This window comes from Dyella marensis, from assembly GCF_900112865.1.
Classification (GTDB): domain Bacteria; phylum Pseudomonadota; class Gammaproteobacteria; order Xanthomonadales; family Rhodanobacteraceae; genus Dyella_D; species Dyella_D marensis_A.
This window is the reverse complement of the sequence record NZ_FONH01000005.1, coordinates 1-110,897: the sequence shown is the minus strand read 5'-3', so window position 1 is coordinate 110,897 and position 110,897 is coordinate 1. Positions and strand designations below refer to the sequence as shown.

The window sequence follows — 110,897 nt, the reverse complement described above, 5'->3', positions numbered from 1 at the left end:
CCAGGCGCGGCGAACCGGTGGCGGCGTAGTCGCCGACGCGGATATCGAGATTGGTGACGTAGCCGTCGACCGGCGCGCGCACCTCGGTGCGCTCCAGATCCAGCCTGGCGCGGTCCAGCGCCACCTGCGCCTGCTCCACCGCGGCCTCGGCCTGCTGGCGCGAGGCGCTGGCCTGGCTGCCGCTGGCCTGCGCCTGCTGCCAGGTGGCGCGCGCGGCGTTGGCGGAGGACTGCGCGTCGGCGCGCACTTCCTGCGAGACCACGTCGCCCAGGCGCTGCCGGCGCTGCGCCTGCGAGGACGCCATCTCGTAATCGGCCTTGCGCGCGGCGGCACTGGCCAGGGCGGCGTTGATATTGGCGCCGGCGGCGCGCGCGCTGGCCTCGGCCGCGGCGAGGTTGGCCTGGGCCTGGGCCACGGCGTATTCGAAGCGCGGCTTGTCGATGGCGAACAGCAGGTCGCCCTTCTTCACCTGCTGGTTGTCGATCACCGCCACGCGGGTGACCAGGCCGGAGACGTCCGGTGCGATGCGCACCACCTCGGCGCGCACGCGGCCGTCGCGGGTCCACGGCGAGTACATGTAATGGCGCCACAGCGCGTGGCCGAGCAGCGCGGCCACGACGACGACGACGGCGGTAAGGGCGAAACGAAGCAGCGAGGGGATTTTCATGGTGATGGCTCAGGGAAACAGCAGCAGTCCGGCCGCGCCGAACATGCACACGAAGAGGGCCAGCCGGAACAGCGGCGGATGCCACACGAAGCGATAGAGGCCGAAGCGGCCGACCAGGGTGTCGACCGCCCACAGCGCCAGCAGGCAGCCGATGAACACGATCAGCAGGCCGGGCACCAGCGCGTCGGCCAGGGCGACTTCGTGCGGGATCAGGTCATGCAGCATGGGGAGACTCCGCGGCCCGGCTCGCCTGGATATAGGGGGCCATGGCCGATTCGTCGTCGCGCAGCGCGCTGCGCAACAGGTAGAGATGGGTCAGCGCGGCCTGGCAGGTCGACGGCGACTGCGCCAGGTGGGCATGGGTGATGGCGATGGCGTGGGCCACGCGCTGATCGGCATCGCGCCAGCGCCCGGCGCCGGGTTGCGCGTAGAGCGCGCCCAGCGCATGCACCGCATCCTGCACCGGCGCCACCACCGACAGCGGCATGCCGCTGCGCGCGATGTCCTGGCGCAGCTCGATCACCGCACGGCCGCATTCGTGCACCGACAGCGCCCAGGCCAGCAGGCTGCGCGACTCGTCCGTGTCCGGGCGGGTATATGTCACCACCTGCTGCACGATGTCGCGATTGACGCTTTCGAAGCTGTACAGCAGGCCCGGCAGCGGCGCGTTCGCCGCCAGTACCACCTGGTGCCGCAGCTGCACCAGCTGGCGGCGGCGCTGCCACAGCGAGCCGGTCACCGCCGGCACGAAGATGAAGAACACCGCCGTCATGGCCATGCCGACCACTTGCGCGATCGCATCGTTGAGGAAGCGCGTAGGGTCGTAGACCATCGGGTTCTTCAGCGCCAGGATGTAGACATAGCCCAGCGTGTAGCCGGCGCCGACGCCCGGCAGGGTGTGGTTGCGCGTGGTCAGGTAGGGCCCGAGCAGCAGCAACGGCAGCGTGGCGATGATCAGCATGGCGAAGCCGTCGCCGCCGGGCAGCCCGTAGAAGGTGACCAGATAGCCGCCCACCATGCCGGCGACGTAGCCGCCCAGCGTGTTGGTCACCGCCATCATCGGATAGGCCGAGGCGGCGAACAGGCCGCTGAAGATGGTCGCCAGCAGCATCGCGCTGGAGCCGTAGGTCCAGCCGCTGCCCAGCCAGAACGCGCTGAGCACCGACATGGTGAGGAAAGTGCGCAGCACGCTCACCGCGGCGCCCAGCACGTCGTTGCCGCGGCGGAAATGCACGATCTCCACCGCACCCTTGAGCTTGCCCTCGCGCAGCGAGGCTTCCAGCGCGGTGAAGTCGCGCATCTCGCTGCAGAAGCGGCGCAGCAGGCCGGCGCCGGTATCGAATTCCAGCCAGGCGTCGGCCGGCAGCTCGGCGCGCAGGCGCGCGGCCATGGGCGGCAGCACCTCTTCGCAGGCCTGCAGGCGCGGGGCGAGCACGGCCGGATCCTGTTGCAGCGCCGGATCGGGCGAGAGCGCTTCGCCGATCGGCGCATACAGTTCGATCAAGGCCGCGGCGACATTGCTGCGCCCCGCGCGCAGCAGGCGATTGATCAGGTGGTGCGCAGACTGGAAGCTGGTGGAGGCGGCCATGTAGCGCTGGTTGAGCAGGCGCATGCGACTGCTGCGGGCGCGTGCCTCCGGGTCTTCGAAGATCACCGAGGCGCGCAGGTCTTCCAGCTGCACCGCGGCGCGCACGAAGCGTAGGTGCGCCTTCTCCATCTCGCGCCGCGGAATGGTGCCGCCGGTGCTGCCGCGCGCGAAGTCGATGAAATGGGCGAAGTGTTCGCGCGCGCTGCGGCGAAGCAGCGGGCGCAGACGCTCCGGCAGGATCACGTCGCTGACCACGCCGGACACGATGATGCCGAGCATCACCTCGCTCACGCGCATCACCGCCGAATCGAACACATTGAGCGGATTGCTCACCGCCGGCAGGGTCACGATCGCCGCGGTATAGCCGGCCAGTACGAAGCCGTAGGCGGCGAAGTTGCGGTACAGGGTGGCGCCGCCGGCGCACAGCGCCACCCACAGCGACAGGCTCAGCAGGAACAGTTCGCGCTGCTGCGGGAACAGGCTCATCAGCACCAGGCCGAACAGGCTGCCGGCGAAGGTGCCCAGCGCGCGGTAGAAGCTCTTGGCCAGCACCATGCCGCTCTGCGGATGCATCACGATGGCCACGGTGATCATCGCCGTAGCCGGCTGCTCCAGCTGGAACAGCATGGCAAGCCAGCAGGTGACATACATCGCCAGCACCGTCTTGGCGACGAACACCCACGACACCCGTTCCTCGGCCAGGAATGCGGGCAGCCAGGACCAGCGCGGGGCGGCGGTCGCGGTGCTGGCGTCAGCCGGGGACATGGCCTCAGGCCCGGTCCAGGTGGTCGAGGAATTTCTTCAGCAGCCGCTCCAGCTGCGCCGATTCGCGCGGCTGCAGGCCGACGGCCTGCCGGTCCAGCAGGCTGCAGATGTCGGGCAGGAAGCTTTCGATCATCGCCAGCCCCTTCGCCGTCAGCGTGAGCGTGACCTTGCGGCGGTCTTCATCGCTGCTGGTGCGCTCGATCAGGCCCTTGTCGCACAACTCGTTGGTCAGCCGCGTGATATTGGCGGACTTCTCCCCCGCCGCATCCGCCAGCTGCGAGGGATTGAGGGTATAGCCCTCGGTGCCGTACAGCATCATCAGGAGGTTGTATTCCGGATGGTTGAGGCCGTAGGGCTTGAGCAAGGCGTTGGTGTCGTCGTGCACGCGCTTGTAGATGTGCTTGACCAGGCGCACCAGGATGGCCGGGTCGCGCGGGAAGTCGGGATAGCGGCGGCAGGTAATGGCCAGGCGCTGCTCGGTGGGGGCGAAGCTGCTCATGCGGATCCTCGGTGCAACCGGGTCATTTAATACATTTATGTACAACTTATTTGTGAATATTATGCTTGTGCGATAAACGGCGCAAGCGGCTTTATCCAGCGCGCAAAAAGAAAGCGCCCCGGGAGGGGCGCTTCGGTGGTCTTTCCGCAATGTCCGGGAAGGGCTCAGCCCTTGATCGGGTAGGTCTCCGTATTGCCCGGCGCGGACTGCCCCGGCGCCGGCGTCGGCGTCCCCGGACGCCCCGCGGCCGGGCGGTTGGCGCCGCACTGGTAGGCGCCCCAGGGCTGCGAACCTTCGGACGGCTCGGCCAGCGGCTTGACCGTGTCGGCGTGCATCTTGGCCGCCTCGTTGCGCGCCATCACTTCCAGCTCGTCGCGCACCTTGATGTCGTTGCGGTTGATCGGCCCCACGCGGTTCATCACCGACACGGTGACCTTGCCCAACTCGTGGCAGGAGGAGACGTCGCCGCTCCATACCGTGCGGACATTCTTGGCGCCATCGTCCAGGGTGATGCCCCAGGTGCAGGCACCGAGCAGCAGGGCCACGGGAACGAGCAGCAGGGTCTTGCGCATGGGTGACTCCAGGGCTGTCAAAAAGAACCAGAAAAAGGGCCGGACAGTCGCCTGCCCGGCCCACATCGTAGCGTGCTGCGATGCCGCCAGCCCACGCGGGGCTGAACGGCTTACTTCGCCGCCTTGGCCTTCGCCTTGGCCGCCACCGGCTTGCCGTCGGCGTCGATCACCTGCACCTCGCCGAGGTTCAGCGCGCGCACCGGCTGCTCGATCTTGCTGAGATCGCCGACGATCACCCAGGTCAGCGCCTGCGGCTTGACGATCTCGGCGATCGCCTTCTGCGCGCTGGCCTGGTTCACCGCCTCGGTGTGCTGCTTGAGCGTCTGCACGTAATCGTCCGGACGGCCGTACTGCACGATCTCGCTGACCGCGCCGAGCACCGAGGCGGTGGTCTCGAAGCTGCCCGGCAGGCCGCGCACGTTGGACGACTTGATCTTGTCCACTTCCTGCGCGGTGAGCGGCTTGGCGCCGATCACGGCCACGGCTTCCTTCTCCACTTCGCGCGCCGACTCGGCGGTCTTGTCGGTCTGCACCGGCGCATACATCAGGAACGGCCGCTGCCCCAGCGCATCGCGCAGGAAGCTGAAGGCGCCGTAGGCCCAGCGCTTGTCCTCGCGCAGGTTCATGTTCAGGCGCGAGGTGAAGCTGCCGCCGAAAGCGCCGTTGGCCACGTCGATGTCGATATCGTTCGGCGCCTTGCTGGAGGGCGCCAGCAGGCCGGCGAGGATCAGCGACTGCGGCGCATCCGGCCGGTCGATCAGGAACACGCGCGGCTTGGCCTGCACGGCCACCTTGGCGATGTTCTTCTTCGGCAGCGGGGTGGCCGGCGCCTTCCAGTCGTCGAACACGGCGTCGAGCTGCGGGATGATCTGCTCCAGCGTGGTGTCGCCGGCGACCAGGATCTTCACGTTGTCCGGCCGCAGCCAGGCGTGCTGGAAGCCGGTCAGGTCATCGGCGGTCAGCGACTTGATCGCCGCCTCGGTGCCGGTGCCGGTGAACGGGATGCCATAGGCATGCCCCTGGCCGTACAGCAGCGGCGGCAAGGTGCGCAGGGCCAGGCCCGTCGGCTGGGTCTTCTCCTGCGCGATGCCGGCCAGCCACTGGCCGCGCACGCGCTCGATGTCGTCCGCCTTGAAGGCCGGATTGCGCACGATGTCGGCGAACAGTTCCAGCGAAGGCTTGAGCTGGTCGTTGAGCGCGTTGAGCGAGGCCGTGCAGGTGTCCAGCCCGCAGCCGATGCTGGTGATCGCGCCCAGGCGCTGCTTGCGCTTGGACACTTCGACCGAGTCCAGCGACTTGGTGCTCTCGTTCATCAGTGTGGTGGCGAAGCTGGCGGTGCCGAGCTTGTGGCCCTGGTCCGCCGCATAGCCGGCGTCGAACTGCAGGTGGATCTGCGTCACCGGCACGGTGTGGCGCTGGGCCAGCACCACTTCGATGCCGTTCTTCAGCTTGCCACGCTCCAGCTTGGGGAAGCTCAGGTCGGGGAACTGCTTGACCTGCGGCACGCCTGCGGCGCGGTTCGTTTCGTTCTTGCCCACGCTGTATTGCTGCGCGGCGGGCAACTTGGCCTCCGGGCGGCCCTGCGCATCCGGCAGCGCCACCACCTTGGCGTCTTCCTTGTCCGGATCGAAACCGTCGCCGGCCGGCAGCACCGTCAGCAGGTAATCGCCCTTGTTCAGCCACTTGTCGGCGGCGGACTTCACGCTGGCGATGGTGGCGGTGTCGATGCGCTCCAGGTCTTTCTTGTAGGCACCCGGATCGCCGCGATAGACCTGGCCCTCGGCCAGGATCACGGCCTTGCCGCCGAAGCCGCCGACCTTCTCCAGGCCGCGCACGAAGGACGCGCGGTTGCCGACCTTGGCGCGATCCAGCTCGTCCTGGGTCGGACCGTCGGCGAGGAACTTCTTCAGCTCATCCGCGATGGCCGCCTCGACCTTGGCCGGATCGACGCCTTCGCGCACGTCGGCCTGGATCTGGAACTGGCTGGCCAGGGCGAACGGCGAGACGCTGGCGGAAATGTCGTCGACCAGCTTGTCCTGGTAGACCAGGCGCTGGTACAGGCGCGAGGTCTTGCCGCCGCCGAGCGCGGTGGAGGCCAGGTCCAGCGAGACCATGTCGTCCGTGCCCAGCTGCGGCACCACCCAGGTGCGGTAGATGCGCGGCTGCGACACGTGGTCGTGCTGCACGCCGCGGCTGGACTTGGCCAGCGGGGTGATCCACGGCTGCTGGCGCGGCACCGGCGGGCCGGCGGGGATGTCGCCGAAGTACTTGGTCAGCTTCTCCCTGGCCTGCGCCGGCGTGATATCGCCGGCCAGCACCACCACCGTGTTGGCGGCGCCGTAGTAGTCGTGGAACCACTGCTTCACATCGGCCAGCGAGGCGGCGTCCAGGTCGGCCATGGAGCCGATGGTGTCGTGCTGGTACGGATGGTTGGCCGGGTAGGTGTTGGACAGGATGTTCTGGTCCACGCGGCCGTAGGGGCGGTTCTCGCCCTGGCGCTTTTCGTTCTGCACCACGCCGCGCTGGGTGTCGAGCTCCTTCTGGCCGATCGCGCCGAGCAGGTGGCCCATGCGGTCCGATTCCATCCACAGCGCCATGTCCAGCGCGGTGGTCGGCACCGTCTCGAAGTAGTTGGTGCGGTCGAACCAGGTGGTGCCGTTCATGTCGGTCGCGCCGGCCAGTTCGAACGGCGCGAAGTAGGTGCCCTTGTGGTTCTCGGAACCCGAGAACATCAGGTGTTCGAACAGATGCGCGAAGCCGGTCTTGCCCTTGGGCTCGTCGCCCGAACCGACGTGGTACCAGATGCTCACCGCCACCACCGGCGCCTTGTGGTCCTCGTGCACCACCACGGTCAGTCCGTTGGGCAGGGTGAAGCGGGTATAGGCGATCTCGGGGATGGTCTGCGTGGCCGGGGCGGCCAGGGATGGCGAGGGCGCTGTCATGGCGACTCCGGCGGACAGAAGCCCGGCGATGAGCAGGGCAAGGGGTTGGCGCATGGATGAACCTCCTGTTTCACAGAACCTCCGAGGCTAGTCATGCGTACGGGGAACCGCAAATGACCTTAGGCCGATTGACCCCAAATGACGGTCGACAGGGCAGCGCGGGCGGCCAGAGAGTGTCCGGCGGGCTGTCCGTTAGCGGGCGGCCAGTGTCCGCGGACAGCCGGAAAGACCGGGACACCCATCCTAAGTGCCGGCAAATCAAGGCCTTGTGATTCGGCTCGGCTTGGCACGGCGCTTGCCACTCCAGGGGCGTAGGACCCCCATCCCCGGACACGGCCCCTGTCGGAGACACCCCATGAAATTCGAAGCCCTGATGTTGCGCAGTCTGTTCGCCGCCTGCCTGCTGGTCTGCGGGCTGGTCCTCGCCGCGATGGTCAATGCCTCGCCCGATGCCATCCGCCTGGCCGCCAGCGGCAGCGCCGGCCAGCTCGCCCCGGCCGCGCACGCGCAGTGCCTGCTGCCGGCCGATGGCGTGGTGTGCCCCCGTCTCGGCGGTTGAGCGCCGGACGGGGCGCTGTTCCGGCGGGCGCCCCAACATCGATAATCGCCGGATGCTGCATGTCATCCTGTTCAATCCCGAGATCCCGCCGAACACCGGCAATGTCATTCGTCTCTGCGCCAATACGGGCGCCTCGCTGCACCTGATCCGGCCGCTGGGTTTCGAGCTCGACGATGCGCGCCTGCGCCGCGCCGGCCTGGACTACCACGAGTACGCCGACCTGGCCGTCCACGACGACCTGGACCGCTGCCTTGCCGCCCTGGCCCATCCGCGCGTGTTCGCGTTCTCCACCCGCGGTCGCGTCGCGCATGTGGATGCGCGCTTCGCGCCCGGCGACGCGCTGCTGTTCGGTTGCGAGACTGCCGGCCTGCCCGGCGCCGTGCTGGACGCCATTCCCGAAGACTGCCGCCTGCGCCTGCCGATGCGTCCGCACAGCCGCAGCCTCAATCTCTCCAACACCGTCGCGGTCGCCGTATACGAGGCGTGGCGCCAGCTGGGTTTCGACGGCGCGGCCTGATGCCTGCCGCAGGGCGAGTCCGCGCGCCCTGCCGCTACAATGCCGGCCCATGACCGCACCCGCTCCCCGCCCCTTGCTGCCGCGCCCGCTGCGCGTGATCGCCGGCCGCGCGCTCGAGACCGCGCTGAACCATGTGCTCTCGCTCGATCCCGACACCGTGCAGCGCCTGTCCGCGCTCGACGGACGCAGCGTGCAGCTGCACCTGGAAGGGCCGGCGCTGACCCTGGCGATCACCGTGCACGAAGGCCGCCTCAAGGTCGGCCCCGGCCGCGAGGACAGCCACCTGCGCGTGCGCGCCACCCCGGGCAGCCTGCTGGCGATGGCGCTGCGGCGCGATGACGAAGGCGTGGCGCCGGGCAAGGTCGATATCGCCGGCGATGCGGAGCTCGCGCGCCGCCTGGAAAAACTGGCATCGAAGTTCGCTCCCGATTTCGAAGAAGCCTTCACCCGCACCTTCGGCGACGTGCTCGGCGTGCCGCTGGCCAAGGCGGTGCGCGAGGCGCTGGCGCATGCGCGCGAAAGCGGCAGCCACCTGGCTGAGGACAGCGCCGACTGGCTGCGCGACGAAGTGCGCGTGGCCGCCGCGCCGGGCGAAGTGGAAGGTTTCCTCGACGGCGTGGATGCCTTGCGCGAGCGCAGCGAACGCCTGGCATCGCGCCTGGCGCGGCTGGAACAGAAGCTCAAAGGAAACGCCGCGTGACGCCGCTGAAATTCGTGCCGCGCGTGCTGCGCGTCGCCTCGGTGCTGCTGGCCTATCGCCTCGACGAACTGGTCGACGCCGCCCATCTGTTCCGTCCGCTGAAACTGCTGCGCCCATTCCTGGCCAAGCCGCGCGCCGACGTGGCCAACCTGCCGCGCGGCGCGCGCCTGCGGCTGGCCCTGACCGAACTGGGGCCGATCTTCGTCAAGGCCGGCCAGGTGCTGTCGACGCGGCGCGACCTGGTGCCAGGCGATATCGCCGACGAACTGGCCCTGCTGCAGGACCAGGTACCGCCCTTCCCCGGCGCCGAGGCACGCGCGATCGTCGAGCGCGAACTGAAGGCCCCGGTGACGCAGCTGTTCGCGCGCTTCGACGAAACGCCGCTGGCCTCGGCTTCGATCGCGCAGGTGCATGCCGCGCTGCTGCCCGATGGCCGCGAAGTAGTGGTCAAGGTGCTGCGCCCGGGCATCGATGCGCGCATCGCGCGCGACGTCGCCCTGCTGCATTCGCTGGGCGAGCTGGCGCAGCGCTGGCATCCGAACGCCGACAAGATCCGCCCGCTCGACGTGGTGGCGGAAGTCGAAAAGATGCTGGAAAACGAGCTGGATCTGCAGCGCGAAGGCGCCAGCGCGAGCCTGCTGCGGCGTAATTTCGAAAGCGGCGTGGACCTGTACGTCCCGGAAGTGCACTGGGAACTGACCGCCGAGCGCGTGCTGACCCTTGAGCGCGTCAATGGCGTCAGCTGCGACGACATCGCGGCGATCGACGCCGCCGGCGTGGACCGCAAGACGCTCGCTGCCAAGGGCGTGCGCGTGTTCTACGAGCAGGTGTTCCGCGACAATTTCTTCCATGCCGACGCGCATCCGGGAAACATCTGGGTCGACGTGACGCGCTCGACCGAGCCGCGCTTCATCGCGCTGGACTTCGGCATCATGGGTTCGCTGCCGGAGGCCGACCAGTACTGGCTGGCGCAGAATTTCATCGCGCTGTTCGAGCGCGACTACGCGCGCATCGCGCAGCTGCACGTCGATGCCGGCTGGATGCCGAACACCGTGCGCATGGACGAGCTGGAAGCGGCGGTGCGCACGGTGTGCGAGCCCTATTTCACCCGCCCGTTGTCGCAGATTTCGCTGGCCGAGCTGGTGGTCAAGCTGTTCCAGACCGCGCGCCGCTTCGAGCTGACCCTGCAGCCGCAGCTGATCCTGCTGCAGAAGACCCTGCTGAACATCGAAGGCGTCGGACGCATGCTCGATCCGGACATCGATATCTGGGCCGTCGCGCATCCGGTGCTCAAGCGCATCCTGCGCGAGCGCTACAGCCCGCGCCGCACGCTGCGCGAGATGCGCAAGCGGGTGCCGGAGTGGTTCCATGCGGCGCCGCAGTTTCCGGAGCTGATCCGCGACGCGCTGCGCCAGGTGGCGCGCGGCGAGCAGCGCCGGCTGGCCGATCCGCTGGAACTGGCGCAGCGCCAGGAAACTGCGCACCGGCAGCAGCGCACGATCGGCGCGGGCCTGTTCGGCAGTGCCCTGCTGGTGAGCGCCACCGTGCTGTGGACGCAGGCGCCGCAGCATGGCGCGTGGCTGCCGCTCGGCGTGGCCATCGCCGGGCTGTTTTCGTTTATCGCCGGATGGCCCAGGCGCTGACGCCAGCCGCGCCGCAACACGCATGACCGTTCTCGACCTCATCTACCAGGACGACGCGCTGATCGCGGTGAACAAGCCCGCCGGCCTCGCCGTGCATCGCTCCAAGCTGGTCGGCCCCGCCGACGAGTTCCTGATCGACCTGCTGCGCGAGCAGGTCGGCGGCACCGTGAACCTGGCGCACCGGCTGGACCGTGCGACCAGCGGCGTGCTGCTGGTGGCGCGCTCCGCCGAGATCGCCGCCGCGCTGGGCGAGCAGTTCATGGGTCGCGACGTGCACAAGCAATACCTCGCCGTGGTGCGCGGCTGGCCGGAGCCGGACGAGGCGCTGATCGACTACCCGCTGCCCGGTGCGCGCGACACCGGCCCGCGCCGCGATGCGCGCACGCGCTATCGCCGGCTGGCCACGGTGGAAGTGCCGATCGCGCTGGGCCGCTATCCGCAGCAGCGCTACGGCATGGTGCTGGCGGAACCGGAAACCGGCCGCTTCCGCCAGATCCGCAAGCACATGGCGCATGTCCACCATCCGGTGATCGGCGATTGCCAGCACGGCCGCAGCGATCACAATCGGCTGTACAAGCAGTACTTCGGCTGCCACCGCATGCTGCTGCATGCGTGGCGGGTGAGCTTCGCGCATCCCGTCAGCGGCGCGCCGATGCGATTGGAAGCACCGCTGGATGCCGCTTTTGCGGGTGTGCTGGAACGCTTCGGCTGGGCCCTGCCCGAGATCCCCTGAAGGCGGATGGGCGGGCCGCCCCGCCCCCGCTACACTGCGCGCCATGCTTACCGTCAGCCGATCCCTAGCGCTGCCCGAGACCGAGCTGACCGAGCGCTTCCTGCGCGCCGACGGCCCCGGTGGCCAGCACGTCAATCGCACCGAAAGCGCGGTGGAACTGCGCTTCGATGTCGCGCGCTCGCCCTCGCTGCCCGACCCGGTGCGCGAGCGCCTGCTGGCGCGCCGCGACCGCCGCCTCACCGAGGACGGCGTGCTGGTGATCCAGGCGCGCCGCTTCCGCGACCAGGCGCGCAACCGCGAGGACGCGCGCGAACGCCTGGTCGAGATCATCCGCGCCGTACTGGTGCCGCCCAAGCCGCGCGTCGCCACCAAGCCGTCGCGCGCCTCCAAGGAGCGCCGCCTGGCCGGCAAGCAGCAACGCGGGAAGATCAAGCAGACGCGTTCGCGCAACTGGAGTTCCGAATGAGCCGTCCACCGGTGGTCCCGCCGACCCCGCCCTCGGCGCCGAAGCTGCAGAGCCGCTTCTGGCCGTGGTTCTCGCGCGGCGTGCTGCGGCTGTGCGGCTGGCGCCTGCTGGGCGAGCTGCCGGACGTGCCCAAGCTGATCCTGATCGGCGCGCCGCATTCCTCGTACTGGGACGGCCTGTGGGGCCTGCTGATGAAGATCGGCATCGGCATCGAGGTCAACATCATGATCAAGCGCGAGGTGCTGGACGGCCCGCTCGGCATCATCCTGCGCCCGATCGGCATGATCGCGATCAACCGCAAGGCCGCGCTCAACGTGGTGGGGCAGATGGTCGAGCGCTTCCGGCAGCGCGAGCGGATGTGGCTGGGTATCACGCCAGAGGGCACGCGCAAGCCGGTCAAGGAATGGAAGTCCGGCTTCCTGCGCATCGCGCACGAGGCGAATGTGCCAATCCAGACGTTGTTTATCGACTATCCGACGAAGACTTTCACGTTGGGGCCGGTGGTGCGCGCAACCGGCGACCACGACGCAGACATGGCGAAGATCCGCGTGCTTTTTGCGCCGTATCGCGGCAAGCATCGCAACGCATGAGCTGAAACCCTTCTCCCTCCGGGAGCACGCGGGGAGCGCACATGGATGTGCGCGGCTCTGAGGAGCGAGGAAGGTGGCGGCAGCCGGATGAGGGTGCGGGCGGAGCGATACGCATCACTCTTGCGCTCCGCCCGTCCCCTCACCCCAACCCCTCTCCCGATGGGAGAGGGGCTCTACGCATCGGCACTCGGAGGCATCCATGGAATCACTCGGCATCCAGCATTTCGGCGCCTTCGTGCTGGCTTGCATCGCGCTGGCGTTGACGCCCGGCCTGGACACCTTCTACATCCTGGCCCGCAGCGGCCGCGAAGGACGCACGGTAGGCATGGCCGCGGTGCTGGGCATCAATGCCGGCTGCATCGTGCATACGCTGGCGGCGGTGCTGGGCATCTCGGCGATCCTGATGACCTCGGCGCTGGCGTTCGCGGCGCTGAAGTATCTGGGCGCGGCCTATCTGGTATGGGTCGGCCTGCGCATGCTGCTGGCCAGGCAGAGCGCGCGCCAGCCGACGGTGACCCGCGGCCGCGGCCTGAGCGCGGCGTTCCGCCAGGGCATGCTGACCAATGTGCTGAATCCGAAGGTGGCGTTGTTCTTCCTGGCCTTCCTGCCGCAGTTCGTATCGATGCAGGCGCCGCATCCGCAGTGGGGACTGGCGGTGCTCGGCGTGAGCTTCATCGGCGTCGGCATGCTGTGGTCGATGGTGCTGGCGATGCTGGGCGGCCAGGTGCACCGGCTGCTCGATGCGCGCCCGCACCTGGGGCAGTGGATGGACCGCGCCTGCGGCACGGTGCTGCTGGGCTTCGGCATCCGCCTGGCGATGCAGCGCCAGCAGTAACGCTCGGCGTAGGTTGGGGTGGGCCGCAGGCGAACCCCAACGGATCTGCATGCGCATGCGCCTGTTGGGGTTCGCCGGTGGCTCACCCCAACCTACCGTTCGGAGTGGCCCGGCTCGTCGTAGTCGCGATGGGTCAGCAGGCCGGGCCGGATCAGATCGATGAAAGCCCGCGCTTCCGCGCTGAGGAATTTCCCCTTGCGCATCACCACGCCGTAGGCGCGCTGCGGGAAGTACTGCCGCAGGTTGCGCACGGCCAGCCGCACGCGGTCGGCCTCGGTGATGCAGATGCCGGTGACGATGGAAATCCCCAGGCCCATCGCGACGTATTCCTTGATCACGTCCCAGCCGCCGACTTCGATCGCCACCTGGTATGGCACCTGCCGCTGCTGGAACACCAGGTCCACCAGCCGGTAGGTGGACAGGCGCTGCGGCGGCAGGATCAGGCCGTAGGGCGAGAGATCTTCCAGCCGGATCGCGTCCTTCGCCGCCAGCGGGTGATCCCGCGGCGTGATCAGCATCGGGTCGTAGTGATAGACCGGCGCCCAGGCGATGTCATTGGGCACGTCCAGCATCGAGCCCACCGCGAAATCCGCCTCGTCCGCGCGCAGCAGGGCCAGGCCGTCCTTGCCGGTGACGTTCGCCAGCTGCAGCTGCACCGCCGGGTAGTGCTCGCGGTAGCGGCGCACCAGGTCCGGCAGCAGGTACTGGATGGTCGAGGTGCCGGCGGCGATGGTCAGGCGGCCGCTCTGCAAGCCCTTCACCTTGGCCTGGAAGTCGCGGTCCAGCGATTCCCAGCCTTCCACCAGCGGGCGCGCCAGCTCGTATAGCGCCTCGCCGGCGTCGGTGAGATTGATGCGGCGCCGGCTGCGTTCCAGCAGGCGGGTACCGAGCTCCCGCTCCAGCGCCTGCAGCTGCAGGCTCACGCTCGGCTGCGACAGGAACAGCGCCTCGGCGGCGCGGGTCAGGGTGCCGAGCTTCACCGTGTAGACAAAGGCGCGCAGCTGCTTCTGGCGGTTGCCCTTGTAGTAGAAGCGCGCCTGTCCCTCGGCGGGGGCGACATCACCGGCGCGGCGTCGCGGGACCGATTTTCGGCCTTTGCGGGGCTTGTTCAGCTTGTCGGATGCCTTGGTCAAGGCTTTCTGCTCAATGAGTTAGAAAGATCATTAGCTTTGCCAATATCTAAAATTGAAACATTCGCTTTGTCAAAGCCAATCTCCGCGACCTAGTGTCACCCCATCGTCATCAGTGGAGTGAAGCCATGGCCGTCCCCCAAGAACGCCTGCCCCAGTCGTCGATCCGGATCGAGGGCGAGACCGGCCCCGGCCACGAGAGCATCCTGACCCCCGCGGCCCTGGCCTTCCTGGCCGATCTGCACCACCGCTTCAACGATCGCCGGCTGGACCTGCTGGCGGCCCGCCGCACCCGCCAGGCCCGCTACGACGCCGGGGAGCTGCCCGACTTCCGCGCCGACACCCTGGCCATCCGCGAGGGCCGGTGGACGGTCGGCAAGATCCCCGCCGCCCTGCAGGACCGCCGCGTGGAGATCACCGGCCCGGTCGAGCGCAAGATGATCATCAATGCGCTGAACTCCGGCGCGAAGGTGTTCATGGCCGACTTCGAGGACTCCAGCGCACCCACGCTGGCCAACCAGTTCGACGGCCAGATCAACCTGCGCGACGCCGTCAACGGCACCATCGGTTACACCTCGCCGGAAGGGAAGACCTACCGCGTCGGCCACGATCCCGCCGTGCTGGTGGTCCGTCCGCGCGGCTGGCACCTGCCGGAGCGGCACCTGACGGTGGACGGCGAGCCGATGTCCGGCGCTCTGGTCGACTTCGGCCTGTACGCCTTCCACAACGCCCGCGCCCTGCAGGCGCGCGACCGCGGCCCGTACTTCTACCTGCCCAAGCTGGAGGCGATGGAAGAAGCCGCGCTGTGGCACGAGGCGATGGCCGCCGCCGAGGAGGCGCTGGGCCTGCCGGCGCACTGCATGAAGGCCACCGTGCTGATCGAGACGCTGCCGGCGGTGTTCCAGATGCACGAGATCCTGCATGCGCTGCGCGAGCGTGCGGTCGGCCTCAATTGCGGGCGCTGGGATTACATCTTTTCCTACCTGAAGACCTTCCGCGGCCACCGCGACCGCCTGCTGCCGGAGCGCGGCCAGGTGCTGATGACGGTGCCGTTCCTGAAGGCCTATTCGGAGCTGCTGATCCAGACCTGCCATCGCCGCGGCGCCTTCGCCATGGGCGGCATGGCGGCGCAGATTCCGATCAAGGGCGACGAAGCGGCCAACGAGGCAGCCCTGGCCAAGGTGCGCGCCGACAAGCTGCGCGAAGTGCAGGCCGGCCACGACGGCACCTGGGTCGCGCATCCGGCGCTGGTGCCGGTGGCGCGGGAGATCTTCGACCAGTACATGCCCTCGCCGAACCAGCTCAACGTGGCGCGTGCCGACGTGCAGGCCAGCCGCGACCAGCTGATCGCGCCCTGCGCCGGCACCATCAGCCGCGCCGGCTTCGACAACAACGTGGAAGTGGCGCTGCGCTATACCGCCGCCTGGCTGGACGGGCTGGGCTGCGTGCCGATCCATCACCTGATGGAGGACGCCGCCACTGCCGAGATCGCCCGCGCGCAGTTGTGGCAGTGGCTCCACCATCCTGGAAATCCGGCCGGCGGGACGCCGGCCGGAGACGGCCTCGAATTCACCGACCACGCGCCGATCGACTTCGCGCTGTTCGACCAGGCGCTGGCCGCGCATACGCACCGCCTGCGCGCCAGCACGCATCCCGGCGCCGCGCGCGCCGACGACGCCGCGGCGCTGCTCGCCACGCTGACCCATGCCGAACAGCTCGGCGACTTCCTCACCCTGCCCGCCTACGACCGCCTCGCCTGAGCGCGACGCCGCCTTTCGTTACCAGGAGTCACGACATGAAGAACAACTTGCCCACCGCCGAGCAGATCACCCTCGACTGGCAGAACAATCCGCGCTGGAACGGCGTGCGCCGCAACTACACCGCAGCGGACGTGGTGCGCCTGCGCGGCACCGTGCCGGTCGAGCATTCGATCGCCCGCCACGGCGCGGAGCGGTTGTGGAAGTCGCTGCAGCAGGAGGACTTCGTCAACGCGCTCGGCGCGCTGACCGGCAACCAGGCCATGCAGCAGGTGAAGGCCGGCCTCAAGGCGATCTATCTCAGCGGCTGGCAGGTCGCCGCCGACGCCAACCTCGCCGGCGAGATGTATCCGGACCAGTCGCTGTATCCGGCCAACTCGGTGCCGCAGGTGGTCAAGCGCATCAACAACACCTTGCTGCGCGCGGACCAGCTGCACCACGCCGAGGGCAACGACGAGATCGACTGGATGGTGCCGATCGTGGCCGACGCGGAAGCGGGTTTCGGCGGCGTGCTCAATGCGTTCGAGCTGATGAAGGCGATGATCGAGGCCGGTGCCTCCGGCGTGCACTTCGAGGACCAGCTGGCCTCGGTGAAGAAGTGCGGCCACATGGGCGGCAAGGTGCTGGTGCCGACGCGCGAGGCGGTCGACAAGCTCACCGCCGCGCGCCTGGCCGCCGACGTGCTCGGCGTGCCCACCTTGCTGGTGGCGCGCACCGACGCCGACGCGGCGGACCTGCTCACCTCCGATATCGACGACAACGATCGCCCCTTCGTCACCGGCGAGCGCACCGTCGAAGGCTTCTTCCGCGTGCGCCCCGGCCTGGACCAGGCGATCAGCCGCGGCCTGGCCTATGCGCCCTACGCCGACCTGGTGTGGTGCGAGACCAGCAAGCCGAACCTGGAGGAAGCGCGCAGGTTCGCCGAGGCGATCCACGCGCAGTTCCCCGGCAAGCTGCTGGCCTACAACTGCTCGCCGAGCTTCAACTGGAAGAAGAACCTGGATGACGCCACCATCGCCAGGTTCCAGCGCGAACTGGGCGCGATGGGCTACAAGTTCCAGTTCATCACCCTCGCCGGCTTCCACAGCCTCAACTACGGCATGTTCGACCTGGCGCACGGTTATGCGCGCCGCCAGATGAGCGCCTTCGTGGAACTGCAGGAGCGCGAATTCGCCGCGGCCGAGCGCGGCTTTACTGCGGTGAAGCACCAGCGCGAGGTGGGCACCGGCTATTTCGACCAGGTCACCCAGGCGATCCAGCAGGGGCAGTCATCGACCACGGCGTTGAAGGGTTCCACCGAGGAAGCGCAATTCCATGCGCGGCGCGCTTCGGCGGCCTGATCGAGCAAACCACTTGGCGTGGCGCCGGCAGGGATGCTGGCGCGGGAGCCGGCGGGTCCGCCCGCCGGCTCCCGCCATGCAGGGAGGCTTGCCAGCGAAGCGCGCAGTCTCGTCGCCACGAAAACCTGGGCGCTATCGGCGTCTGAAACGAAGGAAGGGATGACCCGGAGGGAAAGGCCAAACCCCGGTATCGGACGGGGGGAGGGAGGGGAACCGATACCGGGGTGGCGGAGACGGAGTCCATAAGAGAACTCGTCGGTGCAGATATTAGCCCGAATCCGAGCCGAGTCAATACCGGACGGTACACAAATTCGTCGCCGCACCTTAATGGCTTGATTTGAAAGGCTAGAACCGCCGGTATTGCAGCGCTTCGGCGAGATGGACGCGGGCCAGCGAGGCCGCCCCGCCATCCAGGTCGGCGATGGTGCGCGCCACGCGCAGGGTGCGGTGGTAGGCGCGGGCGGACAGGCCCAGACGCTCGAGCGCCGCTTCGAACCAGGTCCGTTCGGTGGGACCGAGGGCGCAGTCACGCTCCAGTTCGCGTGTGCTGATCTCTGCGTTGGAGCGTCCGGCACGTTGCATGGCGTGGTGGCGTGCGGCCAGCACGCGGGCGCGGACGGTAGCGGAATCCTCGTCGTGTTCGCCGCGGGTGGCGCCCAGTTCGCTCAGCGGCTGGCGCGGCACGTCCACGCACAGGTCGATGCGGTCCAGCAGCGGGCCGGAGACGCGGCCGCGGTAGCGCTGCACCTGGTCCGGCGTGCAGCGGCAGCGTTCGCGCGGATCGCCCGCATAACCGCAGGGACAAGGATTCATCGCCGCGACCAGCTGGAACTGCGCCGGGAACGTCGACTGCCGCGCCGCGCGCGAGATCACGATGGAACCGGATTCCAACGGTTCGCGCAGCACGTCCAGCACATGCCGGGTGAATTCCGGCAGCTCGTCCAGGAACAGCACGCCGTGATGCGCCAGCGAGATCTCCCCCGGCCGCGGATGCGAACCGCCGCCGACCAGGGCGACGGCGGATGCGGTGTGATGCGGCGAGCGGAACGGTCGGCGACGCCACCGTCCCGCCTCGACCGGCTGCCCGGATACCGACAGCACGGCACAGGTTTCCAGCGCCTCCGATTCGCTCAGCGGCGGCAGGATGCCGGGCAGGCGTTCGGCCAGCATGGTCTTGCCGGTGCCGGGCGGGCCGACCAGCAGCAGGTGATGTCCGCCGGCGGCGGCGATCTCCAGCGCGCGGCGGGCGTGACGCTGGCCGCGCACGTCGCGCAGGTCGGGGCCGTCGCCGGCCACCTCGTCATTGGCGGGAGCCGCTGCCGGGGTCGGCAGGTCCTGCGTGCCGCGCAGCCAGCCGCAGACCTCGGCCAGCGAATCGGCGACGCGCACGTCGGCATCCGAGATCAATGCCGCCTCCGCTGCGTTGGCGCGAGGCACGACGACCTTGCGGCCGCGTGCACGGGCGCGCATCAACGCCGGCAAGACACCGGAAACGCCGCGCAGTGCGCCGGAGAGCGCCAGCTCGCCGAGGAATTCACAGTTGTCGAGCCGCTCGCGCGGCACCTGGTTGCCGGCGGCGAGGATGCCCAGCGCGATCGCCAGATCGAAGCGGCCGCCATCCTTGGGCAGCTCGGCCGGGGCCAGGTTCACGGTGACCCGGCGGTTGGGATACTCGAACGCGGTGTTCTGGATCGCCACCCGCACCCGGTCGCGCGCCTCGCGCACGGCGGCCTCGGGCAGGCCGACGATGTTGGTGCCGGGCAGGCCGCCGGACAGATGCACCTCCACCATCACCTGGGGAGCGGCCACACCCTCCTGGGCGCGACTGAGGGTGACGGCAAGACTCATGGGCAGGTGCTGATGGTTCCGGAGCGGGCAAAGAATGACCGCCCCCGGTCGTTCTCGGGGTGAGGGTGACGGACCGGGGACGGCTCCCGGGAGGGAGAAGTGCTAGCCCCCGCGCGATGCGGCGAGCGCCTCCAGATCGGCCACTCGTCGCTCCAAGGCTTCCACTCTTGCTCGCGTACGGGCGAGCAGGAGGGTCTGGACGTCGAACTCCTCGCGGGTGACTAGGTCGAGGCGGCGCAGTCCCTGCGCAAGGACATCGGAAAAGTTGGCGCGGAGGTCCTCATGCGCCTGAGCCAATCCTGGCGGAACCAACGAGGCAAGTCGTAAGGCAAGCTGATCGATATCCTGCCTATCCATCATGGATAGCACCTCGAACTCGTCGGAAAGAAGTCTAAGTAACTGCTGTGTTCGTGCGCCATCGGCGGGCTCCGCTGCTGCTTGTAGGGATTTTCCTACACGTCGTGCTCACAGGCGACAAATCCGCCCCCGGCCGGGCAAAATGCCGCTCCCCGGGGGCATCTGCCGCCCGCTGTCTTGTGACGAGGAATTCCCATGAAGCTGGTGGTGGCGATCATCAAACCCTTCAAGCTCGACGATGTGCGCGAGGCGCTGGCCGAAGTGGGCGTGCAGGGCATCACGGTGACCGAAGTGAAGGGCTTCGGCCGCCAGAAGGGCCATACCGAGCTCTACCGCGGCGCCGAGTACGTGGTCGACTTCCTGCCCAAGATCAAGCTGGAAGTGGCGGTAGCGGACGAGCAGCTGGAGCGCGTGGTCGAAGCCATCTCCCAGGCCGCCCGCACCGGCAAGATCGGCGACGGCAAGATCTTCGTCAGCGCGCTGGACCAGGTGATCCGCATCCGCACCGGCGAGCTGGACAACGACGCGCTCTGAGTCAGTCCGCCGTGGCCGAGAGGCCACGTTCCCGCTGGAAACGCCGGTGGTGCACCAGCAAGCCGGTGAAATACACCAGGTAGTAGCCGACCATCAGCCCGAACACCGCCAGGGTAAGCGGGCTGCCGATCGGCGGCGCGTGCCCGGCGGCCAGCGCCGGATCCTTGACCTGCGGCATCACCTCGACGAAGCGCCAGGCCAGGCGGCCGACCAGCAGCAAGGTCAGGCCCGCGCCGATCCACGGATTGGGAATATAGACATCGGCGCCCTCCGCGTTCTGGCCGAAGGTGGTCAGGCGCAGGCCCACCGTCCCCAGCACCGCGCCGCCGGCGATGCCGCAGGCCAGGCCCGCCAGCAGCATCGGGTTGTACAGCCCGGTCAGGGCGAACAGTACGGTCACCGCAGCGAAGATCGCGATGCGCGCGATCATGCGTTTGCGCCGGATCGGCTGCGGCCCGAAGTTGCCGCGCACGCGCCGGTAGATGGCGAAGGCCGCCAGCGGAACCATCAGCGCGGGAATCATGTTCGGAGCCATGGCCGGCACTCGTTGGTGGAAGATGGCGCAGCCTAGCGCCCGGGATGTTGCACGACGACTGACGCCACGCAGCCATCGCGGGTGACACGCGTCACCCGCCCGGCGCACGCCCTTACCTGGCCTTGCCCTGGTTGGCCACCGCGGCCATCTTCGCCGCGATCGCCTCGGCATCGCCCAGGTAGTAGTGGCGCAGCGGCTTGAGGTTCTCGTCGAATTCGTACACCAGCGGCACGCCGTTGGGGATGTTCAGCTCGACGATGTCCTCGTCGGAAATCCCGTCCAGGTACTTCACCAGCGCGCGCAGCGAATTGCCGTGCGCTGCCACCACCACGCGCTGGCCGGCGCGGATCGCCGGCGCCAGCACTTCGTGCCAGTACGGCAGCACGCGGGCCACGGTGTCCTTGAGGCATTCGGTGTCGGGGATCAGCGCGGGATCCAGCCCGGCATAGCGCGGATCGTGCACCGACTCGTTGTCGGCGCGCTCCAGCGCCGGCGGCGGGATGTCGTAGCTGCGGCGCCAGACCTTGACCTGGTCCTCGCCGAACTTGGCCGCGGTCTCGGCCTTGTTGAGGCCGGTCAGCGCGCCGTAGTGGCGCTCGTTGAGGCGCCAGTCGGTGAGCACCGGAATCCACATCAGGCCCATCTCGTCCTGCACGCCCCACAGCGTGCGCACCGCGCGCTTGAGCACCGAGGTATGCGCCACGTCGAAGCTGTAGCCGGCTTCCTTGAGCAGGCGGCCCGCTTCCTTCGCCTCTTCCAGGCCCTGCGCGGTGAGGTCGACGTCGGCCCAGCCGCTGAAGCGGTTGTCGAGGTTCCACTGGGATTGGCCGTGGCGGATCAGTACGAGTTTGTGCATGGCGGGCATCGGCTGGAGGGAAGGCGGCGAAGTGAAGACGGCATGGTGAAGCCCGCCTTCCGGCCCGTCAAATCGGCCTTCCCCTGTCGAAGGTCATGCTAAACCCCGCCCCGCGCCGGAGCATCCTAGGCAGGTCATTCACTCACGGAGTTCCGCCATGCGCCGTACCCTGCTCACCCTGGCCCTCGTCCTCGCGCTGCCGCTGGCCGCCCACGCCCGGGACAACGATATCGACAAGGTCAACGGCGCGGTCCGCGTCGAGGCCGGCCAGCAGGCCGGCGACGTCAGCTCGGTCAACGGCTCGGTGCACGTCGGCGAGCGCGCCACGGTGCAGAAGGCCAGCACCGTCAACGGCTCGGTGGAACTGGGCGAGCGCGCGCAGGCTGCCGAGGTGGAGACCGTCAACGGCTCCGCCACCCTGGGCGCCGGCGCCAAGGTCAGCGGCGAAGTCAGCACCACTAACGGCGCGATCCGCCTGGGCAAGGGCGCGGACGTGGCCGGCAAGGTCGGCAACGTCAACGGCCGCATCAATCTCGAGGGCGCGCATATCGGCCACGGCATCGAGACGGTCAACGGCAGCATCTATGTCGGCGCCGATTCGCGCATCGAAGGCGGCATCCTGGTCGACAAGCCCAGCGGCTGGTTCAACAGCAACAACCGCCCGCCGCACGTGGTGATCGGCCCGCACGCCGTGGTGCAGGGCACGCTGGAATTCCGCCGCGAAGTGATCCTGCAGGTCAGCGACAGTGCGCAGATCGGCCCGGTCAAGGGCGCGACGGCGACCAAGTTCTCCGGCGAGATGCCGTCGGACGACTGAGCATGACGAAGCGGGTCGCCCTCGATGGCGCGGCCCGCTTCGCTTCAAAGCCAGTCGCGCGGCTTGAGGTAGTCCTGCAGCCGCGCTTCCGCCGAGCCGGGCTCCGGCGTGTAGGCATATTCGAAGCGCACGCGCGGCGGCAGGCTCATCAGGATCGATTCGGTACGCCCGCCCGACTGCAGGCCGAACAGCGTGCCGCGGTCGTAGACCAGGTTGAATTCCACGTAGCGCCCGCGCCGGTACAACTGGAACTCGCGCTCGCGCTCGCCGTACGGCGTGTCCTTGCGGCGCTCGGCGATCGGCAGGTAGGCATCGAGGAAGCCCTGCCCCACCGCCTTGGTGAAATCGAAGCAGCGCTCGAAGCCGCCTTCGTTCAAGTCGTCGTAGAACAGGCCGCCGACGCCGCGCGTCTCGGCGCGATGCTTCAGATAGAAGTACTCGTCGCACCACTTCTTGTAGCGCGGATATACGTCCGCACCGAACGGCACGCACAGGTCGCGCGCCACCGTATGCCAGTGCGCCGCGTCCTCGTCGAACGGATAGAACGGCGTGAGATCGAAGCCGCCGCCGAACCACCACACCGGCTCCAGGCCCTCCTTGCTCGCTTCGAAATAACGCACGTTGGCGTGCGTGGTCGGCAGGTAGGGATTGCGCGGATGCAGCACCAGCGACACGCCGGTGGCGACGAAGCCGCCACCGGCCAGCTCCGGCCGGTGCGCGGTGGCGCTGGGCGGCAGCTGGCTGCCGTGCACCAGGGAGAAATTCACGCCGGCCTGCTCGAACACCGCGCCGTCGCGCAGCACGCGCGTGCGGCCGCCACCGCCGGCCGGACGCGTCCACGCGTCCTCCACGAAACTCGCCTTGCCGTCCAGCTGTTCGACCGCGGCGCAGATGCGATCCTGCAGCTCGCGCAGGAACTGTTCGACTCGGTCGGTTTGCTGGCTCATCGGGACATCCGGGTGGGTGGGGAACGGCGGGAGCTTAGCAAGCCCATCGCGTACCCGGCTGCGACCTCGCGCCGCGGTCTAGCGCACGCGCATCAAGAGCCGCGCAGCGCCGATCCGCCGCGCCCAGCGCAGGCCCAGGTCGATCCACATCACATAGGCCGCCTCCGCGAGCAGCCGGAGCGCGATGCGCCGGTCCAGGCGCAGACGTTCTTCCGCGGCCACCGGCACGCTCGCCGCGAAACCCAGCCAGCGCGCCAGCAGCAGGCAGCGCGGCAGGTGATAGCGACTGGTCACCAGCGCCACCGGCGGCAGCGCCTCGGTGTGTTCCTCGTGGCGCAACAGACTGCGCGCATGGCGCAGGTTGTCCAGCGAATCGGTGGAGGCCTGTTCCAGCCGCGGCGCAAGACCGGCGGGCAGACCGTGCGCGCGCAGCCAGGCCAGCCCGGCTTCGGCCTCGCTGATGCGGCCGCCGCTGCAGCCGCCGAGCAGGAGCATGCGCTCGACCTGTCCCGCCTGCGCCAGCGCCAGCGCGCGCGCCAGGCGCTGCTGGTAATCGCGCTCCGGCCGGTCGCCGGCCAGCTTGCGCCCGAACACCAGCACGTCGCGCCGGTCCGGCGGCGCCAGCGCGCTGCGCGCGGCCACCCGCCACACGAAGACCAGGTAGCCGACCCACACCAGGCCCAGGCTCAGCACCATCGCCACGCCCACCACCACCGCGACATGCAGCAGGTCGCGGCGGCGCGCATGGCGCCAGGGACCGCGTTTCAGAGGGGCGAGGATGGAGGACACGGATGGGCCCGGCAAAAGGCCAGCAGTGTGGGCAAGGCTTATGAAAGCCGCAATGGAGATAGTGGGCGGAAATATGAACGTAAGAACCGGCCGCACTGGGCGCACCCCACGGCCCCCCGCTAGGCTCCCGCGATGCCCCGACCCATGATTCCTCTTGCCGTCAGCGCCTATACCGTGACGTCCGCGCTGGGCCGCGGCCTGGCCGATCATCGCCAGGCGCTCGAAGCCGCGCGCGGCGGCCTGCGTCCGAACGATTTCGGCGACGCGCCGCTGGCCTGCTGGATCGGCCGCGTCGACGGCGTCGAAGACGCACCGCTGCCGGACGCGCTGGCCGAGTGGGAATGCCGCAACAACCGGCTGGCCTGGCTGGGCCTGCAGCAGGACGGTTTCCTCGGGCGCGCCCAAGCGGCGATCGCACGCTACGGCGCCGCGCGCGTCGCGCTGGTGCTGGGCACGTCCACCGCCAGCATCGGCGCCACCGAGGAAGGCTACCGGCGCCTCGACGACGGCCGCATGCCGGCCGGGCTGGCGCGCCCCGGCCTGCACATGCCGCACTCGCTCACCGCCTTCGTCGCCGAAGCGCTCGGCCTGCAGGGGCCGGCGCTGACGGTGTCGACCGCGTGCTCGTCCAGCGCCAAGGTCTTCGCCAGCGCCGAACGCCTGATCCGCCTGGGAGTGGCCGATGCCGCCCTGGTCGGCGGCGTCGACACGCTGTGCGGCAGCGTGCTGTTCGGCTTCAACTCGCTGGAGCTGGTGTCGCCGGAGCGCTGCCGCCCGTTCGATCGCGCGCGCCGCGGCCTGTCGCTCGGCGAGGCCGCCGGCTTCGCCCTGCTCGAGCGCACCGGGGCCGCGCCCGCTTCGCCGCGCCTGCTCGGCTACGGCGAAGCCAGCGATGCGCACCACATGTCCACGCCGCATCCGGAAGGGCTCGGCGCGGAACTGGCGCTGCGCGATGCGCTGGCGCGCGCCAGCCTCGACGCCGCGCAGGTCGATTACATCAACCTGCACGGCACCGCGAGCCAGAAGAACGACGAAGTCGAAGCTGCGCTGATCGGCCGCATTTTCCCCGCCGGCACGCGCGCCAGTTCCACCAAGGGCTATACCGGACACACGCTGGGCGCGGCCGGCATCGTCGAGGCGGCGTTCGCGCTGCTCGCGCTGGAGCACGGCTTCGTGCCGGGCAACCTCGGCGGCGACGAGCCCGATCCGGCCTGCGGTCCGCAGTTCGCGTGGAGCGGCGAACGACGCGACGTACGCATCGCCTTGAGCAATTCTTTCGGTTTCGGCGGCAACAATGCCTGCCTGGCATTCGGCAAGGCAACGGCATGAGCGAGTTGCGCATTTACGTGGAAGGCATTGGCGTGTGGTCGCCGCAGCTGGCGGACTTCGCCGCGCTGCGCAGCTGGCTGCAAGGCACGCCGTCGCCCGCGCCCGCCGCGCGCCCGCCGGCGGCGACGCTGCCGGCGAACGAACGCCGCCGCGCACCGGAAAGCGTGCTGCTGGCAATCGAAGTGGCCGGCCAGGCGGTGGCGATGAGCGGACGCGACGCGGCAACACTGGCCTGCGTGTTCGGTTCCGCCTTCGGCGACCTCAGCATCACCGACTACATGTGCCAGACGCTGGCGCAGACGCCGGCCGAGCTGTCGCCGACGCGCTTCCACAACTCGGTGCACAACGCGCCCGCCGGCTATTGGACCATCGCCACCGGCTGCCATGCGCCGTCCTCGGCGGTATGCGCGTGGCACGACACGGTCGGCGCCGGCCTGCTGGAAGCCGCGGCGATGGCGCTGGCGGACGAGCGGCCGGTGCTGTTCGTCTGCGGCGACGTGGCGGCCGCCGGCCCGCTGGCGCCGATCACCGGCAGCGCGCAAGCCTTCGGCTGCGCCTTCGTGGTGACGCCGGAAGTCTCGCCGCGCAGCATCGCCGCGCTGTCGCTGCGCACCGTTCCGCAGCACGGCGGCATGCCGCGCGGACGGTCCGCGCTGCCCGCCGCCTGGTACGAAGGCAATGCCACGGCCAATGCGGCGCTGCCGCTGCTTGCCGTTTTGGCAGGCCATAACCGTCATTGTCAGATGGCCGCGGCGGGAAAGCTGGGCCTGGAAATTGTCATGGAGAACGTCGCTTGAATGCCCCGGGCAACCGCTGGTGTGTACTTATCCCCTGCCTCAACGAAGAGGCGGCCATCGAAGAGGTGGTCGGCTCGGCCATCGCGCTCGGCGCGCCGGTCATCGTGGTCGATGACGGTTCCGACGACCGCACGCCGGAGCTCCTCGCGCGCCTGCCGGTGACGCTGTTGCGCCACCAGCAGCGCCGCGGCAAGGGCGAGGCGCTGCGCACCGGCTTCCGCGAAGCGCTGCGCCAGGGCTTCGACGCCGTGGTCACCATGGACGGCGATGGCCAGCACCTGGCCAGCGACGTGCCGCGCATCGTCGCCGCCGCGCAGCGCTATCCGCGCCACATCGTGATCGGCGCGCGCCTGATCGACAAGGCGCAGCAGCCGAAGGCGCGCCGCCTCGCCAACGCCTTCGCCGACTGGGGCATTTCCTGGGCCTGCGCGCAGCCGGTCGCCGATACGCAGAGCGGCCAGCGCTGGTATCCGCGCGCGGCGCTGGACCTGGCCGATCTGCCGGCGGAGAACTTCGTGTTCGAAGCGGCGATCCTGATCGCCGCCTCGCGCGAGAAGGGCCTGGGCGTGGCCTCGGTGCCGATCGCCTCGCGCTACCAGGACGAGTTCCGTCTCAGCCACTTCAATCCGGTGCGCGACGTGGTGCGCATCACCAGCTACACGGTGGGGCGCGTGCTGCATTACGGCGACGTCTGGAACAGCTATCGCCGTTCGCGCGCCAGCCAGCCGATCGTGTTCGATACCGCCGCGCCGGCGCGCTGAGGCCGGCCCGGGCTCAGCCGACGTAGATCACCGCCGCGCGTCCGCTGGCCAGGACGCGCCCGGCCTGCTCCACGCGAAACGCGTACTGCGCGCCGGCTTCATCGGCGAACAGCTGTTCCGCATGGACGTCCAGACGCCCCGCGTGCGGATCGACATGGTCCACCGCCAGCATCACCTCGCGCAGGCTGACCAGCCGGCCCTGCCTTACCGACGCATCGCCGCGTGCGCGCGCCTCGAGCGCGCCGTGCACCGCCATGGCCTGCGCGCCGTATTCGGCCAGGTGCACGGCGTGCAGGCCTTGCGCGGAACGCAAAGGATTCGTGGGAGCTGCATGCCGCTCGCTGATGGCATGCAGCGTGGTGGCGTCCCACGCCAGCACCGCATCGAGCAGGCACATCTCGCCCGCATGCGGAATCAGCTGCGCCCAGTCAGTCCGTTCGAGCATGCGGCGCCATCAGGGTGGAAAGGCAGAAATGGAAGGCCACGCCCAGGCTCACGGTGAGGCCGATGGCGCGCAGCACCGGGATGCTGCTCCAGGCGAACATGCCGAACACCAGCAGCGCGGAGGCGACGCAGACCAGGGTGGCGTGCAGGGTGCGGCGCTGCTCGGCGACCTCGTCCGTGTCGCGCTCGAAGAACAGCGCGTAGTGCAGGCCCAGGCCGGCGGCGAGGGTCAGCGCGACCAGGTGGAACAGCGAGATCTCCACGCCGGCGGCGCGCTCCACCGCCAGCACCAGGAAGGTGGCCAGGGTCATCGGCGCCAGCACCCGCCAGGCACGGCGCCAGCCGCGCAGGGCGAACGATACGGTCAGCACCAGCAGCACGGCGGCGATGGCCAGCGCGTGCAGGATGCGCACGCGATAGTCGGCGACCAATGATTCCGCCGCCGCCTTGAGATCCAGTACGCGCACGGCGCCGCCGCTGTCCTTCGCCAGCGCGTCGAGCGCGGCGACGTCATGCACGCCGCTGAGCGTGCCCAGGCCCAGCCACTGGTGTTCGCGCTGCACCAGCATGGCGGCCAGGCGCTGGCCCAGCGCGCTGCGCGCGAACGCCTCCGGCGTCAGCGGCGGCAAGGCCTTGGCTTTCGCCACGTCGGCCAGGAAGGGCTCGAACAGATCCTGGCGGAACGGCATGCCCTGCGTGGCCGCGGCGAGCGAGGCGCGCAATGCCACGGCATCGGGCAGCCTGCGCTGGCGCTCCTGCTGGGTGGCGATGCTGGGCAGGTAGCGCGAGGGCAGTTCGATCGCATCGGCGGCGTGGCGCGCCACCAGTGCATCGACCTCAGGTTCCAGCTGCTCCGACAGGCGCAGCACGCTTTGCGCATCGGCAGCCTGCAGCACCAGCAGGTAGCGCACGTCGGGCGCGCCGAGCGCTTCGCGCAGGCGCGCATCGCGCTGCAGCAGGTCCGGCGGCAGCGGCGTCAGCGCGGCGAGATTGTTCTGCCAGAACGCGCCCGGCGCGACGGCCAGCGCGATCACGATCGCGACGGCCACCGCCGCCGGCAGCCAGCGCGGGCGCGGCAGGCGGTCGAAGAAGCCGCGTGCGCGCGCCAGCCAGGGCATGTCCGCCACGTCGCGCACCTGCGCCGGCAGCAGGCGCGGCAGCAGATAGCGCGTGCACAGGCCGGCCACCAGCAGGCCGGTAATGGTGAACACCGCCAGCTGCTGCAGGCCGTTCACGCCCGAGGCGTAGAACGCCAGGTAGGCGATGCAGGCCGAGGCGATCGCGGTCAGCAGCAGCGGCCACAGCGCGCGTACGCTGGCCACGGCGTTCTCGCCGGCGCGCCGGTGGCTCAGCACGCGGATGGGATATTCCTGCGCCACGCCGAGCAGGGTGAAACCGAAGGCGAGCGTGATGCCATGCACCTGCGGGAAGACCAGTACCAGCGCGGCGATGCCCCCCAGCGCGGCGCTGGCGATCGGCAGCGCCGACAGCAGCAGCGAACCGAAGCTGCGATAGGCCAGCAGCAGCAGCAGGATGAAGCCCGCGGTGGACACGTTGCCGATCCACTCCGCCTCGTGCCGCGTGTGCTCACCCACCACCACGCTGAAATAGCCGGGGCCGCTGATGCTCAGATGCGCGCCGCCGGTCTTGGACAGGCGACGGAACGCCTGCTCGATGCCGTTCATCGCCTCGCCCTGCGCGGCCGGATCGAAACCCGCGGCCTTGGTCTGCACCACCAGCAGGGCTTCGCCCTTGGGCGAGAACCACACGCCTTCGCGCACGTCCGGCGTATGCGCCGGGGTCCAGCGCTCGGCCAGCTTCAGCACTTCCAGGGTGGGATCGCGCGGCAGCAGGCCTTTCAGCAGCGTGGCGGCGGGAGAGGAGAGATCGTCGAGGCGCTGGTCCAGCTGGTCGGCGAGGAAAGCCTGGTCGTAGCGCTCATGGTCGAGCGTCGGCGACAGCAGGTAACGGTAAGGCAGCAGCTGCTCGTCCAGCGCGGCCAGGTCGAAGCTGCCGTTGAGCACTTGCGTGTAGCGCGGATCGCCGCGCAGCGCACCGGCCAGGCCCTGGCTCAGTCCGGCCAGCGTCGCGTCGTCGCCGCCGTCGATCGCCAGCAGCAGCAGGCGCGAACCCGGACCATCGCCGACCTGCTCCATCAGCAGCCGCTGCTCGAACGTGGTCGGCGCGGGCATGAAGTCGCGCAGGTCGCCGCTCACCTTCAGCCGCTGCGCCACCAGCAGGCCCAGGCCGGCCAGCGCCAGCAGCCACAGCGCGAGCAGCAGCGCCTTCCCCGTGCGCGGCATGCTCAGCCGCCGCCCTTGCACAGCGCCGCCAGCGTGTCGCGCGTCGGCGCCGCCGGCATGCGCGCGGCCAGTTCGCCCAGCAGGTCGACGGCGAGGTCGCCGTCCGCTTCCTGCATGCGGATGCAGCGCGGCTCGTTGCCGTGGCCGTCGATCTGGATGCCGGCGATGGTCTTGGCCACGCGCGTGTCGCGCGGCGTCAGCGTCAGCGTCCAGCCGCCGGCGTGCGCTTCATGGCGCACGTCGAAGGCCTGGTTCAGGCGCGCGGCATCGCCGTCGAGCAGGGCGACGAAGCTTTCCAGCAGCACCTGCAACTGAGGCGCGCGCTTCAGCGAGAAACTGCGTGGCTTGCGGCCCTCGCGCTGGGTGGTCACCTCGCCATCGGCGATCGTGGCGGTTTCCTTCTGCGGCTTGTCCACGCGGCGCTCCAGTTGGTCGCCGCCCAGCCAGCCCAGCTCGCCGGAGACCACCAGCGGCTGCTCGAGCACCTTCATGAAGCGCGCTTCGGCGAACGGCGTGCGCGCCGGCGCGGGACGCGCCAGCGAACTGATCAGCGCCTGCGCTTCCGGTGCGCTCGAACCGGCCGCGCGGGCCTCAGGGTCCTGGGCGTTCGCCCAGCACGGCAGGCTGAGGCTGAGCAGGAACAAGAGTGTCTTGCTGCCAGAAGTCATAGAAGTTGAACCAGTTATAGGGAGCTTCGTGGATGTAATGCTCGACGCGGCGCGCGTAACGCGCGATGACCGCATCCAGCGCCTGCGCGCGATCCTGGCGCGGGATCTCCACGCGCTCGGCGAAGGCTTCGAACACCAGGCGATAGCGGTTGCCGCCCAGGTACAGGCCGAAGCACAGCACCACCGGCACGCGCAGCGTATGCGCCAGCAGCCAGGGGCTGACCGGGAACGGCGCGGGGCTGCCCAGCAGGTCGGCGCGGCGCAGCACTTCGTGTCCGCGGCCGCGGTCGGCCAGCATGGCGACCATGGCGCCCTGGCTGCAGGCCTCGGCCATCTGCAGCGCGACCGAAGCGCCGTCCTGCGAGGCGTCGATGACCTTGTCGCCGATGTCCGGCGCCAGCGCTTCCAGCAGTTCGGTGAGCGCCGGCGTCTTCTGCTTGTCCAGCAGCACGCGCAGGTTCACGTCCGGGCGGCGCGTGCTGATCGCGCGCAAGGCCTCGAAGCTGCCCTGGTGCGAACCGAACAACAGCACGCCCTGCCCCCGGCCCAGGTGCGCGGTCAGCGTGTCCAGGCCTTCCACCTCGATGGCGAAGCCGCGCTCGCCGCGCGCCAGCAGGAACACGCGGTCGAGCATGGTCGAGGCGAAGCAGTGGATGTGCTTCAGCACCTGCCACGCGGTCACGCGCCCCGGCAGCACGCGCGCGAGGAAGTCGCGCGAGGCTTCGCGTTCCAGCTTGCGGCGCCAGTAGAAGTACAGCGTGATCGGATACAGGAACAGCCGCGCGAAGCCGCGCCCGCCGTACAGCGCGATGCTACGGATCAGCCACAGCGCGAAGCGGCCGCCGCCCTCGGGCCGGCTTTGCCAGTGCTCGGTCATGCCGCCGCGCCTTCGACCGCGCCGCGCGCCAGCAGCACATCGGCGCGGCGGAGCTCGAAGCGGATCCGCGCGCCGCTTTCGCTCAACACCAGTTCCGCCTCTTCGCCAGGCAGCAGCGGGGCGACGAATTTCGCCTCGGCGATGCGCGCCAGGCGTTCGCCGCGCCAGTCGCGCAGCGCCATCGCCACCGCTTCCAGCAACACCACGCCGGGCACCAGCGGCTGCCCGGGGAAATGCCCCGGCAGGCTGGGATGCGTGGGATCGATGCGCACGGGCGTGCGATAGGTCGGACTCATGCGGCCACCGGCATGCCAATGGAAGCGGCGAAGCTGGGGATGCCTGGCATGCCGGGCATCGTCGGCACGGCTCAGACCGCCGCGCGGTGCTTTTCGACGTGCTCGGCGAGCGAGCGCAGGCTGGCGAAGATGGCGCGGTTGTCCGGATTGTCCGAGCGCAGCTGGAACCCGTACTGCTTGGACACGGCCAACGCGATTTCCAGCGCGTCGATGGAATCCAGGCCCAGCTCGCCGCCGAACAGCGGGGCGTCCGGGTCGATCTGCGCGGGCTGGATGTCCTCCAGGTTGAGGCTCTCGACGATCAGGGTCGCCAGTTCACTTTGTGCCGCGGTCTGCTCTGCCATGCTCGTTCCGTACTGCGTCCGTACATGCCCTCCCCCCCGGCTGGCATGGATCGGCAGTGTAACATGGCGCCCTTGTCGTCCCTGGTTACGGTGCATGGTTCCCGGTTCAGAAAGCCTCCCGTCGGCCGCCCCGGAAAGGCGCGCTCCCCGCATCTCCTATCGCCACGAGGCACTGGCCGCGGTGCTGGCCGAAACCGGCACGCTGGCCGCGCTCGGCTTCGGCACCGGCGCGCCGCTCCATGACGATCCCCGTTACCTGGCCGTGCCGCTCGAAGGCATGGAGGCGCCGACGCCGCTGGAGGTATGGCAGGTCGACGGCGAGGTGGAGAGCGGCCGCGAAGGTCCGCTGCGCTGGTCCGCCGGTGCGGGCTGGCTGTTCGCGGCGATCGAGCTGGACGAAGGCGAATACGGCGGCCCGCGCGACGCGGCCGAAACCGCCTACCGGCGGCTGCGCGAATTCATCGCGCACCGGCCGGAACATCACGTCCAGCGCATCTGGAACTACCTGGGCGCGATCAACCAGGGCGAGGACGACGCCGAACGCTACAAGCTGTTCTGCGAAGGCCGCGCGGCCGGCATGGGCGCGTTCTTCCGCGAAGGCTTCCCCGCCGCCACCGCGATCGGTCACCACGCCGGCGAGCAGCGCCTGCAGGTCTACCTGCTGGCCTGCGACCAGCCCGGCCGGCGCGTGGAGAATCCGCGCCAGGTCAGCGCCTGGCGCTACCCGCGCCAGTACGGGCGCACGCCGCCGAGCTTCGCCCGCGCGATGTCCCTGCCGGGGCAGGACGTGCTGGCGATCTCCGGCACCGCCGCGGTGGTCGGGCACAGCTCCGCGCATGAGGACGACCTGGACGCGCAGCTGGCCGAGACCCTGGCCAACCTGGAGACCCTGCTGGCGCACGCGGGCATGCCCTCGGGCTTCGATACGCATTCGCCGCTGAAGGGCTATGTGCGCCATCCGGCGGATGCGCCGCGCGTGCTCGACTTCCTCGCCGCGCGGCTGCCCGGCGTGCCGGTGCTGCTGCTGCACGGCGATGTGTGCCGGCGCGAGCTGCTGGTGGAGATCGACGGCTGGCGCTACGCCTGATCAGGGCTTGCCGCAGCCGCCGTGCGCGTCCTTGAACGACGCCAGCAGGAAGTCCGCCACTGCGCTTGAAGACGCGGGCATGGCGATGGCCAGCTCGCGATAGAACGGATCGCCGGTCTGGTCGAGCACCATCAGCGCGCGTACCGGCGGCGATTTCGGCAACGGATAGGCGGCGCGCACGGTGCAGCGGTCCAGGCGCTGCAGCTCATCCGGTTTCGGATCCAGCACCGGTTCCGGCGTCGACGTCTCCATCAGCGCATCCAGCTGCTTGTGCGCGCCGGGAAACACGCCCTGAGCCGCTTCGTAGATGCAGCCCAGGCAGGCCGGCAACAGTTCCCAGCTCATCCAGCCCGCCTCCGTGCCTTCCGGCGCGGCGAAGCTGAAGACCGTGTTGCCGTCGACGCCCACCGCGGTGCGCTGCGGTTTCCATCCGCGCGGTACGGCGAGCCAGCCGGTGGCGTCGGCGTAGAACCAGTCGAGCTTGTCGCGCAGCTCCGGCGGCACCGCGATGGTGAGCACGGGGATGTCGGCGTCCCGCAGCGTTTCCCATTCGCCCTCGCTGTCCTTGACCTCGATGCGGGTGGCGCGGATGTCGAGCGGATGGCCGGCGGCATCGTGCGGATGCGCCGGGGCGAGGCGGTAGTCCTTGCCGGCGACGTCGATGTAGTGCGTCGGCGGACCGGTCAGGGACCGGCGCGGGCCATCGGCGGCGGTAGCGATGCCGGTGCCGGCGGCGAGCAGGAGCAGCGCGGTACCCAGGCGTAGACAGACATGCATGCGAGACACTCCTTGTCTTCGGGAAAGTGGGACGGCGAGAGCGGCACCCTGGATGCGGTTTCGCTCCGCACAGCGTGTCGCCAGCGCGTTCGAATCTATTTCTTCTGCGGACGCTTCCAGCCGTGCAGCGTGGCCTGCCGGCCGCGCGCCACGGTGAGTTCGCCGGCCGGCGCGTCGCGGGTGATCACCGAGCCCGCGCCGATCGTCGCGTTCTCGCCCACCCGCACCGGCGCCACCAGCGCGGTATTGGAACCGATGAACGCGCCATCGTCGATCCGGGTGACACTCTTGTTCACGCCGTCGTAGTTGCAGGTGATGGTGCCGGCGCCGATGTTGACCCGGGCGCCGACCACGGTGTCGCCCAGATAGGTCAGGTGATTGGCCTTGCTGCCTTCGCCCAGCTTCGCCTTCTTGGTCTCGACGAAGTTGCCCACGTGCACGCCGGCGGCCAGCTCGGTGCCGGGGCGCAGGCGCGCGAACGGGCCGATGGTGCAGGGACCGTGGGTGACCACGCCTTCGAGGTCGCAGTGCGCCTGCACCACGGTGCCGGCGGCGAGCCTGACGTCCTTGAGGCGGCAGAACGCGCCGATGCGCACGTCCTCGCCCAGGTGCACCTCGCCTTCGAGGATCACATCGATGTCGATGTCCACGTCGCGCTCGACCGTGACGCTGCCGCGCACGTCGATGCGCGCGGGGTCGGCGATGCGCACGCCTTCCAGCGCCAGCGCCTTGGCCGCGCGCTGGCGGTAGACCGCTTCGAGCTCGGTGAGCTGCCAGGGGTTGTTGGCTCCGGCCGCTTCCATCTCGTCGTCGCACTCGACGCAGAAGGCCGGGCGGCTTTCAGTCGCGGCCATGGCGAAGATGTCGGTAAGGTAGTACTCGCCCTGCGCATTGTTGCGGTCGAGCCCGGCCGTCCAGCGCTTCAGCGAGGCGGCGTCGGCGGCGACGATGCCGGTGTTGATGCGGTCGATCGCGCGCTGCTCCTCGCTGGCGTCCTTCTCTTCCACGATGGCGCGCACGAAACCGTTGCCGTCCAGCAGGACGCGGCCATAGCCCCTCGGGTCGGCCACGCGCGTGGCGAGCACGGTGAGAGCTTCGTCGGTGTCGATCAGGCGGCGCAGGGTCGACGGCTGGGTCAGCGGCACGTCGCCGTAGAGCACCAGCACGGCGGCGTCATCCGGCACGTCCTTCAGGGCCTGGGCGACGGCGTGGCCGGTGCCCAGGCGCTCCGCCTGCAGCACCCAGCGCAGGTCCGGCTGGCCGTCGAAGGCGGCGAGCACCTGGTCGCCGCCGTGGCCGTAGACCACGTGGATCTGCTGCGCCGACAGCGCGCGCGCGGCGGCCAGCACGTGCGCCAGCAGCGGACGGCCGGCGAGCGGCATCAGCACCTTGGCCTTCTTGGACTTCATGCGCTTGCCTTCGCCGGCGGCGAGGACGATGACGTGCAGGGGCATGTTCTTCATGTCGGTCCCTTGGGGCTTCGGTCAGCGAGGCAGGATAGCAGCCGCTCATTTCGCTCCATGACCGGGGGCTGACGGAGCGTCCCCGGCCGTGACGCGTGCCGCACCTCCGTAGCATTCGAAGTGGAAATCGAAGGCGAGGCTGAACGGGCGCGCCTGGCTGTCGACGACGTGGCTTTCGCCGTTGGCGTCGGCGGCCCAGCGTTCGACTTTCAGCGGCACGAAGGACCATTGCCTTGCCGCGGCTTTCACGGCGTCGATATACAGGCGGCGGTCGGCAGCGGCGGTCGCTTCGTCATCCACGCGTACGTCATCGACCTTGCCGGCGGCGCTGACCACCAGCAGCGCGCGCACTTCCTCCGGCGGCGGGCAGTGCGCCAGCAGCGCGGCCGGATAGACGGGCGTGACGCGATGCTCGGGCGCGGCGCCGCTGGAGACTTCACCCAGGGCCAGCTCGTAACGCGCCGTGCCTTCCGGGACCACGGCATGCCAGGTGGCGTCGCCCTGTGTTCGTATCGCCGACGATGGCCGCGGTGCCTGGCTGCACGCCGCCAGACAGGCCAGCAAGCCCAGGGACACGATGCGGAAAAGCTTCGCCACGCGCGGCTCCGTGCGGACACACCGCCGCAACATGCCCAAACGAAAACGCCGGCACAAGGCCGGCGTTCCGCATATGTCCCATCGCCGAAGCCGGCGCGAAGGAATCAGTGCTTGAGGTTCTTGCGCAGGCGCTCCAGCGCCTGCAGCTGGGTCAGCGCCTGGGCCAGCTTGGCCTGCGCCTCGGCGATGTCCTCGGCGTCGGTGCGGTTGGCCAGGGCGTCCTCGGCTTCCTGCTTGGCGCGCTGGGCGGCGGCTTCGTCCAGGTCGGCGGCGCGCGCGGCCGTATCGGCCAGCACGGTCACCACTTGCGGCTGCACTTCGAGAATGCCGCCGGAAACCCAGAACTGCTGGCGCTCGCCATTGGCCAGCACCACGTCGACGTGGCCGGGCTTGAGGCGGGTGATCAGCGGCGCGTGGCGGGGCGCGATGCCCAGCTCGCCCATTTCGCCGGTGGCGATCACCATCGTCGCCTCGCCGTGGAAGATCTCGGCCTCGGCGCTGACGATGTCGACTCGAAGGGTATGGCTCATTGGTTCTTTGCTCGCTTCGCTCGCTAGGGAATAGGGAGTCGGGAATAGGAAATCGGGAGAAGCGCGCTCCGTTACGAGGCTCTTACTATTCCCTATTCCCTATTCTCTATTCCCTCACCATCAAGCCGCCTTCTTCGCGGCCATGTCCTCGGCCTTCTTGATGGCCTCGTCGATGCCGCCGACCATGTAGAACGCCTGCTCCGGGATGTGGTCGACTTCGCCGTCCACGATCATCTTGAAGCCGCGGATGGTCTCCTTCAGCGTCACGTACTTGCCCGGGGCGCCGGTGAACACCTCGGCCACGTGGAACGGCTGCGAGAAGAAGCGCTCGCACTTGCGCGCGCGGTAGACCAGCTGCTTGTCTTCCTCGGACAGCTCGTCCATGCCCAGGATCGCGATGATGTCCTTGAGCTCCTTGTAGCGCTGCAGCGTGCCCTGCACGCGGCGGGCCACGTCGTAGTGCTCGGCGCCGACCACGTTCGGGTCGAGCTGGCGGCTGGTCGAGTCCAGCGGATCCACGGCCGGGTAGATGCCCAGCGAGGCGATCTGGCGGCTCAGCGTCACGGTGGAATCGAGATGCGCGAAGGTGGTGGCCGGCGACGGGTCGGTCAGGTCGTCCGCGGGCACGTACACGGCCTGGATCGAGGTGATCGAACCGGTCTTGGTGGAGGTGATGCGCTCCTGCAGCACGCCCATTTCCTCGGCCAGGGTCGGCTGGTAGCCCACCGCCGACGGCATGCGGCCGAGCAGCGCGGACACCTCGGTACCGGCCAGCGTGTAGCGGTAGATGTTGTCGACGAAGAACAGCACGTCGCGGCCCTTGCCGTGTTCGTCCTTCTGGTCGCGGAAGTACTCGGCCATGGTCAGGCCGGTCAGCGCCACGCGCAGGCGGTTGCCCGGCGGCTCGTTCATCTGGCCGTAGACCATCGCCACCTTGGACTCGGGCAGGTTGTCGATCTTGACGACGCCCGCGTCCTGCATCTCGTGATAGAAGTCGTTGCCTTCGCGGGTACGCTCGCCCACGCCGGCGAACACCGACAGGCCCGAGTGCTGGGTCGCGATGTTGTTGATCAGCTCGAGCATGTTCACCGTCTTGCCCACGCCGGCGCCGCCGAACAGGCCGACCTTGCCGCCCTTGGCGAACGGGCACACCAGGTCGATCACCTTGATGCCGGTTTCCAGCAGCTCGTTGGCCAGGGCCTGGTCGTCGTACGAGGGAGCCTCGCGGTGGATGACCCATTGGTCCTCGGCCTCGATCGGGCCGACTTCGTCGATCGGGTTGCCCAGCACGTCCATGATGCGGCCAAGGGTGGCCTTGCCGACCGGCACCTTGATGCCTTCGCCGGTGTTGCGCACGGCCAGGCCGCGCTTGAGGCCATCCGGAGAACCCAGGGCAATGGTGCGCACCACGCCGTCGCCGAGCACCTGCTGGACTTCCAGCGTGATGTCGGTGCCGTCGATCTTCAGCGCGTCGTAAACCTGCGGCACCTGATCGCGTGCGAACTCGACGTCGATGACCGCGCCGATGATCTGTACAACTTTACCCTGGCTCATGGAGTGCTCCGGATGGATCTTTGAATGTCTGGTTTAACCGCGCCCGTTCTGGTCGCGTGGTTTTAGTGAAGAGTGCGGCCATGGATGGCCGCCCGTTTGATCTTCGCGATCGTGGATGATCGCACTCATACAGCCGCGGCGCCGCCGACGATTTCCGAGATTTCCTGGGTAATCGCGGCCTGACGCGCCTTGTTGTAGACCAGCGTCAGCTCGCCGATGACCTTGCTCGCGTTGTCCGACGCGGCCTTCATCGCGACCATGCGCGCGGCATGCTCGCTGGCCAGGTTTTCCAGCACGCCCTGGTAGACCACCGACTCGATATAGCGGCCCAGCACGTACTCCAGCACCGTGGCGGCGTCCGGCTCGTAGATGTAGTCCCAGTCGTGCGACTGTTCGAGCTTGATGCCGGCATAGGCCGTCTCGCCCGCCGACTGGTGCGCTTCCAGCTCCGCGGCCACCAGCGGCAGCGGCAGCAGCGCGTCCAGCGTCGGCTTCTGCGTCATGGTATTGACGAAGTCGTTGTAGGCCAGGAACACGCGATCGAGCTTGCCGGCGGTGTAGGCATCCAGCACCACCTTGATCACGCCCACCAGCTGCTCGAGCTTGGGCTTCTCGCCCAGGTGGGTGACGCTGCCGACCAGGTTCACGCCCTTGATGCGGCGGAAGAACTGGGTGGCCTTCTGGCCCACGGCCACCACGTCGATCTCGACGCCCTTGTCCTGCCACTCGCGGATCGCGGGCAGCAGGCGGCGGAACAGGTTCGAGTTGAGGCCGCCGCACAGGCCGCGGTCGGTCGACACCACCACGAAGCCGACGCGCGCGACCTTCTCGCGCTGCACCAGGAACGGATGGCTGAAGTCGGTGCTGGCCTGGGCGACGTGCGCGATCACCTTGCGCATCTGGCGCGCATAGGGGCGCGAGGCCTTCATCAGATCCTGCGCCTTGCGGATCTTCGAGGCCGAGACCATTTCGAGCGCGCGCGTCACCTTGCGCATGTTCTGCGTGCTCTTGATCTTGGATTTGATTTCGCGTCCGCCTGCCATCTCTTTCTCGCTCGCTGTGCTCGCCCGGGTACGGGCAATGGGAGCGGCGGCGCCGCTCCCGTGACCTGCTTACCAGCTACCGGTCTTCTTGTACTCGTCCAGGCCCGACTTGAAGGTGGCCTCGATGTCGTTGTTCCAGTCACCGGTGGCGACGATCTTCTTCATCAGCTCGCCCTGGTTCTGGTGGAAGAACGCATGCAGGCCCTTCTCGAACGGCAGCACTTTGTCGACCGCCAGGTCATCGAGATAACCCTTCTCGGCGGCGTACACCGACAGCGCCAGCTCGGCGATCGACAGCGGCGCGTACTGCTTCTGCTTCATCAGCTCGGTCACGCGCTGGCCGCGGTCCAGCTGGGCGCGGGTGGCCGGGTCCAGGTCCGAGGCGAACTGCGCGAACGCAGCCAGCTCGCGGAACTGCGCCAGGGCCAGCTTCACGCCGCCGGACAGCTTCTTGACGATCTTGGTTTGCGCCGAACCGCCCACGCGCGACACCGAGATACCGGCGTTCACGGCCGGACGGATGCCGGCGTTGAACAGGTCGGTCTCCAGGAAGATCTGGCCGTCGGTGATCGAGATCACGTTGGTCGGCACGAAGGCGGACACGTCGCCGGCCTGGGTCTCGATGATCGGCAGCGCGGTCAGCGAGCCGGTCTTGCCCTTCACTTCGCCGTTGGTGAACTTCTCGACGTATTCCTCCGACACGCGCGCGGCGCGCTCGAGCAGACGCGAGTGGAGATAGAACACGTCGCCCGGGTAGGCTTCGCGGCCCGGCGGGCGCTTCAGCAGCAGCGAGATCTGGCGGTAGGCCACGGCCTGCTTGGACAGATCGTCATAGATGATCAGCGCGTCTTCGCCGCGGTCGCGGAAGTACTCGCCCATGGCGCAGCCGGCGTACGGCGCGATGTACTGCAGCGCGGCCGACTCGGAGGCCGAGGCGACCACCACGATAGTGTTGGCCAGCGCGCCGTTCTCTTCGAGCTTGCGCACCACGTTGGCGATCGACGAGCGCTTCTGGCCGATGGCGACGTAGATGCACTTAATGCCGGAATCTTTCTGGTTGATGATCGCGTCGATGGCCAGCGCGGTCTTGCCGGTCTGGCGGTCGCCGATGATCAGCTCGCGCTGGCCGCGGCCGATCGGGATCATCGAGTCGACCGACTTGTAGCCGGTCTGCACCGGCTGGTCGACCGACTTGCGCCAGATCACGCCCGGCGCGACCTTCTCGATCGGCGAGCTGAGCTTGGCGTTGAGCGGGCCCTTGCCGTCGATCGGCGCGCCCAGCGAGTCGACCACGCGGCCGAGCAGCTCCGGGCCGACCGGCACTTCGAGGATGCGGCCGGTGGTCTTGGCGGTGTCGCCTTCGCGCAGGTGCTGGTACTCGCCCAGCACCACCGCGCCGACCGAGTCGCGCTCGAGGTTCAGCGCCAGGGCGAACGCATTGCCCGGCAGCTCGATCATTTCGCCCTGCATCACGTCGGCCAGGCCGTGGATGCGCACGATGCCGTCGGACACGCTGATGATCGTGCCCTCGTTGCGGGCTTCCGCGCCGAGCTTGAACTGCTCGATGCGGGTCTTGATCAGTTCGCTGATCTCGGACGGGTTCAAGGTGGTGCTGGACATGGTCGTTATCCTGGGATTTTTTTGAATTCGCTTGACTCGAGAGCCAGGCCTGCGTCGCGGCGACGCGGCCAGGCCGGGTTGGCTCTACGCGTACTCAGGCCGTCAGCGCGCCGGAAAGGCGCGCCAGGCGGCCGCGTACGGAGCCGTCGATCACTTCGCTGCCGGTATCGATCACCACGCCGCCGAGCAGCGAGGCGTCGACCTGGGTCTCCAGTTCGATGTCGCGCTTGAAGCGGCGCTTGAGCGAGGCCTTCAGCTGCTCGGCCTGCGCGGCATCCAGAGCCATCGCGCTGGTCACCTTCACCAGCAGCTGCGACTCGGCTTCGCGCTTGTACTGCTCGAACAGCTCGGCCACTTCCGGCAGCAGCGCCATGCGGCGATGCTCAGCCAGTTCGGCCAGGAAGTTGGCGAACGGCGCCTGCGCATCCATGCCCTGCGGCAGGTGCAGCGCGACCAGCTGCGAAGGCAGCACGCGCGGATCGTTGCCGAGCGCGGCCACGCGCGCGTCCTTGGCCACCGCGGCGGCGAAGGCCAGCGCCTGCGACCAGGCGCCCAGCGCGCCGGACGCGCGCGCCAGCTCGAAGGCGGCGCGGGCATACGGACGGGCGAGAGTGATTGCCTGCGCCATGGCTTAGATCTCGGCGACGAGCTGGTCGAGCAGGGCCTTGTGGGCCGAAGCGTCGACTTCGCGCTGCACGATCTTCTCCGCACCCTGCACGGCGAGACGGCCGACCCAGCCGCGCAGCTCCTCACGGGCGCGCTGCTGCATGCTGGCGATCTCTTCGCCGGCCTGGGCCTTCAGGCGCGCGGTCTCGGCGACCGCGTCCTCGCGGGCCTTGTCCACGATCTGGTTGGCCTGCTGCTGGGCGCGCTCGATGATCTCGGCGGCCTGCTGGCGCGCCTGCTTGATCTCGGTGGCGACCTTGGCGTCGGCGTCCTTCAGCTCGGCGCGCGCCTTCTCGGCGGCGGCCAAGCCGTCGGCGACCTTCTTCTGGCGCTCTTCGATCGCCGCGTTGAGCTGCGGCCAGATGAACTTGGTGGTGAACCAGACCAGGATGGCGAACGAGACCATCTGGCCCAGGAAAGTCAGATTGATATTCATGAGCTTTCCAAATACTCCGGTAACGCGTTAAACCGCCGATCGCCGCAGCGCTTGCGCTGCGGCGACTGTTATCGCGCCGATCAACCGCCGGTGGCGGTCTTCAGGGCGGCGATGAGCGGGTTCGAGAACGCGAACAGCAGCGCCACGGCCAGGCCGATGATGAACGCCGCGTCGATCAGGCCGGCCAGCAGGAACATGCGGCCCTGCAGCAGCGGCACCAGCTCCGGCTGGCGGGCGGCCGACTCAAGGAACTTGGAGCCCATGATGGCGATGCCCAAGCAAGCGCCCAGCGCGCCGAGGCCGATGATGACGCCGATGGCGATGGCGGTAAGGCCCTGCACGTGAGCAATGAGTTCGACGAGGTTCATGGAGTTCTCCTGTGAATCTTTCTAAGAGTGGTTAGAGCGAAGCGGAATTGAAAAACGAAACCGGATGGAACCTAAGGATCAATGGTGCTCACGCGCCGTCGCGATGTAGACGATGGTCAGCATCATGAAAATGAACGCCTGCAGCAGGATGATCAGGATGTGGAAGATCCCCCAGGCGGTATTGAACAGCACGCCCGGCAGGAAGCTGAGCCAGCCCGCGAACAGGCCGGCGATCAGCATGAACACCAGCTCGCCGCCGTACATGTTGCCGAAGAGTCGCATCGCGAGCGACACCGGCTTAGACAGGTATTCGATGATGTTGAGCGCCAGGTTGAACGGCACCAGGATCGCGACCACCACCGGGTTGTGCGCATGGAACGGCGCGGTGACCAGTTCCTTGCCGAAACCCAGCGTGCCCTTGGCCTTCATGCCGTGGCCCAGCACGATGAAGAACACCGCCAGGGCCAGGCCCACGGTGGTGTTGATGTCGGCGGTCGGCACCCAGCGGAAGAAGGTGTGATGCGCGGCTTCGGCACCGGCGGCGGTGGTGACCGCGAAGGCCGGCGCGTCCAGCGGCAGCAGGTCCATCGCGTTGAGGAAGGTCACCCACATGAAGATCGACAGCGCCAGCGGGGTCACCGTGCGGCGGTCGCCGTGGAAGGTGTCCTTCACCTGCGTATCGACGAACTCGACGATCAGCTCGACGAAGGCCTGCCCCTTGGACGGCACGCCGGAGGTGGCCTTGCGGGCCTTCAGCCAGAACCACAGGCAGAACAGCGCGCCGAGCACGAAGGCCACCACGATGGAATCGAGGTGGAGCTTCATGAAGGCGCTGTCACCCAGGCTCACCACGTTGTGGTGCAGGTGGTGCTGGATGTATTCGGTTAAACCGCCCTGAGGCTCGCTTGCCATGTCTCAGCCCTTGAATCGGAACGCCAGCAGATTTATTGCGTACGCAGCCACCAGCCCCGTGATAGCGGCCAGTGGCGGCAGTTTGTATTGACCCAGGATCACGATCAGCCCTCCAGCGATCGCGATCCATTTCAGGACCATGCCTGAAACCATCCGGCCCATGGTCATGCCGCCCCCGCCCAGTCCTGCGAAGGTGCGCGCTGCCAGCAGCGCGGTACCCAGCGCCACCAGTGCGGCGCCCGCAGCGCCCGCGATCGCGTCGCGGATGCCCTGCGTCAGGAAGGCGAGGCCCACGATCGCCGCCGCGACGAGCTGCAGCATGACGATGCGCAGCGCGAGACGACGTCCGGAGGCAAGACTGTTGAGCACGTGAGGTCCCCGCGCGGCTTCGCACTAGGCGGCACCGATCCAGCTGCGGGCCACGGTCCAATCTTAAAAAGTATATCAGCGGGGCATTTAGACGGACAAGCCGCGTTCCCGTGATATGCCGCACTTTCGTGCCCGATCGGTCACTTTGCCGATCGCGGCGTGTGCAAAGCGTCCATGCCGCGGGCAAGAAAAAGGCCGGACTGGTGAACCAGTCCGGCCTTGGGGACGTCGCCGAGGGAGGGAGCGACGTTGAAGCGATTACTTCGCGGCGGCGGCTTTCTTCACCGCGGCGACCGGGGCCGACACGGCGTCGTTGGCGGCCTGCTGCTGCTCCTGCGCCAGCGCGGTCAGCGACTCGGCGGTCTTCTGCGTCACGGCGATGATTTCCTGGGTCACGGCCACGGCGCGCTCGGCGTTCTCGCGGCTCAGCGCGCTGCCCTTTTCCCACAGGGTGCGCAGGCCTTCGATGTCGCGGGTCTCGAGCGCACCGGCGATGTAGTCCGAGGCCACCTGGGACTGCTTCTCGAGCGCCTGGAACTGCAGCTCGGCGATCTTCTCCAGGCCCTTCAGGGCCACCGACTGGGCCTTGAAGGCGTTGTCGGTCAGCTGCTTGGCGTAGGCGAACACCTGGGCATTCAGTTGCTGGGTCATGGCTTTGCTCCCTCGGCGGGAATAGGGGTAGTGCGGCAAAGCCTAACAAGCCCTTTTGTGCGGCGCAATATATTTTTTGTGAAGAAGTGAAATTTCGCAGAAAAATATTTTTGCAACAATCATCTATGACAGATCGATGAATTGGCGCGACGCGTCAAAAGCTGTCACGGCTGCAGCTGGCGCCGGAGGTGCAGGTCTCGTGCACCACCACTTTGTCCAGCCCCGGCAGGCGCGGCTCCAGGCGACGGAATATCCAGCGCGCGAGGTTCTCGCTGGTGGGGTTTTCCAGGCCTTCGATGTCGTTGAGGTAATGGTGGTCGAGCTGGTCGTACAGCGGGGCGAAGGCCGCCTTGACGTCGGCGAAGTCCATCACCCAGCCCTGGTGCGGGTCCGGCTCGCCGGCGACGTGGATTTCCACGCGGAAGGAATGCCCGTGCAGGCGCGCGCACTTGTGCCCCGGCGGCACGTTGGGCAGGCGGTGGGCGGCTTCGAGGTGAAAGAGCTTGAAGATATGCATCGCGACATTCTAGCGCCTCGCCCCGCGCGCACTGGGGAAAGCCCCAGGTCCGGCGCCGCCGCGCGCGGCGGCATACTCGCCCGGACCAGGCACGAGCCTCCCTCATGCGCCTCCTCGCCACCCTGCTGCTGAGCCTGACCGCCATGAACGCCATCGCCCAAGCCGCCAGCACGCCGGACGCCGGCAGCCCCGAACGCAAGGCCCTGCTCGATGCCGCCCGCGCGCCGCTGGAGCACCGGCTGCACCAGCCGGTGCTGTTCGCCGTCGATAGCCTCCGCATCGCCGACGACTGGGCCTTCCTGCGTGCACACCTGCAGGGCGCCGGCGGCAAGCCCGTGGATTTCGCCGGCACCGAGTTCGAGGAAGCGGCCAGCCACGGCGCCCTGTCGCGCGTCTACGCCGCCCTGCTGGAACGCAAGGCGGGCCACTGGACGATCAGGGCCGAGGCGATCGGCCCCACCGATCCGGCCTGGGCCGCCTGGGCGCAGACCTACGGCGCGCCCGCCGCGCTCTTCGCCGACTGATCCATCCGCGCAGAAAGGCGAAGGGCGACCCTGCGGCCGCCCTTCGCCCTCCCCCGCTTGGCCGCAGCCTCAAGGGGGCGTGAGGTACCACGCACCGCCGTAAGGGTGGCCGTAGCCGACCCGCTGCGTGCCGTCGCTGTTGGTGTTGTTCGAACCGATCAGCTGGATGTTGCCGCCCTTGTTGCTGGCGACCAGCTCGACATGGCCGCCGTTGTTGAGGATGCACACGTCGCCCGGCTTGGCGTGCGCGGCGTCGACCACTTTCCAGCCGCGATCCTTGAGGATGCGGCCGATCGAACCGGCGGCGCCCTGCCCCGTGCGGCTGGAACCCGACACCAGGTCGGTGTGCTTATCCAACAGCCCCGCCTTCTGCAGCACTGCGGAGACGAAATTCGCGCAGCACACGTCCGAGGGCACGTTGGGATTCATCGGCAAGGCCCCGCTGCGCTTCAACTCCGAAGCGTTGCGCCCGACGAACTGCCTGGCGATATCCACCGCCTTGCTGCCGCTGGCGCCGCTGCTGCCGTTCACGCCGCCCGTACCCTGCGTGCCGCCGGTGCCTTGCGTGCCGCCCGCGCCAGGGATGTGTACGACCTGCCCGGGATAGATGCGGTTGGGATTGGAAATCTGCGGATTGGCGCGCTCCAGCGCGGCCAGCGAGACGCCGTTGCGCGAGGCGATGCTCGACATGGTGTCGCCGGAACGCACGGTGTAGTCGTGGCCCGCCGGCGCCTTGCTGGCATTGCTGCCGCCGGGCAGGTGGATGACCTGTCCCGGATAGATGCGATTCGGATTGGAAATCTGCGGATTGGCCGCCAGCAGCGCCGACAACGACACGCCATGCCGCGCGGCAATGCCCGACATCGTGTCGCCGGACTTCACCGTATAGCTTCCGCCCGACGCCGCACTGCCGCCACCGCCCGGCAGATGGATCACCTGCCCGGGATAGATGTGGTTGAAGTCGCGGATCTGCGGATTGGCCGCTTCCAGCGCCTTCAAAGACACACCCTGCCGCGCCGCGATCGCCGACAGCGTATCGCCCGGCTGCACGGTGTAGTTGCGCGAACCGCCCGGGGGAGCCGGCGGCGATGGCGGCGACGGCGGATTGCCGCCGCTCGGCGCATCGCTGCCGAACAAGGCCGCCTCCTTCGCGCGCCGGTTCACCAGCCCCTGCAGCACATGGCCGCCGGCATGCACGTACTCGCCGAACATCGCCTGCGCGCCCTTGTAGTCGCCGGCATTGAGCTTAGCCAGCAGGCCCGGATAACCGTTCGCGCCGAGGTTGTAGGTCAGGCTCACCAGCGCATCGAACTGGTTCTGACTGATCGGCACGTGCACGTTGCGGCGCACCGCGTCCTGCGCCCAGGCCAGGTCCTCTTTGAGGAACTGCTCGGCCTGCGCGCGGGTGATGGTCTGCCCCGGCTGCACGCCCTTGGTATGGCCGTAGCCGATGGTCCACGGCGCGCCGCCGGTGCCCGGATCGGGATACGCACTCGCGCTGTAGCCCTCGAAACCCTCGATCATCTGCACGCCGTTCTGGCTGATGCTGAAGCCGGAGGCCGGGCCGGCCTTGCCGGCCGCCGGTTGCGCGCCACCCGTCGAGGCGGGCGCCGCAGGCTTGCTGCCGCCATCGCTGGCGCCGGCGGGCAGATGGATGCTGTCGCCGGGATAGATCCGGTTCGGATTGGCGATCTGCGGATTGGCCGCTTCCAGCGCGGCGAGCGAGACGCCGAAGCGCTTCGCGATGGCTGACAGCGAATCGCCGTGCTGCACAGAGTAGGTGTTCGATGCATCCTCGCTGGCGGCGAAGGCCGGGGAGGAGCGCACGGCGCTGACTGCGGTCATGGAAGGCCTCTTTCGCTTGGGAAGATGGGCGACCGCCGAATTGCAGCACCGTGACAACGGACTCTCCCATTGGGACTTTCCCCAGCTAGGTATGTCCCTAGATAGACGTCCAAATGACCTAGGGAAAACCCCAGCTAGGGACCGCCCTACTGATCGCCGCTCAAGCGGCAGCGCTATGGTCCGATGCGTCACCAAGGGAGGTGGAGCGATGTACCTGGAACTGCAGTCCCAACGCAGCAGCGCGGCGCTGCCGGTAGATCGCCAGGACGCTGCGGCGCAAGCCGCGGCCAACAGCGCCGCGCATCCCGATGCGCATGTCTCGCAGCCGCAGCTCGCGTTCAATCCGCAGCTGGCGAGCCTCACCCGTTCCATGTTCGGCGCCGCAGCCAACGCGGCGCCGAACTTCGACGCGCAGGTACGCGGCACCGATGCCAAGGCGATCGACCTGCAGCTCGCGCAGATCGCCCAGGACGTCTACGACCCGCACAGCCAGGGCGTCGGCGGCTGGACCCGCCTGACCGGCGATCAGCTCGCCCAGGCCGGCATCGATCCGGCGTCGCTGGAAGATCCCGGCACCGGCTTCCGCGCCGCCATCTACCAGGACAAGAACGGCGACCACGTGCTGGCCTTCGCCGGCTCCAACGACATCCAGGACTGGCTCAACAACGCCGAGCAGGGCTTAGGCATTTCCGCCGCGCAGTACAACCAGGCGGTGGCGCTGGCCACCGAGGCCAAGGCGGCGTTCGGCAACAGCCTGGCGATCACCGGCCATTCGCTGGGCGGCGGGCTCGCTTCTATCGCCTCGTTGGCGACGGATGCCGCCGGCGTCACCTTCAACGCCGCCGGCTTGAACGACGAGACGATCCGCCGTCTGATTCCCGAGGGCGATCCCGCCGCGCTGAAACAGCAGGCCGAAGACGGCCTGATCCGCCGCTACGCGGTGAACGGCGAAATCCTCACCACCGTGCAGGAACACTCGCCCTTGCCCGATGCGGTCGGCCACAAGATCGCGCTGAACGACCCGGATCCGGTCGCCAAGCCGGACATCCACTGGTACGACTGGCTCACCGGCAAGGCCGAGGTGCTGGAGGCGAAGTACAAGATCGACGTAGCGAAACACTCCGTCGAACTGCACGATGACGATGCGGTGCTCGCCGCACTGCAGAAAGACCATCCGTGGTCTTCTTGAACCGATCCTCCTGACTCGCTCACCATGAAACCGTGACGCCGCCCGTGCTGTACTCGGGCGGTTTTCGGCGCTGTGCCGATACCGGAGAACCCGGCATGATGCAGGTCCATCGCACCAGGCTCGCCGCCTGGTGCCTGCTGGCGAGCGTCGCGCTCGCCGGCACCGTCGCGGGAAGAGAGGCCATGAGCGACACGGATGCAAGCAAGGTATTCGCCGACGCGCGTGTCGTCGCGGTGGTCGATGCCGCCGCGCGCGGCGACGAAGAACGCGTGCGTACCCTGGGCAGGGAAGGCGCCGATCTCAACGCACAGGGCGAGCGCGGCGTGACGCCGCTGGAATGGGCGCTGCTGCACAAGGACCGCCGCGCCATGGAAACCCTGCTGCGCGCCGGCGCCGATCCGTCGCGGCCCGGCGTGGGCGGCGCGACCGTGCTGCATCTGGCCGCGATGGCGAGCGATCCGAGCTATCTGCGCGTCTTGCTCGACCATGGCGCCGATCCCAACGCGCCGCATGGCATCACCGAGGCGCCGCCGCTGGATGCCGCGCTGATGAATCCCGGCGACGACGCGTTCGATCTGTTGCTGGCGCACCACGCCGACCCGAACCGCGCCGACCGCCTGGGCAACACGCCGCTGCATGTCGCCGCCAAGGTGCATCGCACGCATTGCGTGCTGCGCCTGCTCGAAACGGGCGCAGACGCCACCCGGCGCAACCAGCAGGGGGCGACGTTCCAGACCTACTTCAACATCCTTCCCGCGGGCGGCCTCAACGCCAGCGCGCGCGCGCAGCACGAGCAGGTGCATCAGTGGCTGCGGCAGCACGGGGTGGCGGTGGAGCAGGGCGTGCAATAAGCGCGACGTAGGTTGGGGTGAGCGCAGCGAACCCCAACGGACGGTGCACGGCAAACGACACGTTGGGGTTCGCTGCGCTCACTCCAACCTACCGGGGGGCCTACGCGTCTGGCGCGCTGCCCCACAGATACCGTGGCGGCAGGCGCCCGCGGAATTCCGCCCAGTCCACTGCCTGCGGATAGCGTCCGCGGCCCGGTTCGCGCAACGGCAGGCGCGGTCCGCGGTGCACGCGGCAGCGCGTGCTGAGCTTGCGCCGGCGGCGGCGCAGGGCGGCCTCGGCGGCGCGGCGGCGGCGGTCCTGCTCGCGGCGGTCGCGGCTCTCCTCGGATTCCTCGCTCTCGGCGCGGCGCTCGCGCGTCGACTTCACGGCGGCCTCGCCAGGGCGGCGACCGGCGGCGGCGCCTTCTTCCTCGCCGACCGCGCCGACGCGGCGCATGCGGTCCTGCACCAGGGTGAACTGCAGGCTGCGGCCGGAGCCCAGATCGATATTGCGCCCGGCGCGCATCGCCGCGGCCTGCGCGGCAACCGCCTGCGGATCGACGAAGCCGGGCGTCTGCACATTCGCCGCCGCGCCGCCGGCAGCGGCCTGGCCGAGCTGGGCCATCAGCAAGGCCATGATCTGCAGCTTGGCTTCATTGCCATCGACCGCCGCCGCGGCCACGCTCCAGCCGGCCGGCGGCGTGCCCTGCGGCATCGCCTGCCAGGCCGCCGGGGCGGCCACCAGGGCCGGCCGTGCGCCGTCCAGCCAGGGCATCGGCGGCGGTGGCGGCACGGACTCGTTGCCACGCTGCTGGTTCATCGCCGCCTGCGCCATCGCGCCAGCGGCCTGGGCAAAGCTGAGCACCACATGGTCGGCGCGCGCGGCGCCCAGCGCGGAAGCCGGCACGCCGGTGGCCACCACGCCACTGCGATCCGCCCCCTGCACAGAGTTCACCGGCGCGCTCCCCGGCGCGGTGCCGCCAGGCCAGCCCGCCAGCGGGTTGCGCCCGGCCTGCGCGGCCAGGTCGGCGCTGTTGAGCGCGCCGGCGGCGATCAGCGGCACGGACTGCAGGTTCGCGCTGGTGGAAAGCGTCACGCCCAACTGGATGCCATCGAGCCGCGCGCTGCCGCGCAATGCATCGGCCAGGTCGGGCAGCAGCGGCAGCTCATGGCCCTGGTTACCAGCGTTGTTGTCGACGTTGCCGTTGCCGCGACTGGCCCAGTTGCCATTGAGGTCGCCGAGGCTGGATACCGGCAGCTGCACGGTCAGCCCGGCCGACAAGGGCGTGTTCGCGCTCATGCCCGGATTGACCTGCAGCAGGCTGTCCAGCGGCAGGCCGAGCTTGCCGGCGATGGTGCTCACGGTGTCGCCGGGCGACATCGGGAAGCTCAGCTGCACATGGCCGTTGGCATTGCCTTGCCCGCCGCGATTGCCGCCCAGCAGCTGCAGGATCGGATCGCCCTTGAGGATGCCGTCGATGCCTTTCATCCGTCACCTCAGCCGAGCAATTCAGGATCGATCTCGAGTTCGCCCAGGTGCCGGTTGGCAAAACGCTCGATCAGCTGCGGCGCACCTTCGAGCAACTGGCGGTAGGCATCCGGCGAACGCGTATCGGCACGCAGCTTCCAACCCTTGTCGGTGCGGCTCAGCCACAGCTCGGTGCCGGGCAGCACGCCATCCTTCAGCGTGATCATGATTTCGCGCGACTGCGCGGAGCTGCGCGATTCGGGCACCAGCAGCTGCTTCACATGGCGCTCGATCAGTTCGGCCAGCGCCGGCGCGAGCGCGCTCTGCGCTACTGGCGCGGCCTGCTGCGCGCCTTGCATCACGATCTGCTGCGCCTGCTGCCAGGCCTGCGCGCCGGCCGTGGCCAGCGCCTGTCCATCCTGCTGGCCGCCGCTGTCGGACGAGGTATCGCTGTCGCGCTCGCCGTCACGCGGCGGCAGCGCCGTGGCCTTGCCGGCCGAGGCGTCGAGCTGGCGTTGCAGCAGGTCGCGCAGCGCCTTCTCCTGCTCGCTGGCAGCCAGCCCCTGCGGACCGGTGGCGGTCTCACCGCTGTCCTGTGCGTCCTGGCCCTTGCCGTCCATCAGCTTGCGGAAGCGCTGGATCTCTTCGCGGCCGCGCGGCGCTTCGTCCTTGGCGCGCTGGATATGCGTATGCGGCGCTGGCGGCGTGGTGCGCGTGGTCGTGGTGGCATCGTTGCGCATAAGGACCTCAGTGCGTCGGTGCGCGCTGCAGGAACAGTTCTTCCAGGCTCTGTTCCTCGCTCCATTCGATGCGGCCGCGCATCTCGCGCAGCCAGCCCTGTTTCATCTCGTCGACGGCATCGAGCTTGCCGCGTGCCTGGCGCCATGCGGCGGCAGCGCGGTCCAGCGCGGCCTGCGCCTGCGCGCAGGCGATCTCGCGCTCCTCCAGCTCAGCGCGGCACAGCGCGATCTGGTGATCGAGCAGTTGCAGATGCCGTTCGTAGCGATCGATCGCCAGCGCGGTGGGCGCACCGTCGGCGAACATGCCGGCCCAGCTGCGGTCGGCGAAATCCTGCCGCGCGAAGCTGGCCTGCTGCAGGCGCTCGTCCGCGGCCATGCGCTCTTCGTCGGCGATGTGCTGGCGCTCGCGGCACTGCTTGAGCTCCGTCTCCAGCGCATGCAGGCGGATGCCGCGCACGGTGCGCAGCGGTTCCAGGGGGAATTTGCTCGCGCTCATGTGCACACTCCCGTCAGGCGCGCGCGCGTGCCGGCGAAATCGGCCGCCTCATGCGTGCCCTGGCGCAACAGTTGGTTGATGGCGTCGATGCGCGCGATCGCCGTGTCGGCGTCGGCGTCACCGCCGGGTTTGTACTCGCCCAGCTGCAACAGCATTTCGATGTCGCGGTACTTGGCCACGTAGCGGCGCAACAGCGAGGCGGCACGCTGGTGCGCGCTGCCGGTCACGCGCGGCATCAGGCGGCTGGCGCTGGCCAGCACGTCGATGGCCGGGTAATGCCCCGCCTGCGCCAGGCGGCGCGACAGGTAGATATGGCCATCCAGGATCGAGCGCACTTCCTCGGCGATCGGATCGCTGCCGTCCTCGTCTTCCATCAGCACGGTGTAGAACGCGGTGATCGCGCCCTTGTCATTGGTGCCGGCGCGCTCGAACAGGCGCGGCAGCGCGGAGAACACCGACGGCGTGAAGCCGCGCCGCGACGGCGGCTCGCCCATCGCCAGGCCGACGTCGCGCAGCGCGCGGGCGAAGCGGGTGATCGAGTCCATCATCAGCAGCACGTTCATGCCGCGATCGCGGAAGTATTCGGCGATCGCCGTGCCCAGCCAGGCCACGCGGCTGCGCTCCAGCGCCGGCCGGTCGGAGGTGGCGACCACCACGACGCTGCGCTTGAGGCCTTCTTCGCCCAGGCTGTCGTGCAGGAATTCGCCCACCTCGCGGCCGCGCTCGCCCACCAGCACGATCACGTTGACATCGGCCTGCGCATTGCGCGCCAGCATGCCGAGCAGGGTGCTCTTGCCGCCGCCGGCGACGGCGAAGATGCCGGTGCGCTGGCCGCGGCCGATGGTGAGCGCGGCGTCGATCGCGCGCACGCCGGTGGGCATGGCCTGGTCGATCACCTGGCGGCTGAGCGGATTGGGCGACGGCGCATACAGCGGCACGCGCTCCACCTGCTCCAGCGGACCCAGGCCGTCCAGCGGATCGCCATGCGCGTCGATCACCCGGCCGAGCAGGCTCATGCCGGCCGGCGCGGTGGCCTGCTTGCCGGTCGCGGTCACCGTGGTGGCGGTGGAAATGCCTTCGAGCGGGCCGAGCGGGGTCAGCAGCGTCTGGTGCTGCGAAACGCCCACCACTTCCGCCGGCAGGCTGAAATCGTTGTCGGGTTGTTCCAGCAGGCACAGCTCGCCGATCGCCGCGCGCACGCCGGTGGCGCGCACCAGGGTGCCGTAGGCCTCGGCCACGCGGCCGACGCGCTGCAGCGTGTCGCGCCGGCTCAGCGCGCGCAGCAGCGGGTCGTCGGCCGGCACGGCCATGACCTCGGGCGCGGCGTCGGACGGCGACACGCTCATGGCGCCGCTCCGTTCTGCTCGGCGGCGGCCAGGATCACCCGCGCCTGCTCGAGCTGTTCGTTGAAGCCGGCGCGCACCATGCCGCCGGCCGATTCGATGATGCAGTCGAAGCGGTCCAGTTCCGGGTCGCCGATGATCTCGGTATCCGGCGCCGCCGCCGCGCCCAGCGCGGCCACTTCGGCGCGCGCCTGCTCGGCCACGTCCGGGTGCACGCGCACCAACAGGTGCGGCTCGAACACCAGCTTCTGCATCGCTTCGGCCACCAGCGAGGCGACCAGGCGCTCGGCGCCGATCGCCGGCGCGATATGCCGCACCACGGCGATAGCGATCTCGCTGGAGCGCCGGCGCAGTTCCACCGTGGCGGCGGCGCGCGCCACCACCAGCGCCTCCAGCGCACGCGCGCAATCGCGCAGGCCGCGCTCGCGGCCTTCCACCAGGCCTTCGAACTTGGCCTGCGCGCGAATCTGCTCCACCTCTTCCTGCGCCTGGCGCAGGATCGCATTGGCCTCGTCCAGGATGCGCTGCGCCTCCTGCAGCGGCGTCCAGGCCGCTGCGGGAATCACGCCGCCGTCCAGCAGCAGCTGGAAGCGGTCGCGGTCGACGAACATGGCCTGGGCGTTCATTCGGCGTGGCTCTGTTCGGCGGGCGCTTCGACATCGGGCGGCGGCGCCAGCAAGGCGGCGAGCAGCGCCGGCACCGTGGCGGCCGGCAGCCAGGCTTCCTTCGCGCAAGGCAAGGCCGGCGCGCTGGCGTAGGCCAGGGCCAGGCGTTCGGCCAGCCGCGGGTCGCGGCGGCCGGCATGACCTAGGAATTCGATCTTGCCGCGCTCGTACACGGCCTCGCGCAAGGCGGCGGCGTCGCGCTCGCAGCGCTGGACCAGCGCGCGGCCCATGTTGCGCACCGCCTCGGGCGCGGGACCGCGCCAGGCATCGGCGGACTGCGCGCGCCGCCAGTGCTCCAGGCCCAGCGCCTCGCGCAGGAACAGCACGTCAGCGCGTTCCACCGTCACGCGCACCACGGGACCCAGCGCGATGGCGCCGAGTTCGCGCGTGAATGCATCCAGCTCGGCCTGCGGCCAGAGCAGCCAGGGTTCCTCGTCCGCCCATGCCGCCCAGCGCTCCTGGTCGGGCGCGAACACGCGCGGCTGCGCGCGCAGCGCGGCGCGCGCCAGCTGCCGGCGACCCAGCGCGGAGCCACGCGCCCGCTCCAGCAGCGGCGCCGGCAACGCCAGGCAGCGCGCCGGATGCAAACCGTCCAGCACGGTCCGCGCCTGGAAGCGGCGAATGGCGCGCTCAGCGCTCACCCGGAGCCTCGCGCCGCATCACTCCGCGCGACGGGTGGCCCATCAGCGCGCCGCGATTGCGCCATAGCAGCAGGCCGGCCAGCAGCACCGCCAGCGCGGCCAGGCCGACCAGCAGCAGCGAGGCAACGTCGCCGCGCATCACGCCCGAGCGCGCCGGCTGCACCGGTATCTCGCTGGGCGTGCGCTGGAAGAACTGCACGGTGACGCGGCTGGGATCGGTCAGTCCCTCGGTACCGGTCATCACCGCGGCCTTGATGTCCGGCGCGCGGCTCTCGATGCCGGCATTGGGCCGGGCGATGATCACCACCGAGGCCGAGCCGCTCACCGGCTTGTCCTCGATCGGACTCTTCTCCGGAATGGACAGGTACACGTACGCATCCACCACGCCGTCGAACTGCCGCAGCGTATTGCCCAGCTGCTGCTCGCGCGCGTAGACGAAGCGCTGCTTGTCCTCCAGCGGCGAGGACACGAAACCGTCCTTCTTGTAGATCTGCGCGATGTTGGCGATGCCCTGGTGCGGCAGGCCGGCGTCGCGCAGCACCGCCACCGCGGCGGGCATGTCGCGGCGATCGAGCATCACCCGCCAGCCCTCGCCGCGCTCGCCCGGTTCCTTCTGCGCATCCAGGCCGGCGTTGATCAGCGCCGCCACCACTTCGTTGGCCTGCTGCTCGTCCAGCTTGGCGTACAGCACGTCGCGGCTGCAGCCGGCGAGCAGCCCCAGCACGCAGGCCAGGGCCGCCAGCCGCAGGACAAGGGTTGCGAAACGCTTGGTCATCGCCGTAACACCTCAGGACTGCTGGCGGAACAATTGCTGCACGCCTTCCGAACTGCGGTTGGCGACATTGCTGGTCAGCTCCGCCTGGAACACCAGCTCGTGGCACTTCAGGGTCATGTCGATCACCTGGCTGGGCGAGAGATCGCGCCCGTTCGCCTTCATCGCTTCCGACAAACGCCCCAGCTCATTGGCGCGGCCATTGAGCGAGTCGAACTGGTTGAGCACCGCCTTGAACTCCGGCGACATCTCGTGCGGCACCGGCGTCACCTGCCCGGCCTGCACCGCATTGGCGGGCGCGGCGTCGGCGAAGGACTGGCGGAACTTGGCCACGTCGTCGGCGTGCGCCGGCGTAGCCACCTTCGGTTCCGTCGGCGCGAACTGGCCGACGTTGACCAGCTGGGTGGGATCCACGTTCATGGTCATGCCTCCTGGCACCAGGTGCGATTACTGCTTGCGGCCGAGGGTTTCCAGCGCCTGGCCGACCGCGTTGTTCGAGGTGGCGGCATTGGTGGAGAGGAACTGCATCTTCAGGCTCTCCGCGGTCAGCTGGGTCATCACCGAAGGCTGGTCCGAACCGTTCTCGCTCACCTGGGCGGAGAGATCGGTGACCTTCGACGCCTGGTGGTCCAGCGCATTGCCCCAGGCCTTGGCCATGGCTTCGAACCAGCTTTTGGACTGCTCGTCGCTGGCCGAACGGCCCGCGGCGGCCGAACCGCCGGCGATGGTGTTGTTGATGGTGGGGAACTGGGTGCCGCTGCCGTTGATGGGGTTATTGCTGCTCATGTTCGTCTCCTGGTGGTGACACTGCTCGCCTCAATGTCCGCCGGCGGCCTGCTGGGTCTTCGCCCCGATGGCGACGACCTGCCTGGCCGGGACGACGGGCGTCTCCGGTGCCGGAGCCGCGGCGGAGGCCGCGGATTCCGGCACGGCCGGCGGCAGCAGTACCGTCGCCGCCGCTTCGTCGAGCGGCTGCGGGGTCTGGTAGTCGTCGGCCTTGTCCAATTGCATGTAGCGGTTGTCCGGCATGCGCAGGAGGATGCTTCCCTCCGCGCTGACGGCAAGGAACACGCCGCCCTGCGGCAGCTTGTTGCCCACGTAGTAGCGCGACTCGTCGCGCGTCACGAGGTACGGCTCGCGCCCGCCCACGATGTGGCGGATGCGCTTGCCCGGATCGGGCTTGACCGGTTCCGGCGCGTGTTCGTCGTAGTTCTTCAGCGCCAGGGCCAGGCCGAGGGCATCGGCATTGAGATCCTGCATGTCGGTCGAGCCGAGCACGTCCTTCTTGACCTTCTCCGCCTTGGCGATGTCGCCGAAGTGGCCGACGACTTCGATGCCACCCTGGTCGAGCAGCTGGGTCTGCACGGTGTAACCGTGCATGGCGAAGATGTCGGTGACCTGCTTGGCCACGCTGGGCCAGTCGCGCACGGTCAGCTCGGTGGTCAGCCCCGCGTCGGACAGCTTGCGCTTGAGCTGCGGCAGCTGCGCTGCATTGCCCACCAGCCCGCGCAGCACCACGTGACCGCCTTCGCCGGCGAGGGCGCTGACGTGGCGCAGCGACAATCCGTTGAGGATCGCGCGCGCGCGCTCGAGCTGGTCGGACATGCTCGTCGCACGCACCGCCACCGCCGGATGGGTGACCTTCCAGCTGCCGGCCAGCACCAGCGCCGCTACCGCCAGCAGCAGGCCGGCCAGCGCCAGCACGCCGCGGCGGCGGCCGGCCAGCTGGCGGTCGGTGAGCGCGGGCAGCGTGTCGTCGCCGACGTCGCCCAGGCTTTGCCAGCGCTCGCTCCAATGCGGGCCGACCGCGAACTGCACCTCACCCAGGCGCACCAGGGCGAAGTGCTCCAGGCTGACGTTCTCGCCGATCGCGATGCGGCCGTCGTGGGTTTCCACTTCGCCGTCCATCGCGCGCAGCAGCACCTGGTCGCCGACCACGGTCAGCACGCAATGGTGATTGGCGATGCCGGCGTCGTTGAGGATCAGATCGCAGTCGTCGGCCTGCCCGATCATCAGGATGCCCCGCGGCGGCAGGCGCATCTCCGCACCCGCATGCAGCCCGCTGAACACACGCAAGGCCAGCTGCACCTTGGGCGGCTGGCTGGGGCGTTGGCGGGTGGCGGGCAGGGCGCTCATGGCATTACTCCGGGGGACGCTTCTGGGGCGTGGGAGCCGGTGCCGCCTGCGGCGGTTGCTGCACGATCACCGGCAACGGCGCCGGCTGCGTGACCTGGCTCTTCTTGTGGTTCCACCAGGCGTTGCGGTCGGCTTCCTGCTTGTCCAGCTGCTCCTGGCTTTCCATGCTCACCTGCGGCGAGCTGGGCGTCTGCTGGCCGTTGATGTGGTTGAGCATCACCAGGCGCGGCGTGATCAGGAACAGGCGCTCGGTATGCGCGCGCTGCTTCTGCACGGTCTTGAACAGGTAACCCAGCAGCGGGATGTCGCCGAGCAACGGAATCTTGTGCTCGTTGTTCTGCGACTGGTCCTGCACCAGGCCGCCGAGCAGCAGGCCCTGGCCGTCCTGGATCACCGCCTGCGTGTTGACCGCGTTCTGGCTGACGATCGGATAGGAGATGTCCTGCGCATCCTTGGCCGAATAGGTGATGTTGCCGTCCTCGATCTGCACCATCATGCGGATGCGCGGCGTGCCGTCTTCCATCACCAGGTGCGGCGTCACGCGCAGCGTGGTGCCGGCGGTGACGTTGTAGAGATCGGAGTTGTAGGCGCCGGACACCGGCACGTAGACCGACTGGTTGCTCTGGATCACCGCCTCGGCGTCGTTCATGGTGATTACCTGCGGGCGGGTGACCACGTGGGCGACGCCGTCGTCCTCCAGCGCATTGATGTTCGCCACGAACTTGGCGGGATTGCCCAGGATGGTGCCGATCTGGAAACCGTTGTTGAACAGCGGCGGCAGGCCGCTGGTATCGCCCAGGCCCAGCGCGGCCAGCAGCAGACCCTTGTTGTAGAGCGCGTCGGCCGTCGTCTGGTTGCCGCTGAGGAAACCCACCGTGGTGCGGTGGTTGCGGTAGAACCAGTTGATGCCGAGCTGGCGCGCCTTGGTCTTGTTGACGTCGATGATGGTGGCTTCGATCTCCACCATCTGCGGCGCCACGTCGAGCTGGCGGATCAGCTCGTCGTACATCGGCAGGCGGTCGGGCGTGTCGCGCACGATGATCGCGTTGCGGAAGCTGTCGGCGACGATGCGCGTGTCGCCGCTGCCGGCGATCGCTTCCACGCCGCCGCGCTGCGCGGTCGGCGCCAGCTGGGCTGCCGGCGGAGCGAGGCCGTCGTCGTCCTGCTGCGGCGGCACCGTGTAGTTGCCCAGCGGCGGCGGCGGCTGTTGCCCCTGGCCGGCCAGGCCCTGGCCACGCAGGCCGCGCTGGCGCGCGGAGGCCAGCCGCTCGCTGGCGCCGTTGAACTGGCCGTAGCTGGCCTGGTCGCTGACCAGCGCACGCAGCACGCTGGCCACGCCCGGCACGGTCACCTGGCGGTTGCCCAGGTTCATGCTGGTGTCCGAGGCCCAGGCGTACTTCAGCGGGTAGAACTTGAAGCGCGTGGTCTCGTGCTGGCCCAGGCCGGCGATGGTCAGCGACATCTGCTTGACCTGCTCGACGAAGCGCTTGGTGCCGGTGATGCTGACCAGGCCGGTGCTCGGCTCCATCTTCCACACGTTGCCGGTAGCGGCGTCGGCCCAGTTCACGCTGCCCATGGCCGAGACGAACTGCGGCTCCAGCGGCAGCGGCACGCTGGTGTAGTCGGTGACGCGCTCCGCATCGAGATAGACGTAGACGGCCGAGCCGTCCCAGTACGCCAGCAGGCCGTTGGTGTCGGCGATGCGGCGCCACACCTGGGCATAAGTCCCCTTGAAGGCGCCGTTGATGGTGCCGTTGCGCGCGGCGACCTGCGGGCTCAGCACCACTTCCAGGCCCTGGTCGTGGAAGAAGTCCGGCAGGATCTCGCGCAGCGTCTTGTCGGTCTGGATCTCAGTGGTGCTTTTCTTGAACGGTATCGCGGCCGCCTGCGCCAGCGCGGCGTACAGCATCAGGCCGAGCACGGCCACGCAGGCCAGCGCCCGCCGGGTGCTCATGCCCATCTTCCTGCCCCTGTCATCACCCATCGTCACGGATTCCTTGGCCTTAGAATGTCGCGGCCGTCAGACGGCCAGTTGTCCCACCGGCACCAGACGCAGGTCGGGTACCAGTTCCTGATACGAAAGCACCGGGATGTCGGCGTACTCGGCCTCGGTGAGCTTGCGCAGGTGGCGGCGCACGTCCATCGAGCTGAGCAGCACCATCGCGCTGCCGTGCTCGCCGCGTGCGTGTTCGCCGATCTGCGCCAGCAGGCGCGCGGCCAGGTCCGGCTCCACCGCCAGCTGGGTGCCGGCCGGGCCGGTGTGGACCGAGCGGCGCAGGCGCTCTTCCAGCTCCGGGCGCGCGACCAGCACGCGCAGCACGTGGTTGTCGTCGGCGTAGCGGTAGCTGAGGTGGCGGCGCAGTGCCATGCGCACGTATTCGGCCACCAGCACGATGTCCTTCTCGCGGCTGGCGGCGTCGGTGATCGCTTCGAACACGTCGCGCAGCTGGCGGATCGGCACGCGTTCCTCGACCAGGCGCTTGAGCACTTCGGCCACGCGCTGCGGCGACACCACGCGCAGCATCTCGCGCACCAGGTCGGGGTAGTCGCGGCTGAGGCCGTTGGAGAGATTGGAGGTTTCCTGGATGCCGACGAACAGCGACAAATGCCGCTCCAGCGCCATGCGGATGTGTTCGTGCAGCACCTGCTGCGCATCCAGCGCCTGGGCCTGGGCCTGGCGCGCACCGTCGCGCGGGATCCAGCGGCCGGGGAAGCCGCTCACGCCTTCCGGCGCCAGCGCCCCGGTCTCTGCCGAAGGCGCCGGCGGCAATGCGGCGCGACCGGGCAGGAACAGCTGGCCCGGACGCAGTGCGCCGTGCGCGATGCGCACGCCGTAGGCATACAGCGCGTAGCCCTGTTCGGGCAGCTGCAGGCCGGCGCGCAAGGCCGGCTTGGGCAGCGGCACGCCGTAGTCCTCGCGCAGGCCGCCCACCACCTGGCGCAGCAGGTTGCGCACCTGGTTGCTGCCCAGCGCCTGCAGCGCGGTCATGTGCACTTCCAGCAGCAGCGGCGCCGAGGGCAGCAGCACGTCGCTGTCGGCGACATCCGGCGGCAGCAGCTCGGCCTGGCTTTCCGGCACCTTGAACAGGCGGCGCAGGAAGCCCACGCGCTCGCGCATGCGCCAGGAGGCGATGCCGACCAGGATCACGCCCAGCGGCAGGAACACCACGATCGGAAAGCCCGGCACCAGCATCATGCCCAGCGCGATGCAGCCGATGATCATGGTCACCCGCGGCTCGCCGGAGATCTGGCGCGCGATGATCGCGCCGAGGTTGCGGTCCTCCTCGTCGCCCGCGGTGCGGGTGACGATCAGGCCGGCGGAGATCGAGGCGAGCAGGGCCGGGATCTGCGCGACCAGGCCGTCGCCGATGGTGAGCACGCTATAGGTATGCACGGCGTCGCCCACGCTCATGTCGTGCATCATCACGCCCACACCCAGGCCGCCGAGCAGGTTGATCACGATGATCACGATGCCGGCGATGGCGTCGCCCTTGACGAATTTCATGGCGCCGTCGAGCGAGCCGTGCAGCTGGCTTTCGATCTCCAGCAGGCGGCGGCGGCGGCGCGCCTCGTCCTTCTCGAGCAGGCCCGAGCGCAGGTCCGAGTCGATCGACAGCTGCTTGCCGGGCATGGCGTCCAGCGAGAAGCGCGCGGCGACTTCGGCGACGCGCTCGGCGCCCTTGGCCACCACGATGAACTGCACCACCGTGATGATCAGGAACACCACCAGGCCCACGATCAGGTTGCCGCCCACCACCATGTTGCCGAAGGTGTCGATGATGTGGCCGCCATCGGCATTGAGCAGGATCGAGCGGGTGATGGCGATCGACAGCGCCAGGCGGAACAGCGTGGTCAGCAGCAGCACGCTGGGGAAGCTGGAGAAGGCGACGGGCGTGGGGATATAGATGGCGATCAGCAGCAGGCCGACGCCTATGAGCATGTTGAGCGCCACCAGGGCGTCGATCGCCACCATCGGCAGCGGCAGGATCATCAGGCCGATGATCGCCACCACGCCGGCGACCAGCACCAGGTCGCTATAGCTGCGCGAACCGCCGGCGCCGGGCGCCAGCCGCGAGAAGATCGCTTCAAGCGCCATGGCGCATCCGCGTGCGGCGCATCGCGCGATCGGCGCCGCTCATCGCGACGCGAACACCGGCGACTTGCCACCTTGTAGGTCTCGCCACGCTGACCACGCACACCACTCCGGCAACCGGACACACTCGTCCATTGAGCGAATGGAAACGCCCTTTCCCACTGCCGTTGCCGATGACGCCGCGCACATGAAGGCGCGATCCGCTTCAGCCTGACGCCCCCTGTCGGCGCTCGGTGAAGTGGCAACCTACACAGCGCCCCTGAAAATCGGTACCTAGGGAAAACCCTAGGTTTTATGATTCACTTTCGTGAAAATGAAATTCACACCCGGGAGATAATCCAAACCAACGCTTCAATCACGCTATTTGCGTGATATTGATCACGCTATTTCGCATTGTCATCACGCCGTAATTCGGCGATCAGCTCCACCCGCTGCGCGGTCACCCCCAGCACCAGCCGGCGCTCGGCCGCATCCACCACCACTACGCGCTCGCGGGCGCCTACAGCCACGGCCTGCACCACTTTGAGCGGCCCGCCGGGGCCGCGCAGCGTCTGGCCCTTGCGCAGCCACCACAGCCATGCCAGCAGGGCCGCGCAGACCGCTATCAACGGTAATAAAAGGCCTAACCAGAGGCTGCCGCCCTCGGGGCTATCGGCGGCCAATGCGACGGACGGCCAAGTTAATCCGGCCATGACGTTGCTAAGTAATCTCTTCATGGCATTATTCCCATTCCAAAAAAGACAAATAAACCTGGCCACTGTGTCATTCGTCATGGGGGGCGAACGCGCGACACACCTGCTCGATCAAGGATCGTCACGATGCCTGTGACCCGGATTCACCGCAAGCCGACGCCCGCACGGAACGCGGCCGTCGACGCAGCACAGGGATATGCATGGATCGACGCGGTTCCGTGGCCCTGCATCGCGTTCGACCGACGCGACGGCACCGCCCTGGCGCACAACGAGGCCTTCCGCCAGGAATTCCCCCAGTTCGACGCCGCACCCTCGCGCGAACAGTTCGACGCCGCGTTCGAGCGCACCGGCGGCCAGGGCGGCAAGCCGATCTACTACGCCGCGCAGACGCGGCGCTGGTACCGCATCGAGAACAGCCCGCCGCGCACTGGCGCGCCGGCCGAGGCGCTGTTCATCACCAATATCAGCGAGTGCATCGACCTGTTGCGCCGCCACCAGGCGCAGCACGAGCAGCTGCTGTCCACCTCGCGCATGATGAGCGTGGGCGAGATGGCTACCACGCTGGCGCATGAACTCAACCAGCCGCTGGCCGCGGCGGTGAATTACCTGAGCGGCTGCGAGCAGCTGGCCGGCGAGGCGCCGGAATCCGGCCACCTGCTGCAGGGCATCCGCCTGGCCAAGCGCCAGGCCGAGCGCGCCGCGCAGATCATCGGCAGCATCCGCGAATTCGTGCGCAGCCGCGAGCCGCACCGGCAGAACCTGGATGCGCACGCACTGGTGCACGGCGTGATCGAGCTGCTGCGACTGGAGGCCGAGCAGTTCCAGGTCGCCATCGTGGACGCGCTGCCGGCCGACCTGCCGCCGGTCTTCGCCGACCGCGTGATGATCGAGCAGGTACTGCTCAACCTGATCAAGAACGCGATCGAGGCGATGCGCGAAACGCCGCCCGCGCGCCGCGGCATCCGCGTCACCGCGCGGGTGGACTACGACGGCATGGTGGAGATCCGCGTGGTCGACCAGGGCTGCGGCCTCGGCGCCGCCGACATGCAGCGGCTGTTCACGCCGCTGTACACCACCAAGCCCGACGGACTGGGGATCGGCCTGGCCATCTGCCGCTCGATCGTCGAGTACCACGAGGGACGCCTGTTCGCCGAACCGAACCCGGAAGGGCACGGCGGCTGCGCCATGGCGTTCACCGTGCCACGAGGGAACGCTGCATGACATCCGCCCATCATGGCACCCGCATCTACCTGGTCGACGACCACCAGGAGTTCCGCGACTCCTGTGTGTGGATCCTCGAGCAGACCGGCTTCGAGGTGCAGGCCTTTCCCAGCGCCGAAGCCCTGCTGAAGGAAATCACCCGCCACCCGCCGCCGGCGCGCAGCTGCGTGGTGAGCGACATCCGCATGCCCGGCATGAGCGGGCTGGAGCTGCAGAGCGAACTGGCCCATCGCGGCCTCGCGCTGCCGCTGATCTTCGTCACCGGCCATGGCGACGTGCCGCTGGCGGTGGATGCGATGCGCCATGGCGCCGCCAATTTCATCGAGAAGCCGTTCGATGCGCCGCTGCTGATCGAGGCGATCCAGTCGGCGCTGTCCGCGCACGCACCGCAGGCGGCCTCCGGCGCGCTGGCCAACCTGACCCGGCGCGAGCGGCAAGTGCTGGACGGGATCATGAGCGGCAAGCTCAACAAAGTGATCGCCGACGATCTGAAGATCAGCCCCAAGACCGTCGAGCTGCACCGCGCCAACCTGATGGCCAAGCTCGGTGCGCACAACGTGGTCGAGCTGACCCGCGCCGTGCTGGGCCAGGCTTGAGCATGGTCGCCATCGAGGCCGTCCCGGCCATGCTCCCGCCCGGCGAGGGCCTGCTCGCCGCCGCCCGTGCGCTGCTGTCGCGCGGCAACGTATTGGCGCAGGCGGATGCCGTCGGCGTACTCACCCTGCTGGCCGGTCGCGGCCAGCGCCATGCCGCCGGCTTGCCGTGCGTGCGCCTGGATCATGCCGGCGGCTCGTGCTGGCTCGCGCTGGAGCAGGAGCACGGCGAAAGCCCGCTGGGCGACGCGCGCTGGCAGGACTACGACGGCGAGGCGCGCCTGCTGGCGTGGTCGCTCGCGCACGAAGCCATGGTCGCGGCGCTGGGCGCACTGCTCGGACAAGAGCTGCTGCCCGCCGCCTTCCTGCCGATCGGCGGCGAGCGCGACAAGCTCTGGCTGAACCTGCTCTGGCAGGAACACGACGGCGGCAGCAGCGGCGGCTGGGTCGGCTTCGGCGAAGCGGACCTGCGCATGCTCGCCGCACGTTCCGAATGGCGGCAGGATCCGGCGCGGCCCGCGCTGATCGGCGATGTCAGCTCACTGTCGTTGCGCCTGGTCGTGCCGGGCCATGTGCTGGACGCCGCGGCCGCCGCCGCACTCGCGCCCGGCGACGTGCTGGTGATCGGCCAGGAAGCGGACTTCGAGGCGCGCCTGCAGCCGGACGACGAAAGCGCGCGCCACATTTTCGGCCTGCCCGAAGGCTGGCCCGTGCAGCGCCGCCAAGGCGAATGGCAGATCTCGCAGCGCCCCCTGCTGACGGCGGGCGGCGAGACGGCGCGTCCGCTGTTCCTGCTGACCCGGCTGAGCATGGGCCTGGACGACCTGGGCCAGCTGCGCCCCGGCAGCCTGCTCCAGGTCGACGGTGCGCTGGTCGGCGCCACCGTCGGGATCATGCTCGGCGGCCGGCGCTACGGCGAAGGCACGGTGGTGCGGCTGGGCGACTGGCTGGGCGTACGCATTGCGCAAAAGGACTGAGCATGGATTTCAACAGCTTCTCGCCGGCGCTGGTCATCACCATGGTGGTGGCGCTGGCGATGGCGCCGTTCGTCGCGGTGATGGTCACTTCGTTCACCAAGATCGTGGTGGTGCTGAGCCTGCTGCGCAACGCGCTGGGACTGCAGCAGGTGCCGCCGAACGTGGTGATCAACGGCCTGGCGATCATCCTGTCGATCTACGTGATGAATCCGGTGATCGGCGACAGCTACCGCGACGTGCAGACGCAGATGAGCACGCAGGCGCCGGGGCCGATGACCATGGAAAAGCTCGGCCAGCTGGTGCAGTCCGGCAAGGAGCCGCTGCGGCGCTTCCTGATCAAGCACAGCAACGAAGGCGAGCGCGGCTTCTTCCTGGCCAGCGCCAAGCGCCTGCTGCCGCCGGATCGCCAGGCCGACATCACTAACGAGGATTACCTGGTGATCGTGCCGGCGTTCACGGTGAGCGAGCTGACCCAGGCCTTCCAGATCGGCTTCCTGATCTTCCTGCCGTTCCTGGTGATCGACCTGGTGGTGTCCAACATCCTGTTGGCGATGGGCATGATGATGCTGTCGCCGACCATGGTGTCGCTGCCGTTCAAGCTGTTGCTGTTCGTGCTGCTCAGCGGCTGGGCCAAGCTGATCCATGGCCTGGTGATGACCTACCAATAGGAGGCGGGCATGTTCGATCAGGAAATCCAGCTTGCCCGCGAAGCCCTGTGGCTGGTGCTGGTGCTGTCCGCGCCGCCGATCCTCGCCGCGGCGATCGCCGGCCTGCTGGTGGCCTTCCTGCAGGCGGCCACGCAGATCCAGGAGCAGACCTTTCCCTACGCGGTGAAATTCGTGGTGGTGGTGGTGGCGCTGCTCGGTACCGCAGCGATGCTGGGCGGCACGCTGTTCAAGTTCGCCGACCGCCTGTTCAGCGGCTTCCCCGGCATGCTGCATTGAGCGCGCCATGACCGATGCGTTTTCCGTGCAGTACCTGGGCGACCAGCTCACCGGCGTGGCGCTGACCTTGCCGCGCATCGTCGCGGCTTTCCTGGTGCTGCCGCTGATGAGCTCGGAGACGGTGCCGGCGCTGGTGCGCAACAGCTTCTACGTGAGCCTGGCGATCCTGGCCTATCCGCTCGCCGCTGCGGCCAGCCCGAGCATGACGGTGATGACCGGCGCCAACTGGATCGCGGTGCTGGGCAAGGAAGTCTTCCTGGGCCTGTTGATCGGCTTCTGCTTCGGCCTGGTGTTCTGGGCGCTGGGCGCGGCCGGCGCGGTGATCGACACCAAGGCCGGCTCGTCGATGTCGATGGACATGGACCCGATCGCCGGCCAGCAGAGCACGCTGACCAGCGTATTCCTGATGCAGGTGGCGACGTGGCTGTTCATGGTCAGCGGTGCGTTCACCGTGTTCCTGGACCTGCTGATGTCCAGCTACGCGCTGTGGCCGGTGGCCAGCGTGCTGCCGCCGCTGAAGGCCGGCGGCATGGATTTCTTCATCGGCCAGTTCAATTATCTGATGACTGCCGTGCTGGTGCTGTCGGCGCCGGCGCTGGTGGTGATGTCGCTGGTGGATATCGCGCTGGGCCTGGTCAACCGCTACGCGCAGCAGCTCAATGTGTTCGCGCTGGCGATGCCGATCAAGGCATGGATGTCGACCTGGGTGCTGCTGCTGGCGCTGGGCGCGATGGTCGAAGTGGTGATGCGCAAGCTGTACGAGAACCGCGGTTTGCTCAAGGTGCTGCAGTCGATCCTGTAGTCACCTGTTCAAGCCTATTTTCCATTGGCCTATTTCCACTGGCCTATTTTCCATCGCGCGAATCGCGGATCGATTCGGCCCAGCGCAACAGCTCGGCCACCGCCTCGAAGAAATCGGACGGCAGGAATTCGTCCACTTCCACTTTCTCGTACAGGCCGCGCGCCAGCATGACGTTGCGCATGATCGGCACGCCGGCTTCCTCGGCGGCCTGGCGGATCAGCGCGGCTTCGTGGTCCTCGCCCTTGGCCACGATCACCGGCAGGTCGTCCTCGCCCTGCTGGTAGCGGATGGCGATCGCCAGGTGCGTGGGATTGGTCACCACCACGCTGGCGCTGCGCACGCCGGCCAGCGTGTTCTGCTGCGCCCACTCCTGGTGCAGCTGGCGGCGGCGGCCTTTCACCATCGGGTCGCCTTCGTTGTCCTTGAGCTCCTGCTTGATGTCGCGGCGGCTCATTTTCATCTTCCTGGTGAAGGCGTAGCGCTGGTAGAACGCATCGAGCACCGAGACGAAAAAGAATACGAAGATCACGCCGGTGGCCAGGCGCTTCACCGCAACCCAATGCGCCTCGCCCAGCATCTCCGGCGGTGCCTGCGGCAGCAGCGCGAACTGGCCGATCAGGGCGAACAGCACCCAGGCAAACAGGCCGATCAGCAGGCCGCTCTTGGCGATGGCCTTGATCACCTCGACCAGGTTCTCCTGCGAGAACAGCCGCTTGATGCCTTCGGCGGGATTGAGCCGACTGGCGTCGGGTTTGAGCTTCTTGGGCGCGAATACCGGCCCTACCTGCAGGAATTCCACCATCACGCCCACCGCCACGGCGCCCAGCAGGAAGGGCAGGGTGAGCCACAGGAAAGCTTCCAGCGTGGCCAGTCCCACCGTGTGCAGCGCCTGGCCAAATGGCTGATTGAGGCCCGCCAGGGTGGTATCGAACAATCCGGCGAGACGAGCGCGGATCAGCGGCATGCCCAGCATCACCATCAACAGCCAGGCGAGCACCAGGACCGTGCTGGTCAGCTCGCGGCTCTTGTGGACGTCGCCTTCCTTGCGGGCGTCGCGCAAGCGCTTGGGCGTCGGTTTTTCGGTGCGGTCACCGCTGTCCTTGTTCTGCCCGGCCATGAGTCCGCTCGCGCGCGTTGCGGTCAACCGATGCTACGGCCTGACGTTGGGCCTTCACCGTGACCGGGGCGCCAGTGTGGACAGGCTTGCGGCCGACGGCCACCTAGGGATTACCCCAGCTGATTCAGCGCCCAAGCGAGACCTAGACTGATGTCACGCATCGAATCCATACCTCCAGGTGCCATGAACCTTCCCGAAGTCCAGTCGCGTCCGCTCGCGCCGTCCCTCGATGTCGGCGCCCTGCATGCGCTGGCGGCCCAGGGACTGGCGCAGCGCCTGCCGGCAAGCCACGGCAGCCAGCTGCTGGGCCTGGACGTGTGGGCCGGCACCAGCGCGGCGGAGCGCCTGCTGGGCGGTACCGGTGCGGCGCCGCCGGGCGGCGGCGCGCAACTGGACCAGGTCGTCAGCCACATCCTGGCCCCGCTCGGCTGAGCCGGGCACGCGAGCGCCCGCATGAGCGCCCAGCTGCAACCTCTCGCTGCACCGCTGCTGGAAACCACGCGGCGGCTGATCGGCGCGCTACAGCATGAGCCTTCCGTCGAGATGCGCCTTGCCTTGGCCAAGCGCCTGGTGCGCCAGCTCGGCGACGAGGCCTATCCGGTCTTCCTGAAAGTCCTGCTGATCGTGGCCGAGAGCGAGGACTCGGCGGCAAAGCAGCTGGTGGCCGATCTGCTGGCGGCCGCCGCGCGGCGCATGGACCTGCCGAGCGGGCCGTTGAGCGCCTGGGGTGGCTCCAGCGGCGACGGCATGAGTTCGCTCACGCGCCGCCGCCTGCTCGGCCCGATCGAATACCTCACCGTGTGGCATTGCCAGCAGACGCAGCGCCCGATGCTGGAGGAAGCGCTGTACGCCGATGCGGTGCGCAAGCTGCTGGCGCTGTTCGACCTGAATCCGGAACTGCGCGAGCTCTACGCCGGCAAGCTCGGCTCCGACGCCGGCGGCGAACTGGAAGGCACCTACACCCGCGATACGCGCGACATCCTCAGCCGCCTGGCGCAGCGCTGGCGCAAGCCGGAAAGCACGCCCGACGAGGTGGTGCGCGCCGCGTTGCGCGGCGATGCGCCGAGCACGCCGGTGCCGCCGGGGTGGATCGTGCATCGGCTTTGAGCGCTCAGGCCCGGGCCGGTGCCGCCTCTGCGGCGACCCATTCGGCCGCGGCAAGTTCGAAGCGGCGGGCCGCCTTGCCGGCATACGTGCAAGACGCTGTTTCGCGGAAGCCGAGCCGCTCGAGTACGCGCGCCGCCGCTTCGTTGTCGGGGTGCGCATGCGCCGCCAACCTCGGCAGGCCAAGCGTTACGAAGGCATGCCGGCACAGCAGCCGGCCGCCTTCGATCACATACCAGCGGCCCCATGCCTCGGCCGTGAGGCGCGCACTGATCTCCACCTCGGCGGTCGCTTCGAGCGGCATGAGCGAGAAAGTGCCGAGGAATTCGCCGCCGACCACATCGGCGCGCCAGATGCCTAGGCCGCGATGCTTCGCATAGACCTGGTTGACCCAGGCCACCAGCGCGGCCACTTCGAAAAAGCGCGTCGGGCAATCGTCCAGCTGCAGCATGCGTGCCTGCGGCTGGGCGTATAGACGGCTGAGCCAGGGAATATCGCCATAGCTGAGCTGGCGCAGGCGGATGCGGCGGCTGCGGGCGATTTCCACGCCGACGGCCGGCGCCGCGGAGCGCGCCGTGACTTGCCGTTCCGCCGTGTCGCTCATGGCCGCGCCCCCGTGGAATCTTTCGGGACTCTGGCGCGCGGCGCGCGTTCAAGCTAGCTGGGGCTTTCCCCAGGGCTGCGCATCACAGCGCGACGAAACCTTGCGGCGTCAGCTTGATGCCGCGCAGGTCGACGCCCATTTTCCGCGCGGTGCCGTTCACGCCGTCCTGCAGCCGGGCCAGGCTGGCCGGATCGCCCTTGCGCTGCAGTTCGCTGCGCGTGGCCGAGGCGATCATCGCCAGATAACCGAAGGTCTCGGCCATCTCCTGCTTCTGCGCATCGGGCATGGCGACGAAGCGCGGATTGCGCGCCAGCGCCCGCTGCATGTTGCGGCGGACGGCGTCGATGCCGGCGCGGTTCTGCGCGATGCTGCCGTTGTTCACCACTTCCCAGGACAGCACCAGGTACGCGGTGAAGGCATCCGCCACGTTGTGGCTGTCGTAGCCGTACTGCCGCAGCAGCGTGTCGAACTTCGCCAGCATGTCGTCGCGCGCCAGCGCCTGGCGGTAGGTATCCGGCTGGTGGCCGCCGAACTGCCGGGCGATGCGGTCGAGCACCTGCGCGCTCACTTCGGAGGAAGGCCGGAACTGCAGTGCCGCGAGATCGGCCGCGCTTGCGGGACCGGCGGCGCCGCGATGCGCCGTCCGTTCGGACGAGCGTCCCTGCTGCAGGATCACATCGCCCATCACGTTGGAGCCGATCACCGAATTGTTGAGCACCATGCCCTGGCCCATGCCCACGGTGGCGCCGGCGTCGTATTGCGCCTGCGCCGTGCCCGCCAGGAGCAGCAGCAAGGTCGCGAGCAGTGAGCGTTTCATCGGATGGCTCCCACGAAAAACAGCGCGGGGGCATGGTAGCCCCCGCGCGTGAACAACCGGTGCAGCCGCCGCCTCAGTTCTTGCGGGCCAGCGTGGTCAGGCCGTCGCCGATGGTCTTGATCGAGTTGCTGAAGGAGTTCGACAGGATGCCGAACATCTGCGACTGCGCGGAGAACTCGGCATTGAGCTGCTGGAACACCTGCGCATCGTCCTTGCCGGTGTGCTGCGACATCTGGTCGGTCAGGTCGACCAGGTGCTGCGCCTGCTGGCCGAGCATCTTGCCCATCGCCTTGGCGATCGCCACCAGCCAGCTCTCGCCGGCGCCGTCGGCGTCCTTGTCGGAGCTGCTCTTGAGCGTGCGCATCAGCGACTCGTTGTTGATGACGCTCTGGATGTCCTTGGTCATCGCATCCTGCAGGTCGCTGCGGAAGCGATCGGCGTCGCCGGTGTAGGCACCGTTCGCACCCTGGTGATTGGCGGCATTGATCACGTCGTTGGTCGCCTGCGACAGCGAGCTGGCATCCCAGCCGTCGAGCGAGGCGCTGCTGTTGCTGGAGAACGACGCCTTGAACGCATCGCTGGCGAAGGTGCCGGTACCCGGGCCGAACTGCTGGTTGATCACATTGGTGAACGCCTCGCCGGCGATCTGGCGCGCGGCCGAACGGAGCAGCAGGGACGAGCCACCGCTGAGCGAGGCGGAGGTCGCATTCAGGGCAAGATTGGCAACCGAGTTGAAATTGAGGTCGAGCGACATGGCGATTCCTCTGCATCATGGGTAAGGGAATGAGTGGCTCATCCGGCGCGCCCCTCGACGCTTGATGGCCTCGCCCCGTGCAGACAGGAACTCCTTCTCCGTCCTGCCATAGCCCCCGGGCCGTGCGCTGAAGTATCCGCGGGCGCCCGGCAGCGACCAGCTAGGTCGAACCCTAGATAGGGATATCCCCATGGGATCTGCCCGGCCGGCGCAAAGCGCTTGTCATGCGTATGTGCTGACGCCGATCGCGGGCACAAAAAAACCGCGCCTGGCGCGGTTCCTGGCCGTTCGCCGCTGTCGGCGAAGGAATGAATGGTGGCTAGAGGCGGGATCGAACCGCCGACCTCAGCATTATGAGTGCCGCGCTCTAACCATCTGAGCTACCTAGCCACGGTAAGGTCTTCGCCCGGCGGGCGCGGAAGCACCAGGGCGAGGGCGCGAAAGTTTAGTCGGCCTTAGCCATGGGTTCAAGTCTCCGGTGTTCGGCCTCGGCTTGCCGGTGCTTCCGGGGCGTGGTTGAATCGGTCGCGGGAACAAGGTGTTGCCGGCATCAAGGCAAGCGCCTGACCTAGGAGAAGACATGATCGACGTCGATGGCTACCGTCCGAATGTGGGCATCGTGCTGCTGAATACAGACGGCCGCCTGTTCTGGGCGCGCCGCGTCAATCGTGATGGCTGGCAGTTCCCCCAGGGCGGCATGCGCAGCGACGAAACCCCGCTGGAGGCCATGTATCGCGAACTGGCCGAGGAAACCGGCCTGGCCCCCGCCGACGTCGAAGTGATCGGCGCCACCCGCGGCTGGCTGCGCTACAAGCTGCCCAACCGCTATATCCGGCACCACCAGCGCCCCATGTGCATCGGCCAGAAGCAGGTGTGGTTCCTGCTGCGCCTGGTCGGCAGCGAGGAGGCCTTCTGTCTCGACGGCTGTGAGAAACCCGAGTTCGACCACTGGCGCTGGGTGGATTTCTGGTATCCGGCCAATCACGTGGTCAATTTCAAGCGCCAGGTCTACGAGCGGGCGCTGCGCCAGTTCGCCCCCCTGGTCGAGACCCTGCTGAGCATCCAGCTCGGCAACCTGCCGCGGCAGGACGAGGCCGAGCGCCCCGGCGGCGGACCGGGCTGCCAGGCGGCCTGAATACCGGCTCCGGTCGTCCGGGCACGTCAGTTGACAATCATTCGCATTTGCGTTCCCATACGCCGCATGTACATCTGCATGTGCAACGCCGTTACCGACCACGACATCCGCCGCGCCGCGGCCGATGGCGTGCACACGTTCGCCGAGCTGCAGGCCCGCACCGGCTGCTCGGACTGCTGCGGCTGCTGCGAGCAGGAAGCCCGCGCGACGCTCGACAAGGCGGTCGAGCAGGTGCTGCTGCAGCTGCCCGTCGTCACCGCTTAATACCGTCCCCACGGTTATGTTTGCGCCCGCGGTTCGCCGCGGGCGCTTTCGTGTGAGCGAAGCATTCCTATTTGCGTTCCATCATGGCCCGGCGCGGATCCGTATAGTCGCCAGTTGCAGCGATCAGGAGACAACACCATGAAGGGCGACACCAAGGTCATCGAATTCCTCAACAAGGTGCTCTACAACGAGCTCACCGCGATCAACCAGTACTTCCTGCATTACCGCATGTTCAAGGACTGGGGCTACGGCGAGCTGGCCTCGCACGAGTACAAGGAATCGATCGAGGAAATGAAGCACGCCGACCACCTGATCGAGCGCATCCTGTTCCTCGAAGGCCTGCCCAACCTGCAGCACCTGGGCAAGCTGCGCATCGGCGAGAACGTGCTCGAATGCATCCAGGGCGACCTCGACCTGGAGATGGCCGCGGTGAAGGACCTGCGCGAAGCGATCGCCTACAGCGAAGGCATCGCCGACTACGTCAGCCGCGACATCTTCAAGGGCATCCTGCACGACGAGGAAGAGCACATCGACTGGCTGGAAACCCAGTTCGGCCTGATCAAGGACATCGGCGCCGAGCGCTACCTGCAGAGCAAGATGTCCAGCTGATTCGTCACGATCCGGACATAAACGTCCCGGAATTATCGTGAAATACCGGGAACGGCCGCCGAAGCGTGCGGCCGTTCCTTGACGCTCTCGTCACGGCGCGGCTATACCGTGTTTTTTCCCGGGAAAGCCCCCGCATGGCTTCACGTCCACCACCGCGCTTCGTCGTGCGACCGCACGACATGGCCGGCCAGCGCCGTCGGCGGATCTGGCTGGGCGCGGCGTGGTTCGCCAGCGTGCTGCTGGCGGCCGTGCTCACCGGCCTGCTGGTCGGGCACTCCACCCCCGCGGCCTCCGAGCGCCGCCAGCTGCAGGCGCTGAGCACCGAGAACGAAGACCTCAAGCAGCAGGTCTCCAACCTGCAGCGCGCCGCCCAGGTCAACGACATCGCCAACCATTCGCTGCGCAACACGCTGGCCGAGCGCGAGGAAGAAGTCAGCGGCCTGCGCGCCGACCTCGATTTCTACGGCCGCCTGGTCGGCGGCGACGCCCAGCGCGGCGGCCTGCGCATCCAGAACGTGCGGGTGCAGCCGATCAGCGGCACGCAGGGCTGGAACCTCACCGTCTCGCTGACCCAGAACGCCAAGCGCGGCGAGGACACCAGCGGCACCGCCACGGTCAGCATCGAAGGCCTGCGCGCCGACAAGGTGGTGCGGCTGGACTGGCCCGCGCTCGGCGACACCGCGCAGAAGGACGGCCTGCCGTTTCGCCTGAAGTATTTCCAGGAACTGCACGCCACCATCGTGCTGCCGGCGGATTTCCGCCCCAATCGCGTGTACGTCAGCGCGCAGCCCGCGGGCGACGATGCGGTCAACCGAACCGTCGCCTGGACCGATGCCCTCGGCGGCACTCTTACCAAACCAGGGGATTCCCATGCTCAACCGTAAGCGCAACGAACGCGTCAGCGTTCCTTCCTCCTCCCACGACACCAGCCTGATCGCCCGCGGCACGGTGATCCAGGGCGACCTGCGCTTCAGCGGCGCGCTGCACCTGGACGGCCGCATCGAAGGCGCCGTGCTGGGCGAAGGCCCGGACGCGGTGTTCACCCTCAGCGAGCAGGGCCAGGTGCACGGCGACATCCGCGTGCCGCACGCCATCATCAACGGCCACGTGCAGGGCGACATCCACATCGAGGAGCGCCTGGAACTGGCGCCGCAGGCCCGCATCCAGGGCGACGTGCACTACAAGACCCTGGAAATGGCCGCCGGCGCCCAGGTGAACGGCCGCATGTCCCACCGCGCCGGCGACGCCCCGCGCGAGCTGCCCTCGCCGGAAGAGCTGGGCGAGCCGGTTCCCGCCTGAGCCGGCGCCGAACGCGGTATCCTTGCGCATCGCCCGCCGCAGCCCCATGTGATCGCGATGGATACCGTCGTTCCCTTTCCCACTGTTCCCGACTACCGCAGCGCCGGTGCCCCGCTGGTGTTCACCGAGGCCGCCGCGCACAAGGTGCGCGAGCTGATCCAGGAAGAAGGCAATCCCTCGCTGAAGCTGCGCGTGTACATCACCGGCGGCGGCTGCTCCGGCTTCCAGTACGGCTTCACCTTCGACGAAGCCCAGGCCGAGGACGATTTCGCGCTGGAGCGCGAGGGCGTCACCCTGCTGGTCGACCCGCTCTCGCTGCAATATCTCACCGGCGCCGAGATCGACTACTCGGAAAGCCTCAGCGGCTCGCAGTTCGTGATCCGCAATCCCAACGCCAAGACCACCTGCGGCTGCGGCTCCTCTTTCTCCGCCTAAAGGTCTCCCGGGCATGGACAGCAAGACCCTGCCGCGCCCCAACACCTTCGCCGGCCTCAGCCTGATCCTCGACCGCGTCGCCGAGCGGCGCGAAGAGCTGGCCTGGGTCGCCGAGCAGGGCGCCTCGGCGCAGGCGCGTTACCTGCTGCTGGACGGCCTCGGCGAAACCTGGCTGCGCAACGGCAGTGACACGCTGCGCTGGCTGGACGCCGCCGAGCGCGAGCGCCTGCTCGCCGATGTCGACGCCAGCCTGCTCGGCTTCGCCGACGGGCACCCGCACTTCATGCTGGCACTGGACGATGTCGAGCGCGCCGCCGCGCTGGACAGCACACTCGACGCCCGCCGCGCCAGCCTGCGCGACGCCGGCCTGCGCCTGAGCGCGGACGAGGCCGGCCTGTTCGCCTACGCCAAGGGCCTGGCGCACTGGCAGCGCGAGACGCGATTCTGCGCGCGCTGCGGTTCGCCGCTGGTGCTGGTCGCTTCCGGCCATCGCGCGCAATGCACCAACGCCGACTGCGGCCGACTGCATTTCCCGCGCACCGACGCGGCGATCATCGTGCTGGTGGAACACGAAGGCGCCTGCCTGCTCGGCCGCCAGGCCGGCTGGCCGCCGGGGCGCTATTCCACCCTGGCCGGCTTCGTCGAACCCGGCGAGGCGCTGGAAGACGCCGTGCGCCGCGAAGTCGCCGAGGAATCCGGCGTCGAGGTGGGCGAGGTCTATTACCACTCCTCGCAACCGTGGCCGCTGCCGGCCTCGCTGATGGTCGGCTTCATGGCCCGCGCGATCTCGCCGGCAATCCGCCTGCGCGACGACGAACTGGAAGACGCGCGCTGGTTCACCCCGCGGCAGATCGTCGACGGCTTGAACGACGGCAGCTTCCTGCCGTCGCCGCGCCTGTCCGTGTCCTATCACCTGCTCGCGCACTGGCTGCAGTGGCGTGCCGGCCTGGACCTCGACGTGCTGGTCGAACAGGCGCGCGCGCAGCGGGCCGCGCCGGCGCGCTGACGCCGCGCACGACCAACGACGTATAAAGAAAGAACGGCCCGCGCAGCGCTCGGCTGTCGCACACTCCTCGCTACAATGCGGCCAACGCAAGGGAGTCCGCACCGATGGCCGTCAGCCTGCTCACCGCCCTCATCGCCCTAGGCCTGCTGCATCTGCAGCCGGCGCTCGCGCACTGGCGCGGCGATGGCGGCTTCCGCCGCTGGGTGGCCCAGCTGGGCGACGCCAGTGGCGCCGGCCGTACCGTGCTCGCGCTGATCGTGCCGGTGGTGCTGTGCCTGCTGGCGATCTGGCTGATCGGCCTGCTGCCGATGCGCGACCTGATCCTGCTGGCGTTCTCGCTGGCGGTGCTGCTGTATTGCTTCGGCCCGCACGCGTACGAGGCCGATCTCGAAGCCATCCTCAAGGCGCCCGACGGCGTCAGCCGCCAGGCTGCGGTGCAGGCGCTGTCGGACGACGGCGAGCCGATCGCCTGGAATGCCGTCTCCGTGGGCGAAGCCGTGGCCTACGCCGCGCTGCGCCGCCGCTTCGGCGTGCTGTTCTGGTTCTTCGTGCTGGGCCCGGCCGGCGCGCTGCTGTACCGGCTGGCGCAGACGCTGAGCCACGACGCGTCGCTGCGCCTGGACAGCGAAGCGCAGGCGCTGGCGCGCCGCCTCGCGCATGGCCTGGACTGGCTGCCGGCGCAGCTGATGGTGTTCACCCTGGCCCTGGTCGGCCACTGGGATGCCGTGATCGGCGCCTGGCGCCAGTGGCACCGGCAGGCCATTCCCGGCAGCTGGCTGCGCGAAGGTCCCGGCTTCCTCGGCGCCGCCGCGCGCGCCGACATCGAAGTGGACATCGAAGCCGGCGACGGCTATGCCGAGGAACGCACCGACGTGCTCGGCGAACTGCGTCGCCTGCGCAGCGCGCTGCTGCGCGCGCTGCTGGCCTGGCTCAGCGTGGTAGCGCTGATCGTGGTGGCCGGCTGGCTGCACTGAGCCGCCGGCTCCCCATCTGGCTTGATTGAATCAGGCCTTGTCGCCGCGCAGGACGCGCACCCGCTCTTCCAGCAGCGACAACTGCGCATCCGCCGGCGCGACCGGCTCGCCCACCACCAGCTCTACCCGTGCACGGAATCGCCGCGGCAGGCGCGCCCGCCGCAGCATGTCGTCGCGACGGCTCCATACGCTGCCCCACAGGCCGCGCAGCGCCATCGGCACCACCGGCACCGGGCGCCGCTGCAGGATCTGCGCGACGCCGGGACGGAACGTCGCCACCTCGCCGTCCTTGGTCAGCCCACCTTCCGGGAAGATGCACACCAGCTCGCCATCGGCCAGCGCCGCGTCGACCTCATCGAAGGCCTTGCGCAGCACCTCCGGATCTTCCTTCTGTCCCGCGATCGGAATCGCCTTCGCCGTGCGGAACACGAAGTTGAGCAGCGGAATCTTGAAGATCTTGTAGTACATGACGAAGCGCGCCGGCCGGCGCAGGTTCGCCATCAGCAGCAGCGGGTCCATGAAGCTGACGTGGTTGCACACCAGCAGCGCCGGCCCTTCCTCGGGAATGTGTCGCGTGCCGTCCACGCGCACCCGATACAGCGTGTTCACCAGCACCCAGGTGATGAAGCGCATCAGGAACTCGGGCACCAGGGTGAAGATGTACACCGCCACCGCGATATTGAGCAGCGCCGTGGCCAGGAAGATCTGCGCCGGCGTCAGCCCCGCTGCGCTCAGGCCCAGGCCGAAGCCGGAAGCGACGCAGATCCACAGCGCATTGAGAATGTTGTTGCCCGCGATGATGCGCGACAACTGCTCACGCGGTGCCCGGCTCTGCACGAAGGCGAACAGCGGCACCACGTAGAAGCCGGCGAACATGCCGACCAGGGTGAGATCCAGCGCGATACGCCAGCTGCCAGGCGAGTGCAGAAAGGCGGTCCAGTCCAGGCCGTGCATGGCGGCCAGGCCGGAGCGCGCGAAGTACAGGTCCACGCCGAACACGGTCAGGCCGAACGCACCCAGCGGCACCAGGCCCACTTCCACGCGACGCCCGGACATGCGCTCGCACAGCAGCGAACCGATGCCGGTGCCGATCGAGAACAGCGTCAGCACCAAGGTATTCACCGAGCCGTCGCCGCCCAGGTTCAGGCGCGTGTAGTTCGGCAACTGCGAGATCAGCACGGTGCCGAAGAACCAGAACCAGGAAATGCCCAGCACCGCGTTGAATACCGCGCGGTCGGCGCGGGTGAGCTTCAGCACCTTCAACGTTTCGGTGTACGGGTTCCAGCTGAAGCGCAGATCCGGCGCGGTGGCCGGCGCCGAGGGAATCTGCCGCGAGGCCAGATAGCCGATACACGCCACCAGGATCGTCAGCGAAGACGCCGCCACTGGTCCGAAGCCGACGATCAGCATCAGCGCGTTGCCGGCGATCATGCCGATCAGCATGGCCAGCTGCGTGCCCATCTCGACCAGGCCGTTGCCGCCGACCAGCTCCTGCGGTTTGAGCGCCTGCGGCAGGATCGCGTACTTGATCGGCCCGAACACCGTCGAGTGCAGGCCCATCAGGAACAGCACCGCGAGCAGCAAGGAGATGTGGTGGGTATAGAAACCCACCGCCGCCAGCAGCATCGCGCCGATCTCGAACAGCTTGACGAAGCGGATGATGCGCGTCTTCTCGTACTTCTCGGCCAGCTGTCCCGCGGTGGCGGAGAACAGGAAGTACGGCAGGATGAACAGCGCCGGCGCCAGGCTGGTGTAGAGCGACACCGTGTGGTCGTCCAGCCCCATCTGGAACGCCACCAGCATGACCATGGCGTTGCGGAACGCGTTGTCGTTGAACGCGCCCAGCGCCTGGGTCCAGAAGAAGGGCGCGAAGCGACGGCTGCCCAGCAGGGAAAACTGGCTCATGCGGGTCCTTGGCATCGGAGCGATGCGGCATAGCCTAGCGGGAAACCTGGCGCCTCATACGGCGGGACCGCGTAGGTTGGGGTGAGCGCAGCGAACCCCAACGGACCTCGCAAGGCAGTCGCCACGTTGGGGTTCGCTGCGCTCACCCCAACCTACGCTGCGTGCCGTTCAGCGATGCAGCGCCCGATGCGCGATATCGCGCCGGCAGAACGCCCCGTCGAAATGCACCTTCGACACCGCCGCATACGCCTGCTCGCGCGCCGCCGCGATGTCCTTGCCCAGCGCGCACACCGTCAGCACACGGCCACCGGCCGTTGCGGGCTGCCCCTGCGCATCGAGCCTGGTGCCGGCGTGGAACACTTTGACGTCGTTGCCGAATGTCGTATCAAGACCGGTAATCACATCCCCGCTGCGAACCTTGCCCGGATACCCGCCGGCCGCCATCACCACGCCGATCGACGGCCGCGGATCCCACTGCGCGGCGGTGTGGTGCAGCTCGCCGTCCAGCGCGGCTTCGATCAACTCGACCAGGTCGGACTTCAGCCGCAGCATGATCGGCTGCGTCTCCGGATCGCCGAAGCGCACGTTGAATTCGATCACCTTCGGCGCGCCGCGCTTGTCGATCATCAGTCCGGCGTAGAGGAAACCGATGAAGGGGGCGCCCTCGGCGGCCATGCCGCGCAGGGTCGGCTCGATCACTTCCTTGAGGATGCGGCGCTCCACCTCCGGCGTCACCACCGGCGCCGGCGAATACGCGCCCATGCCGCCGGTGTTGGGGCCGAGGTCGCCTTCGTCGCGGCGCTTGTGGTCCTGGCTGCTGGCCATCGGCAGCGCGTGGCTGCCATCGCTCATCACGATGTAGCTGGCTTCCTCGCCGTCGAGGAATTCCTCGATCACCACGCGCGCGGAAGCATCGCCGAAGCTGTGCGCGCCGAGCATGTCGTGCAGCGCCAGCTCCGCGTCGGACAGGGTCAGCGCCACCACCACGCCCTTGCCCGCGGCCAGGCCGTCGGCCTTGATCACGATCGGCGCGCCGTGCTTGCGCACATAGGCCAGCGCCGGTTCCAGCTGGGTGAACACCGCGTAGCGCGCGGTGGGAATGTTGTGACGGAGCAGGAAATCCTTGGCGAAGGCCTTGGAGCCTTCCAGCTGCGCGGCGATCGCGCGCGGCCCGAAGATGCGCAGGCCGGCGGCGCGGAACTTGTCGACCACGCCGGCCACCAGCGGCACCTCGGGACCGACCACGGTCAGCTCGACCTTCTCCTCGCGCGCCAGCTTGAGCAGGCCGTCCAGGTCGGTCACCGCCACCTCCGCGTTGCGCAGGCCGCGCTCGCGCGCCGTGCCGGCATTGCCGGGGGCCACGATGACTTCGCTGACGCGCGGCGACTGCTTGAGCTTCCACGCCAGCGCGTGTTCGCGACCGCCGTTGCCGATGACCAGAACTTTCATGCCTTGCTCCGCTACGAAGGGGTGCGCCTGCCTGGCGCAGCGCGACATTGTAGCGGGAGGGGCAGGCAGGCGGCCGTCAGCGGCCGATCAGCTCCATCAGCGCGGCGCGCGGCAGCTTGCCGGTCTCGTTGCGCGGCAGGGAGTCGATCAGGCGCAGCGGGCGCGGCAGGAATACCGGTTCGATCGAAACGCGCAGGGCCTCGAGGATGGTCTGCTCGTCCAGCCCCGGCGCCACCGCCAGCGCGGCGATGCGCTTGACGCCGATGGCGTCGCCATCGAGCTGGAACACCACGCCGTCGCGCACGCCCGGCACCGCCAGCAGGCGGCGGGTCAGGTCGCCGAGCGAGGCGCGCTTGCCGGCGATTTCCAGCAGGTCCGCATGGCGGCCGCACAGGCGGAAGCGGCGGCCTTCGTCCTGCAGGGCGACGATGTCGGCCAGGGCGATCGGCTGCGCCAGTTGCGGCGCGTCGACCAGGGTGCCGTCCGGCTGCGGGTGCAGGCGCACGCCGTCGTACAGCGTCCAGGGCTCGTCCGCGGCGGCGCGGCGCGAGGCGATCACGCAGGTTTCAGTGGAGCCGAACACTTCCAGCAGCGGGGCGCCGAAGCGTTGTTCCGCGGTAGCGGCCAGCTCCGCCGGCATCGGCGCGGTGGCCGAGACCATCGCCGCGAGGGGCGGCAAGGCGACGCCGGATTCGATCAATGCGCGCAGGTGGATCGGGGTGATCACCAGCACGCGCGGACCGCGGGTCTGCGCCAGCGCGTCGGCCACGTCGGCCGGGAAGAACGGGCGCGCCGCATGCACGCCGACGTCGCCCAGCAGCGGCAGCAGCACCGAGGTCTCCATGCCGTACATGTGCTGCGGCGGCACCGTGGCGACCACGTCGAAGCGCGGGCCGACGATCGCGCGCAGCGCGCGCATGTTGCCGGCGTTGCTGGCGTGGAAGCTGCGCCAGGTCTTCGGGTAGGCCTTCGGCACGCCGGTGGAGCCGGAGGTGTAGCCGATCGCCACGACCTGCTCGGCAGGGATCAGCGGGGCGGGCGTCTCGCCGTCCGCCGCGGGTGCGTCGAGCGCCGGCATGCGGCGATAGCCCGGCGGCGCCGGATCGAGCACCAGTTCGCCCAGCGCATAGCTGCCGGGATGCGCCGCCATCACTTCGGCCACCGCCTGCGGCTGGCGCGAGGACGGCAGCAGGTTGGCCTGGCCGCGCAGCGCGATCGCGCAGAACGCGACCAGGAAGGCGTAGCGGTCTTCGCACAGGTTCACCGCCGCCGCCGCGCTGGGCAGCTCCGCCGCTACCTGCTGCACATGTGCAAGAAATTGCGCGGCGCTCACCGCCGCCGCGCCGCGCCAGGCCACCGTGCGCGCCGGATGACCGGCAACCAGCAGCGGCAACCCGGTGCTGGCCGGATCGTGGCGGTAGCTGTCGTAGACAATGGCCAAGCGGTGTCTCCCCGTACTGTTTGGCAGCCTGCACCCTGTTGGGGTTCGCCTATGGCTCACCCCAACCTACGCGGCAACGCATCCATGCTGCCGCCCCGGAAAACCGGGCCGACGGAACGGATATCGGATTGGGCCCGGCGAGGTTCTTCCCATCCTCGCGACCGCCGCTGAATACCTCCCCACTGGCGCCAGGGGCGTCCAGAACGCATTCAGGCGGGCCGGCGAGCCGGCTCGGGTCAAGCCCGGATGATAACGCCGGTGAGTGCGTCGCGGATCACCGTGGGCCGCTCCTGGCCGCCGAGCGGGGCATCCAGCACGCCCTCGAGCGCGGCGCCGAAGTACGCCTCGACTTCCATGGCGGAGCGCGCCGGCGGCTGCCCGTGAGGGTTGGCGCTGGTGGACACCAGCGCGCCGCCCCAGGCGCGGCACAGCGCGGCGGCGGGCTCATGCGCGGTGACGCGCAGAGCGATGCCGGCGTGGGCGCCGGCGACCCAGTCCGGCACCTCGGCCGAGCGGGGGAAGATCCAGGTGTTCGGTCCCGGCCAGCTGGCGCGCACCTGCGCCATCACCTCGGCGGGCACGGCGCTGCGGTCGATGTAGCGCTCGACCTGGGCGAAGTCGGCACCGATCAGCAGCACGCCCTGGGTGGGTGGGCGCTGCTTCAGCGCGAAGATCCGTTCGAAGGCGAGGCGATCGTGCGGATCGCAACCGAGCCCGTATACCGCCTCGGTGGGATAGGCCAGCACGCCGCCGCCGCGCAGGAGCGCGGCGGCGTCTTGCAGCTCATCCGGGGTGAAGCGCCGGGTCACTCAGGCTTTGGCCTTGCCCGCCGGCTTCTTCGCGGTGGCCTTCTTGGCGGCCGTCTTCTTGGTCGCGGTTTTCTTGGCGGTGGTCTTCTTCGCGGCCGCCTTCTTGGCCGCCGGCTTTTCGGCCGGAGCCTTCTTGGCGGCAGCCTTCTTCGCGGCCGGCGCGGCCTTCTTCGCCGCCGCCTTCCTGGCGCCACCGCGGCCCTTCTTGACCGGCGCGGCAGCGAGCAGCTCGACGCACTGCGCTTCGGTCAGGGTCTTCGGATCCTGATCCTTCGGGATGCGCGCGTTCTTCTCGCCGTCGGTGATGTACGGGCCGAAGCGGCCGTTGAGCACCTGCACGCCGTTGCCGAAGTCCTGGATCACGCGGTTGGCCAGCAGTTCCAGCTTTTCCTGCACGATCTGCAGCGCGCGCGGCAGCTCGATGGTGTAGGGGTCGTCCTCGGCCTTGAGCGAGGCATAGGTGCTGCCCTGCTTCACGAACGGGCCGAAGCGGCCCACGCCCACCGACACCTCGTCGCCGTTCTCGGCCTGGCCGAGCTTGCGCGGCAGCTTGAACAGCTCCAGCGCGTCTTCCAGCGTGATGGTGTGCATGCTCTGGCCGGGACGCAGGCTGGCGAACTGCAGCTTCTCGTCGGTGTCCTTGTCGCCGATCTGCGCATACGGCCCGTAGCGACCCAGGCGCACCGACACCGGCTTGCCGGATTTCGGATCGTTGCCGAGTTCGCGCGCGCCGGTGGCCTCGCTGCGGTCGACCGTCTCGGTCTTTTCCTCGACCTGCTGCTTGAACGGCTGCCAGAAGCGTTCCATCAGCGGCACCCAGGCTTCCTCGCCGCGGCTCACCGCGTCCAGCTCGTCCTCGAGCTTGGCGGTGAAGTCGTAGTCGACGTAGCGGGTGAAGTGCTGGGTCAGGAACTTGCTCACCGCGCGGCCCACGTCGGTGGGCTTGAAGCGGCGGCTGTCCAGGAGCACGTATTCGCGATTGAGCAGCACCTGGATGATGCTGGCGTAGGTCGACGGGCGGCCGATGCCGTGTTCTTCCAGCGACTTCACCAGGCTCGCTTCGGAATAGCGCGGCGGCGGCTCGGTGAAGTGCTGGTCGGCCAGGATGTCGTGCAGCGCGACCTGCTCGCCCTTTTCCAGCCTGGGCAGGCGGCGGCCTTCGTCGTCGTCCTCGGCGCTCTTCTGGTCGCGGCCTTCCTCGTACACGGCCAGGAAGCCCGGATCGACCACGGTGGTGCCGGTGGAGCGGAAACCCGCCTCACCGCCCTGGGCATGCGGCAGCGCGAAATCCACCGACACGGTATTGAGCGTGGCGTGGATCATCTGGCAGGCGACGGTGCGCTTCCAGATCAGCTCGTACAGCTTGCGCTGCTCGTCGTTGAGGAACGAGGCCACTTCGCGCGGCGTGTACATGGCCGAGGTCGGGCGGATCGCCTCGTGCGCTTCCTGCGCATTCTTGGACTTGGACTTGTAGACCTGCGGATGGTCCGGCAGCGCCTTGTTGCCGTAGTCGCGCGCGATCAGCTGGCGCAGCTCGCCGACGGCGTCCTCGGACAGCGCCACCGAATCGGTACGCATGTAGGTGATCAGGCCGACGTTGCCTTCGCTGCCCAGCGACACGCCCTCGTACAGGCCCTGCGCCACCTTCATGGTGCGGCTGGTGGAGAAACCGAGCTTGCGCGCGGCTTCCTGCTGCAGGGTGGAGGTGGTGAACGGCGGCGCCGGGCGGCGCTTGCGCTCCTTGCTGCCGACGTCGCTGACGGTGAGGCGGCCGTGCGCGGCCTCCTTCAGCGCCGCGCGGGCGGCCATGGCGTCGGCCTCGTTGGTGAGGTCGAACTGCTCGAATTTCTTGCCGTACAGGCGAGTCAGGCGCGCACTGAAGTCGCCCTCGGGATGGCGCAGCGCCGCTTCGACCGACCAGTACTCGCGGGCGACGAAGGCTTCGATCTCTTCTTCGCGCTCCACGATCATGCGCAGCGCCGGGCTCTGCACGCGGCCGGCGGACAGGCCGCGCTGCACCTTGCGCCACAGCACCGGCGACAGGTTGAAGCCGACCAGGTAGTCCAGCGCGCGACGGGCCTGCTGCGCGTCGACCAGGTCGTGCGAGAGCTGGCGCGGCTGGGCCACGGCGGCCTTGATCGCCTTGGGAGTGATCTCGGAGAACACCACGCGGTGCAGCTGCTTGCCCTTGGTCAGGCCGCGCTGCTGCAGGATCTCGCTGATGTGCCAGCTGATCGCCTCGCCTTCGCGATCCAAGTCGGTCGCCAGATAGATGTCGTCGGCGACCTGGGCGGCCCTGGCGATGGCGTCGACGTGTTTCTGATTGCGCTCGATGATCTCGTAGGCCATGGCGAAACCATGGTCCGGATCGACCGCGCCCTCCTTCGGCTTCAGGTCACGCACGTGACCGTAGGAGGCCAGGACCTGAAAGTCCTTGCCGAGGTACTTGTTGATCGTCTTGGCCTTGGCGGGCGACTCGACGATGAGCAGATTCTTTGCCATGCAGCGGGGTTTCCAGAAGCCAACGGCCCGCCACATGGGCGGGCCTTCTTTATTTAGTTAAAGGCATGCCAAGCCAACGCCGTCAAGCTTGTTCTCGTGAAAACGAGGTACAGAGCGGTTCCAGCACATCGGTCGGCTAGCCCGGCAGACGCTGGTAGCGATTGCCCGGCAGGCTGCCGACCACGCCTTCCAGCTCCAGCATCAGCAGCATCGACGACAAGGCGGCGGCGGACTGCCCCGTACGGCCGGCCAGTTCGTCCAGCGTGGCCGGGGCGTGGCCCAGGGCGGCCAGCAGCTGGCCGTACTCCGGGTCGCCGCTCCAGCCTTGCTGGACCGGCGCCGGCGTGCCGTCCTCGCCGTGCAGCCGCGCCGCCAGTTCCGCGCCCAGCGCGCGGGCCTGCGGGGCCAGCACCTCGGCCACCTCGGCCGCCGTTTCCACCAGCCGGGCGCCATCGCGGATCAGCTGGTGGCAGCCGCGCGACAGGGGATTATGAACGGAGCCGGGCAGGGCGAACACCTCCCGGCCCTGTTCGCCGGCCAGCCGCGCGGTGATCAGCGAGCCGGATTCCAGGTCCGCCTCCACCACCAGGGTACCCAGCGCCAGGCCGGACAGGATGCGGTTGCGCCGCGGGAAATGCCCCGCCACCGGCGGCGTGCCCAGCGGGAATTCGCTGACCAGGACGCCTTCGCGGGCGATCCGGTGCGCCAGCGCCAGGTGCTTGCGCGGGTAGACCCGGTCCAGGCCGGTGCCGACCACGGCGACGGTGGGCCGGCCGGCGTCCAGCGCGCCCAGATGAGCCGCGCCGTCCACGCCGTCGGCCATCCCGCTGGTCACCACGAAGCCCGCCATGGCCAGCTCGCGCGCCAGGCTGCGCGCCTGCGCCAGCCCGGCGGCAGTGGCGCTGCGCGAGCCCACGATGGCCACCTGCGGGAACAGCAGCAGGCTGGCGTCGCCGCTGACGAACAGCGCGGCGGGCGGGTTCGGGATCGCTTCCAGCAAAGGCGGGAAATCGGCCTCGGTGCAGCACAGCAGCCGGTGGCCCGGCTCGGCCAGCCAGGCCAGGTCGGCGGCGAGCAGTGCCTCGTCCGGCTGCGCCAGCCAGGCCACGGCCTCCTCGCCCAGCGCGGCCGCACGGCGCGGCGCGTGCGCCAGCACGGTCTCGATGCGCCGGTCGTGGGCCAGCAGCCATTGGCGCAGGACGCCGGAACCCAGCCCCGGCGTGCGCAGCAGCATCAGCCAGGCGCGCCATGTATCGGTTTCGCTCATGCTCGAGAGTCTATGCGGCGGCGCAAACAAAAACGGCGCGGACGATGCCGCGCCGTTCTGTCAGCCGATGCCGATGGCATCGGTCGGAGGTTTATTCCGGCATGGTCAGGCGGTCGCCCATCGAGACCGGCTTGATGCCGTCCATCACCAGGGCGTAGCTGACCCGGTCGAAGGTGCGGAACACCATTACGTGGCCGGCGAATTCCTCCGGCAGCGTGACGCTCTTGCCCATGTCGCGCCTCCAGCTGTCGCTGGCCACGTCGTCGTTGATGGTCTCGCCCGGATGCATGACCGAATAGGTCTGGCCATTCTCCACGCCGTCCTTCGCGCCGATCGAGAGTGCCACCACCTGCATCTGACCGACCGAGTCCATCGCATCGCTGAAGGCGATCACGCGGGAATTGTCCGGCACGGCCTTGGGTGCATGCGGGTAGTAGTACGCGTCGTAGGGCTTGTCGTCGATCGGCAGGATGCGGTCGCCCTTGTGGATTTCCAGGGTGGAATCCAGCAGGAGCAGGGTCGAGATGTCGCCGGTGCGCAGCGTCTCGGCGGTGCCGATCACCGTCACTTCCGTGCCCAGGTCCTTGCCCCGGCCGTAGTGATGGTCGTTGCGGAACTCCTCGCGCCACGGGGTGGTGACGATCGAGGCCTCGTTGTCCAGCTCGTGGCCGACCAGGCCGTACGGCTCGCTATGGTCGTCCTCGTTGAAGCCGCGGAAGGTGTGGCTGGGGCGCACGATGGCCCAGCGCTGGCCCGGGTCGGCCTTGAGGTTGCGCACGTAGATGTTCTGGCCGACGGTGCCGCGCAGGCGGGCTTCCTCGAAGCCGACCACGTACGGCAGCTGCTTGACCTCGTCCGAGTTCAGCACGCGCGTTTCCTTCAGGAACATGCGCAGCGCCGACAGCGGGATCGCCGGGATCGCCTCGCCCTCGGCACGCACGCGCGGCTGCAGGCCGAGGCGCGGACCGTTGATGAAGGAGAGGTTGAGCACGTCGCCCGGATAGATCAGGTGCGGGTTCTGCACCTGCGGATTCGCCTGCCAGATCTCCGGCCAGAGCCAGGGCTTGGACAGGAAACGTGCGGAAATACCCCAGAGCGTGTCGCCCTTGCGCACGGTGTACGAATCGGGATGGTCCGAACGCAATTGAGCGCCGGCGGCGTACACGGCGACCGTGACCAGCATGCCGGCCAGCAGCCCGATGGACTTTCTAATCATAAACGGGAATCCCCCATCCCCCGATGCTCGGCGGAGTGTAACCGAAGGTTCAGCGTCCGCAACCAGAGCCAGTTGGCAGAATCGTCTGCCAGACACGGGGTTGCCGACGTACAATGAGGTTCATTCTAGATCGCGCCGGGGCTGGCTTTTCACCAATTCGCCCGCATTTTCGGCGCCGAGGTGATTTGCATGTCGACCCTGACCATTATCGAGTTCCCCGACCCCCGCCTGCGCACTAAGGCCGAACCGGTGCGCGTGTTCGACGCCGAGCTTAAGCAGTTCGTCGCCGACATGTTCGAAACCATGTACGCCGCCAACGGCGTCGGCCTGGCCGCCACCCAGGTCAACGTGCACCAGCGCGTGCTGGTGGCGGACATGAGCGACGAGCGCAACGAGCCGCTGGTGCTGATCAACGCCGAGATCCTGGAGAAGGACGGCGCCCAGGTGTACCAGGAGGGCTGCCTGTCCTTCCCCGGCATCTATGCCGACGTGACCCGCGCGCTGAAGATCAAGGTCAAGGCGCAGGACGTGGACGGCAACGAGATCGTGAAAGATTTCGAAGGCCCCCTGGCCGTGTGCGTGCAGCACGAGATGGACCACCTGGCCGGCAAGGTGTTCGTCGACTACCTGTCGCCGCTGAAGCGCTCGATGCTGCTCAAGCGCATGGACAAGCAGCGCAAGCAGGCGGCCAGCGCTTGAGTGGCGCACCGTTGCGTGTCGTTTTCGCGGGCACGCCTGAATTTTCCGTCCCCTGCCTCGAAGCCTGCCGCGCCAGCGGCGTCGAGGTCGTGGCCGTGTACACGCAGCCGGACCGCCCCGCCGGCCGCGGCCGCAAGCTCACCCCCAGCCCGGTGAAGCAGGCCGCGCTGGCCGCCGGCATTCCGGTCGAGCAGCCCGAATCGCTGAAGAGCCAGGCAGCGCGCGACACGCTGGCCGCGTACCGGCCGGACCTGATGGTGGTGGTCGCCTACGGCCTGATCCTGCCGCGCAAGGTGCTGGCCCTGCCGCGCCTGGGCTGCTGGAACGTGCACGCCAGCCTGCTGCCGCGCTGGCGCGGTGCCGCGCCGATCCAGCGCGCGATCCTGGCCGGCGACGCCGAGAGCGGCGTGGACCTGATGCAGATGGAAGCGGGCCTGGACACCGGCCCGGTGCTGCTGGAACGCCGCACGCCGATCGACCGCGCCGACACCGGCGGCAGCCTGCACGACCGCCTCTCCGCTCTCGGGGCCGAGGTACTGGCCGACGGCCTGCGCCGCGCCGTGGCCGGCGAAACGCTGGCGCCGACGCCGCAGCCGGAAGCGGGCGTCACTTACGCCCACAAGCTGGACAAGGCCGAGGCGAAGCTGGATTTCCAGCGCGACGCGCTCGCCCTGGAACGCCAGGTCCGCGCCTTCGATCCCTGGCCCGTGGCCGAAGGCGAGATCGCCGGCGAGCCGCTGCGCATCTGGGCCGCCGAAGCCATCGCGCGCGACCATGCCGCCTCGCCCGGCAGCGTGCTGTCCGCCGGCCGCGACGGCATCGAGATCGCCTGCGGCAGCGGCGCCCTGCGCGTGACCGCGCTGCAGCGCGCCGGCGGCAAGCGCATCGGCGCGGCCGACTATCTCAACGCGCGGCCCGAACTGCGCGGCGCCCGATGACCGATACCCGCGCCCTGGCCGCCCAGGCCCTCGCCGAGGTCGCGCTGCGCGGCGCCTCGCAGCGCGACGCCACCGAGCGCTACGCGCCGCGCCTGGCCGACCCGCGCGACCGCGCCCTGTTCACCGCCCTGGTCAGCGACGGCGCGCGCTGGTGGCTGCGCTTCGATGCCGCGCTGGACCGCCTGCTCGACAAGCCCTTGCGCCAGAAGGAACCGGCCGTGCACGCCCTGCTGGTGCTGGGCTTGGTGCAGCTGGAAATCCTGGAGCTGCCCGACTACGCCGCCGTCGCCGCCACCGTGCAGGCCGCGCGCGCCCTGGAGCGGCCGCGCCTGGCCGGGCTGGTCAACGCGATCCTGCGCCGCTGGCAGCGCGAACGCGTCGAGCTGCTGGCCGCGCTCGACGCCAAGCCGCAGACGCGCCATGCCCATCCCGCCTGGCTGGCCAAGGCCATCGCCAGCGACTGGCCGGCGCAGGCCGATGCCGTGATGGCCGCCGACAACGTCGAGCCGCCGCTGATGCTGCGCGCCAACCGCCGCCGGACCACCCGCGAGAACCTGCTCGAACGCCTGCGCGAAGCCGGCTACACCGTCGATGCGCATGCCTGGCTGGCCGACGCCATCGTGCTGCCGCACAGCACCGACGTGACCCGCATGCCCGGTTTCGCCGAAGGCCACTTCGCCGTCCAGGACGGCGCCGCGCAGATCGCCACCGACCTGGCGGAAGCTCGCGACGGCCTGCGCGTGCTCGACGCCTGCGCCGCGCCCGGCGGCAAGGCCTGCCATCTGCTGGAACGCGCGGACGTCGCGCTGACCGCGCTCGAGTCCGACGCCGGCCGCGCCAGGCGCATCAGCCAGAACCTGGAGCGCCTGGGCCTGTCCGCCGAGCTGGTCATCGGCGACGCCGGCCAGCCCGACGCCTGGTGGGACGGCCGCCCGTTCGACCGCATCCTGATCGACGCCCCCTGCTCGGCCACCGGCGTGCTGCGCCGCCGGCCGGACGTGCGCCTGCACCGCCGCGACAGCGACATCGCCGCGCTGGCCGCACAGCAGCGCCGCATCCTCGAGGCGCTGTGGCCGCTGCTGGCGCCGGGCGGGCGGCTGCTCTACGTGACCTGCTCGCTGCTGAGGGCGGAAAATGAAGCCGTGGTCGGCGAATTCCTGGCCAGCCGGCCCGAAGCACGGGTCGCCCCGATCGCCCTGCCCGCGGGGCAGGCCGCCGCCGCGGGCTGGCAGATTCTCCCCGGGGATGGGGACCTCGACGGCATGTACTATGCCGTGCTCGAACGGGCCTGATCGCCTTCCGGTCGGCCCGTCTAAGCGCCGGATAAGGCGTTTGGCTTAAAGAAACGTTCCACCCATCGCTACGTCGCGGCGCCGCCGCCGGAAATCCACGCATGTCCGTTGCCCCGCAAGCCACTTCCCAGGAACGCCGCTATTTCTGGTTGCTGCTGCTGTTCGCCGTGGTGGTGATCGGCGCCGGCATCGGCCTGCGCGATCCCTGGCCGTCGGACGAGCCGCGCTTCACGCTCGCCGCCAAGCAGATGGTGGAAAGCGGCGACTGGCTGTTCCCGCACCGCGGCGCCGAGCTGTATTCGGACAAGCCGCCGATGCTGATGTGGACCGAGGCCGCCAGCTACAAGCTGATCGGCAACTGGCGCATCGCCTTCCTGCTGCCCTCGCTGCTGGCCGCGCTGGGCACCCTGCTGCTGGTGTACGACCTGGGCCGGCGGCTGTGGAGCCGGCAGGCCGGCCTGTATGCGGCCGCGGCGCTGTTGGTGAGTTTCCAGTTCGTCTACCAGGTCAAGCGCGCGCAGATCGATCCCTTGGTGATGTTCTACATCACCGCCGCGAACTGGGGCCTGCTCGTTCACATGCTTAAAGGCCCGAACTGGCGCGCGTTCTGGTTCGGCTGTTTCTGCGCGGGACTGGGCGTAATCACCAAGGGCGTCGGCGTGCTCGCGCTGTTCATGCTGGTGCCGTACGTGGTCGCCTGGCGCGGCGGCTGGGACGGCGTCTCCCGCATGGGCCCGGGCGCATGGTGGCGCTGGCCGCTGGGCCTGGTCGCGCTGCTCGCCGCGATCGCGCTGTGGCTGGTGCCGATGCTGCTGGGCGCGAAGGCGCATGGCAGCGATCCGACCTACGCCGGCTACGTCAACGACATCCTGTTCCACCAGACCGCCGGCCGTTACAGCAAGTCGTGGGATCACCACCACTCGCCGTTCTATTACGTGCCGATCGTGCTGTTCAGCTGGCTGCCGCTGTCGCTGACCTATCCCGGCACGCTGCCGCGCTGGTGGCAGCGGCTGAAGGCCAAGGACGCGCGCATCCTGCTGCCGCTGGGCTGGATCGTGCTGATCCTGGTGTTCTTCGCCATTCCCAAGGGCAAGCGCGACGTCTACATCATGCCGGCACTGCCGATGCTGGCGCTGATCACCGGCCCGTTCCTGCACGAGCTGCTGCAGAAGCGCTGGCTGCGCGTCGCCGGCCTGGTCTTCATCGGCACGATGGGCGCGGCCATGCTCGGCGTCGGCGCCGCGGCGCTGATCGCGCACCCGAAGTTCGCCACCGAATTCGCCACCGCGCGCGGCTTCGACGATGGCGGCCATGCGCTGTGGTGGATGTTCGTGGCGATCGGCGCGGTGCAGTTGATCCTGATCGCCGCGCTGCGCATGTCCCGCGCGGTGTGGGCGGTGTGCGGCGGCATGGCGGCGATGTGGCTGGCCTGGAGCCTGTGGGCCTATCCGCTGCTCAACGATTCCAGCTCCGCCGCCGGCCTGATGCAGGACGTGCGCGAGCGCGTGCCGGCCAACGAGGAACTCGGCCTGGTCGCCTGGAAGGAACAGAACCTGCTGATGCTCGACCGCCCCGCCACCGACTTCGGCTTCACCGTGCCCTGGCACGAGCAATACGTCGCCGCGGTGAAGTGGCAGGCGCAGGATCCCGCGCACCGCTGGCTGTTCGCGCTCGACGGCGTGATGGAGAAATGCGTCGACCGCAGCAAGGCGATCAGCCTGGGCCATGCCAACCGCCGCGAGTGGTGGCTGTTCAAGGCCGACGCGGTGATCCCGGGCTGCACGCCGGGCGAGGATGTGGACCGCGTGCCCGCCAACACCGCGGACTGACGCCATGCATGCGCGCAGCGTCAACCTGATCGTCCGCAGCAACGGCGCCGGGCTCACCCGCGACATGGAACTGCTCGCCGGCGTCCTGCGCGGCGCGGGCTACGACGTCACCGTCACCCACATGGGCCATCGCGGCCGCCTGAGCAACCGCCTCAAGCGCCTGCATGCGCGCCTGCGCCGGCTGTGGCGCGGCTGGCGGCGCGGCGTGCTCAACGCGCGCTACGACGTCAACATCATGCTCGAGCATGTGCGGCCGGAGCTGTTCGCGCAGGCGCAGCGCAATGTGCTGATCCCGAACCCCGAGTGGTTCGAGCAGAAGTGGATCAGGGAGCTGCCGCGCTTCGACCGCGTGTTCGTCAAGACACGCCACGGCGAGCGGCTGTTCGGCGCGCTGCAATGCCCGACCACGCTGATCGGCTTCACCAGCGAGGATTGCCGCCGCGGTGGCGTGCCGCTGCAACCGGGTTTCTTCCATGGCCCGGGCCGCAGCGGCAACAAGGGCACGCTGCCGCTGATCGAGCTGTGGTCGCGCCATCCGGAATGGCCGACGCTGACCATCGTGTGGCGGCGCAAGCGGGTGGAGATTCCGCCGCTGCCGGCCAACGTGCGGCTGATCCGCGACTTCATGGACGAAGACGAGCTGCGCCGCCTGCAGAATTCGCATGCTTTCCATCTGTGCCCTTCGCAGACCGAAGGCTATGGCCATTCGCTGGTCGAGAGCCTGAGCCTGGGCCAGGTCACCATCACCGTCGACGGCGAGCCGATGAACGAGCTGGTGACGCCCGAACGCGGCGTGCTGGTCGCCGCGCATGCCGCGGGCAAGCAGGAACTGGCGACGCTGTACGACTTCGACACGGCCGCGATGGAAGCGGCCGTCGAGCGCTGCCTGGCCATGCCGGAGGAAGAGCGCACGCGCCTGGGCTTGCACGCCCGTGCCTGGTACGACGCCAACCGCGAAGCCTTCCCGCGGCGCTTCCTCGACGCCCTGGCGGCGCTGGCTTAAACCGCGCGCATGGGCACCAGCGTCAACCTCATCGTCCGCGACAACGGCCTGGGGCTGTCGCGCGATGCGCGCCTGCTCAAGGCGGCGCTGGAACCGCACGGCTGCGAGGTGCACCTCACCCTGCTGGGCGAAGCGGACGAGCGCCGCCGCTGGGCGCTGGCCAAGCCGTGGAAGGCCATGCTCAGCCACGCGAAGCATGCACTGGCCACGCGCCCGCGCTTCGATATCAACCTGATGTTCGAGCACCTGTGGCCCGATCACCTGCCGCTGGCGCGCCGCAACGTGGCGCTGCCGAATCCGGAATGGTTCGACGCGAAGGACCTGCGCCATCTGTCGCGGATGGATGCGGTGTGGACCAAGACGCTGCACGCGGCACCGCTGTTCCAGGCGCATGGCTGCACGACGTCGTTCGTCGGCTTCGCCAGCGAGGATCGCCACGATCCGTCGGTGGCGCGCACGGAAGGTTTCTTCCATCTCGCCGGCGGTAGCCTGACCAAAGGCACGGACCGGTTGCTCGCGCTGTGGGCGCGGCATCCGGCATGGCCGATGCTCACCGTGGTGCGCCACAAAGCCGGCTCCGTCAACGCGCCGAATATCCGCGTCATCACCGACTATCTCTCCGACGACGCGCTGCGCCAGCTGCAGAACAGCCACCGTTTCCACCTGTGCCCGTCCGAGACGGAAGGCTATGGCCACTACATCGGCGAGGCGATGAGCGTGAGCGCGGTGGCGATCGGTGTGGATGCGCCGCCGATGAATGAGCTGCTAGGCACAGATCGCGGCCTGCTGGTGCCGGCGATGGCGGACGGCGCGATGGGCCTGGCCACGCGCTATCTGTTCGACGAAGCCGGCCTGGAGCAGGTCGTGGGGCGTGCGCTGGCGATGAGTGCGGATGAATACGCCACGCTCGGTCGCACGGCGCGTGCGTGGTTCGACGCCAACCGCGCGGACTTCCCCGCGCGCGTCGGCGCCGCGCTGCGAGCTCTGCAGCGTTAGGAAGCGCCGGTACCGGCGAACTCCGCCAGGTGCCGATCGATACCCTGCTCGCAGCGCGTGATGCGCTGCTCGACCGTGGCGCGATAAAGCCGGTTGTTCGGCAGGCTCATGTCGTCGACATCCGGCTGCGCGCGCGAGGCATGGTCCAGATGCATCGCCAGCGCCGCCCACTTCAGCTGCCGCCGCGTCACCCCGGCATTGCCCATGCGCGCGGCCAGCTCGCGGTCCTCGGCGCCATAGCCTTCCATGCGCTCGTCGAAGCCGTTGATGCGCAGCAGGTCCTCGCGCCAGAAACTCGTATTGCAGCTCATCACGCGACCGCCGCTGCGCGCGCGCGACTTCCAGCGCGCCAGCGGCAGCGAGTGGAAGGCGTACAGGCGCTTGATGCCGTCGAACACGTGGAAATCCGCATCGGCCCACGGCGCGAAGCGCGGCTTGCCGCCGGCGAGCAGGCGTTCGGTTTCGCGCGGATGCGTCTTGAAGCGCCCGCCCTGCAGGAAATAGCCCGGCTCGGCCAGGGCGAGGTGGTCGGCGACGAACTGCGGGTGCAGCACCATGTCGCCGTCGATCAGGATCACGTAGTCGCCACGGCTGGCCGCCATGCCGCGGTTGCGCGACCGCGCGGCGCGGAAGCCGAGATCCTCCTGCCACACGTGGCGCAGCGGCACCGGGAAGTTCGCCGCCATGCGCGCGACCAGCGCGCGGGTTTCCTCGCCGGAACCGTCGTCCGCGACGATCACTTCGTCCGGCAGCCGCTTCTGCGCGGTGATGCTTTCCAGCACCTTGCCCAGCGCCGCCGGCCAGTTGTAGGTCAGCACTACCAGCGAGACCTTGGCCGGCTTGCGGCCGTCCGTCGCCGCGGCCGGCGCGCCATCGTCGCGGATGCGCCAGGCCAGCCCGATGCTCATCGCCAGCGGCAGCCAGCCGAGCAGCCATTCCACGTCGGGACGGCGCAGCATCTGCGGCGCATCGAACTGCCAGGCCACGCTGGCGTAGACCCACATCGCCAGCAGCGCGCGACCCAGCGCCACATGGCGGTAGCGCCAGGCGCGCCAGCCCACCACCAGCCACAACGCCACCCACAGCAGCAGGCCGGGCAGGCCGAGCACGATGGCGAGATGGCTGAAGACGTTGTGGCTGTGCTCCCACTCCTGGTCGCCGACATGGATGGTGTAGCGGCTGCCCATGCCCAGCCCCAGGATCGGGTGCTGCAGGAACAGCCCCATGGCCTGCGCCAGGATCTGCGGCCGGTACGACATGCCGCGTTCTTCCATGTACTGCCAGCCGCCCAGCGCGATGATCACCGCCGCCACCACCAGCATCACCGCCGCGCGCCGGCGCAGGTGGCGGCGCGTGGCGCCGAGCATGATCACGCCCTGGCTGACGATCAACGCCAGCCAGGCCGAGCGGCTCAGCGTCAGCAGCACGAAGCCCAGCAGCGCCACGATCGAAATCCACTGCAGCACGCGCAGGCGCTTGTCGCGCACGCTCAGCTGGGTCATCCAGGAAATCGCCGCGCCGAAGGCGAAGGCGGCGAGATTGGGGTTATTCAGCGTGCCGAACGCCATCAGGCGGTCCTGCGCCTGCCACACGCCGTCGCGCAACGGGAACGCCGCCATGCCCACCAGTGCAGCCAGCGACAGGCCGACGCCGGCCCAGTACAGCACCTGGTGGAAACGCCGCGGCTGCCCGGCCACCAGGCTGGCCCAGATCGCGACGAACAGCGCCGCGTACAGCACCACCACCACGTCGTCGCCGAGATTGCCGTTGCGGGCCCAGCCCACCGTCACGATGGCCCAGCCGAAGAACGCCGCCAGCAGCGGCCCCTCGGGCACCCGCGCCAGGCCGCGGAACATCACCCCACGCCACTTCCAGGCCAGCCACAGGGCCGGCAGCAGGAACAGCACGATCAGGCTGTCGTGATAGGGCTTGCCGGGGTTCCACACCTTCGACCCGGTCGGGCTGCCGGCCAGGCCGACCAGCAGCCACCACATGCCCAGCAGCATCCAATAGCGGAACCAGGTGGGCAAAGCCTCCCACCGGCGCCGGAAATACGTCGCCCGGCCTTCCCGCGATGCCCCGTTCTGCCTTACGTCGCTCAACTTTCGGTTCCACATGCTCGAAGCGGGTCCTGTCATCCTGCAGCGCGTTCCCTGGGGCATCCAGACCGATCTAACGCACGACGGCGCGGAAGGATACCCGGCCCGGGAGAAACGTGACGCGAACGGCTGCAGAGTGTTGAAGACGTTTCCGATGGCATTTCTGGAATAGCCCGGTTGCCCGCGGCCCCGGTGCCTGCCGGCGATCCGCCGCAGGTCATCGGCTAGAATCCCCCGATGCACACGCTCCCCCTCACCCTCGTCGTGATGACCTACAACGAGGCGAAGAACATCGCCCGTTGCCTGGACAGCGTGCCGTTCGCCGCCGAGAAAGTGGTGATCGACAGCGGCAGCACCGACGACACGGTGGCCATCGCCCAGGCCCACGGTGCCCGCGTGGTGCGGCAGGACTGGCTTGGCTTCGGGCCGCAGCGCAACTTCGCCACCACCCAGGCCGGCAACGACTGGATCCTGGCCCTGGACGCTGACGAGTACCTGACGCCGGCCTTAGCCGGGGAGATCGCGGCGAAGCTTCCCGCGCTGATGGCCGGCGACACCTGCGCCGTGTGGCTGCGCCGCGCCACCATCTACATGGGCGCGCCGATGCGCTTCTACCTGCCCTCGATGGGCGAGAAGATGGCCCGCCTCTATCACCGCGACCGCGCCCGCTGGGCCGACGTGCGCGTGCACGAATCGCTGCGCTTCGACGGCCCCGCGGTCACCTTCCAGGCCCGCTTCAACCACGAGAACAATCCCAGCCTGCCGGAGAAGCAGATCAAGGTGCTGCGCTATGCGGAACTGAAGTGCCGCGACTGGCTGGAGAAGGACAAGCCCGTGCGGATGTGGCAGACGCCGTTCGTGTTCGCGCTGGCCTTCCTCAAGGATTACCTGTTCCGCCTGGCCTTCCTCGACGGCTGGCGCGGCTACGCCATCGCCCAGACCGCCGCCTCGTACGCGGTGTACAAGCGCATGCGTTACTACGAGATGCGCCGCAACCCGGCCTCCATCGAGAGCGGCGCCGCCGCGCTCCATCGCCACGGAATCGACCGCTGACCATGCCCAAGCACTATCTCCTGTACGGCTCCGAGCGCTACGCACTGGCCATCCTGCGGCCGGTGCAGGAGGCGATCCGCGCGCGCGGGGACGAGGCGGCATGGTTCTTCGACGGCCCCGGCGCGGAAGACCTGGTCGCGGGCGAGCGTCTGCTCACCGTGGAGGAAGTGCGCGCGTGGCGGCCGATCGCCTGCATCACTTCGTCCAACCACCTGCCGCATTTCTTTCCGGGCGTGAAAGTGGAGACCTTCCACGGCTTCGACGCCGGCAAGCCGCGACACATCTATATCCGCGGCTTCTTCGACCTGTACTGCACCACCGGCCCGCGCGACACCGCGCAGTTCCAGGCGCTGGCCGACGAGCTGGGCCACTTCGCGGTGGCCGAGACCGGCTGGCCGAAGATCGACCCCTTCATGAAGGAGATCGCCGGCGCGCTGCCGCCGGTGCGCGAGCCGCCGGTGATCCTCTACCACTCCACGTTCTCGCCTTCGTGGAGCGCGGCCGAGACCTTGTACGACGAGGTCAGGCGCCTGTCGCGCGACGGCCGCTGGCGCTGGATCGTCACCTTCCATCCGAAGATGAATCCGCAGACCACGGCCAAGTTCAAGGCGCTGCAGAACGAGCACCTGACGTTCGCCGAGAACGACAACATCCTCGAGCTGTTCCCGCAGGTCGACATGATGTGCTCGGACACCTCCTCCGCGCTCAACGAGTTCCTGCTCACCGGCAAGCCGGTGGTGACCTTCAAGAACCGCCGCCCCGGCCCGCAGCTGCTCGATATCGACGATCCGGCGCAGTTCGAGCCGGCCATCCGCACCGCGTTGAGCCGGCCGCCCGAGCTGATGCAGGCGATCCGCGAGTACGCCGACAGCATCCATCCCTATCGCGACGGCCATTCGAGCGAGCGCGTGCTGGACGCGATCGATGCCTTCATTGCAAGAGGCGGACGCAACCGCAAGCCGAAGCCGGGCAACTGGTGGCGCAAGCTGAAGCTGCGCAAGCGCATCGGCTATTGGGGCCCGGCCCGGCTGCCCCGCCCTTAAAGCCTCCGGACAGAAAGCCCCCGTCTAGGACAAGCCGTTTAGAATCGCAACCTTCCTGAGATATCGAGCCGCCCCGTGCCATCCAGCGCCTACAGCCGTTCCGAACACCTGCGCTCCCTCTGGCCCTGGCTGCCGCTGTGGACCGCGGTCGCCCTGCTGGCGATCTTCTCGCATGGCCCGATGCCGCTGTATTCCACCCGCACCCTGGCGGTGGCGTGGGAAATGTGGAGCCACGGCCACTGGCTGGTGCCGCATATCAACGGCCAGCCGTACAGCGACAAGGTGCCGCTGCTGTTCTGGATGATCCACGCCGGCTGGTTCGTGTTCGGCGTCAACGACGTGTGGCCGCGCGTCCTCGAAGTGATCTTCGGCGGCGTCGAGCTGATGCTGCTGGCCACGCTGGCGCGGCGCCTGTTCCCGAATCGCCCGTGGGTGGCCAAGGGCGCGCCGTGGATGCTGCTGGCGCTGGCCTATGCCTTCCTGTTCGGCCTGCAGGTGATGTACGAGGTGCTGCTGGCGGTGTGGGTGCTGGCGGCGCTGCTCACGCTCACTCCGAAGGCCCATCGCGAGGAACCGCGCTGGCTGCTGTTCGGCCTTTTCATCGGCGCCGGCCTGATGACCAAGGGCCCGGTGATGCTGCTGCACGTGGCCTTCCCCTGGCTGCTCGGCCCGCTGTGGAACGACTGGGCCAACCGCCACCGCGCGCGCTGGTACGGCCGCGGCGCGCTGGCCGTGCTGCTGGGCGGCGCGATCCTGCTGGCCTGGGCGCTGCCGGCCGGCTTCAGCGGCGGCGACGAGTATCGCCATCGCCTGTTCTTCACCCAGACCGCCGGCCGCGTGGTGGATGCGTTCGATCACGCCCGCCCGTTCTGGTGGTACCTGACGATGATCCCGGCCCTGCTGTTCCCGTTCAGCGGCTGGCCGCGGGCGTGGGTGGCGCTGGGCGCGCTGCGCCGGCCGCTGGAGCCGGGCCTCGTGTTCGGCCTGTGCTGGCTGCTGCCGGTGCTGCTGGCGTTCTCGCTGATCAGCGGCAAGCAGCTGTACTACCCGCTGCCCGAGTTCGCCGGCGCCGCCCTGCTGCTGGCCGGCGCCATCGCCGTGCTGCGCGAGCAGAAGCCGAAGCTGGCCAACACGGCCTGGCTGGGCACCTGGCCGCTGGGCGTCGGCGGCATCCTGTTCGCGGTGTTCCTGTTCGTGCTGCCGAACCTGGTGGAGCACAACCTGATGCACGGCGAGTTCATCGACTCCACCTCGCAGTACAGCCGCTTCTTCAGCGTGGTGTTCGTGGTGCTCGGCGCGCTGCTGCTGCTGCGCGGCCGCGGCGAGCTGCGCCGGCTGGCGGTGGCCGGACTGATCGGCACGCTGGCGCTCAACACCCTGTTCACCCTGACCATGTGGTCGAACTTCGACCTGCGCCCCGCCGCCCACCTGCTGGGCGCGGCCGATGCGGAAGGCCGGGCGATCGGCTACGTCGGCAACTACGAAGGCCAGTTCCACTTCGAAGGCCGCCTGAGCCGGCCGATCGAGCGGCTGAGCGAGGGCGAGTCGATCCAGGCCTTCGCCCGCCTGCATCCGAATGGCCTGATCATCACCCGCCCCGAGAAACTGGCCGACAGCGACCTGCGCTACCCGCTGCTGGTGCAGCCGTTCCGCTCCAGCTGGGTGGTGATCTGGCCGGCCGCCTCGCTGGCCGCCCAGCGCGCCGGCCACACCCCGGCCGAGCCGCCGCATCCGACCCGGCTGTACCAGATCGATCCGTGGCGGTATCGCGCGCTGCAATGAACGAGGCGCTGATCGCCAACCTGCGCGCCCAGTGCGGCGGCCCCCGCGACGGGGCGCTGCTGCGCTTCTCGCTGGGCAATGCGTTGTTGAGCTTGGGCGACGCGCCGGCCGCGGCGGAGGAACTGCGCCACGCCGTGCGCTTCGACCCGCGCTATTCCGCCGCGTGGAAGCTGCTGGGCAAGGCCTTGCTGGCGATGGAAGACCGCGCCGGCGCGGCCGACGCCTGGACGCACGGCATCGAGGTCGCCCGCGAACGCGGCGACAAGCAGGCGGAAAAGGAAATGACCGTGTTCCTGCGCCGGATCGAACCGAAGGACGCGAGCTAAAAAACTCGTCATTCTGGCGTAGGCCGGAATCCAGTAGCGAGGCGCATGATCGGCAGCGTCACATCCCAGCCTTCGCTGGCATAACGAACGCCCTCAACGCCCCCCGCCCGCCCGCCCAGGATCGTCATACGGACTCGGCCGATCATTCGCCGAATACCGCTTGTAGTGCCACTGATACTGCGCATACGCCAGCTCCACGCAGTCCTGCACGCCCTGGTTGAGCGCCGCGCACGCCACGCCCTGGTCCGCATCCGCCAGCCCTTCCGGCGCCGGCAGCAGATGGATCCGAAACCCCTCGCCCCGCGGCAATCGCTCCGCAAACGCGAACAGCACCGCCGCCCCCGTGCGCGCCGCCAGCCGCGGCAGCAGCACCATGGTCAGCGCCTCGCGGCCGAAGAACGGCGCGAACTGGCCTTCGCCCTCGCGCGGCTTCTGGTCCGGCAAGATGCCCACCGTGCCGCCCGCGCCCAGCCGCTTGAACAGCGTGCGCACCCCGGCGCCCTCGGCGCGCACCTGCTCCGGTGCCAGCGCGCCGCGCGCCTTGCGCAGCAGGCCCTCGACCGCGGCGATGCGCGGCGGGCGGTACAGGATCGCCATCGGCGTCTTGCGGCACAGCCAGTAGTTCAGCAGCTCCCAGCAGCCCAGGTGCGGCGCGGCGATGATCACGCCCTTGCCCGCGGCCAATGCCGCGTCGAACAGCGCTTCGCCGCGCACCTCGCGCACCAGGTCCAGCGCGCGCTCGGCGTCGCTGCCCCAGATCTTGGCGATCTCGGTGATGGACTTGCCGCTTTCGATCATCACCTGGCGCAGCAGGGCGGCGCGGGCCGCTTCGTCCAGCTCCGGGCGGGTGATGCGGATGTTCACCGCGGTGTTCTGCACGGTCTTGCCGTTGAGCCGCAGGGACAGGCGGCCGAGCAGGGCGCCTACGCCGTGCAGAACGCGCAGGGGCAGCAGGCCGATGAGGCGCAGGAGGAGGTAGAGCAGGTAGATGTCGAAGCGCATGAGTCGATGGAGCGGCCTTGGAGTCTTCGGCGACAACCGGACGGTGACGTCACTGGATCCCGGCCTGCGCCGGGATGACGGCCTACGGATGAAGGCTTGTATCGGGATGACGGCCGATGAGCCCGGCAGTGTACCGGCTCAAGCCGTGCACCCTCCGGCCGCTACCCCGTTTTGTGGGTACTCTTTGCGCCCCGCCGCCAGCCCAGCCGCCTTATCGATGATCGCCCTGATCCAGCGCGTCCTTTCCGCCCAAGTCGACGTGGACGACCAGACCGTGGGCGCCATCGGCCCCGGCCTGCTCGCCCTCGTCGCCGTGCAGCCGGCCGACGACGAGGCCAGCACCCGGCGCATGCTCGAACGGCTGCTCGGCTATCGCGTGTTCGCCGATGAACAGGGCCGCATGAACCGCTCGCTCAAGGACGCCGGCGGCCAGCTGCTGCTGGTCAGCCAGTTCACCCTGGCCGCCGACACCCGCTCCGGCATGCGCCCCAGCTTCACCAGCGCGGCCTCGCCCGAGCAGGGCCGGCGCTGGTTCGACCGGCTGGTGGAACTGGCCCGGGAAGCACACCCCGGGGTGGAAATCGGCCGCTTCGGTGCCCATATGAAGGTGCAACTGGTCAACGACGGACCAGTCACCTTCTGGCTCGAAACGCCATGACCGCGGACCCATCGGGTGACCGCGCCCACTTAAAAAAACTTCCCATACAGCGGGTGTTTGGCGCGCTTTTTGCGTATGCCAGATACCGATATCTTTCACTTGAAAACTGGTCAAAAAAGCAGCACATCGCTATACTGATCGGTTCCTGCATCCGCGGCGGTAGGTATGAACAACAAAGCTCCCGAGCAACAGTCTGAAATCAAGGCGCTTATCTCGAAAGGTCTCGAGCAGGGCTACCTGACCTACGCCGAAATCAACGATCACCTCCCCGACGACATCGTCGATCCGGAGCAGATCGAAGACATCATGGCCGTCCTCAAGGGCGTGGGCATCGAAGTGCACGATGCCGCCCCGGACGCCGACCCGCTGTCCGACAATGCCTCCGGCACCGCCACCGACGACGAAGCCGCGGCCGAAGAAGCCGTCGCCCTGCTGTCGGCGGTCGACTCCGAAGTCGGCCGCACCACCGACCCGGTGCGCATGTACATGCGCGAGATGGGCACGGTGGAGCTGCTCACCCGCGAGGGCGAGATCGCCATCGCCAAGCGCATCGAGGAAGGCCTGGGCCAGGTGCAGACCGCGCTGGCCAGCTTCCCGCTCACCATCGAGATGCTGCTGGAGGAATACGACCAGCACCTGGACGGCAAGCGCCGCCTGAGCGAGATCCTGGCCGGCTTCGCCGACCTGGAAGAAGCCGCCGACGCCGCCCTGGCCGCCGCCGAGGTGGAAGCCGCCGACGCCGACGGCGAAGCCGACGAGGACGAGGAAACCGAAGGCGCCACCGAGGACGAGGAGGCCGGCCCGACCGGTCCGGATCCGGAAGAGGTCAAGCGCCGCATGGAACTGCTGCGCGACTACTACGGCAAGTTCCAGAAGGCCTCGGCCAAGACGAGCGACATCGGCGACAAGAAGATCATCAAGCTGCGCGAGCAGATGGCCGAGGAGTTCCTCAAGCTCAAGCTGCCGTCCGCGCTGATCGACAGCTTCGTGCGCAAGCTGCGCGACGTGGTCAACGACATCCGTCACCACGAGCGCGTGCTGATGGACATCTTCGTCAAGCAGGTGAAGATGCCCAAGGCCGAGTTCATCAAGACCTTCCCCAGCAACGAGGGCAACCTCGAGTGGGCGAACGAGCTGGGCCGCAAGCGCCAGAAGTGGTCGCCGAACATCAAGACCTACAAGGAAGCGATCGACGGCGAACAGGAAAAGCTCGCCTCCATCGAGCACAAGCTGTTCCTGCCGCTCACCGACATCAAGGAAATCAACCGCACCATGTCGGTCGGCGAGGCCAAGGCCCGCCGCGCCAAGAAGGAAATGGTGGAGGCGAACCTGCGCCTGGTGATCTCGATCGCCAAGAAGTACACCAACCGCGGACTGCAGTTCCTCGACCTCATCCAGGAAGGCAACATCGGCCTGATGAAGGCGGTGGACAAGTTCGAATACCGCCGCGGCTACAAGTTCTCCACGTATGCCACCTGGTGGATCCGCCAGGCGATCACCCGCTCCATCGCGGACCAGGCGCGCACCATCCGCATCCCGGTCCACATGATCGAGACGATCAACAAGCTCAACCGCATCTCCCGCCAGATGCTCCAGCAGTTCGGCCGCGAGCCGACGCCGGAGGAGCTGGCCAAGGAAATGGAGATGCCGGAGGACAAGATCCGCAAGGTGCTGAAGATCGCGAAGGAACCGATCTCGATGGAAACCCCCATCGGCGACGACGAAGACTCGCATTTGGGCGACTTCATCGAGGACACCAACGCCAGCTCGCCGATCGAGTCGGCCACGGAAACCGGCCTGATGGAGACCGTGCGCGAAGTGCTCGCCGGCCTCACCCCGCGCGAAGCCAAGGTGCTGCGCATGCGCTTCGGCATCGACATGAATACCGATCACACGCTGGAAGAGGTCGGCAAGCAGTTCGACGTGACGCGCGAGCGCATCCGCCAGATCGAGGCCAAGGCGCTGCGCAAGCTGCGCCATCCGAGCCGCTCGGAGCAGCTGCGCTCGTTCCTCGATATCGACTGATCGCGTCGAGCGAACGGTAGAAAAGCGAAAAGCCCCGCGAAAGCGGGGCTTTTCTTTTGTGCCGGGGAGAACGCCTCAACCCATATCGTAGAAGAACTGCTCCTTGTCGACCTTGCCGTCCTTGTTGACGTGGTAGACGCAGATTTCCGTCATGTTGACCCGACCGTATTCCTTCATCGTCACGTCCAGCGTCATCTCCATGCTGAACCAGTTGCCCGCCACCACCGGGTCGCTGACATGGCCGCCATGCACTTCCACGATCGATTCCTGGAACTTGCGGCCCTTCTCGAAAATGGCATCCAGCCCCTTCACATTGCCCAGCGCGCCACCCGGCGCGCCCTCCGGCTCGATGCTCTCCGCATCCTTGGCGTACAACTCCTTCTGCGCCTCCTCGTACTTGCCCTCGCGACACAAAGCCACCAACCGCTTCGCTACCGATTCCGTGCTCATCGTGCACCTCCGGGTCAAAGGGCTTACCAGCCTACGCCGGGTACGATAAGTCCGGATGTGCCGTTGACCGGGTCTTTGCGGTCTCGACGGTCCCGGGGTGCGCGGCTAACATGAAGGGCTTCCGAGCCGTGCAATGCGGCCGGCACGCTACGGGCCTATAGCTCAACGGTTAGAGCAGAGGACTCATAATCCTTTGGTTCCAGGTTCGAATCCTGGTGGGCCCACCAGCCATGAGCAGTGAGTGCGATCAACGCGATGGCGACCGCGTGGTTAAGACGCGACGCAAGTCGAAGCCACACCTGACACGTAGCAGGCGACGTGCGCTCAGCATGGATCGCAACGAACCAATCTTCCGCAGGCTCCTTGATTGCCGTCGCCATCGTGATGACGTGATCGTCTGAGGGCCACGATGCTCCCTTGCCGCTGGTGCACGCTCTGGCGCGGCATGTGTCATGCATGGGTTTCATCGGCTCCCATGGCCGCCCCGCCAACCCCGCTTTTGAACCCCTCCGCGATCCTGAGTGGGCTCGTTTTGCGCACATGACCTCTCGCAAACCGCATAGTGACGCGGGTTTCCGGCGATCACCGATCAAGGCCGGGGACGCTGCTACGCTTTACCCCAAGGAGCCAGGGGAAAGGAAATGCAACTCAAGGACGCGCTGTACTACGGCATCGCCGCGCTTTTGTTTCTCGTCACGGTGCCGATATACCGGTACATCATCGGGCACGCTCGCGCAGACGTTGCCCGAGAGGAAGCGATGGCTCACCAGCCACCGCCGAAGCCAGCGGCTTAGCCGCTGCCCGACTTTACGCACGAAATCTGCTCGACGAAGCGGGTACGCGGCACGTGCGCCTATCTGTCGGAGGCGGAGGAAGCCTTGGCCAGTAGCAAGGCGAGGTGTATGGGTGGGTTGGTTATGGTGGTCCGCAAGCAGGGCGAGACTACCGTGGTCGAGGAATGGCCGCGACGCACTCAGTGCTATTTCTGACCATGGTGGCGCAGCTCACGCATTGCGGTCCTGTTCGTGTTCGTTGGGCTGACAGATGCATACGTGGGATGACGCTGCGCGGCTGTGGCTGGTTGAGAAAAAGCACAAAGCCGACATTGATCGCGACGGGCAGAAACTGGAATGGCTTAAGCCCTACTTCGGTGGCAAGCCATTGGCTCAGATTGACCGAGAAGCGGTGATGGTCGTTGCCTGGGACAAGGCCAAAGCTACGTCGCCGGCTACGGCGAATCGCTTGCTCGCGCTGATACGAGCCATTTTCAGGCGCGCATGTCGTGTGTGGGAGTGGATCGACCGCATGCCCTTCGCAGAACTATTCCCCGAATCTGAGGGGCGCGTGCGGTGGATCACTTCATATCAGGCGCGCGCGCTTTTCAGCGAGCTGCCGCCACATCAACTTGATATGGTCCTGTTTGCACTGGCCACGGGACTGCGGCAGGGCAACGTGTTGCGGCTTGATTGGTCGCAGGTTGACATGCGCCGAAAGTTGGCGTGGATACACGGTGACCAGGCTAAGGGCCGCCGCTCCTTCTCTGTGCCCCTCAATGAGGCAGCGCTAGCGGTATTGCGACGTTGTAAAGGAAGTCACCCTAGCCGGGTCTTCACTTACCGAGGAAACCCTATTGCGTGGGCGAACACTAAGGCGTGGAGGAAGGCCTTAAAGCGTGCCGGCATAAAGAATTTCCGTTGGCACGATTTGCGACATATCTGGGCCAGCTGGCATGTGCAGCATGGCACGCCTTTGTTCGTCGTGCAGGATCTGGGCGCGTGGCGCAGTAGCACGATGGTCCGGCGATATGCACATCTTGCCCCCTCGCAGTATGCTGCCCACGCGGCTACTATCGATGGCGTTATCGGAAATCAGACTTAATATGCCAAAGGGATATTAATAATGGCCAACGAAGGCGGATCGCTAATTAGCATTGATGGGAAGCACTTTGGCAAAGCGGCCCAGTTGCTCATTGAAAAGATTTCACTTGCGATTGGCGGAGCATTTATGCCAACGCAAATGAAGCGCATCGCCCGCGCGGAGGCTGAAACCGCCTTAATAGCCGCGCAGGCACAGATTGAAATTAATGATCTGCAGCGCAGAGCAGCCTTGCGCTGGGTAGCTGAAGAAACACGCAAACAAGTTAATATTGAAGCTATCACCGAAAAAGCCATAGAGCAGCTTGATGATGGCGCCGATCCGTCCAATATAGAGGATGACTGGATCGCTAATTTCTTTGAGAAAAGCAAAATTGTTTCCGATGAAGAAATGCAAAAAATATGGGCGCAAGTGCTTGCACAGGAAGCCAATCATCCAGGAAAATTCTCAAAGCGCGCCGTTAATATTATCGCCGAACTGAGTAAAAGAGACGCAGAGGCGTTTACAAGCCTATGCCGGTTTATTCTTCCGCAGCTTGGTGAGGCTTTGATTTTTAATGAAAACGACCATATTTATAATAATAATGGCGTTAGTTTCGGCACTATAACTGAGCTTGAATCTATCGGCCTTGTTAATTATGCGGGACTTGGCTCTTTCAGCCGAAATGCCATTACCAGGAAGATTTTAGCCACCTACTTCAACAGCCCCATTATTTTTGAGCTGGATGATGGCGTTACTTCCATGCCAATTGGCAAGGTCATATTCACTACCGCCGGAAGGGAGCTGTCGCACATCATCAAGACCAACCCGGTGCCAGAGTTTCTTAATTATGTTTTGAATTACTACCAACAGCAGGCCGGCATTAGCGCCAAGCCGCCGAAGGTTCAAATAACGGTGCCAGCGGGTGCGGCTCCCGGGGCGGCGTGACGGTGCGATGTACCATTGAAGCAGACTGTGTTATCCAGCGAAGGGGACTAGCGCATGAAGGCAGTGGAAGTTTTTACGCCTGGAAAGATTCCGACCGTCACGTTTGTTGACGATCACTTAAAGCGCAACGAAGGCCTTCTGCGCGATGCATTGGAGCAGGGCGGGATGCTCGTCTCTTTATCGGGCCCGTCGAAGTCGGGAAAGACTGTTTTTGTTAAAACGGTCCTGGGTGCTGACTACGTCGTTGCCGTGACGGGGGCAGGCATCCAAACTTCTGACGAACTGTGGGATCGCGTGTTCCACGTGCTTGGTACGCCGTTACCGAAATCCGTCTCGCAAGCGGATCAGAGCGGTAGCAAGGCTGGCGGGCAGGCAAAGGTTGGTGGCGACATACTTGTCGCAAAGGCTGAAGCGTCAGGGACAATTGAACGCAGCACCACTAGTACGGAAACTTACACCGCAGATGTGGCGACGAATCGCCTTGCGCTTTTGATCACGGAATTGGCGGGCACGGGCATTACCCTTTTCATAGACGATTTCCACTATCTTGGGCGTGCGCTACAAGACGAAGTAGCTCGCCAAATCAAAGATGCAATAGCGAGCGGTGTGCAGATCATCTGTGCTTCAGTCCCTTACCGCTCCGAGGACGTCTTGCGGGCGAATCCGGACCTACGTGGTCGGGTGGTCGGAATCGACTTCGATTATTGGAACGACGACACGCTGCAGAAAATCGGCGAGCTTGGATTCCGGGAGTTAAATGCCCAGCCTAATTCGGACCTTCTCCGGTCGTTTGCAAGTGAAGCGGCCGGATCACCCCAGCTTATGCAGGCCTTATGCCTTAACGCTTGCTTTGAGATTGGCTTGCGTGAGCGCGCTGCTAAGCTGGTGAGTTTGGACGACTCGAACGAACTATTCGAGGCGGTTTGCACGCGAACATCTCAGTCAGCGAACTACGCTGGAACCCTAGAACGCTTGAGGGATGGTCCGAAGAAGCGTGGTACTGACCGGAATCAGTACCGGCTCCTCGGTGGCGACGTGGGCGATGTCTATACGATCTTGCTTCGTGCGATAGCCCTCGATCCTCCGAATCTTCATTTCCGCTATGCCGAGCTTGTCAGACGGATCGGTCGGGTCTGCGAAAATGACACGCCGGTCGGATCGAGTGTCACGGGCTCCTGTGTACACGTTGCCCAGCTAGCCAACGATGGGCAGGAGCGGGACATCATCGAATGGGATGCTCAAGAGGACGCCTTGCACATCCGAGACCCTTACCTTTTGTTCTTCATGCGATGGGGCTGAGCGCCGCCCTAAAAAACTCGCACGTCTAAGAATTCTAGGAACGAATTGTGGCTGATGTTATGGATAGGGGAAAAATAGCCTTTAAGCGTGCCTACCTAGAGTTTGTTCGCAACATGGCGACCGTTGTGGCATATGGGTTTGCAGCTGGATTTCTTTTTCGCAAGCATCCCATGTTGCTTGGATCTGAGCTGCTGCCATTTGCTCTTGGGTTCATCTTGTACATAGCTGCGATGATTGCCGCTTATTGTGCCTCCGACTTGTTTACTGACGCCATCATGATCCGATTTGATCATTTCAAGCGTTTCCGCCTCGCACTGGTCCTAGGCATGCTCGGTTTTGTGCTCTGCCTAATCTGGGTTCCCTACATCGTCGCGTTCAAGCTGGATAAATAACCGGCCGGATAAGCACCTCCATCCACGTAGCCTTTAAGAGCCGAAAGAAATTTGCATAACAGACCAGGACGCGCGGCCTTGCGCTTTTGGGTCTCATAATCCTTTGGTTGCAGGTTCGAATCCTGCTGGGCCCGCCACCTACCGGCACCAATCGCGGCGAAGGTGCACCTACAGCAGGCAGGGTCTTGCTGTGGCTGGAGCGATCCCGGAACATTCCGCATGTCTGCTTTCGACCCGGAGCGGACCTTGGGAGGTGGAGCGTGGGCGTGACGGAGATGTACCGGCGAATGACCGCTCAGGAGGAAGCGCTGGTTCGCTGGATGCTGAGTCACGGCGGCGATTTGGCCACGACCTATCTTCCTCAGGTTGACCTCGTTCGCGTATCGCCCCGGAAGTGCCCGTGCGGATGCGCCAGTTTCGATCTTGTTGTCCCCGGAGATCGCCCGACTGCCGGCGGCATCGGGGTTCTGGCTGAGTTCGTTTTCGGCGACGGCAATGAACTGAGCGGCATTTTCATATTCGAGCGGGAAAGCAAACTTGCCGGCGTCGAAGTAACCGGCTATTCCGGGGATGCCCCCAAAGAGCTGCCCGCGATAGAGTCAATAAGGCCTTGGTGATGTCCGCTTGCGACCCAGAGCGGACATTTTGCAACTGCGCACGATGAACCTGGCGAGCGAGGTGGCTCAGTGAATGTAGACGAAAGAGTTCGGCGCTTGGCGATCGGTTGGGCTGACTACCGTCGCCGTCAGTGGACCGCCGGCCTTTTAACTCTCGGATTCGTGCCGTTAGCTGGCCTGATTGCTGTGACTATGGAGAATTTCACCCAATCGGAACGGTTTATTATCGTGCCCGAGACTGCATTTATGATCATCGTGGTCTGGTCTTGGAGCCGCTTCATTTACTTTCGCTGCCCGTTCTGCAGCCGCTGCTTCCACTTGACGGCAGTGTGCCGATTGACCAGCGGCAGACGGTGCCCACACTGTGGGCTTGAGCGGTATCAAGCCGACTAGTCGGCTGTTCAGGGAGTGGCTATAGGGAAGGGTGACGTCTGCTTTCGACTGCGATTTCAGCCGGTCGTTGCAACACACTATAAGCGCCAAGGCGTGAGGAGTGTTGTATGGCACCCAGGCTTCGTAGGCACCTGACAGATAACGAGAAGACGCAGATGTGGGAGCGGTGGCAGCGCGGCGAGTCGCTGCACCGCATCGCCCGGTCGCTCGACCGTCGACACTCTTCGATACGCCGCGTGTTAGCACAGACGGGCGGCATTCGACCCGCGCCACGGCACCGACCTTTGCGAGCATTGACCCTGGCCGAGCGAGAGGAGATATCTCGAGCCGTGGCGTTAGGAGAGTCGCTCCGATCCGTCGCGCGACAGCTTCAGCGTGCACCCTCCACAATCAGCCGCGAGATCCATCGCAATGGCGGACGGGTTGCCTATCGAGCGAGCCAAGCCGATCAGAACGCTTGGGACCGTGCGCACCGCCCCAAGGTCTGCAAGCTGAGGAAGCATCGTGTGCTGGCCAAGCTCGTGGCCAGCAAGTTGCAGCTAGAGTGGTCACCGATGCAGATTGCCGGTTGGCTCAAGCAGCGATCTGGCGGCCACGAGGAGCAGCAGGTGTCGCACGAGACCATCTATCGCAGCCTCTTCATCCAAGCCCGTGGCGCCCTGAAAAAGGAGCTTCTGGTGCATTTACGGCGCACGCGCGCCATGCGTCGTTCGCGCCACCACACGCAAAAGACGGACAATCACGGTCAGCTCACCGACATGGTGTCTATCCGGGAACGTCCCGCCGAGGTTGACGATCGCGCCGTGCCAGGTCACTGGGAGGGCGACTTGTTGATGGGTAGCCATCACAGCCAAATCGCTACCCTCGTCGAGCGTCGCACGCGCTATGTCATGTTGGTGAAGGTCACGGGCAAAGACACGCAAACCGTCATCGACGCATTGATCAAGCACGCTCACAAGCTGCCTAGAGAGCTCTACAAATCGCTGACCTGGGATCGTGGCAAGGAAATGGCTGACCACCAGCGCTTCACGCTGGCCACGGACATCCAGGTCTACTTCTGCGACCCGCAGCATCCGTGGCAGCGGGGGTCCAACGAGAACACCAACGGGCTGCTACGCCAGTATTT

At 68.0% G+C, this 110,897-nt stretch carries 115 protein-coding genes and 2 tRNA genes (1 of these 117 running past the window's edge); 55 read left to right on the top strand and 62 right to left on the bottom strand.

Features of this window, described 5'->3' with window-relative positions:
* The 6 genes from BM172_RS10045 to BM172_RS10020 form a co-directional block, all read right to left on the bottom strand.
* Positions 1–667, bottom strand: partial view of an HlyD family secretion protein gene (locus BM172_RS10045; protein ID WP_026635406.1) — the 5' portion only. The gene continues 347 nt to the left of window position 1, outside the view; 667 of the gene's 1,014 nt are visible here — the first part of the coding sequence; it begins with the start codon at positions 665–667; its stop codon lies beyond the left edge, outside the window.
* Positions 668–676: 9 nt separating this feature from the next.
* Positions 677–892 (bottom strand): DUF1656 domain-containing protein, encoded by a 216-nt coding sequence (locus tag BM172_RS10040; protein ID WP_197022868.1) that lies wholly within the window; start codon positions 890–892, stop codon positions 677–679.
* Positions 882–3,020, bottom strand: coding sequence for an FUSC family protein (locus BM172_RS10035; RefSeq protein WP_051548710.1), 2,139 nt, complete (start codon positions 3,018–3,020; stop codon positions 882–884). Before BM172_RS10035 ends, BM172_RS10040 begins: the two co-directional genes overlap by 11 nt.
* Before the next feature lie 4 nt (positions 3,021–3,024).
* Positions 3,025–3,519, bottom strand: a complete 495-nt coding sequence (locus BM172_RS10030) for a MarR family transcriptional regulator (protein WP_026635404.1) — start codon at positions 3,517–3,519, stop codon at positions 3,025–3,027.
* 164 nt (positions 3,520–3,683) lie between these two features.
* Positions 3,684–4,091 carry a DUF4156 domain-containing protein gene (locus BM172_RS10025; protein WP_026635403.1) on the bottom strand — a complete coding sequence of 136 codons (408 nt, stop codon included), beginning with the start codon at positions 4,089–4,091 and terminating at the stop codon, positions 3,684–3,686.
* A gap of 110 nt (positions 4,092–4,201) precedes the next feature.
* Positions 4,202–7,033, bottom strand: a complete 2,832-nt coding sequence (locus BM172_RS10020) for a M16 family metallopeptidase (protein ID WP_428844760.1) — start codon at positions 7,031–7,033, stop codon at positions 4,202–4,204.
* Positions 7,034–7,388: 355 nt separating this feature from the next.
* Here BM172_RS10020 and BM172_RS10015 point away from each other — a divergent pair, with 355 nt between their 5' ends.
* The 8 genes from BM172_RS10015 to BM172_RS09980 all read left to right on the top strand — a co-directional run bounded on the left by BM172_RS10015 (position 7,389) and on the right by BM172_RS09980 (position 13,076).
* Positions 7,389–7,592, top strand: coding sequence for a hypothetical protein (locus BM172_RS10015; RefSeq protein ID WP_026635401.1), 204 nt, complete (start codon positions 7,389–7,391; stop codon positions 7,590–7,592).
* A 52-nt stretch (positions 7,593–7,644) separates the two neighbouring features.
* Positions 7,645–8,109, top strand: coding sequence for a tRNA (cytidine(34)-2'-O)-methyltransferase (locus BM172_RS10010; RefSeq protein ID WP_026635400.1), 465 nt, complete (start codon positions 7,645–7,647; stop codon positions 8,107–8,109).
* A 49-nt stretch (positions 8,110–8,158) separates the two neighbouring features.
* Entirely contained in the window at positions 8,159–8,809 is a 651-nt protein-coding gene (locus BM172_RS10005) for a ubiquinone biosynthesis accessory factor UbiJ (protein ID WP_026635399.1), read from the top strand.
* Positions 8,806–10,452, top strand: a complete 1,647-nt coding sequence (ubiB, locus tag BM172_RS10000; RefSeq protein WP_026635398.1) for a ubiquinone biosynthesis regulatory protein kinase UbiB — start codon at positions 8,806–8,808, stop codon at positions 10,450–10,452. Before BM172_RS10005 ends, ubiB begins: the two co-directional genes overlap by 4 nt.
* Before the next feature lie 22 nt (positions 10,453–10,474).
* Positions 10,475–11,185, top strand: a complete 711-nt coding sequence (locus tag BM172_RS09995; protein WP_026635397.1) for a pseudouridine synthase — start codon at positions 10,475–10,477, stop codon at positions 11,183–11,185.
* 43 nt (positions 11,186–11,228) lie between these two features.
* Positions 11,229–11,651, top strand: a complete 423-nt coding sequence (arfB, locus tag BM172_RS09990) for an alternative ribosome rescue aminoacyl-tRNA hydrolase ArfB (RefSeq protein ID WP_026635396.1) — start codon at positions 11,229–11,231, stop codon at positions 11,649–11,651.
* Positions 11,648–12,241: a 1-acyl-sn-glycerol-3-phosphate acyltransferase gene (locus BM172_RS09985; RefSeq protein WP_026635395.1), complete on the top strand. Its 594-nt coding sequence runs from the start codon at positions 11,648–11,650 to the stop codon at positions 12,239–12,241. The genes arfB and BM172_RS09985 overlap by 4 nt, the downstream gene beginning before the upstream one ends.
* Positions 12,242–12,440: 199 nt before the next feature.
* Complete coding sequence (locus BM172_RS09980; RefSeq protein ID WP_026635394.1) at positions 12,441–13,076, top strand: LysE family translocator; 636 nt, start codon at positions 12,441–12,443, stop codon at positions 13,074–13,076.
* Positions 13,077–13,168: 92 nt separating this feature from the next.
* Here the strand turns inward: BM172_RS09980 and BM172_RS09975 are convergent, their stop codons facing one another.
* Complete coding sequence (locus BM172_RS09975; protein ID WP_026635393.1) at positions 13,169–14,209, bottom strand: LysR family transcriptional regulator; 1,041 nt, start codon at positions 14,207–14,209, stop codon at positions 13,169–13,171.
* 125 nt (positions 14,210–14,334) lie between these two features.
* Between BM172_RS09975 and aceB the strand changes: the two genes are divergently transcribed.
* Positions 14,335–15,966, top strand: a complete 1,632-nt coding sequence (gene aceB, locus BM172_RS09970) for a malate synthase A (protein ID WP_026635392.1) — start codon at positions 14,335–14,337, stop codon at positions 15,964–15,966.
* A 35-nt stretch (positions 15,967–16,001) separates the two neighbouring features.
* Complete coding sequence (gene aceA / locus BM172_RS09965) at positions 16,002–17,303, top strand: isocitrate lyase (RefSeq protein ID WP_026635391.1); 1,302 nt, start codon at positions 16,002–16,004, stop codon at positions 17,301–17,303.
* A gap of 345 nt (positions 17,304–17,648) precedes the next feature.
* Here aceA and BM172_RS09960 read toward each other — a convergent pair whose 3' ends face one another.
* Positions 17,649–19,151, bottom strand: coding sequence for a YifB family Mg chelatase-like AAA ATPase (locus BM172_RS09960; RefSeq protein WP_026635390.1), 1,503 nt, complete (start codon positions 19,149–19,151; stop codon positions 17,649–17,651).
* Positions 19,152–19,253: 102 nt separating this feature from the next.
* On the bottom strand, positions 19,254–19,511 hold the full coding sequence (locus BM172_RS09955; protein ID WP_026635389.1) for an accessory factor UbiK family protein: 258 nt from the start codon (positions 19,509–19,511) through the stop codon (positions 19,254–19,256).
* 192 nt (positions 19,512–19,703) lie between these two features.
* On the opposite strand from BM172_RS09955, the gene glnK reads away from it, so the two are divergent.
* The gene (gene glnK, locus BM172_RS09950; protein WP_026635388.1) at positions 19,704–20,042 is read left to right on the top strand and encodes a P-II family nitrogen regulator; all 339 of its coding nucleotides are present in this window, start codon (positions 19,704–19,706) and stop codon (positions 20,040–20,042) included.
* Between the two features lies 1 nt (position 20,043).
* Here the strand turns inward: glnK and BM172_RS09945 are convergent, their stop codons facing one another.
* Together BM172_RS09945 and gpmA are read right to left on the bottom strand one after the other, a co-directional pair.
* On the bottom strand, positions 20,044–20,577 hold the full coding sequence (locus tag BM172_RS09945) for a CcdC protein domain-containing protein (protein ID WP_090423574.1): 534 nt from the start codon (positions 20,575–20,577) through the stop codon (positions 20,044–20,046).
* 112 nt (positions 20,578–20,689) lie between these two features.
* Entirely contained in the window at positions 20,690–21,433 is a 744-nt protein-coding gene (gene gpmA, locus BM172_RS09940) for a 2,3-diphosphoglycerate-dependent phosphoglycerate mutase (RefSeq protein ID WP_026635386.1), read from the bottom strand.
* A gap of 157 nt (positions 21,434–21,590) precedes the next feature.
* Here gpmA and BM172_RS09935 point away from each other — a divergent pair, with 157 nt between their 5' ends.
* Positions 21,591–22,250 carry a DUF4097 family beta strand repeat-containing protein gene (locus tag BM172_RS09935; RefSeq protein ID WP_026635385.1) on the top strand — a complete coding sequence of 220 codons (660 nt, stop codon included), beginning with the start codon at positions 21,591–21,593 and terminating at the stop codon, positions 22,248–22,250.
* Positions 22,251–22,294: 44 nt separating this feature from the next.
* Here BM172_RS09935 and hemF read toward each other — a convergent pair whose 3' ends face one another.
* Complete coding sequence (gene hemF, locus BM172_RS09930) at positions 22,295–23,197, bottom strand: oxygen-dependent coproporphyrinogen oxidase (protein ID WP_026635384.1); 903 nt, start codon at positions 23,195–23,197, stop codon at positions 22,295–22,297.
* Between the two features lie 78 nt (positions 23,198–23,275).
* Entirely contained in the window at positions 23,276–23,986 is a 711-nt protein-coding gene (locus tag BM172_RS09925) for a YdcF family protein (protein ID WP_026635383.1), read from the bottom strand.
* A gap of 144 nt (positions 23,987–24,130) precedes the next feature.
* Between BM172_RS09925 and BM172_RS09920 the strand changes: the two genes are divergently transcribed.
* Genes BM172_RS09920 through BM172_RS09910 form a run of 3 tightly spaced genes read left to right on the top strand, consistent with a single transcriptional unit; the run spans position 24,131 to position 26,873 of the window.
* On the top strand, positions 24,131–25,315 hold the full coding sequence (locus BM172_RS09920; protein ID WP_035323394.1) for a beta-ketoacyl-[acyl-carrier-protein] synthase family protein: 1,185 nt from the start codon (positions 24,131–24,133) through the stop codon (positions 25,313–25,315).
* Positions 25,312–26,112 (top strand): beta-ketoacyl synthase chain length factor, encoded by an 801-nt coding sequence (locus BM172_RS09915; protein ID WP_026635381.1) that lies wholly within the window; start codon positions 25,312–25,314, stop codon positions 26,110–26,112. The genes BM172_RS09920 and BM172_RS09915 overlap by 4 nt, the downstream gene beginning before the upstream one ends.
* A complete protein-coding gene (locus BM172_RS09910) occupies positions 26,109–26,873 on the top strand; it encodes a glycosyltransferase family 2 protein (RefSeq protein ID WP_026635380.1) in 765 nt (254 codons plus the stop codon). The genes BM172_RS09915 and BM172_RS09910 overlap by 4 nt, the downstream gene beginning before the upstream one ends.
* A 13-nt stretch (positions 26,874–26,886) precedes the next feature.
* Here BM172_RS09910 and BM172_RS09905 read toward each other — a convergent pair whose 3' ends face one another.
* From BM172_RS09905 to BM172_RS09880, 6 genes are all read right to left on the bottom strand, one after another.
* The gene (locus tag BM172_RS09905; RefSeq protein WP_026635379.1) at positions 26,887–27,318 is read right to left on the bottom strand and encodes a hotdog family protein; all 432 of its coding nucleotides are present in this window, start codon (positions 27,316–27,318) and stop codon (positions 26,887–26,889) included.
* Positions 27,302–29,620 carry an MMPL family transporter gene (locus BM172_RS09900; protein ID WP_026635378.1) on the bottom strand — a complete coding sequence of 773 codons (2,319 nt, stop codon included), beginning with the start codon at positions 29,618–29,620 and terminating at the stop codon, positions 27,302–27,304. The genes BM172_RS09905 and BM172_RS09900 overlap by 17 nt, the downstream gene beginning before the upstream one ends.
* Positions 29,621–29,622: 2 nt before the next feature.
* On the bottom strand, positions 29,623–30,264 hold the full coding sequence (locus BM172_RS09895) for a LolA-related protein (protein ID WP_231504201.1): 642 nt from the start codon (positions 30,262–30,264) through the stop codon (positions 29,623–29,625).
* On the bottom strand, positions 30,212–31,165 hold the full coding sequence (locus BM172_RS09890; protein ID WP_026635377.1) for an LpxL/LpxP family acyltransferase: 954 nt from the start codon (positions 31,163–31,165) through the stop codon (positions 30,212–30,214). Before BM172_RS09890 ends, BM172_RS09895 begins: the two co-directional genes overlap by 53 nt.
* Entirely contained in the window at positions 31,162–31,461 is a 300-nt protein-coding gene (locus BM172_RS09885) for an ApeI family dehydratase (RefSeq protein ID WP_026635376.1), read from the bottom strand. The genes BM172_RS09890 and BM172_RS09885 overlap by 4 nt, the downstream gene beginning before the upstream one ends.
* A 71-nt stretch (positions 31,462–31,532) precedes the next feature.
* On the bottom strand, positions 31,533–31,805 hold the full coding sequence (locus tag BM172_RS09880) for a phosphopantetheine-binding protein (RefSeq protein ID WP_026635375.1): 273 nt from the start codon (positions 31,803–31,805) through the stop codon (positions 31,533–31,535).
* 94 nt (positions 31,806–31,899) lie between these two features.
* On the opposite strand from BM172_RS09880, the gene BM172_RS09875 reads away from it, so the two are divergent.
* Positions 31,900–32,892, top strand: coding sequence for a chorismate transformation FkbO/Hyg5 family protein (locus tag BM172_RS09875; protein WP_026635374.1), 993 nt, complete (start codon positions 31,900–31,902; stop codon positions 32,890–32,892).
* On the opposite strand, the gene BM172_RS09870 is transcribed toward BM172_RS09875, so the two are convergent.
* The 14 genes from BM172_RS09870 to queD all read right to left on the bottom strand — a co-directional run bounded on the left by BM172_RS09870 (position 32,893) and on the right by queD (position 44,395).
* On the bottom strand, positions 32,893–33,669 hold the full coding sequence (locus BM172_RS09870; RefSeq protein WP_026635373.1) for a DUF4850 domain-containing protein: 777 nt from the start codon (positions 33,667–33,669) through the stop codon (positions 32,893–32,895).
* Positions 33,670–33,764: 95 nt separating this feature from the next.
* Positions 33,765–35,132 carry a bifunctional UDP-N-acetylglucosamine diphosphorylase/glucosamine-1-phosphate N-acetyltransferase GlmU gene (glmU, locus tag BM172_RS09865; protein ID WP_026635372.1) on the bottom strand — a complete coding sequence of 456 codons (1,368 nt, stop codon included), beginning with the start codon at positions 35,130–35,132 and terminating at the stop codon, positions 33,765–33,767.
* 45 nt (positions 35,133–35,177) lie between these two features.
* Positions 35,178–35,729 (bottom strand): energy transducer TonB, encoded by a 552-nt coding sequence (locus BM172_RS09860; RefSeq protein ID WP_231504200.1) that lies wholly within the window; start codon positions 35,727–35,729, stop codon positions 35,178–35,180.
* A 104-nt stretch (positions 35,730–35,833) separates the two neighbouring features.
* A complete protein-coding gene (locus tag BM172_RS09855) occupies positions 35,834–36,259 on the bottom strand; it encodes a F0F1 ATP synthase subunit epsilon (RefSeq protein WP_026635371.1) in 426 nt (141 codons plus the stop codon).
* Between the two features lie 120 nt (positions 36,260–36,379).
* Positions 36,380–37,813 carry a F0F1 ATP synthase subunit beta gene (atpD, locus tag BM172_RS09850; RefSeq protein ID WP_026635370.1) on the bottom strand — a complete coding sequence of 478 codons (1,434 nt, stop codon included), beginning with the start codon at positions 37,811–37,813 and terminating at the stop codon, positions 36,380–36,382.
* 125 nt (positions 37,814–37,938) lie between these two features.
* On the bottom strand, positions 37,939–38,856 hold the full coding sequence (gene atpG / locus BM172_RS09845; RefSeq protein ID WP_026635369.1) for a F0F1 ATP synthase subunit gamma: 918 nt from the start codon (positions 38,854–38,856) through the stop codon (positions 37,939–37,941).
* 69 nt (positions 38,857–38,925) lie between these two features.
* On the bottom strand, positions 38,926–40,476 hold the full coding sequence (atpA, locus tag BM172_RS09840) for a F0F1 ATP synthase subunit alpha (protein WP_026635368.1): 1,551 nt from the start codon (positions 40,474–40,476) through the stop codon (positions 38,926–38,928).
* Between the two features lie 94 nt (positions 40,477–40,570).
* Complete coding sequence (locus BM172_RS09835; protein ID WP_026635367.1) at positions 40,571–41,104, bottom strand: F0F1 ATP synthase subunit delta; 534 nt, start codon at positions 41,102–41,104, stop codon at positions 40,571–40,573.
* A 3-nt stretch (positions 41,105–41,107) separates the two neighbouring features.
* Positions 41,108–41,578 (bottom strand): F0F1 ATP synthase subunit B, encoded by a 471-nt coding sequence (locus tag BM172_RS09830; RefSeq protein ID WP_026635366.1) that lies wholly within the window; start codon positions 41,576–41,578, stop codon positions 41,108–41,110.
* A gap of 80 nt (positions 41,579–41,658) precedes the next feature.
* On the bottom strand, positions 41,659–41,946 hold the full coding sequence (atpE, locus tag BM172_RS09825; RefSeq protein ID WP_026635365.1) for a F0F1 ATP synthase subunit C: 288 nt from the start codon (positions 41,944–41,946) through the stop codon (positions 41,659–41,661).
* Positions 41,947–42,024: 78 nt separating this feature from the next.
* Positions 42,025–42,858 carry a F0F1 ATP synthase subunit A gene (atpB, locus tag BM172_RS09820; RefSeq protein ID WP_026635364.1) on the bottom strand — a complete coding sequence of 278 codons (834 nt, stop codon included), beginning with the start codon at positions 42,856–42,858 and terminating at the stop codon, positions 42,025–42,027.
* Between the two features lie 3 nt (positions 42,859–42,861).
* Entirely contained in the window at positions 42,862–43,227 is a 366-nt protein-coding gene (locus BM172_RS09815; protein WP_026635363.1) for a hypothetical protein, read from the bottom strand.
* A gap of 258 nt (positions 43,228–43,485) precedes the next feature.
* A complete protein-coding gene (locus tag BM172_RS09810) occupies positions 43,486–43,878 on the bottom strand; it encodes a phasin family protein (protein WP_026635362.1) in 393 nt (130 codons plus the stop codon).
* 154 nt (positions 43,879–44,032) lie between these two features.
* The gene (gene queD, locus BM172_RS09805; protein ID WP_026635361.1) at positions 44,033–44,395 is read right to left on the bottom strand and encodes a 6-carboxytetrahydropterin synthase QueD; all 363 of its coding nucleotides are present in this window, start codon (positions 44,393–44,395) and stop codon (positions 44,033–44,035) included.
* A gap of 104 nt (positions 44,396–44,499) precedes the next feature.
* Between queD and BM172_RS09800 the strand changes: the two genes are divergently transcribed.
* Positions 44,500–44,919, top strand: a complete 420-nt coding sequence (locus BM172_RS09800; RefSeq protein WP_026635360.1) for a hypothetical protein — start codon at positions 44,500–44,502, stop codon at positions 44,917–44,919.
* Positions 44,920–44,988: 69 nt separating this feature from the next.
* Here the strand turns inward: BM172_RS09800 and BM172_RS22680 are convergent, their stop codons facing one another.
* A complete protein-coding gene (locus tag BM172_RS22680) occupies positions 44,989–46,764 on the bottom strand; it encodes a LysM peptidoglycan-binding domain-containing protein (protein WP_197022867.1) in 1,776 nt (591 codons plus the stop codon).
* Between the two features lie 208 nt (positions 46,765–46,972).
* Here BM172_RS22680 and BM172_RS09785 point away from each other — a divergent pair, with 208 nt between their 5' ends.
* Both BM172_RS09785 and BM172_RS09780 read left to right on the top strand, forming a co-directional pair.
* Positions 46,973–47,953, top strand: a complete 981-nt coding sequence (locus BM172_RS09785; protein ID WP_026635359.1) for a Tle-like phospholipase domain-containing protein — start codon at positions 46,973–46,975, stop codon at positions 47,951–47,953.
* Positions 47,954–48,048: 95 nt separating this feature from the next.
* Positions 48,049–48,804, top strand: a complete 756-nt coding sequence (locus tag BM172_RS09780) for an ankyrin repeat domain-containing protein (RefSeq protein ID WP_026635358.1) — start codon at positions 48,049–48,051, stop codon at positions 48,802–48,804.
* A 100-nt stretch (positions 48,805–48,904) separates the two neighbouring features.
* On the opposite strand, the gene BM172_RS09775 is transcribed toward BM172_RS09780, so the two are convergent.
* The 13 genes from BM172_RS09775 to fliO form a co-directional block, all read right to left on the bottom strand.
* Complete coding sequence (locus BM172_RS09775) at positions 48,905–50,272, bottom strand: LysM peptidoglycan-binding domain-containing protein (RefSeq protein WP_026635357.1); 1,368 nt, start codon at positions 50,270–50,272, stop codon at positions 48,905–48,907.
* Positions 50,273–50,280: 8 nt separating this feature from the next.
* Positions 50,281–50,991 (bottom strand): type III secretion HpaP family protein, encoded by a 711-nt coding sequence (locus tag BM172_RS09770; RefSeq protein ID WP_026635356.1) that lies wholly within the window; start codon positions 50,989–50,991, stop codon positions 50,281–50,283.
* A 7-nt stretch (positions 50,992–50,998) separates the two neighbouring features.
* The gene (locus tag BM172_RS09765; protein WP_026635355.1) at positions 50,999–51,487 is read right to left on the bottom strand and encodes a hypothetical protein; all 489 of its coding nucleotides are present in this window, start codon (positions 51,485–51,487) and stop codon (positions 50,999–51,001) included.
* The gene (locus BM172_RS09760; protein WP_428844762.1) at positions 51,484–52,791 is read right to left on the bottom strand and encodes a FliI/YscN family ATPase; all 1,308 of its coding nucleotides are present in this window, start codon (positions 52,789–52,791) and stop codon (positions 51,484–51,486) included. Before BM172_RS09760 ends, BM172_RS09765 begins: the two co-directional genes overlap by 4 nt.
* Positions 52,792–52,829: 38 nt before the next feature.
* On the bottom strand, positions 52,830–53,456 hold the full coding sequence (locus BM172_RS09755; protein ID WP_026635353.1) for a FliH/SctL family protein: 627 nt from the start codon (positions 53,454–53,456) through the stop codon (positions 52,830–52,832).
* A complete protein-coding gene (locus tag BM172_RS09750) occupies positions 53,453–54,136 on the bottom strand; it encodes a hypothetical protein (RefSeq protein WP_026635352.1) in 684 nt (227 codons plus the stop codon). The genes BM172_RS09755 and BM172_RS09750 overlap by 4 nt, the downstream gene beginning before the upstream one ends.
* Positions 54,126–54,911 carry a hypothetical protein gene (locus tag BM172_RS09745; RefSeq protein WP_051548700.1) on the bottom strand — a complete coding sequence of 262 codons (786 nt, stop codon included), beginning with the start codon at positions 54,909–54,911 and terminating at the stop codon, positions 54,126–54,128. The genes BM172_RS09750 and BM172_RS09745 overlap by 11 nt, the downstream gene beginning before the upstream one ends.
* A 12-nt stretch (positions 54,912–54,923) precedes the next feature.
* On the bottom strand, positions 54,924–55,328 hold the full coding sequence (locus BM172_RS09740; protein ID WP_143096495.1) for a hypothetical protein: 405 nt from the start codon (positions 55,326–55,328) through the stop codon (positions 54,924–54,926).
* A 27-nt stretch (positions 55,329–55,355) separates the two neighbouring features.
* Positions 55,356–55,694, bottom strand: coding sequence for a hypothetical protein (locus BM172_RS09735; RefSeq protein ID WP_197022866.1), 339 nt, complete (start codon positions 55,692–55,694; stop codon positions 55,356–55,358).
* 30 nt (positions 55,695–55,724) lie between these two features.
* A complete protein-coding gene (locus BM172_RS09730; protein WP_026635350.1) occupies positions 55,725–57,044 on the bottom strand; it encodes an FHA domain-containing protein in 1,320 nt (439 codons plus the stop codon).
* 4 nt (positions 57,045–57,048) lie between these two features.
* Entirely contained in the window at positions 57,049–58,998 is a 1,950-nt protein-coding gene (gene sctC, locus BM172_RS09725) for a type III secretion system outer membrane ring subunit SctC (RefSeq protein ID WP_026635349.1), read from the bottom strand.
* A gap of 66 nt (positions 58,999–59,064) precedes the next feature.
* Positions 59,065–61,140 carry a type III secretion system export apparatus subunit SctV gene (gene sctV / locus BM172_RS09720; protein ID WP_051548696.1) on the bottom strand — a complete coding sequence of 692 codons (2,076 nt, stop codon included), beginning with the start codon at positions 61,138–61,140 and terminating at the stop codon, positions 59,065–59,067.
* Positions 61,141–61,520: 380 nt separating this feature from the next.
* Positions 61,521–61,853 (bottom strand): flagellar biosynthetic protein FliO, encoded by a 333-nt coding sequence (gene fliO / locus BM172_RS09715; protein ID WP_090423572.1) that lies wholly within the window; start codon positions 61,851–61,853, stop codon positions 61,521–61,523.
* 102 nt (positions 61,854–61,955) lie between these two features.
* On the opposite strand from fliO, the gene BM172_RS09710 reads away from it, so the two are divergent.
* Genes BM172_RS09710 through sctT form a run of 6 tightly spaced genes read left to right on the top strand, consistent with a single transcriptional unit; the run spans position 61,956 to position 66,366 of the window.
* Positions 61,956–63,050, top strand: coding sequence for a sensor histidine kinase (locus tag BM172_RS09710; protein WP_051548691.1), 1,095 nt, complete (start codon positions 61,956–61,958; stop codon positions 63,048–63,050).
* Positions 63,047–63,646, top strand: a complete 600-nt coding sequence (locus BM172_RS09705; protein ID WP_026635346.1) for a response regulator transcription factor — start codon at positions 63,047–63,049, stop codon at positions 63,644–63,646. Before BM172_RS09710 ends, BM172_RS09705 begins: the two co-directional genes overlap by 4 nt.
* Before the next feature lie 2 nt (positions 63,647–63,648).
* Positions 63,649–64,620 (top strand): FliM/FliN family flagellar motor switch protein, encoded by a 972-nt coding sequence (locus tag BM172_RS09700; protein ID WP_026635345.1) that lies wholly within the window; start codon positions 63,649–63,651, stop codon positions 64,618–64,620.
* A gap of 2 nt (positions 64,621–64,622) precedes the next feature.
* Positions 64,623–65,288, top strand: coding sequence for a type III secretion system export apparatus subunit SctR (gene sctR, locus BM172_RS09695; RefSeq protein ID WP_026635344.1), 666 nt, complete (start codon positions 64,623–64,625; stop codon positions 65,286–65,288).
* 9 nt (positions 65,289–65,297) lie between these two features.
* Positions 65,298–65,564 (top strand): type III secretion system export apparatus subunit SctS, encoded by a 267-nt coding sequence (sctS, locus tag BM172_RS09690; RefSeq protein WP_026635343.1) that lies wholly within the window; start codon positions 65,298–65,300, stop codon positions 65,562–65,564.
* 7 nt (positions 65,565–65,571) lie between these two features.
* A complete protein-coding gene (gene sctT, locus BM172_RS09685) occupies positions 65,572–66,366 on the top strand; it encodes a type III secretion system export apparatus subunit SctT (RefSeq protein ID WP_051548689.1) in 795 nt (264 codons plus the stop codon).
* A 43-nt stretch (positions 66,367–66,409) separates the two neighbouring features.
* Here the strand turns inward: sctT and sctU are convergent, their stop codons facing one another.
* A complete protein-coding gene (sctU, locus tag BM172_RS09680; protein ID WP_026635342.1) occupies positions 66,410–67,483 on the bottom strand; it encodes a type III secretion system export apparatus subunit SctU in 1,074 nt (357 codons plus the stop codon).
* A gap of 183 nt (positions 67,484–67,666) precedes the next feature.
* Between sctU and BM172_RS09675 the strand changes: the two genes are divergently transcribed.
* Positions 67,667–67,915, top strand: coding sequence for a hypothetical protein (locus BM172_RS09675; RefSeq protein ID WP_026635341.1), 249 nt, complete (start codon positions 67,667–67,669; stop codon positions 67,913–67,915).
* A 21-nt stretch (positions 67,916–67,936) separates the two neighbouring features.
* Positions 67,937–68,590 carry a hypothetical protein gene (locus tag BM172_RS09670; protein WP_026635340.1) on the top strand — a complete coding sequence of 218 codons (654 nt, stop codon included), beginning with the start codon at positions 67,937–67,939 and terminating at the stop codon, positions 68,588–68,590.
* A 4-nt stretch (positions 68,591–68,594) separates the two neighbouring features.
* Here the strand turns inward: BM172_RS09670 and BM172_RS09665 are convergent, their stop codons facing one another.
* From BM172_RS09665 to BM172_RS09650, 4 genes are all read right to left on the bottom strand, one after another.
* Positions 68,595–69,191, bottom strand: coding sequence for a GNAT family N-acetyltransferase (locus tag BM172_RS09665; RefSeq protein ID WP_051548687.1), 597 nt, complete (start codon positions 69,189–69,191; stop codon positions 68,595–68,597).
* An 82-nt stretch (positions 69,192–69,273) separates the two neighbouring features.
* On the bottom strand, positions 69,274–70,008 hold the full coding sequence (locus BM172_RS09660; RefSeq protein ID WP_026635339.1) for a DUF6683 family protein: 735 nt from the start codon (positions 70,006–70,008) through the stop codon (positions 69,274–69,276).
* A 73-nt stretch (positions 70,009–70,081) separates the two neighbouring features.
* Complete coding sequence (locus BM172_RS09655; protein ID WP_026635338.1) at positions 70,082–70,762, bottom strand: hypothetical protein; 681 nt, start codon at positions 70,760–70,762, stop codon at positions 70,082–70,084.
* Positions 70,763–71,075: 313 nt separating this feature from the next.
* A tRNA-Met gene (locus tag BM172_RS09650) sits at positions 71,076–71,152 on the bottom strand.
* A gap of 190 nt (positions 71,153–71,342) precedes the next feature.
* On the opposite strand from BM172_RS09650, the gene BM172_RS09645 reads away from it, so the two are divergent.
* The 8 genes from BM172_RS09645 to ampE all read left to right on the top strand — a co-directional run bounded on the left by BM172_RS09645 (position 71,343) and on the right by ampE (position 76,484).
* Positions 71,343–71,897: an RNA pyrophosphohydrolase gene (locus tag BM172_RS09645; protein WP_026635337.1), complete on the top strand. Its 555-nt coding sequence runs from the start codon at positions 71,343–71,345 to the stop codon at positions 71,895–71,897.
* A gap of 66 nt (positions 71,898–71,963) precedes the next feature.
* Positions 71,964–72,161 carry a (2Fe-2S)-binding protein gene (locus BM172_RS09640; RefSeq protein ID WP_026635336.1) on the top strand — a complete coding sequence of 66 codons (198 nt, stop codon included), beginning with the start codon at positions 71,964–71,966 and terminating at the stop codon, positions 72,159–72,161.
* A 138-nt stretch (positions 72,162–72,299) separates the two neighbouring features.
* Positions 72,300–72,770: a bacterioferritin gene (gene bfr / locus BM172_RS09635; protein WP_026635335.1), complete on the top strand. Its 471-nt coding sequence runs from the start codon at positions 72,300–72,302 to the stop codon at positions 72,768–72,770.
* A 134-nt stretch (positions 72,771–72,904) separates the two neighbouring features.
* On the top strand, positions 72,905–73,654 hold the full coding sequence (locus BM172_RS09630) for a DUF6776 family protein (RefSeq protein ID WP_026635334.1): 750 nt from the start codon (positions 72,905–72,907) through the stop codon (positions 73,652–73,654).
* The gene (locus BM172_RS09625; protein ID WP_026635333.1) at positions 73,641–74,069 is read left to right on the top strand and encodes a bactofilin family protein; all 429 of its coding nucleotides are present in this window, start codon (positions 73,641–73,643) and stop codon (positions 74,067–74,069) included. The genes BM172_RS09630 and BM172_RS09625 overlap by 14 nt, the downstream gene beginning before the upstream one ends.
* 57 nt (positions 74,070–74,126) lie before the next feature.
* Positions 74,127–74,504 carry an iron-sulfur cluster insertion protein ErpA gene (gene erpA / locus BM172_RS09620; protein ID WP_026635332.1) on the top strand — a complete coding sequence of 126 codons (378 nt, stop codon included), beginning with the start codon at positions 74,127–74,129 and terminating at the stop codon, positions 74,502–74,504.
* A 13-nt stretch (positions 74,505–74,517) separates the two neighbouring features.
* Complete coding sequence (gene nudC / locus BM172_RS09615) at positions 74,518–75,510, top strand: NAD(+) diphosphatase (protein ID WP_026635331.1); 993 nt, start codon at positions 74,518–74,520, stop codon at positions 75,508–75,510.
* Positions 75,511–75,614: 104 nt separating this feature from the next.
* Positions 75,615–76,484 carry a regulatory signaling modulator protein AmpE gene (gene ampE, locus BM172_RS09610; RefSeq protein ID WP_026635330.1) on the top strand — a complete coding sequence of 290 codons (870 nt, stop codon included), beginning with the start codon at positions 75,615–75,617 and terminating at the stop codon, positions 76,482–76,484.
* A gap of 30 nt (positions 76,485–76,514) precedes the next feature.
* On the opposite strand, the gene BM172_RS09605 is transcribed toward ampE, so the two are convergent.
* The 7 genes from BM172_RS09605 to BM172_RS09575 form a co-directional block, all read right to left on the bottom strand.
* Entirely contained in the window at positions 76,515–78,389 is a 1,875-nt protein-coding gene (locus BM172_RS09605; protein ID WP_026635329.1) for an MFS transporter, read from the bottom strand.
* A 168-nt stretch (positions 78,390–78,557) separates the two neighbouring features.
* Positions 78,558–79,838, bottom strand: a complete 1,281-nt coding sequence (gene purD / locus BM172_RS09600) for a phosphoribosylamine--glycine ligase (RefSeq protein ID WP_026635328.1) — start codon at positions 79,836–79,838, stop codon at positions 78,558–78,560.
* Between the two features lie 76 nt (positions 79,839–79,914).
* The gene (locus BM172_RS09595) at positions 79,915–81,279 is read right to left on the bottom strand and encodes an AMP-binding protein (protein ID WP_026635327.1); all 1,365 of its coding nucleotides are present in this window, start codon (positions 81,277–81,279) and stop codon (positions 79,915–79,917) included.
* Between the two features lie 236 nt (positions 81,280–81,515).
* Complete coding sequence (locus BM172_RS09590; protein WP_026635326.1) at positions 81,516–82,088, bottom strand: L-threonylcarbamoyladenylate synthase type 1 TsaC; 573 nt, start codon at positions 82,086–82,088, stop codon at positions 81,516–81,518.
* Entirely contained in the window at positions 82,089–84,590 is a 2,502-nt protein-coding gene (locus BM172_RS09585; RefSeq protein WP_026635325.1) for a DNA topoisomerase I, read from the bottom strand.
* A 136-nt stretch (positions 84,591–84,726) separates the two neighbouring features.
* Positions 84,727–85,857, bottom strand: coding sequence for a DNA-processing protein DprA (gene dprA, locus BM172_RS09580; protein WP_026635324.1), 1,131 nt, complete (start codon positions 85,855–85,857; stop codon positions 84,727–84,729).
* A gap of 91 nt (positions 85,858–85,948) precedes the next feature.
* On the bottom strand, positions 85,949–87,073 hold the full coding sequence (locus BM172_RS09575; protein WP_026635323.1) for a LysM peptidoglycan-binding domain-containing protein: 1,125 nt from the start codon (positions 87,071–87,073) through the stop codon (positions 85,949–85,951).
* Positions 87,074–87,262: 189 nt separating this feature from the next.
* Here BM172_RS09575 and def point away from each other — a divergent pair, with 189 nt between their 5' ends.
* The 6 genes from def to BM172_RS09545 all read left to right on the top strand — a co-directional run bounded on the left by def (position 87,263) and on the right by BM172_RS09545 (position 93,830).
* Positions 87,263–87,772, top strand: coding sequence for a peptide deformylase (gene def, locus BM172_RS09570; RefSeq protein WP_026635322.1), 510 nt, complete (start codon positions 87,263–87,265; stop codon positions 87,770–87,772).
* 11 nt (positions 87,773–87,783) lie between these two features.
* Positions 87,784–88,710, top strand: a complete 927-nt coding sequence (gene fmt, locus BM172_RS09565) for a methionyl-tRNA formyltransferase (protein WP_026635321.1) — start codon at positions 87,784–87,786, stop codon at positions 88,708–88,710.
* Positions 88,707–90,002, top strand: coding sequence for a 16S rRNA (cytosine(967)-C(5))-methyltransferase RsmB (rsmB, locus tag BM172_RS09560; protein ID WP_026635320.1), 1,296 nt, complete (start codon positions 88,707–88,709; stop codon positions 90,000–90,002). The genes fmt and rsmB overlap by 4 nt, the downstream gene beginning before the upstream one ends.
* Positions 90,003–90,103: 101 nt before the next feature.
* Positions 90,104–91,831 carry an ArnT family glycosyltransferase gene (locus tag BM172_RS09555; RefSeq protein ID WP_026635319.1) on the top strand — a complete coding sequence of 576 codons (1,728 nt, stop codon included), beginning with the start codon at positions 90,104–90,106 and terminating at the stop codon, positions 91,829–91,831.
* Between the two features lie 4 nt (positions 91,832–91,835).
* On the top strand, positions 91,836–92,834 hold the full coding sequence (locus tag BM172_RS09550) for a glycosyltransferase (RefSeq protein WP_026635318.1): 999 nt from the start codon (positions 91,836–91,838) through the stop codon (positions 92,832–92,834).
* A gap of 9 nt (positions 92,835–92,843) precedes the next feature.
* A complete protein-coding gene (locus tag BM172_RS09545) occupies positions 92,844–93,830 on the top strand; it encodes a glycosyltransferase family protein (protein ID WP_026635317.1) in 987 nt (328 codons plus the stop codon).
* Here BM172_RS09545 and BM172_RS22925 read toward each other — a convergent pair.
* Entirely contained in the window at positions 93,827–95,860 is a 2,034-nt protein-coding gene (locus BM172_RS22925; protein WP_177218810.1) for a glycosyltransferase, read from the bottom strand. The genes BM172_RS09545 and BM172_RS22925 overlap by 4 nt on opposite strands.
* A 306-nt stretch (positions 95,861–96,166) precedes the next feature.
* On the opposite strand from BM172_RS22925, the gene BM172_RS09535 reads away from it, so the two are divergent.
* The 4 genes from BM172_RS09535 (at position 96,167) to BM172_RS09520 (ending at position 100,133) form a co-directional block, all read left to right on the top strand.
* Positions 96,167–96,982 (top strand): glycosyltransferase family 2 protein, encoded by an 816-nt coding sequence (locus tag BM172_RS09535; protein WP_026635314.1) that lies wholly within the window; start codon positions 96,167–96,169, stop codon positions 96,980–96,982.
* Positions 96,983–96,984: 2 nt separating this feature from the next.
* A complete protein-coding gene (locus tag BM172_RS09530; protein WP_035323390.1) occupies positions 96,985–98,025 on the top strand; it encodes a CDP-glycerol glycerophosphotransferase family protein in 1,041 nt (346 codons plus the stop codon).
* Positions 98,026–98,100: 75 nt separating this feature from the next.
* On the top strand, positions 98,101–99,807 hold the full coding sequence (locus BM172_RS09525) for an ArnT family glycosyltransferase (RefSeq protein WP_026635312.1): 1,707 nt from the start codon (positions 98,101–98,103) through the stop codon (positions 99,805–99,807).
* The gene (locus BM172_RS09520) at positions 99,804–100,133 is read left to right on the top strand and encodes a hypothetical protein (RefSeq protein WP_026635311.1); all 330 of its coding nucleotides are present in this window, start codon (positions 99,804–99,806) and stop codon (positions 100,131–100,133) included. Before BM172_RS09525 ends, BM172_RS09520 begins: the two co-directional genes overlap by 4 nt.
* A 93-nt stretch (positions 100,134–100,226) precedes the next feature.
* On the opposite strand, the gene BM172_RS09515 is transcribed toward BM172_RS09520, so the two are convergent.
* Positions 100,227–101,135, bottom strand: a complete 909-nt coding sequence (locus BM172_RS09515; protein ID WP_026635310.1) for an LpxL/LpxP family acyltransferase — start codon at positions 101,133–101,135, stop codon at positions 100,227–100,229.
* Between the two features lie 217 nt (positions 101,136–101,352).
* On the opposite strand from BM172_RS09515, the gene dtd reads away from it, so the two are divergent.
* Both dtd and rpoD read left to right on the top strand, forming a co-directional pair.
* The gene (gene dtd / locus BM172_RS09510) at positions 101,353–101,793 is read left to right on the top strand and encodes a D-aminoacyl-tRNA deacylase (protein WP_026635309.1); all 441 of its coding nucleotides are present in this window, start codon (positions 101,353–101,355) and stop codon (positions 101,791–101,793) included.
* A 165-nt stretch (positions 101,794–101,958) separates the two neighbouring features.
* Positions 101,959–103,818, top strand: a complete 1,860-nt coding sequence (rpoD, locus tag BM172_RS09505) for an RNA polymerase sigma factor RpoD (RefSeq protein WP_026635308.1) — start codon at positions 101,959–101,961, stop codon at positions 103,816–103,818.
* Between the two features lie 75 nt (positions 103,819–103,893).
* On the opposite strand, the gene BM172_RS09500 is transcribed toward rpoD, so the two are convergent.
* Positions 103,894–104,268 (bottom strand): SnoaL-like domain-containing protein, encoded by a 375-nt coding sequence (locus BM172_RS09500; protein ID WP_026635307.1) that lies wholly within the window; start codon positions 104,266–104,268, stop codon positions 103,894–103,896.
* A gap of 151 nt (positions 104,269–104,419) precedes the next feature.
* On the opposite strand from BM172_RS09500, the gene BM172_RS09495 reads away from it, so the two are divergent.
* From BM172_RS09495 to BM172_RS09465, 8 genes are all read left to right on the top strand, one after another.
* Positions 104,420–104,495, top strand: a tRNA-Ile gene (locus tag BM172_RS09495).
* Between the two features lie 414 nt (positions 104,496–104,909).
* On the top strand, positions 104,910–105,062 hold the full coding sequence (locus BM172_RS22500) for a hypothetical protein (protein ID WP_155964709.1): 153 nt from the start codon (positions 104,910–104,912) through the stop codon (positions 105,060–105,062).
* Positions 105,063–105,312: 250 nt separating this feature from the next.
* Positions 105,313–106,146 carry a tyrosine-type recombinase/integrase gene (locus BM172_RS09490; protein WP_035323388.1) on the top strand — a complete coding sequence of 278 codons (834 nt, stop codon included), beginning with the start codon at positions 105,313–105,315 and terminating at the stop codon, positions 106,144–106,146.
* Positions 106,147–106,167: 21 nt separating this feature from the next.
* The gene (locus BM172_RS09485; protein WP_081805169.1) at positions 106,168–107,070 is read left to right on the top strand and encodes a DUF2806 domain-containing protein; all 903 of its coding nucleotides are present in this window, start codon (positions 106,168–106,170) and stop codon (positions 107,068–107,070) included.
* A 54-nt stretch (positions 107,071–107,124) separates the two neighbouring features.
* Positions 107,125–108,369, top strand: coding sequence for a hypothetical protein (locus BM172_RS09480; RefSeq protein ID WP_026635305.1), 1,245 nt, complete (start codon positions 107,125–107,127; stop codon positions 108,367–108,369).
* Positions 108,370–108,416: 47 nt separating this feature from the next.
* Positions 108,417–108,761 (top strand): hypothetical protein, encoded by a 345-nt coding sequence (locus BM172_RS09475; RefSeq protein ID WP_143096494.1) that lies wholly within the window; start codon positions 108,417–108,419, stop codon positions 108,759–108,761.
* 266 nt (positions 108,762–109,027) lie between these two features.
* Positions 109,028–109,378: a hypothetical protein gene (locus tag BM172_RS09470; protein WP_143096493.1), complete on the top strand. Its 351-nt coding sequence runs from the start codon at positions 109,028–109,030 to the stop codon at positions 109,376–109,378.
* A gap of 500 nt (positions 109,379–109,878) precedes the next feature.
* Positions 109,879–110,897 (top strand): IS30 family transposase (locus BM172_RS09465; RefSeq protein ID WP_035323328.1); only part of this gene is annotated, 1,019 nt, incomplete at its 3' end.

Coding starts and splice junctions, on each gene's coding strand:
- queD (WP_026635361.1), bottom strand. CDS start 44,395: ATGCATATCTTCAAGCTCTTTCACCTCGAAGCCGCCCACCGCCTGCCC.
- BM172_RS09800 (WP_026635360.1), top strand. CDS start 44,500: ATGCGCCTCCTCGCCACCCTGCTGCTGAGCCTGACCGCCATGAACGCC.
- BM172_RS09520 (WP_026635311.1), top strand. CDS start 99,804: ATGAACGAGGCGCTGATCGCCAACCTGCGCGCCCAGTGCGGCGGCCCC.
- purD (WP_026635328.1), bottom strand. CDS start 79,838: ATGAAAGTTCTGGTCATCGGCAACGGCGGTCGCGAACACGCGCTGGCG.
- BM172_RS10010 (WP_026635400.1), top strand. CDS start 7,645: ATGCTGCATGTCATCCTGTTCAATCCCGAGATCCCGCCGAACACCGGC.
- BM172_RS09700 (WP_026635345.1), top strand. CDS start 63,649: ATGGTCGCCATCGAGGCCGTCCCGGCCATGCTCCCGCCCGGCGAGGGC.
- BM172_RS09875 (WP_026635374.1), top strand. CDS start 31,900: ATGGTTCCCGGTTCAGAAAGCCTCCCGTCGGCCGCCCCGGAAAGGCGC.
- arfB (WP_026635396.1), top strand. CDS start 11,229: ATGCTTACCGTCAGCCGATCCCTAGCGCTGCCCGAGACCGAGCTGACC.
- BM172_RS09785 (WP_026635359.1), top strand. CDS start 46,973: ATGTACCTGGAACTGCAGTCCCAACGCAGCAGCGCGGCGCTGCCGGTA.
- sctV (WP_051548696.1), bottom strand. CDS start 61,140: ATGGCGCTTGAAGCGATCTTCTCGCGGCTGGCGCCCGGCGCCGGCGGT.
- sctT (WP_051548689.1), top strand. CDS start 65,572: ATGACCGATGCGTTTTCCGTGCAGTACCTGGGCGACCAGCTCACCGGC.
- BM172_RS09755 (WP_026635353.1), bottom strand. CDS start 53,456: ATGAACGCCCAGGCCATGTTCGTCGACCGCGACCGCTTCCAGCTGCTG.
- sctC (WP_026635349.1), bottom strand. CDS start 58,998: ATGAGCACCCGGCGGGCGCTGGCCTGCGTGGCCGTGCTCGGCCTGATG.
- BM172_RS09955 (WP_026635389.1), bottom strand. CDS start 19,511: ATGATGGATAGGCAGGATATCGATCAGCTTGCCTTACGACTTGCCTCG.
- BM172_RS10020 (WP_428844760.1), bottom strand. CDS start 7,033: ATGACAGCGCCCTCGCCATCCCTGGCCGCCCCGGCCACGCAGACCATC.
- BM172_RS09765 (WP_026635355.1), bottom strand. CDS start 51,487: ATGAGCGCGAGCAAATTCCCCCTGGAACCGCTGCGCACCGTGCGCGGC.
- BM172_RS09900 (WP_026635378.1), bottom strand. CDS start 29,620: ATGCCGCGCACGGGGAAGGCGCTGCTGCTCGCGCTGTGGCTGCTGGCG.
- BM172_RS09890 (WP_026635377.1), bottom strand. CDS start 31,165: ATGACCGAGCACTGGCAAAGCCGGCCCGAGGGCGGCGGCCGCTTCGCG.
- BM172_RS10015 (WP_026635401.1), top strand. CDS start 7,389: ATGAAATTCGAAGCCCTGATGTTGCGCAGTCTGTTCGCCGCCTGCCTG.
- BM172_RS09880 (WP_026635375.1), bottom strand. CDS start 31,805: ATGGCAGAGCAGACCGCGGCACAAAGTGAACTGGCGACCCTGATCGTC.
- BM172_RS09960 (WP_026635390.1), bottom strand. CDS start 19,151: ATGAGTCTTGCCGTCACCCTCAGTCGCGCCCAGGAGGGTGTGGCCGCT.
- BM172_RS09675 (WP_026635341.1), top strand. CDS start 67,667: ATGAACCTTCCCGAAGTCCAGTCGCGTCCGCTCGCGCCGTCCCTCGAT.
- BM172_RS10035 (WP_051548710.1), bottom strand. CDS start 3,020: ATGTCCCCGGCTGACGCCAGCACCGCGACCGCCGCCCCGCGCTGGTCC.
- BM172_RS09870 (WP_026635373.1), bottom strand. CDS start 33,669: ATGCATGTCTGTCTACGCCTGGGTACCGCGCTGCTCCTGCTCGCCGCC.
- BM172_RS09710 (WP_051548691.1), top strand. CDS start 61,956: ATGCCTGTGACCCGGATTCACCGCAAGCCGACGCCCGCACGGAACGCG.
- BM172_RS09545 (WP_026635317.1), top strand. CDS start 92,844: ATGGGCACCAGCGTCAACCTCATCGTCCGCGACAACGGCCTGGGGCTG.
- erpA (WP_026635332.1), top strand. CDS start 74,127: ATGGATACCGTCGTTCCCTTTCCCACTGTTCCCGACTACCGCAGCGCC.
- BM172_RS09995 (WP_026635397.1), top strand. CDS start 10,475: ATGACCGTTCTCGACCTCATCTACCAGGACGACGCGCTGATCGCGGTG.
- rsmB (WP_026635320.1), top strand. CDS start 88,707: ATGACCGATACCCGCGCCCTGGCCGCCCAGGCCCTCGCCGAGGTCGCG.
- BM172_RS09980 (WP_026635394.1), top strand. CDS start 12,441: ATGGAATCACTCGGCATCCAGCATTTCGGCGCCTTCGTGCTGGCTTGC.
- BM172_RS09550 (WP_026635318.1), top strand. CDS start 91,836: ATGCATGCGCGCAGCGTCAACCTGATCGTCCGCAGCAACGGCGCCGGG.
- BM172_RS09835 (WP_026635367.1), bottom strand. CDS start 41,104: ATGGCGCAGGCAATCACTCTCGCCCGTCCGTATGCCCGCGCCGCCTTC.
- BM172_RS10040 (WP_197022868.1), bottom strand. CDS start 892: ATGCTGCATGACCTGATCCCGCACGAAGTCGCCCTGGCCGACGCGCTG.
- BM172_RS09500 (WP_026635307.1), bottom strand. CDS start 104,268: ATGAGCACGGAATCGGTAGCGAAGCGGTTGGTGGCTTTGTGTCGCGAG.
- BM172_RS09935 (WP_026635385.1), top strand. CDS start 21,591: ATGCGCCGTACCCTGCTCACCCTGGCCCTCGTCCTCGCGCTGCCGCTG.
- atpG (WP_026635369.1), bottom strand. CDS start 38,856: ATGGCAGGCGGACGCGAAATCAAATCCAAGATCAAGAGCACGCAGAAC.
- dprA (WP_026635324.1), bottom strand. CDS start 85,857: ATGAGCGAAACCGATACATGGCGCGCCTGGCTGATGCTGCTGCGCACG.
- sctR (WP_026635344.1), top strand. CDS start 64,623: ATGGATTTCAACAGCTTCTCGCCGGCGCTGGTCATCACCATGGTGGTG.
- BM172_RS09585 (WP_026635325.1), bottom strand. CDS start 84,590: ATGGCAAAGAATCTGCTCATCGTCGAGTCGCCCGCCAAGGCCAAGACG.
- BM172_RS09630 (WP_026635334.1), top strand. CDS start 72,905: ATGGCTTCACGTCCACCACCGCGCTTCGTCGTGCGACCGCACGACATG.
- BM172_RS09645 (WP_026635337.1), top strand. CDS start 71,343: ATGATCGACGTCGATGGCTACCGTCCGAATGTGGGCATCGTGCTGCTG.
- BM172_RS09480 (WP_026635305.1), top strand. CDS start 107,125: ATGAAGGCAGTGGAAGTTTTTACGCCTGGAAAGATTCCGACCGTCACG.
- aceA (WP_026635391.1), top strand. CDS start 16,002: ATGAAGAACAACTTGCCCACCGCCGAGCAGATCACCCTCGACTGGCAG.
- glmU (WP_026635372.1), bottom strand. CDS start 35,132: ATGAAGAACATGCCCCTGCACGTCATCGTCCTCGCCGCCGGCGAAGGC.
- BM172_RS09640 (WP_026635336.1), top strand. CDS start 71,964: ATGTACATCTGCATGTGCAACGCCGTTACCGACCACGACATCCGCCGC.
- gpmA (WP_026635386.1), bottom strand. CDS start 21,433: ATGCACAAACTCGTACTGATCCGCCACGGCCAATCCCAGTGGAACCTC.
- nudC (WP_026635331.1), top strand. CDS start 74,518: ATGGACAGCAAGACCCTGCCGCGCCCCAACACCTTCGCCGGCCTCAGC.
- BM172_RS09920 (WP_035323394.1), top strand. CDS start 24,131: ATGATTCCTCTTGCCGTCAGCGCCTATACCGTGACGTCCGCGCTGGGC.
- atpB (WP_026635364.1), bottom strand. CDS start 42,858: ATGGCAAGCGAGCCTCAGGGCGGTTTAACCGAATACATCCAGCACCAC.
- BM172_RS09670 (WP_026635340.1), top strand. CDS start 67,937: ATGAGCGCCCAGCTGCAACCTCTCGCTGCACCGCTGCTGGAAACCACG.
- BM172_RS09810 (WP_026635362.1), bottom strand. CDS start 43,878: ATGACCCAGCAACTGAATGCCCAGGTGTTCGCCTACGCCAAGCAGCTG.
- BM172_RS09535 (WP_026635314.1), top strand. CDS start 96,167: ATGCACACGCTCCCCCTCACCCTCGTCGTGATGACCTACAACGAGGCG.
- BM172_RS09655 (WP_026635338.1), bottom strand. CDS start 70,762: ATGTCGCTCGACCTCAATTTCAACTCGGTTGCCAATCTTGCCCTGAAT.
- sctU (WP_026635342.1), bottom strand. CDS start 67,483: ATGGCCGGGCAGAACAAGGACAGCGGTGACCGCACCGAAAAACCGACG.
- BM172_RS10030 (WP_026635404.1), bottom strand. CDS start 3,519: ATGAGCAGCTTCGCCCCCACCGAGCAGCGCCTGGCCATTACCTGCCGC.
- BM172_RS10025 (WP_026635403.1), bottom strand. CDS start 4,091: ATGCGCAAGACCCTGCTGCTCGTTCCCGTGGCCCTGCTGCTCGGTGCC.
- BM172_RS10005 (WP_026635399.1), top strand. CDS start 8,159: ATGACCGCACCCGCTCCCCGCCCCTTGCTGCCGCGCCCGCTGCGCGTG.
- BM172_RS09740 (WP_143096495.1), bottom strand. CDS start 55,328: ATGAACGTGGATCCCACCCAGCTGGTCAACGTCGGCCAGTTCGCGCCG.
- BM172_RS09775 (WP_026635357.1), bottom strand. CDS start 50,272: ATGAAAGGCATCGACGGCATCCTCAAGGGCGATCCGATCCTGCAGCTG.
- atpA (WP_026635368.1), bottom strand. CDS start 40,476: ATGTCCAGCACCACCTTGAACCCGTCCGAGATCAGCGAACTGATCAAG.
- bfr (WP_026635335.1), top strand. CDS start 72,300: ATGAAGGGCGACACCAAGGTCATCGAATTCCTCAACAAGGTGCTCTAC.
- BM172_RS09485 (WP_081805169.1), top strand. CDS start 106,168: ATGGCCAACGAAGGCGGATCGCTAATTAGCATTGATGGGAAGCACTTT.
- hemF (WP_026635384.1), bottom strand. CDS start 23,197: ATGAGCCAGCAAACCGACCGAGTCGAACAGTTCCTGCGCGAGCTGCAG.
- aceB (WP_026635392.1), top strand. CDS start 14,335: ATGGCCGTCCCCCAAGAACGCCTGCCCCAGTCGTCGATCCGGATCGAG.
- BM172_RS09605 (WP_026635329.1), bottom strand. CDS start 78,389: ATGAGCCAGTTTTCCCTGCTGGGCAGCCGTCGCTTCGCGCCCTTCTTC.
- BM172_RS09665 (WP_051548687.1), bottom strand. CDS start 69,191: ATGAGCGACACGGCGGAACGGCAAGTCACGGCGCGCTCCGCGGCGCCG.
- BM172_RS22680 (WP_197022867.1), bottom strand. CDS start 46,764: ATGACCGCAGTCAGCGCCGTGCGCTCCTCCCCGGCCTTCGCCGCCAGC.
- BM172_RS09660 (WP_026635339.1), bottom strand. CDS start 70,008: ATGAAACGCTCACTGCTCGCGACCTTGCTGCTGCTCCTGGCGGGCACG.
- BM172_RS09915 (WP_026635381.1), top strand. CDS start 25,312: ATGAGCGAGTTGCGCATTTACGTGGAAGGCATTGGCGTGTGGTCGCCG.
- BM172_RS09830 (WP_026635366.1), bottom strand. CDS start 41,578: ATGAATATCAATCTGACTTTCCTGGGCCAGATGGTCTCGTTCGCCATC.
- dtd (WP_026635309.1), top strand. CDS start 101,353: ATGATCGCCCTGATCCAGCGCGTCCTTTCCGCCCAAGTCGACGTGGAC.
- BM172_RS09745 (WP_051548700.1), bottom strand. CDS start 54,911: ATGACCAAGCGTTTCGCAACCCTTGTCCTGCGGCTGGCGGCCCTGGCC.
- atpE (WP_026635365.1), bottom strand. CDS start 41,946: ATGAACCTCGTCGAACTCATTGCTCACGTGCAGGGCCTTACCGCCATC.
- BM172_RS09770 (WP_026635356.1), bottom strand. CDS start 50,991: ATGCGCAACGATGCCACCACGACCACGCGCACCACGCCGCCAGCGCCG.
- BM172_RS09730 (WP_026635350.1), bottom strand. CDS start 57,044: ATGAGCGCCCTGCCCGCCACCCGCCAACGCCCCAGCCAGCCGCCCAAG.
- atpD (WP_026635370.1), bottom strand. CDS start 37,813: ATGAGCCAGGGTAAAGTTGTACAGATCATCGGCGCGGTCATCGACGTC.
- sctS (WP_026635343.1), top strand. CDS start 65,298: ATGTTCGATCAGGAAATCCAGCTTGCCCGCGAAGCCCTGTGGCTGGTG.
- ampE (WP_026635330.1), top strand. CDS start 75,615: ATGGCCGTCAGCCTGCTCACCGCCCTCATCGCCCTAGGCCTGCTGCAT.
- fliO (WP_090423572.1), bottom strand. CDS start 61,853: ATGAAGAGATTACTTAGCAACGTCATGGCCGGATTAACTTGGCCGTCC.
- BM172_RS09905 (WP_026635379.1), bottom strand. CDS start 27,318: ATGCTCGAACGGACTGACTGGGCGCAGCTGATTCCGCATGCGGGCGAG.
- BM172_RS09885 (WP_026635376.1), bottom strand. CDS start 31,461: ATGAGTCCGACCTATCGCACGCCCGTGCGCATCGATCCCACGCATCCC.
- rpoD (WP_026635308.1), top strand. CDS start 101,959: ATGAACAACAAAGCTCCCGAGCAACAGTCTGAAATCAAGGCGCTTATC.
- BM172_RS09735 (WP_197022866.1), bottom strand. CDS start 55,694: ATGAGCAGCAATAACCCCATCAACGGCAGCGGCACCCAGTTCCCCACC.
- BM172_RS09855 (WP_026635371.1), bottom strand. CDS start 36,259: ATGAGCCATACCCTTCGAGTCGACATCGTCAGCGCCGAGGCCGAGATC.
- BM172_RS22500 (WP_155964709.1), top strand. CDS start 104,910: ATGCAACTCAAGGACGCGCTGTACTACGGCATCGCCGCGCTTTTGTTT.
- BM172_RS09555 (WP_026635319.1), top strand. CDS start 90,104: ATGTCCGTTGCCCCGCAAGCCACTTCCCAGGAACGCCGCTATTTCTGG.
- BM172_RS09705 (WP_026635346.1), top strand. CDS start 63,047: ATGACATCCGCCCATCATGGCACCCGCATCTACCTGGTCGACGACCAC.
- BM172_RS09575 (WP_026635323.1), bottom strand. CDS start 87,073: ATGATTAGAAAGTCCATCGGGCTGCTGGCCGGCATGCTGGTCACGGTC.
- glnK (WP_026635388.1), top strand. CDS start 19,704: ATGAAGCTGGTGGTGGCGATCATCAAACCCTTCAAGCTCGACGATGTG.
- BM172_RS09945 (WP_090423574.1), bottom strand. CDS start 20,577: ATGGCTCCGAACATGATTCCCGCGCTGATGGTTCCGCTGGCGGCCTTC.
- BM172_RS09985 (WP_026635395.1), top strand. CDS start 11,648: ATGAGCCGTCCACCGGTGGTCCCGCCGACCCCGCCCTCGGCGCCGAAG.
- BM172_RS09625 (WP_026635333.1), top strand. CDS start 73,641: ATGCTCAACCGTAAGCGCAACGAACGCGTCAGCGTTCCTTCCTCCTCC.
- def (WP_026635322.1), top strand. CDS start 87,263: ATGTCGACCCTGACCATTATCGAGTTCCCCGACCCCCGCCTGCGCACT.
- BM172_RS09515 (WP_026635310.1), bottom strand. CDS start 101,135: ATGCGCTTCGACATCTACCTGCTCTACCTCCTCCTGCGCCTCATCGGC.
- BM172_RS09780 (WP_026635358.1), top strand. CDS start 48,049: ATGATGCAGGTCCATCGCACCAGGCTCGCCGCCTGGTGCCTGCTGGCG.
- BM172_RS09490 (WP_035323388.1), top strand. CDS start 105,313: ATGCATACGTGGGATGACGCTGCGCGGCTGTGGCTGGTTGAGAAAAAG.
- BM172_RS09530 (WP_035323390.1), top strand. CDS start 96,985: ATGCCCAAGCACTATCTCCTGTACGGCTCCGAGCGCTACGCACTGGCC.